Here is a 115,343-nt window from a genome sequence, read left to right as displayed (position 1 = left end):
ACCCGAACTCCGGCAGCACCGCCAGCAGGTAATCGAAAATATCCCCCTGAATCCGCTCGTAGTCTGCCCACGCCGTGGTGCGGGTGAAGCAATAGATCTCCAGGGGAATGCCCTGCGCCGTGGTCTGCATCTGCCGCACCATGCAGGTCATGTTCGGCTGAACGTCAGGGTGACTCTTCAGATACGCCAGCGCATAGGCGCGGAAGGTACCGATGTTGGTCATCCGCCGCCGGTTGGCCGACATCGCCGCCACATTGCCCTGCGCCTCGTTCCACGCCTTGAGTTCAGCCTGTTTGCGGCTGATGTAATCGGTCAGCAGGTGCACCTGGGACAGTTTCTGCTCTTCGTCATCACGGATAAAGCGCACGCCGCTGGCGTCGATGAACAGGCTGCGCTTGATTCGCCGGCCACCGGACTGCTGCATGCCGCGCCAGTTCTTGAACGACTCGGACATCAGGCGCCAGGTCGGAATCGAGACAATGGTCTTATCGAAATTCTGCACCTTAACGGTGTGCAGAGTGATGTCCACCACATCGCCGTCGGCGCCGACTTGCGGCATCTCGATCCAGTCGCCGACCCGCAGCATGTCGTTGCTGGTCAGTTGCACGCTGGCGACGAATGACAGCAGGGTGTCCTTGTAGACCAACAGGATCACCGCCGACATGGCGCCCAGACCGGACAACAGCAACAGCGGTGAACGGTCGATCAGCGTGGCGACGATGATGATTGCACCAAACACGTACAAGACCATCTTCGCCAGTTGCACGTAGCCTTTGATCGAACGGGTGCGGGCGTGTTCGGTGCGGGCGTAGATGTCCAGCAGGGCGCTTAGCAGCGCGCTGATGGACAACACCAGGAACAGAATGGTGAAAGCCAGCGCCACATTGCCGAGGAAAATCATCGCGGTTTTGCTCAGTTCCGGCACCAGGTGCAGGCCAAACTGGATCACCAGCGAAGGCGTCATCTGCGCCAGTCGGTGAAACACCTTGTTGTGCCGAAAGTCGTTGACCCAGTGCAGGGCTGGCTGGCGTCCAAGCATTTTGGTGGCGTGCAGGATCAGGTAGCGCGCCACTCGTCCGAGGACCAACGCCACCACCAGCAATAACAGGAGGCCGAGGCTGGAATGCAGGAGTGGATGCTGGTCGAGCGCACCCCAGAGGTCTTGGACGTTGAGCCAGAGCTGTTTGATATCCATGGGTAAAACCGTTTCTTCTCGTTTGTTCGATAGGCCGTGTCGGGGCGATTAGAGCATTTAAGACGCTTTGAATGACGTTTGATGACAAAAGACGCAACAAAAAAGCCACTGTTTGCGCTCGTTTGCAGAAAGAGACTCGGCCTCGGCGCTCGAAACCGTTACCCTATGCAGCTGTTTTTTTGTATTTCTTCGAGGTAGCACCCGTGTTTTCCCAATTCGCCCTGCACGAACGCCTGCTCAAAGCCGTGGCCGAGCTTAAATTTGTCGAGCCAACGCCAGTGCAAGCAGCGGCTATTCCGCTGGCGCTCCAAGGGCGTGACCTGCGGGTGACAGCGCAAACCGGTAGCGGCAAAACTGCCGCGTTCGTTTTGCCGATCCTCAACCGTCTGATCGGCCCGGCGAAAATCCGCGTCAGCATCAAGACCTTGATCCTGCTTCCAACCCGCGAACTGGCCCAGCAGACCATCAAGGAAGTCGAGCGCTTTGCGCAGTACACCTTCATCAAGTCCGGCCTGATCACCGGCGGTGAAGACTTCAAAGTTCAGGCCGCCATGCTGCGCAAGGTGCCGGACATCCTGATCGGTACGCCGGGGCGGATGATCGAGCAACTGAACGCCGGCAACCTCGACTTGAAAGAAGTTGAAGTGCTGGTGCTCGACGAAGCCGACCGTATGCTCGACATGGGCTTTGCCGAAGACGTGCAGCGCCTGGTGGAAGAATGCACCAACCGTCAGCAGACCATGCTGTTCTCGGCCACCACTGGCGGTTCGGGCCTGCGCGACATGGTTGCCAAGGTCTTGAACAACCCGGAACACCTGCAGCTGAACAACGTCAGCGATCTGAACGCGACCACTCGCCAGCAGATCATCACCGCTGACCACAATCAGCACAAAGAGCAGATCCTCAACTGGTTGCTGGCCAACGAGACCTATCAGAAGGCCATTGTGTTCACCAACACCCGGGCCATGGCTGACCGCATTTACGGCCGCCTGGTTGCGCAGGAATACAAGGCGTTCGTCCTCCACGGTGAAAAAGACCAGAAAGACCGCAAGCTGGCCATTGATCGACTGAAGCAGGGCGGTGTGAAAATCCTCGTCGCCACCGATGTAGCCGCCCGTGGCCTCGACGTGGATGGCCTGGACCTGGTGATCAACTTCGACATGCCGCGCAGCGGCGACGAATACGTTCACCGCATCGGTCGCACCGGCCGCGCCGGCAACGATGGCCTGGCCATCTCGCTGATCTGCCACGGCGACTGGAACCTGATGTCGAGCATCGAGCGCTACCTCAAGCAGAGCTTCGAGCGCCGCACCGTCAAGGAAGTCAAAGGCGTCTACGGCGGACCGAAAAAGGTCAAGGCCTCCGGCAAAGCCGTTGGCGTTAAGAAGAAAAAGGTCGACGCCAAAGGCGAGAAGAAGAAAACCGGCGCCAAGGCTCCGACCAAACGCAAGATCGCCAACCGTCCAAAGACCGACGCCCTGTCGCTGGTCAGCAAGGACGGCATGGCCCCGCTGAAGCGCCGCAAGCCGGAAGCACCGGCTGCTGAATAACGCTTAGCCAGCCAATAAAAAACCGGACTCATGTCCGGTTTTTTTTTGTCGTGAATCCGCTCAGCCCTCCGCTTTTTTATCAGCGGTTTCCAGCTCTTTCATGCGCTGATCGATCAACTGGCACTTGTCCGGCAAATCGGCGCTGGCTGTGCCCAGGTCCATCTTCTGCAACTCGTCATTGATCTCCTTGGCTTTCTTTGGATTTTGCTGCGTGAGCTTGGCGACTTCCTTGGCCAGTTGTTCACGTTTTGCGGTAGCTTCCTCGGGCGTGCACGCCCAAACGGGAAGGCTGCAGGCGAGCGTGGCGGCGAGGGTCAGTTTCAGTAATGTGTTCATCGGTCAGGGCCTCAGTTCCGGTAAGGCGGGTTATCCGGTTGAGGGCTCATGGACAGGGAAAGTTCAGTTTTGCCTGCTATCCCTTATGGCAGCAGCTGGCCGCTGTCTGGTCTTCATAGCGATCGTGATGCTTTACCCATTCCATGATTTCCTCTTCGTTGCGGCCCTTGGGCATGAGGTCGAGGTAGTTGTAGGCGCCGACCAGCATGTCCAGGCCACGGGCGTAGGTTGAGTAGGTGTGGAAAATCTCCCCGGTGTCATTGCGATAAAACACGCTGAGGCCCGGTAGTTCTTCTTCGGCACCGTCGGATTTTTCGTAGTTGTAGGTCGCTTTGCCGGCCGCGACATCTTCCGCTCGTGACGTGACGCCAAAATCGTAGTTGAAGTCGCAGCCCACTGACGATACCCAATCGAATTTCCAGCCCATGCGCCGTTTGAACGCCTGGAATTCGGCAAATGGCGCGTGGGAAACCGCGACCACTGCAACATCATGATGAGCCAGATGCTGGTTGGCACCGTCGATGTGATCGGACAGAAATGAGCAACCGGGGCAACCTTCGTCCCAGCCTTCGGCGAACATGAAGTGGTAGATGACCAGCTGACTGCGACCAGTGAACAGATCGGCCAGCTTCAACTCTCCGTCAGGGCCCTGAAAGTGATAGTGCTTGTCGATTTTCATCCAGGGCAGTGCGCGGCGTTCGGCGCTGAGTTTGTCCCGTTCCCGGGTGAAAGCTTTTTCGTGAGCCAGGTGGTGTTTGCGGGCAGTGAGCCATTCTTCTCGCGACACCACCGGATGGTTCTGAACGTTCATCGGGTTTTCTCCTGCGCAATGCTGGGAGGTGACTGACGAAGCCTAGTCGTTCAGCGCACCTTCCAATCGACATGCCATCGGTCGGTAGTGGCAAAAAACCTGGCTGAACGCCTGTCGGCGCCGCCGGTCACAACCTATGAAGGCCACCCCACTCACGGGCTTTGGAGGTTGAACAGGATGACGACTTATAATTGGGATTTGATTGAACGGTTGCTGCATGAAGTGCAGAAGGGAGAACCCAGCTTCACACCACGGGCCTATGCCGAGCAGTACGCGGCGGAGAAAGCTACGGAGGGTGAGCAGACCGAGAATCTCGACCATCTGAAAGCGGTGGCCGGCGAGTACGAAAAGTTACTGTTGACGCGAGGTTATATCGAATCTCTCCCGGAAGAGCAGGGCGGAACCGGGTCGAACTACAAGCTGACACTGCGCGGATCGAGTTTGTTGAGCCTCATCGACAGCTGCATTCCGGGCAACGACCATCCGCGGCAAGTGCTGGATGAGCAGGTTGATGCCCTGGATGAAGCGACGTTCGACCAGGTGGCTTCGAAAGCGCAGATAGCCTGAAGATCACCACGACCATTGCAGGAGCGAGCAGGCTCGCTCCTGCAATGGATTTGTGTTGTTGCTTAGGTTTGTTGGGCAGCTTTGAGGCACTTCAGTTCGTTGAAATCCTTGCGCACGCCTTCGATTTTCTTCAGCAACCGCTCACGTTGAGCCGGCGTACTTTCTGCCATCAAATCCACAAACAGACTCCGCGCCTGAGCCTCGGTATTGGCGTAGGCCTTGCGGTAATCCGCCGTCCATAAACTCTCGCGATTCACCAGAAGCGTCTCTATTCGCTGTGGGAATTCTGGACTTTGACGCTGCGCAACTGCTGCACTGAACTGCTTCTGCCAATGAACACGGTTGGCGATCCACTGCGTGTTCTGATCGCCCAAGGCATTTGACCAGGCGGCGACTCGCTGTTGCTGGGTAGGGCTGAGCGGTCCGAGCCAGTCATCCAGACGTTTTTCCATCCGCTCACCACGCTCCTTGATCTGCTGATCAAGCGGTGGTTTCAGGTATTCCTGCTGCCGTTTGCGCTGGTCCTTGGCAAAAGCGTCATTCATCTCCGCCACTTGCTTGTCATCCAGCCCCTGCAACAACTCGATGGCCGACGGGGTAATTTCCCGCGCTGTCTGGGCGATGGCCTGCTTGGCTTCCTGGGTGCGGGTCTGCAGCGCGGCGTCGGTGACTTGGTTGGTCTCCACCATCACCTGCAAACGGTCCAGCCAGTCGAGGTAGCGCGGCAGTTGCGTAGTGCAGTGCCAGCTCAGGTGTTCTTTCAGGCGCTCGTTGAACCAGCCTTTTTGTTCGCCGTTCATGTCCAGATAATCGCTGAGCGTCCATGGAATGATCACGTCGAGATTGCGATACGCCAGGCCCATGCGGCTGCAACCGCCGAGGGCGAGACTGAGGGTGAGGACGACGGCAAGACATTTTAACCAGCGCGGCATGGGCGAATCCTTGCGAAAGCTCAGGTTCTCATGTGAACGCAGGATGAGCCCGGCAGTTCAGACGATCAGTAGAACGCGCGTTCGGCTTTGAGGGTGACCAGGCCATCGCACTGACTGTTGCGCCCGGAGTAAGCGGAACAGTCGCTGCCACTGAGGTTGGAATCGCTGTAGCTCAGGTCAAGGTCGATGCCCATGAATGGCCGCGACAGTGTCAGTGACCAATCGGTGAAATTGCCTAGATACCCTCCGTCCACCGACACCGGAGTGTTGAGCTGGTGGGTGGTGTATTTCATGCTGATCCCGATGCCGAACGGTTGATTGCCACCGAGGTCTGCGAACACGGTGCTGTTCTGTTTGTCCGGGTCGCTGCTGAACGCGGCGCCAAAACGGCTGCCCAGCAAGGTCAGGCCGCCGAAAAGTTCCTGGCTGTCGAGGGTGTCTACTTTAGGATAGCTGTAGCGGATCATGCCGACTTCGTAACCGAGGGTTTGATCGAAGGGCTGTTTAAAGCCCATGTAGGAATCGACTTCAAGGTTATTCCCGGGACTCAATCCCATGCTCGGCGACCATTGGCCGAAGTAAAAGCCGCTGTTGTGGCTGAGGTCCAGCCCGCCATGGAAAGAACCTGTGGTCGACGGCTTGACCAACCCCTGCGCCATGCTACGGCTGGGCGTTGTACCGAGCTTGAGGTCGAAGTCACCCAGTTCACGCTGGAAAATTTGCGCGTTGGCGACCGAGCATGACAGCAGGCTGGCGAGCAACAGAAGGGAGGGTTTGAGCATGCGTCACTCCATGACCGCGAGTAGCAGAAACGAAAACTGCTGAAACGCTTGATCTAGACGTGTGCAAGCATACCGGCGAATACTCGGCATCGAGGGCCGTTCGTCGATTTCTGGAATATTGTTGAGTTTGGCCGGTGTTGCGGGAGGGTTCCAGTCCAAGCGCTTCGAAGCTCAAAGCGCTTAGGGACTAGTTAACGCGGGGTGTAACGCAGGGTGTTATTTTTTGCCCAAGGTAATCTGCTTGGACGGACCGAACGTCTGGCCGCTGACGCCTTTGGCAATTTGCTGGATCTCGCCACCAGACTTGAGGAAAGCAGCGATCTGGTTGTTGATCGATTCGCTGGTTTCAACGGCTGGAGCTGGCTTTGCTTTGCTGTTGGATGCTTTTACACGCATGGCGGCCATTAACCTGTAGAAAATTAACTTGGCCACGCATCGTACAGGAAATACTTGACAATTGCTTGGCAAATATCCCCCTGAAATACGCATCACAAATGCTCTGTCCGTCGCAACTCATTATCCGAAACAGCTCGCTAAGCTGCTGTTTTAAATAAGAACATCGATGGTCTGGAAAAGGTTTTCTGCTAATTCGCAGAGGTAATAGACATCCGATCAGTCTGACGAGCGGCCGTGCACACTCGACAAATCCCAGGAAAATTAAGGGCCTCAGCGGATATTCTCCAGCCGCCGGCCCGGGCGCCTAACGCAGCCTGCAAAAACGGGTAGAATGCCGCCCACGCAATGAGGGTATTGGACATGGCTTTAGTCGGGCGCTACAACAGTTTGCAAGTGGTTAAACATACTACCTTCGGTTTATACCTGGACGGTGGTGCGGAGGGCGAAATTCTTCTGCCTAATCGTTATATCCCCAAAGATATTCCCAGCGAAGATGAAGACTGGCTCAACGTTTTTATTTATCTGGACAGCGAAGACAAACTCATCGCAACGACTGAGAAGCCGAAAGTGCAAGTCGGTGGATTCGCCAGTTTGAAAGTCGTTGAAGTCAACAGCATCGGGGTTTTCCTGGATTGGGGCCTGCCGAAGGACTTGTTGCTGCCGTATTCTGAAGAAAAGCGTCAGATGACCGCCGGCGAGTACGTTGTGGTGCACGTTTACCTCGACAAGCATACCCGTCGCATCACCGCGACCGCGCGTCTGGATCGCTACCTCGACAAGACCCCGGCCAGCTACACCCCCGGCCAGGAGGTTGATCTGCTGGTTGCCGAAGCAACCGACATGGGCTTCAAGGCGATCATCAACAACAAGCATTGGGGCCTGATCCACAAGAACGAAGTCTTCAAGTTCATGCGCGCTGGCAAGGAAGAGAAGGGCTTTATCAAAGAAGTCCGGGCCGACGGCAAGATCAGCCTCAGCCTGCAACCGGTCGGCGAAGAAGCCGCCACCAGCCTCAACTCTAAGATTCTCGCCAAATTGCGCGAAAACAATGGCAGCCTGCCCGTGAGCGATAAAAGCGATCCGACAGTAATCACCAGCATGTTTGGCGTCAGCAAGGGCAACTTCAAGAAAGCCATCGGTACCTTGTACAAGAATGGCCAGATTGTCATTCACGCCGATCGCATTGAACTAAGCTGACCTCGCGTCGGCCCCATGTAGGTCGATCACATGGGGCTGGACTGCAATGAAAAAAGCGCTGTTTGCCTACGCTGGCACCTTGTTGGCGTTTCTCGTGCTCGATGGGCTCTGGCTCGGCGTGCTGATGGCCCCGACCTATCGGGCGCTGCTCGGACCGCTGATGCTCGACCAACCGCTGCTGGCCCCGGCTGCGGTGTTCTATCTCCTTTATGCCGTGGGTTGCGTGGTGTTCGTGGTGTTGCCGGCGAGTAGCTGGCAGCGCGCTGCCCGGCTGGGGGGATTGCTAGGGCTGGTGGCTTACGGCACGTATGACTTGAGCAACTGGGCGACACTTCACGGTTGGTCGGCGCAATTGGCGCTGATGGACATGGCGTGGGGCGCACTGGCGACCGCTGTTGCCTGTACTGTCGGCTATGGGGCTGCGCGCAGGATGACGCCTGTGAGCCGTTGAGCGTCTGTTGCAGACGCTATTTTTTGCGCCGACTGGCTAATAATCATCACTATAGTTTTTCGCCTTGGCACGTTCCGCTCCTACAGTGAGACGGTATAACGACGCTTGCCGGGGCTTTGCTTATTACTGTGAGTCACTGCCATGAATTGTGTTGTCGAGGTATCCCGGTGAGCGCCACCCGGCGCAGAGCCGATAAATTTGCTCTGCAAGTAATGATGGGTTTGTGCCTTATCTGGGGTGTGCAGCAGGTCATGATCAAGTGGGCGGCGCCTGATATCGCACCGGTCATGCAGGCGGCGGGGCGGTCAGGCATTTCTGCATTGCTTGTAGGATTGCTCATCTGTTGGAAGGGCGGTTGGGACAAGGTCGGCGATACATGGCGCGGTGGACTACTCGCCGGTGCGCTGTTCGGACTGGAGTTCTTCTTCATTTCCGAAGGCTTGCAACTGACCACCGCCGCGCACATGTCGGTGTTCCTTTATACCGCGCCGATTTTTACCGCACTGGGCGTGCACTGGTTGTTGCCGAGTGAGCGACTAAGGGCGGTGCAATGGTTCGGGATTTTTCTTGCGTTTGTCGGCATTGCCATTGCATTTGCTGGCGGGGTTTCGTGGGACAACCTTGATCGCCGTATGCTGATCGGCGATGCATTGGGCGTGCTGGCCGGCGCCGCGTGGGGCGCGACGACCGTGGTGGTGCGCGCTTCGCGTCTGTCGGAAGCACCGGTGACCCTCACCTTGTTCTACCAGTTGATTGTCGGCTTCGTCGGCTTGCTGCTGATCGCGATGCTCAGCGGTCAGGTCACCCACGTCAACCTGACCACCGTGGCCGTGGCCAGCGTGCTGTTCCAGGGTTTGGTCGTGTCGTTTTTCAGCTATCTGACCTGGTTCTGGTTGTTGCGGCGCTATCTGGCGGCGAACCTGGCGGTGTTTTCCTTTATGACGCCGTTGTTCGGCGTCACGTTCGGCGTGGTGTTGCTGGGTGAGGCGCTGAGTCTCAACTTCGTCATTGGAGCCTCACTGGTGTTGCTCGGCATCACGTTTGTCAGCGCCGAGCAGTGGGTGCGCCGTCGTTTGCGCAGAGCCCTCGGCCAGCACTGACCGGACCGAGCAACACGCCGCCGGCGACGAGCAGACCACTGCCCGCGACGATCAGCGCTGGCTGCAAGCCCCCGCTGAAATGGCTGCTCAACGCCGCCAGCAAAGGTCCGGCGAGCTGACCCACGGCGAAGCACGCCGTGAGCAGCCCGGCGTTGCGTTGGGTGGCGTGGGGCGCCAGTTCCCGCGAGCGCTGCATCACCAACTGCATGCAGGCCAGGAACGGCGTGCCGCACAAGATCACCCCCCAACGCCAGGCCTGAACCACTGCCCAACAGGCAGGCAAACACGCCGGCCGCCTGCAACCACAAGGTGACCATCAACCAATGACGGGTGGCATTCGGGTTGTGTCGACGCAGACTCACCAGCACCACGCCGAAGGCCGACGCCAGGCCAAAACACGGCCAGAACAAGTCGGCTTGCCACTGCCCGTGGAACTGCGCGTTGGCCATTTGCGAGAGGTACGTGGCCGGGATGATGTAGCCCAAACCGTACAAAGCATAAATCGCCCCCAAACGGCCGATCCCCTGAGTACCCGAGTTAGCGTTGGGTTCAGCGACGACGCTCGTGGTCGGTTGCGGCAGAAACGGCAGAATGCTCAGCAACATCACCAGGCCGACCGCCGCATACACCAGCCACAAGGTTGCGGACGTCTGACCCAGCAGGTTCGACCCCAACGCCAACAATCCTGTCAGAAAAATCCCCAAACCCGGTCCGGCAAATACCAGCGCGCCAAGCCGAGGACGACCCGCGGCCGCGGCCAATGGCTGACTCAGCGCGGCGATCATCACCAGCACCCAGGCGCTGGCCACGCCTGTGCCGAAACGCAACAGCAGATGCGACCAGAATCCGCAGGCCCAGAACGACGCGAGGGTGAGCAATACGCACAGCCACAAACCACCGAGCAGTCGCCGCCGGACTTGCTCAGGGCGACGGGAGAACATCGCGTCCACGGCGCCCACGAAGTAGCCAAGGTAATTGGCGGCAGCAATCAGACCGGCGGCGGTCAGGTCGATCTGACCTTCACTGAGCAAGTGCGGCAGTTGCGGGGTGAGGGCGAATCGCCCGATACCCATGGCCATCATGAGCGCGATAAAACTGGCAAGTAAGCGAATCAGAGGCGACATGGCCAAGGCTCAGGCAGAGGATCAATGACCGTCAGGCTAAGAACGATTGACATTCTTTAAAAATGAATAATAGTGAGTAACTTGTTCTGATTTGGAGAATAGCGTGGAGTTCAGCCAGTTACGGATTTTCCAGGCGGTGGCGGAGGAGGGCTCGATCACCCGGGCTGCCGAGCGTTTGCATCGAGTGCCGTCGAATCTGTCGACCCGTCTCAAGCAACTGGAACAGCAGCTTGGTGTAGAGCTTTTCGCCCGCGAGCGTCAGCGTTTGCAGTTGTCGCCGGCGGGAAAAGTCCTGCTGGACTACACCGCCAAGCTGTTCAACCTGCACGATGAAGCGCAAGCGGCGGTGCGGGGCGGGCAACCGGCGGGCGACTTCGTGCTCGGCACGATGTACAGCACCGCCGCTATTCATCTGCCGGGGCTATTGGCGCGCTATCACCGCACGTATCCGGCGGTGAACCTGCAAGTGCAGTCAGGTCCCAGCGGCGAATTGCTGGAGGGGTTGCTGACCGGTCGCCTCGATGCCGCGCTGGTGGACGGTCCGCTGGAACTGGCCGGGCTGGATGGCGTGCCATTGTGTGAGGAGCGGTTGGTGCTGATCAGCGAGGCCGATCACCCGCCGGTGCGCAGTGCGCTGGATGTGCAGGGGCGCTCGGTGTTCACTTTTCGCCAGGGCTGCTCCTATCGGATGCGCCTGGAGGCCTGGTTCGCGCATGATCATGCAGCGATGGGGCGGGCGATGGAGATCGAGTCCTATCCGGGAATGCTCGCCTGCGTGATTGCCGGTTCCGGCGTGGCGTTGATGTCAGAGTCCATGCTCGCCAGCCTGCCGGGCCGCGAAAGCGTCGCGGTGCACCCATTGGCCGAGCCTTTTGCCAGCGCGACGACCTGGCTGATGTGGCGCAAGGGCATGGTCGGGGCCAATCTGAATGCATGGATCGAACAGCAGCAGACGGTCTATCCGTCGGCAGCATTTGCGGCCCAGGAGATTGCCTGAACTAATGGTCAGGTATTTGGATCAATTCAGTAACAGATCATTGCGGATTTTGCCGAGCATTGCGTAGGACTTCGGACTATTATCAGTGCGAAGGGGCTACAGAATTTCAGCCGCTCGGCACTTCCCTGAAGGGGGCACCATGAAAGACAAAATTCAAAACTGGCTGCACGACCTGGGTGTCGCACTGGGTTTGATCGAACCGCCTCTGCAACCCGTGCCAATTCGCACGGACGACGAACAGCGTCGACGCCAGCAGCGCCGCCGTTAATCGCAACGCAGCCGCTGTCGGTGTAGCAGCTGCCGGGCACCGCGAGGCTGCGCAGCCGTCGTAAGGCCTCCATGCAGAATCTACCTGACACACCCCGTCGTCTGATGTCACGACAACTTCGCTGCCGAACGCAGTCTCGCGGTGCTCGGCAGCTGCTACAAGGGCGTGGGTAGATTCGACGGGTCAATGCCGCCCGATCTCCAGCAGAAACCGACTCAGATCATTCGCCGTTCTGGCACGCCTCAGCATCCGGTCTTCCTCGGCCGTAAACGCCGTCAATCCCATTTCATCTTCCAGATGGAAGATCAGGTCTTCGATGTCCGTTTTATCCAGGCCCAATTCCGCCAGACTGGCGTCATCGTCAAAATCATCCTGACACTCCAGCAAACGGCTGATGAACTGATGGACAGCGGCACGCACGGCGGCTCTTCTCATGATGGTTCTTCGCTGGAGTTGTTATTGTTGTTGTTGTTCCAAGCGTTGAGTACAGCAGGCTTCAACCGTGCGAGCGCTGCCACTTGTCAATCATGTTGCGCAAATGTTCTCCGGAAAAACTGCCGAAGTGGCCGCCGTGCACTGTGCGGATCGGCAGCGCGCGCAAGCGTTGCAGGCTGCGGCTGTAGTCGGCGAGGTCGGAGTGGTAGGCATCTTCGATCAGCGGCCCGTCGTAGATGATGTCGCCGCTGAACAGGGTTTCGGTCACCGCTTCGTACAGGCTGATGCCCCCCGGCGAATGTCCCGGTGTGTGCAGCACTTGCAACACGCGATTGCCCAGGTCCAGCACGTCTCCTTCTTCAATCATCCCTGTCGCTGGCGCGGCTTTCACCCGATATTCGGCATAGCACAACGGGCAATCGGGATGCGCCTCGAACATCTCGTCGCCGACAAATGCACGGCTCAAATCGTTTTCGCCATCTGGTGCCGCAAGGATGTCGGCCTCGGCGGGATGCACTAGGCGCTCGGGAAATTCATGATGCCCGGCGATGTGATCGAAATGACAATGGCTGGCCACCGCCACCAGCGGCCGTTCGGTGATCCAAGGCAATTGCTCGCGCAGGCTGACCAGTCCGGAACCGCTGTCCAGCAGCAGGTCCCTGTCACGGCCCTGAACGTGCCAAAGATTGCAGCGATAGAACGGACGGATATACGGCTCGTGGATCAGGCGAATGCCGTCGCTGAGTTGCTTGACCTCGAACCACTGGTCGCGAGAAACGATCTTCATCAAAGGTTTTCTCCAGACGAAAAAAAACGGGTGTGGCAACCGACGCCACACCCGTCGAAGAAAGCATCAAGTCGTTATAGACAGCTTAGATCGCGCTCGCCACCGAAACCGGGGGACGGGACAGCAAGCTCACCAGCACGAAGCTCACCAGGCCGACACCGAGGCTGTAGTAGATCGGGGTGTTGGCGTCCATGCCGTCCTTGATCATGAACAGCAGCGCGGTGGCAAAGCCCATGCCCATGCTGGCGATAGCGCCGGCGGTGGTTGCGCGTTTCCAGAAGATCGCACCGATCAGCGGGATCAGCATGCCGCCCACCAGCAGGTTGTAGGCCAGGGTCAGGGCGCTGATCACGTCGTTCACCACCAGTGCGATACCCAGCACGGCGATGCCGGTCAGCAGGGTGAACAAGCGGTTGATACCCAGGCTCGACTGTTTACCGCCACGCAGTTTTGGCAGCAGGTCTTCTGTCAGGGTGGTGGCGGCGGCGAGCAGGCCGGCGCTGGCGGTGGACATCATGGCGGCCAGTGCTGCGGCGATCACCAGGCCACGGATACCGTCCGGCAGGGACAGTTTGACGATGGCGGCGAAGGCGTTGTTGACGTTGTCCAGGTCCGGGATCAGCACATGAGCGGCCATGCCGATCAGGGCACAGGCCAGTCCGTAAAGGATGCAGTAGAAGCCTGCGAATGTACCGGCAACCTGAGCCACTTTGGCGCTCCTGACGGTGAACACACGCTGCCAGATATCCTGGCCGATCAGGATCCCGAAGAAGTAGATCATAAAGTAGGTGATGATGGTGTTCCAGCCGATCGTGGTGAAGCTGAAGGCGGTTGCCGGCAGTTTCAACACCAGCTCATCCCAACCACCTACGCGGTACAGGCAGATTGGCAACAGGATGAACATCAGGCCCACGGTCTTGATGACGAACTGGACGATGTCGGTCAGAGTCAGGGACCACATGCCGCCGATCGCCGAATAGATCACCACCACGCCACCGCCGACCAATACCGACAGCCAGAACGGCAGGTCGAACAGCACTTGCAGCACGGTGCCAATGGCCAGGATCGAGACCACGCCGATCATCAGCGCATACGCCAGCATGATCACCGCGCTCGCGGAGCGGGCCATCGGGTTGTAGCGTTTTTCCAGCACCTGGGTAACGGTGTAGATTTTCAGTTTCAGCAGCGGTTTGGCGAGGAACAGGTTCAGCGCCACGATCCCGCAACCGAGGGCCGCGCAGAGCCAGAAACCGGAGATGCCATGGACGTAGCCCAGGCGCACGGTGCCGACGGTAGATGCGCCGCCCAGAACGGTAGCGGCCATGGTGCCCATGTACAGGGTCGGGCCGAGGTTACGACCGGCAACCAAAAAGTCTTCGTTGGTCTTGGCCTTGCGCATGCCGTAGTAGCCGAGTATCAGCATCGAGGCGGCGTATATGAGAACGACGAATAAATCCAATGCCATGATGGCGTGTCTCCGATTGTCTTTTTTATGGTGAAACAAACATCAATCCCTGTGGGAGCGTGCGATGCGGCGTTCCCACAGGTAATCCGTTGATCTTGAATCAGGCGGCCTGGCGCAATGCGGATTTACTGAGCGAATCCGCACCCTTGCTGCGCGCATCATTTGGGCCGAACACCGCAGCCGATTCCGGAAACAGTCCCAGCAGCGCCAGGTACACCAGCGACGCCAGGCCGAGGGTCACCGGCAGGCTGATGTCGATGCCACCCGCCAGATTGCCCAGCACACCGACGAATTGCCCCGGCAGGTTCACAAAGCACAAACCCACCAACGCACTCGGGATCCAGGCACCCAGCCCGCGCCAGTTCCAGCCATGGGTGAACCAGTAGCGGCCACCTTTCTCGCCGCGGGTGAACACTTGCAGGTCATCCGGGCAATAGAATCCTCGACGCACCAACAGACCGATGATCATGATCACCATCCACGGAGTGGTGCAGGTGATGATCAGCACGGCGAAGGTCGAAACGCTCTGCACCAGGTTCGCCGCAAAGCGCCCGATGAAGATGAAGGCAATCGACATCACGCCGATCAGCAGCGTTGCCTTGACCCGCGACAGCACACGCGGGAACACGCTGGACATGTCCAGCCCGGTGCCATACAGCGAGGTAGTGCCGGTGGACATGCCGCCGATCACCGCGATCAGGCACACCGGCAGGAAGAACCAGCTCGGCGAAACCGCCAGCAGGCCCCCGACATAGTTATTGGCGGCGATGTAGTCCGGCGCCTTGATTGCGACGATGGTGGCGGTGGCGAGGCCAAACAGGAACGGGATGAACGTTGCGATCTGGGAGATCACCACGGCGGCCATGATCCGGCGCTTGGAGGTTTCACGCGGGATGTAACGCGACCAGTCGCCGAGGAACGCACCGAAGGAAATCGGGTTGCTCATCGCTACCAGAGCGGCGCCGATAAAGGCCGCCCAGAAACCCGGTTGGCCCATGCTCACAGTGCCGGCGTAGTTCACATCGAACGGCCCGGCGAAGGCGAAGATGCCCAGCAGGAACAGCAGGCTGGCGCTCCACACCGCGATCTTGTTGACCCACAGAAGGAAACGAAAGCCGTAGATGCAAACGGTCAGTACCAGAATCGCGAACAGACCGTAGGCCAGGCCCAGAGTCAGGTCGGTTTCCGGCAGGCCGATCAGGCGTTTCGCGCCGCCAATCAATGCATCACCCGAACTCCACACCGAGAGCGAGAAGAAGGCGATTGCGGTCAACAGCGACAGGAACGAACCGACGATCCGCCCATGAACACCGAAGTGTGCACCGGAGGACACGGCGTTGTTGGTGCCGTTGATCGGACCAAACAGGCCCATCGGCGCGAGGATCAGCGAACCCAGGAGCACGCCCAGCACTATCGCCCAGACGCCTGCCTGGAAGGACAGGCCGAACAGTACCGGGAAACTGCCGAGCACGGCGGTGGCGAAGGTGTTTGAACCACCGAAGATCATCCGGAACAAGTCCGTCGGGCCTGCGGTGCGTTCGTTGTCCGGGATCTGTTCGACCCCGTAGGTTTCAATTTGCGTAAGGCTTTGGTCGTTGTTGTTGTTATTCATGATCTGCTCCGATCATAAAGGCGCGCTTATCGTATGTAAGCGTCACCTGTTTGGCTAAGGGGATGGCAGCCCTTCCGGCATTGCGGACAAATGTTCGTGGCAGGCCAGCCATAGGCCTTGTTGTTCTTGGCCAGACGCTTGTTTTTTGAAAACAATCGTCTCGCGCTCCTGGCTGAAGTGTTGCTCCCCATGCATGCGCAGCTCGGTGGCGACGTCATGGATGAAAACCGCCACGTCACCCTGCAGGCTGACGAAAGCGTTGCTCGAAGTGCACGAAAGCACCTCGAAGCCATCCTCCGAGCGCCAGGCTTCCCACAACGCCTGATAGGCATCGCGCGACAGCAGAGGCTGCTCGAGGGTGTAGAACACGAAGCTGGCATCGGCGCTGAAGGCGCTGAAGTAGGCTTCGCGATCGTTACTGGCAAAGGCGGACACCAGATCGGCGGCCGCTTGTAGAACCTGATCACGTTCGTTCATGGCCAATCCTCAACGGTGGACGACGCCAGGCAGTACGCAAAGCATTTCGTACAGCAGGTTGGCGGCCAGCAGCGAGGTGTTGCCGGTGGTGTCGTAAGCGGGTGAGACTTCTACCAGATCGCAACCGACTAGGTCGAGGCCTTGGCAGCCGCGAACGATCTCGATCGCCTGAATGGTCGTCAGGCCGCCAATTTCCGGGGTGCCGGTGCCTGGTGCCCAGGCCGGATCGATGCCGTCGATGTCGAAACTCAGGTACACCGGACCACCGCCGACTTTCTCGCGAACTTCGGCCATCAGCGGCGCCAGGGACTTGTGCCAGCACTCTTCGGCCTGAACTACACGAAAGCCCTGTTTGCGGCTCCAGTTGAAGTCATCGGCGGTGTAACCCTGGGCGCGCAGACCGATTTGTACGACGCGGTCCGGGTCCAGCAGGCCTTCTTCGACGGCGCGGCGGAAGGTGGTGCCGTGAGCGATCTTCTCGCCGAACATGTGATCGTTGACATCGGCGTGGGCGTCGATGTGCACCAGGCCGACCTTGCCGTGTTTCTTGTGAATGGCACGCAGGATCGGCAGGGTGATGGTGTGGTCGCCGCCCAACGTCAGCGGGATCACATCGTGTTCGAGGATGTTGTCGTAGGATTCTTCGATGATCCGTACGGCATCCAGCAGATTGAAAGTGTTGATCGCCACGTCGCCGATGTCGGCAACCGACAGCGAGTCGAACGGCGCTGCGCCGGTGGCCATGTTATACGGGCGAATCATCACTGATTCAGCGCGGATTTCGCGAGGCCCGAAGCGGGTGCCGGGCCGCAACGAAGTACCGATGTCCAGCGGCACGCCTACGAAGGCAGCGTCCAGACCGGCAGCGGTGGGTAAGTGGGGAAGTCGCATCATGGTGGCGATGCCGCCGAAGCGCGGCATTTCGTTGCCGCCCAGTGGTTGGTGAAGAATCTTGTCCACGGGTAGGGCCTCATCGTCGTTGTTTTATTTATGTCGGTTGCGCCGATTCAGGAAGGTTCGGGCACCGTTAGGGCCCGATTCTGCAAAATGCAGTCGGCCAGAAGAATCGCTAAGGGCAAATACTTAGTTCAGATTTTTCTAAACTAATGGCGATGGCGGCGATAAACTCCTGGATTGCCACGATCCCTGTGGGAGCGGGCTTGCTCGCGAAGGCGCTGTGCCATTCACCATCGATGCTGCCAGGCGCGCCGCTTTCGCGAGCAAGCCCGCTTCCACAGAGATTGTGTTTTCCCCGAAGCACCGCGTACAACCTTGTGACAGGAGCCTGCCATGGCCAATGCTTTACCCGACCTGAAACTGTTGCGGATCTTCGTCAGCGTGGTCCGTCATCAGGGGTTCGCCAACGCCCAGCAAGCGCTCAACCTCTCGACGTCGGCCATCAGCACCTACATGAGCCAGCTCGAAGCCGCCCTCGGCCTGGTGCTGTGTCATCGCGGACGCGGGGGGTTCAGCCTGACCAGCAAGGGCGAACTGTTCCACCAGGAAACCCTGCGCCTGCTCGGTGAACTGGAGGGCTTTGAACAATACGCGGCGGCATTGAAGGGCGAACTGCGCGGCACGCTGAACCTCGGCGTCATCGATTCTACCGTGAGCGATAAGGCGTTGCCGTTCGCCGAGGCCATCGGCGCCTATAATCAGGAGCACCCGGCGGTGCATTTGCACCTGTCGGTGATGAGCCCGTACGAACTGCAACTCGGCGTGCAGGACAACCGCCTCGACCTGGCCATCGGCGCGTTTTCCACGCGCATGAGCGGGTTGGTCTACATGCCGCTGTACCGCGAGCAACACTGGTTGTATTGCAGCAGCCGCCATCCGCTGTTCACCGAACGGCGCATCCCCGAGCAAGTGATTACTCAGCAACGCATGGTCGGCCGCGGTTACTGGAGCCAGGCCGAACTGGCGCGCCACGGCTTTAAACACAGCGCCGCCACCGTTGAAAGTATGGAAGCGCAGCTGATTCTGGTGCTGTCCGGCGCCTACATCGGTTACCTGCCGGAGCACTATGCCCAGGCGTGGGCGGACAAGGGTGATCTGCGCGTGCTGCTGCCGGCGACCTTCGGTTACCAGGCGCCGTTCTCGATGATCGTCCGCCGGGGCCGCAGCCGTGAGCCGCTGATCCAGACGTTTCGCGACCTGCTCAAAGCGCAGCTCAATCAGTCGGCTTGAAGGAAAACAACTGATGTCCAGAATCCAGTGCCCGCGCTGCCTGCGCCCGCAAACCCACTGCCTGTGTCCGTTGATCCCCAGCCTCGACAGCCGCACCCGGGTTTTGCTGCTGCAACATCCGAGCGAAGTGAACCATGCGCTGAACACCGCGCGGCTGGCGGCGCTGGGGTTGAACAATGCGCAGCTTATTGTCGGTGAGGTGTTCGAGGATTTGCCGGCGCTGCTGAATCAACCGGGCTATCAGGCGCGACTGCTGTTCCCCGGCGAAGAGGCGCAGCCGTTGCAGGCTTACACCGCGAATGATCAACCGTTGTTGCTGGTGGTCCCGGACGGCACCTGGCGCAAGGCGCGCAAAATGCTGCACCTCAATCCGCTTCTGGCGGCGTTGCCTCGAGTGACTTTGGTGGATGGCGCAGTGTCGCGTTATCGGTTGCGCAAGGCGCCGGAGGCGGGGGCGTTGTCGACGGTTGAGGCGATTGTGCAGGCGTTGCAGACGCTCGAAGCACCGGCTTCATTCGAGCTGTTGTTAAAGCCTTTCGAAGCGTTGATCGACGGGCAGATTGCGGCGATGGGGGAGGCGATTTTTCAGCGTAATCACGGTGGCAGATCAACAGAAGGCAACCCGCTGTGACTGCGAGGTTGCCCGTCCGGACCCTACGGTCGAATCATCACTAAGGTAAAGATTTAATTAATAGATTGTTAATCGAAAAGTCATTGCCGTTCGTCAAATGTTGATCGTTGTTAAGTGCGCCCGCTGTCGAGTTGGAAGTGGCCGTGGCGGAGAACTTCAGGTTGGTCCAGTTCAAGCTGGATATCGCATGGATGGGTGAGTTGTTATTGTCGATGCTAAAAAAAAGCATGGCGTCAGGAGTTCCTGGGTTGTCTTTTTTTACGTCAACTGAGATTTCATACGTTTCCCCGGGTACTGTGGGGAATGTTTTATGCAGGACTATGCCCTTGTGTTGATCGCCTGGAGTTGAGGTGTTGTTAAATAGTACATAATCGCCAGGAGCATTTAGTACAAATTGAAACTCAGCACCTCCCGGTCCCGTGGTCCAACCTCCGTATGTTTGATCATCAAAATCTACAAGATCATAGTGCTTATCTTTCGCGTTTATGAGGGTCAGTTCGAGTGAGGGGAACTTTTCAGCAGCAGCTTCACTTGTGTCTCCATCGAAAGCAATATTACCTTCGATATGGATCTTCGACTTATTGGCGAATTCCAACAGTTTCTCTCTGGGTATCGGAGTGTTAAGTCCATCGGCTTGTTGTTCTGGTGTAGCTGGGGAGGACTCATGGAGCCCGATGATGTGTTCCTGATTTGAGTGGTCGACACCGAGCACTTGCAACCATACGTTAGGTTTTGCCCATGGTTTTGAGATAACAGAAGCCTCTGGATTAGGGCCACTCACATCAAGGAAGTCATCTTTTGCCCCCTTCATTTCAAGATCAGGCATAGGGGGCGGCAGAACGTTGGAAGCTTGCGTGTTCATAATCAATGGCTCTCATGAGGTTGTTTAGTCGATCATTCATTAGTGTGGCAAACTTCTTACTCTTAAATCGTCAAACTGTTGCGCCTTATTAGCATTTGATGTGGTGCTTTGAATTGAGAAGGTTGTTTGGTCCGAGGTTGCAACTGCTGAAAAGCTATACTTATTCCAGCTAGCGCGTACTGCTTGTTTCGGTGAGGCTTGGTTGCCTATATGCAAAGTTAAATCAGGCATGAATTGACCCTCTAGCTGCACCGCTGCTGCTAGAACTGAAATTTCATAAGATCTTCCCTTCGTCACAGCAAAGGTTTTTTTCAGAATTACTCCAGTTGAAGCTTTCACGGTGTTACTCACGCAGAATACGTTGCTGGGTGCGATGTGGAGGTGAAACACTAAATGCTCAGGCCCTTTCTCCCAGCCGTTCAGGGAGTTGTTATCGAAGTTGGTTGTTTCATCCAGATCTGGCAGATCTGGTTGGGTTTGGATTGTTAGTTCCTTTGTTGGAAAGCTCCTTGCGGTGGAAACGTCTGTATTGCCATTGTGCGTTATCTTTGCATGAACAAAAATACGGGACCGGTTTTTAAACTTCTTCAGCTCGTCTAAGGGTAATAGTTCATCGAATCCCTTGGCGAGTTGTTCTGGCGTGGCTATGTCGCCTTCAAGCAACTTGACGACGAGTTCTTCCCCGGTTTCGTCAACTCCCAAAACGTCCAGCCACAGGCGAGGCTGAGGCCATTGCTTGGTGGTGACAGAAGGATCGTGATCGAAGTGAGTTAGATCAAGTATCAGGTTTTCTCTTTCAGGCACTTCTAATTCAGGTGTTGGCGGCGGCTGAAGTTCGGAAGCTTGCTTATTCATAATCAATTTTTCCTTTTGAATGGTTCGGCCATTTTTTTGCGCGAATGGTCCTGACATTCAGCGCCGGAAAAAAAAATTGATCTACTGTCAGAAATAACAGGTAGCAGAGGGTTTTCGACGAACGGTGAAAGAAAGTGTTCGGGGCGTTAATCGAGGGGTAGATTTCGGAGATCGCAGAGGCCGTTTTTCAGCGTAACCATGGTCCGAAATAGGTGGCGTTTTTGATGGCCTCATCGCGGGCAAGCCCGCTCCCACAGGGATTCGCGTCCTACACAAATTATGTGAACACCACAAAACACTGTGGGAGCGGGCTTGCCCCGGGCGGCGTTCCGACAAAGTGGCCGGATCAATTACCGCGGCGCCTGAATCATTTTTAGCGCTCGCGCATCGCCTCGGTCCGCGCTTTAAGCACCGGCTTCAGCAGATAATCCAGCACGCTTTTCTCCCCGGTAATGATGTCCACGGTTGCCACCATCCCCGGAATGATCAACAGCGGTTTCACATCGCCACCCAAGTGGTTCTTGTCGGTGCGTACCTGAATCAGATAGAAGCTGTTGCCCTTGTCATCGGTAATCGTGTCTGCACCAATCAACTCGAGCTTGGCGCTCAAACCGCCGTAGATCGTGTAGTCATACGCGCTGAATTTCACCATCGCTTTCTGTCCCGGGTGCAGGAACGCCACGTCCTGCGGCCGCACCTTGGCTTCGATCAACAGGTTTTCTTCGATCGGCACGATTTCCACCATGTCGCTGCCTGGCTGAACCACGCCGCCGATGGTGTTGACCTTCAGCGTTTTGATGATCCCGTGCACAGGCGAAATCACCGTCGTACGGCTGACGCGGTCGTCGATGGCAATGCTCGATGCGGTAATTTTCGACAGGTCAGTGCGTTTCTCATTCAGCTCTTTCGCAGCGTCAGAGCGGAAGGATTGTTCAGACTCGTCGATCTTGCTTTTGATCTCGTTGATCGCCGATTCGGCGCGGGGAATCGCCAGTGTTGTGGCATTCAGCGAGCCGCGAATTTCCACGGCGCTGCGTTTGAGTCGGAGGATTTCCACCGGTGAAACCGCCCCGGTGCCCACCAGCGGCGCGGACATGTTCATTTCTTCCTGGAGCAGCGCCAGGCTTGAACTGAATTGGCTCTGTTTCGAGCGAAACTCCGCGAGTTCCTGGGTTTTCTGCCGAAGTTGCTCGGTCAGCGTGCGCTGTTCGCTGGCGAGCCGGCGTTGGCGTTGGTCGTACAGCGAGCGTTCGTCCCCGGCCACCTGCGGCGCCTTGGCGATCACCTCTGCCGACAATTTGAACGGCCGACCCTCGGCCTCGGCGGACAGGCGTTCGACCTGCGCGGTCAGCGCATACCGATCGGCCTCGCTTTCGCCCTTGTTCGACAGAAACCGCGTGTCATCCAGGCGCAGCAAGGTGTCGCCCTTGTTCACCATCTGCCCTTCGCGCACGAAAATCTCTGTGACGATGCCGCCCTCCAGGTTCTGGATCACCTGAACCTTGCTCGACGGAATCGCCTTGCCTTCGCCCATGGTGACTTCCTGCAACACGGCGAATTTAGCCCAGACCACAGCGCTGATGATCAGCGCCGCAGCGAGCCACACGGTGATCCGCGACCAGCGTGGTGAATCCTGCAATGACGCGCCGGCGGTTTCCGGCATGTATTCGCTTTCGGCACTTTTGCTGAAGCTGTCGAAATAACCGCGTGAACTTTGTGAAGATGCCATGGCGGCCTCCTAGACGGCCGCAGAGCCGACACGGCCCTTGCGCAGTGCATCAATGACGGCTTCTTTCGGACCGTCGGCGACGATCCTTCCGTTGTCCAGCACCACCAATCGATCAACCAGGCTGAGCATCGAGGTGCGGTGGGTTACCAGCAACAGGGTTTTGCCCTGGACCCAACTGTGAAGTTTTTGCCGCAAGACATCTTCGCTGCTGTTGTCCATGGCGCTGGTAGGTTCGTCGAGCAGCATGATCGGCGGGTCGAGCAACAACGCGCGAGCCAGCAACACCGCTTGGCGTTGACCGCCCGACAGCAACTGCCCACGTTCGCCGACAGGCCGGTCAAACCCTTGGGGATGTTGGCGGGCGAGTTCGGTCACACCGGTCAATTCCGCGACTTCAAGCATCCGCGCATCGCTGATGTAACGGGCGCCGAGGGTCAGGTTGTCACGCAGGCTGCCGGCCAGCAGTGGCAAATCATGGGCGACGTAGCCGATCTGTTGGCGCAGGTCGGCGACATCAAGTTGCCGCAGGTCCAGGCCATCGAGCAGCAGTTGGCCTTCCTCAGGTTCGTAAAACCCCATCACCAGCCGTCCGAGGGTACTTTTGCCCGAGCCACTGCGACCGATGATGCCGACCCGTTCACCGGGTTTCAGGCTGAAACTGATGTTGGCCAGCGCCGGCGAGTTCTGGCCGTTGTAGTGAAAAGTCACGCCGTTGACGTCGAGGGCGCCTTGCAGTTGCGTGCGCTCCAGTGGCCGCTGTTTCGCGTCGCGTTCCTGCGGCAAGCCCATCAGCGCATCGGTGCTTTTCATCGTCAGTTGCGCTTGCTGATAACGGGTGATCAGCCCCGCGATCTGCCCCAGCGGCGCGAGTACGCGGCTGCCGAGCATGTAGGTTGCCACCAGTGCGCCAACGCTGAGGTTGCCGGCGATGATGCTGTAGACCCCGGCGACGATGGTCGCCATGCCGGAGAACTGCTGGATGAACAGTGTGCCGTTGGTCGCCAGTGCCGAGAGGTTGCGCGCATGGCTGTCGAGGCGGGTGAGGGCGCCGTGGGTACTTTCCCATTTGTGCTGGCGTTCACTTTCGGCGCTACAGGCCTTGAGGGTTTCCAGGCCACCGAGGGTTTCGATCAGCAGGGCCTGGCGCTCGGCGCCGAGGGTCAGGCTTTTTTGCACGGTGTCGCGCAGACGCACCTGAATGATCATTGCGAACATGATCGTGATCGGGAACGCCAGCAACGGAATCACCACCAACCAGCCACCGAGCAGGCCGATCACCACCAGCATCAGCACGGCGAAGGGCAGGTCGATCAGGCTGGTCAGGGTCACGGCGGTGAGGAATTCGCGCAGGCCCTGGAAGTCATGGATGCTTTGGGCGAAACCACCGATGGTCGCCGGGCGCGCTTTCATCGACATGCCGGTGATGCGTTCAAACAGGGTCGCGGAAAGGATGACATCGGTTTTCTTGCCGGCAGTGTCCAGCAGATGCGCGCGAACTACGCGCAATGCCAGTTCGAAACCGGTGCCGATCAGCAAGCCGATGGACAGCACCCATAACGTGGACGTGGCCTGGTTCGGCACTACCCGGTCGTAGGTCTGCATCACGAACAGCGGGACCATCAGCCCCAGCAGGTTAATCAGAAAACTGGCGAGAATCGCATCGCTGTACAGCCATTTCGACAGTTTCACCGTATCGCGAAACCACGCGTCTACTCGGGGTACCAGCGGCGAGCGCAAGTCTTCGAGTTCGTGGCGCGGCCGGGCGAACAACGCTTGGCCGCTATAGTTTTCGGTGAGTTCTTCACGGTTGACCCATTGCTCGCCGCCATCGGCTTCGCTCGGCAGAATCAGTAAGCGGCCATCGTCGCCGAAGCGGCGCAGCACGGCTGTACGGCCGTTGTTGAGGATCAGCATCACCGGCAGGTTGAGCGCGGAGATGTCAGCCAGGTCGCGGCGTAACAACCGCGCCTGCAAACTGGCCCGGGCTGCTGCTCGGGGCAGCAGGTCCAGGCTCAGGCGTTGGTGTGCCATTGGCAGCCCGGCACTCAGGCTGGCGCGGCTGACCACCGCGCCATGAAGTTTGCAGAGAATCAGCAGCCCGTCCAGAAGCGGGTCATCGAAGCTCAGCCGCGGATCGACACCGGTGTTGCCGGGTTCCATGCTGGTCAAATTGATAGCTCCAATGCGTTACTTCAGTTCAGGCAGACGGGCTTCGTTTTTCACTTCGCTTTTGGCGATCGCATCGGCAGGCAGCACTACGCGTTGCTTGCTTAGCAACTCACCCATGTTTGCTAATACACGGTACATCGAATATTCCTCGGTGTAGCGTACCTCGGTGTAGCGACGGTTGGCATTGTAGAGTTCGTTTTCGCTGTCCAGTACGTCGAGCAGGGTGCGTTGGCCGAGGCCGAACTGGTCCTGATACGCCGCCCGCACACGCGTCGTGGTTTCGGCGTATTCGCGGGCGCTCGGGGTCTGTTTGCGCGCGTTGAGCATGGCGTTCCAGGCCAGGTGGATGTTTTCGTTTAGCTGGCGCAGGGCGTTGTTGCGGATGTCCATGGCCTGATTGATCTTGTGCGCATCGGACGCCAGTCGCGCCTTGTCGCTACCGCCGCGGAACAGGTTGTAGTTCATCACGATGCCAACGCGCCATTCGTTGTCATGGCCTTCTTCGCCCGCCACGTTGTTGTTCGCGCCGACAGCCGCTTCAGCGTCGAAACGCGGGTAGAACGGCGACTTGGCCACTTCGTACTGGCTCTCGGCCGATTGCACGTCGGCCTGGGCAGATTTCAGGTACGGGTTGTTGTCGACCATGCTCTGTTGAGCGTCGAGGATGTTGGTGGGCAGTTCACCCTTGATCGATGGCAGTGTTTCCAGTTCATCGGCCTTGCGACCGGTCACCGCGAAAAAATTCGCTTCGGAGTCAGCCAGATCGACTTCGGCGGTGTCGAGGTTGTTCTCGGCGAGCGCACGACGTGCCACGGACTGATCGGCGTCGGCGTTGCTGCCGATGCCGCGCTGGGTGCGCAGGCCGATCTGGTCGTTGACCCGCAAATGCGCCTGCAGGTTGTTCTTGGCCAGCGTCACCAGTTCGCGGCGCTTTAGCACGTCGAGGTAAACTTCGATGGTGCGCAGGGCCAGGTCCTGCGCGGTGCCCTGAGCGTAATAGGCCCGGGAATTGACCACGCCTTTGGTCCGTTCGACTTCGTTGGACGTGTTGAAACCATCGAAAAGCATCTGCCGCAGGCGCAGCTCGGATTGGGTGTAGGTCAGGATTCGGGTGTCGTGGTTACCGAAGGCCCGGGTGTTGGTGTTGTCGCTGTACCCGCGCCCGTACGCGGCATTCAGATCAACGGAAGGATAAAACCCGCCTTTGGCGACTTTTACGTCTTCATCTGCGGACAGACGGCTGTCAACCCGCGAAGCAAGTTCAGGGTGAGTGGCTATGGTGCTCTGAATTGCCTCGGTCAAAGACATGGCTTGAGCCTGAGAGGTGCAGGCCATGGCCAATAAAATCGCACTGCAAAGGGGGTTCAATCGGCGCATGGGTACATCTCCCTGAAAATCCTAATGGTGCTTTATCAGTCGCCAAATATTTGACGGCATTTATAGGTGAAAGCGTTTCATACTTGTAACATCAGAGCTAAGAACATTCTTCAAAGAAGCTTAGAAGTATTTCTCATAACTGTTATTCCAAAATAAACTTATGCGCTCTGATGAATCCAGCACACTGTTCATCCTGAAAGCCTTTGATTTAAGCGCTTAGGGAGCTTATCAGGGGTTGGTAAAAAGTTCAGTCCACTTATCGAAATTGGGCGAAGGAGTGCTGGAGGGGAGGGACGCGTAACGGTTTTCGGGTGACGGTTTTCTGTCACTTGCTGGTTCAAAACCGTTACGCATCGCTCGCAGGTAAGGTTGTTTCGTGAACGGCGCCCCGATGTTGTTGATTACATTGGGTTTTTGCGCAAACGGAAGGCTTGCCTCGCGTGCGACATGATCGGCGAGATTGTCGCCAGGGCAGCGGTTTGATTAAGCCAGTCGCAGCCCGGTAGACGATCCGCCGATCGCCCGCTCTCGCCATGAGCACGTTCTTCGCAAACAACAGGATGCCGACAACAGTTGGCAGCGGAGGAAATGCACATGGCTACGCTCATCGGTATCGTCAGTAAGGTCATTGGTCAGGTGTTCGCCGAGGCGAGCAACGGCACCCGCCGGGCACTGGTCGAAGGGGATCGGCTGTTTGCCGGCGATCAACTGTTGACCGGGGCCGAAGGCGCGGTGGCGGTGCACCTGCAAAATGGCCAGGAACTGACCCTCGGGCGTGGCAGCAGTCTGCAAATGAATGCCCAGTTGCTGGTGGATCACGCTTCCCACGTGAATACCGCGGAGGCGACCACGCCGACTGAGGCGCAACTGACCGATGTCGAACGCGTGCAGAAAGCCATCGCGGCGGGTGATGACCCGACGCAGACCGCGGAAGCGACGGCGGCAGGTCCGGGTACGCCGGGCGGACCGGGTGGCGCGTTGGGCGGCGGCCACAGTTTTGTGCTGCTGGAAGAAGTGGCCGGGCGGGTCGATCCGAACGTCGGTTTCCCGACGGCTGGCTTCAACGGTGTGCCCGAAGTTCCCCTGGAACGTGTCGCCGGTAACCCGGATAACGGCGCCAACCCATTGGCCGCGCCGATTGTTCCCGGCGCCCCGGATGCCCCTGTTGTTCCAGTTACCCCGATTACTCCCGATACCCCGATTGTTCCGAATACCCCGGACAATCCCGTCACGCTGACCGGCCTCGACTCAGACGGCGGCGAGCTGACCGTAAACGAGAAAAACCTCACCTCCGGCACCGACCCTGATGCTCCGGCCCTGATCCAGACCGGCACCTTCACCGTCTCTGCGCCGGATGGTCTGCAAACTTTGACCGTGGGCGGCATCGCCGTCGTCACCGGTGGTGTGGCCGCGGGCTTCCCGCAGTCGGCTTCGACTCCCACTGGCGCCACGTTCACCATCACCGGTTACGACCCGGCGACCGGCACGGTGACCTACAGCTACACGCTGAATCACAGCGACACCCACCCGAATGCGGACGGTACCAACAGCATCTCCGAAAACTTCGACGTGGTGGCCAAGGATGTCGATGGCAGCACCGCGACCGGGCAGCTCAACGTCAACATCGTCGATGACGTGCCGACCGCGCACGCTGACCTCGCCTCCGTCGCCGAGGGCGGCATCATCACCGGCAACGTGCTGACCAATGACGTGGTCGGTGCCGATGGTCCGGCAGCAGGTGGCGGTGTGGTTGGCGTACGCGCCGGTTCTGACGTTTCGAATCCAGTGCATACCGGCGTCGGCACCCAGATCAATGGCACCTACGGTTACCTCACGATCGATGCCTTGGGCAATGCCGAATACCACAGCAACCCGAACTCGGTAGGCGCCCCCGGCGCGACCGATACCTTCACCTACACCTTGCGTGATGGCGACGGTGATGAAAGCACCACGACGATCATCATCGACGTCCACAACAGCAGCATCGCGGCTAGCGCCAATGAAGTAACCGTCTCCGAAAACGCGCTGGACCTGACCAAGGACGGCCAAGACCTGGCACCCGGCACGGTTTCCGGAAGCCAACCCGGCAGCACGGGCGAAACCGCTTCCGGCACGTTGGTCGGCTCGGTCACCGGCGCGGTCGGTACGGTCACCTACGCCCTGGTCGGCAACGATCACGGCACTTATGGCCAGATCCTGATCAACACGGATGGCACCTACACCTACACCCTGACTTCGCCGGCCGGTACTTCGCCGCAAGCGAACGACGGTGCCAATACCGTGACCGAAAGCTTCACCTATTCGGCCACCGATAACGTCGGCAACACGGTCACCAGCACCATCGTGATCAACATCGTCGATGACGTGCCGACGGCTCACCCGGAACTGGCTTCCGTTGCTGAAGGCGGCATCATCAGCGGCAACGTGCTGACCAATGACGTGGTTGGCGCCGATGGTCCGGCAGCCGGTGGTGGTGTGGTTGGCGTGCGCGCCGGCTCCGACGTTTCTACTCCGGTGCATACCGGCGTCGGCACCCAGATCAACGGCACCTACGGCTACCTGACCCTCGATGCCCAGGGCAACGCGGAGTACCACAGCAACCCGAACTCGGTGAGCGGCGCTGGCGCAACGGACACCTTCACCTACACCCTGCGTGACGGCGACGGTGACGAGAGCACCACCACGATCACCGTCGACGTGATCAACAGCAGCATCACGGCACATGGCAGTGCAGTAACCGTCTCCGAAAATGCGCTGGACCTGACGAAGGACGGCCAAGACCTGGCACCCGGCACGGTTTCCGGAAGCCAACCCGGCAGCACGGGCGAAACCGCTTCCGGCACGTTGGTCGGCTCGGTCACCGGCGCGGTCGGTACGGTCACCTACGCCTTGGTCGGCAACGATCACGGCACTTATGGCCAGATCCTGATCAACGCGGACGGTACCTACACCTACACCCTGACTTCGCCGGCCGGTACTTCGCCGCAAGCGAACGACGGTGCCAATACCGTGACCGAAAGCTTCACCTATTCGGCCACCGATAACGTCGGCAACACCGTCACCAGCACCATCGTGATCAACATCGTCGATGACGTGCCGACGGCTCACCCGGAACTGGCTTCCGTTGCTGAAGGCGGCATCATCAGCGGCAACGTGCTGACCAATGACGTGGTTGGCGCCGATGGTCCGGCAGCCGGTGGTGGTGTGGTTGGTGTACGCGCGGGTTCTGACGTTTCTACTCCGGTGCATACCGGCGTCGGCACCCAGATCAACGGCACCTACGGGTACCTGACTCTCGATGCCCAGGGCAACGCCGAGTACCACAGCAACCCGAACTCGGTGAGCGGCGCTGGCGCAACGGACACCTTCACCTACACCCTGCGTGACGGCGACGGTGACGAGAGCACCACCACGATCACCGTCGACGTGATCAACAGCAGCATCACGGCACATGGCAGTGCAGTAACCGTCTCCGAAAATGCGCTGGACCTGACCAAGGACGGCCAAGACCTGGCACCCGGCACGGTTTCCGGAAGCCAACCCGGCAGCACGGGCGAAACCGCTTCCGGCACGTTGGTCGGCTCGGTCACCGGCGCGGTCGGTACGGTCACCTACGCCTTGGTCGGCAACGATCACGGCACTTATGGCCAGATCCTGATCAACGCGGACGGTACCTACACCTACACCCTGACTTCGCCGGCCGGTACTTCGCCGCAAGCGAACGACGGTGCCAATACCGTGACCGAAAGCTTCACCTATTCGGCCACCGATAACGTCGGCAACACCGTCACCAGCACCATCGTGATCAACATCGTCGATGACGTGCCGACGGCTCACCCGGAACTGGCTTCCGTTGCTGAAGGCGGCATCATCAGCGGCAACGTGCTGACCAATGACGTGGTTGGCGCCGATGGTCCGGCAGCCGGTGGTGGTGTGGTTGGTGTACGCGCCGGTTCTGACGTTTCGACCCCGGTCCACAACGGCGTCGGCACCCAGATCACTGGCACCTACGGTTACCTGACCCTCGATGCCCAGGGCAACGCGGAATACCACAGCAACCCGAACTCGGTAGGCGCCCCCGGCGCGACCGATACCTTCACCTACACCTTGCGTGACGGCGACGGCGACGAAAGCACCACCACGATCACCGTCGACGTGATCAACAGCTGCATCAAAGCGGTTAGCGACACTGACGTCACTGTCCATGAAAGTGCGCTGGACCTGAGTAAGGACGGCCAAGACCTGGCACCTGGCACGGTTTCCGGAAGCCAGCCCGGCAGCACGGGTGAAACCGCTTCCGGCACGTTGGTCGGCTCGGTCACCGGCGCGGTCGGTACGGTCACCTACGCCCTGGTCGGCAACGATCACGGCACTTATGGCCAGATCCTGATCAACGCGGATGGCACCTACACCTACACCCTGACTTCGCCGGCCGGCACCTCGCCGCAAGCGAACGACGGTGCCAATACCGTGACCGAAAGCTTCACCTATTCGGCCACCGATAACGTCGGTAACACCGTCACCAGCACCATCGTGATCAACATCGTCGATGATGTGCCGACGGCTCACCCGGAACTGGCTTCCGTTGCTGAAGGCGGCATCATCAGCGGCAACGTGCTGACCAATGACGTGGTTGGCGCCGATGGTCCGGCAGCCGGTGGTGGTGTGGTTGGTGTACGCGCCGGTTCTGACGTTTCGACCCCTGTCCACAACGGCGTCGGCACCCAGATCACTGGCACCTACGGCTACCTGACCCTCGATGCCCAGGGCAACGCGGAATACCACAGCAACCCGAACTCGGTAGGCGCCCCCGGCGCGACCGATACCTTCACCTACACCTTGCGTGACGGCGACGGCGACGAAAGCACCACCACGATCACCGTCGACGTGATCAACAGCTGCATCAAAGCGGTCAGCGACACTGACGTCATTGTCCATGAAAGTGCGCTGGACCTGAGTAAGGACGGCCAAGACCTGGCACCTGGCACGGTTTCCGGAAGCCAGCCCGGCAGCACGGGTGAAACCGCTTCCGGCACGTTGGTCGGCTCGGTCACCGGCGCGGTCGGTACGGTCACCTACGCACTGATCGGTAACGACCACGGTGCGTATGGCCAGATCCTGATCAACGCGGATGGCACCTACACCTACACCCTGACTTCGCCGGCCGGTACTTCGCCGCAAGCGAACGACGGTGCCAATACCGTGACCGAAAGCTTCACCTATTCGGCCACCGATAACGTCGGCAACACCGTCACCAGCACCATCGTGATCAACATCGTCGATGACGTGCCGACGGCTCACCCGGAACTGGCTTCCGTTGCTGAAGGCGGCATCATCAGCGGCAACGTGCTGACCAATGACGTGGTTGGCGCCGATGGTGCCGCTGCGGGCGGTGGTGTGGTTGGCGTGCGCGCCGGCTCGGACGTTTCGAGCCCGGTCCACAACGGCGTCGGCACCCAGATCACTGGCACCTACGGTTACCTGACCCTCGATGCCCAGGGCAACGCGGAATACCACAGCAACCCGAATTCGGTAGGCGCCCCCGGCGCGACCGATACCTTCACCTACACCTTGCGTGACGGCGACGGCGACGAAAGCACCACCACGATCACCATCGACGTGCACAACGCCTGCATCACGGCCGCTACCGACAACGACGTGACCGTCTTCGAAAAAGCCCTCGACTTGAGCAAGGACGGCCAGGACCTGGCACCCGGCACGGTCACCGGCAGCGACCCGCACAGCACCGGCGAAACCGCTTCAGGCACGCTGGTCGGTTCGGTTACCGGCGCGGTGGGCACGGTCACTTACACCCTGGTCGGCAGCGATCACGGAACGTACGGTCAGATCTTGCTCAACCCCAACGGCACCTACACCTACACCCTGACCTCGCCGGCCAGCACCACACCGAACGCGAACAACGGCGCGAACACGCTGAGTGAAAGTTTTACGTACAAAGCCACCGATGCGCTGGGCAATTCCAGCATCAGCACGATCAAGGTCAACATCGTCGATGACGTGCCCAATGCAGTCGCCTCCGAGCGTTCCGTGGCCGCCGCTGAAGTCGACACCAATCTGCTGCTGGTGATCGACGTGTCCGGCAGCATGAAAGACGGTTCCGGCGTGGATGGGCTGTCGCGACTGGACCTCGCGAAGAAGGCGATCAGCGACTTGCTCAACAAGTACGACGACCTCGGCGACGTCAAAGTGCAAATCGTCACCTTCAGCAGCGGCGCCACCGACAAGACCTCGGTCTGGGTCGATGTGGCAACGGCCAAGTCGATCATTTCCAGCCTGACGGCGGGCGGCAATACCAACTACGACGCGGCTGTAGACGTGGCGCAAAAAGCGTTCGACACCAGCGGCAAACTGACCGGTGCGCAGAACGTGGGCTACTTCTTCTCCGACGGTAAACCTAACGAAGGGGACATCGGCAAAACGGACGAGGCGAACTGGAAAGCGTTCCTCGAAGAGAACCACATCAAGAACTACGCGATCGGCCTGGGCAACGGCGTCAGCAACGCCAACCTCGATCCACTGGCTTACGACGGCACGGCCGGCACCGGCCATGGCACCAATACCAATGCGGTCATCGTCAAAGATCTTGGCCAGCTCAACGCGGTACTGACAGGCACCGTGGTTGGCGCGCCGGTTACCGGTTCGCTGCTGGGCGACGGCGGTACGTTCGGTGCGGATGGTGGTTTCGTCAAATCGATCACGGTCGATGGCACCACCTACAGCTATGACCCGAAAGGCAACAGCAATCAGGGTACGCTGGGTTTCAGCGGCGGCGCCAACCACGGCACTTTCAACACCGTCAACAACACCCTGAGCATCGCCACTGATGGCAAAGGCACGCTGGTGGTGAACCTCGACACCGGCGAATACACCTACACCTCGCAGAAAGCCACCGCGACGGTGATCACCGAAAACGTCAGCTACACGATCAGCGACAACGATGGTGATCTGGCCAGCTCCACGCTGGTGGTCAAGGTCGTTCCGAACGCGCCACCGGTTGCGGTCGAAGATCACGTCATCACCAACATCCTGTCGGCCAACGTTGCTGTGCCGGGCGAAGCGCTGCTGGCCAACGACACCGATGCCAACGGCGATCCGCTGACGGCCTCGCCGACCACGTTCAACACCGGCTGGGCCGCCAAGGGCGCGGATTTCACCGGGACCGGCGTGATTACCACGTTCGCCAACTCTGCTAACAGTGCGGCGAACCAGGCGTTGGCAGACGTGCGCAGCTCTTTTGCGGCGAATGCGGCCACCATGACCGCGGTCCTTTTGGTCAGCGGCTACCTCGGGGCGGTCACCACCGCGAATGCCAATGACGAGGATCGCATCACCGTCAACCTGAAGCAGGGCGAGACGCTTAACCTGGACCACAACCTGGCGGCCGGTCACGTCGCCATGGAGTACTCGGTCAACGGCGGTGCGTTCGTTCCCGTCAGTGACGGTCAGACCATCACGGCGACGGCGGATGGCACTTACCAGATCCACATTACCAACATCGACGACGGTGGCAAGAACGGCAAGGGCGCTGAAAATTACCAGCTGAAGCTGACCGTCGACTACTCCGGCGCTCACGACATCACCCCGGACTACCACGGCACCTACACCGCCAACGACCACCATGGCGGCAGCGACAGCGCGGCGGTGAGCATTACTTATCAGGAAGGCCACACCCTCACCGGTACGGCAGGCGATGACGTGCTGGTGGCGGGCACGGGCAACAACGTGATCAACGCGGGCGACGGCAACGATGTGCTCACCGCCGGTGCCGGCAACAACGAACTGCATGGCGGCGCCGGCAACGACTTGCTCTACAGCGGACCGGGCAACGACCTGTTGGACGGCGGCACTGGCATCGACACCGCGAGCTACGCCCACGCCACCGCGGGGGTGAAAGTTGACCTGAGCCTGCTCGGCGCGCAAAACACCCTGGGCGCCGGCACCGACACCCTGACCTCGATCGAAAACCTCGTCGGTTCCGACTTCGATGACAAGCTCACCGGTGACAGCCATAACAACGTCATCAACGGTGGCCTCGGCAACGACATGCTCAACGGTGGCGGCGGCGATGACTTCCTCATCGGCGGCCTCGGCAACAACACCCTCACCGGTGGTGCTGGCGCGGACACCTTCCAGTGGCTCAAAGGCAACAGCGGCCACGACGTCGTCACTGACTTCACCCCAGGCACCGACAAGCTGGACCTGTCGCAATTGCTGCAAGGCGAAAACAGCACCGCGGCGTCGCTGGATGACTACCTTCACTTCAAAGTCACCGGCAGCGGCGATTCGCTGGTCACCAGCATTGACGTCAGTGCCATGGCCGGTGCTGCACCGAACCAGACCATCGACCTCGCCGGCGTCAATCTGGCCAGCCATTACGGCGTGACACCGGGCGCGGGCGGGTTGGTTGCCGGTGCGGATACGGCGACGATCATCAACGGCATGTTGAATGACCACTCGTTGAAGGTCGATACCGTGTGACCTGACATCTGAAACGACAAAACCCGCCATCCCCGTGAAGGAATGGCGGGTTTTTTTGTCTGGGTCAGCGCGAGATCAGGAACGATGCAGGGTTTTCTGCCTGAGGATGTAGATCGTCACCAGCACCGCGCTGGTCAGCATGAACCCGCGTGCCCACGGCAGCGGCACCAGGTAGCACGAAAACAGAATGCTCACCCACATCAGGCCGATGGCGTAGACCTTGCCCTTGAGCGGAATGCCGTTGCCGTCGAGGTAGTCGCGAATCCACGGTCCCAACCTCGGATGCTCCACCAGCCAGTGATAAAAACGCGGGGAGCTCCGGGCGAAGCAAGCGGCCGCCAGCAACAGGAAGGGCGTGGTGGGCAACACCGGCAGGAAAATCCCGATCACCCCCAGCGCAACGCTCAGCCAGCCGATGGCCAGCAGCACGTAGCGCACTATCGGGGAGCGGTGGCCTATGGGGTTGTCCATAGGCAAAACCTTAGTGGTGACGTGGCTTGAGGATCGCCGGTTTTTCGTCTGGCGCGTTGCACAGCAGGTACAGCGCGGTCAGGGCTTCGGGGATCTGCACGATCATGTCGTCCATCAGGTTGGCGTCTTTGGCGATGTCTTCGAACTCAGGCTGTTCGTCGAACAGACCCGAACCGACCATGATCGGCAGGAGCATTTCACTGACTTCGTCTTCGGCAGTTTCGAACCAGGCCGCTTCGCGCAGGAACACGCCTTCCATGAAACCGATGCACCAGCCGCGCAGGTCGGAATCGTCCGGGTCTTCGCCGAGGTCCAGTTCGCACGGCAGCTCGAACTCTTCATCGGACGCCAGTTGACGAGCAATGTGAGCCTTGAGGGCGAGCAGAGTGGATTCGATGGCTTCACGCTCGGTGTCGTCGGCGTAATGCGGCTCTTCGGCAAAGAGGGCATCGATCCATTCACGGTCGGGAACGAGTTCGGAGCAGATCGACAACGCGGTGAGGTAGCCGTGGGCGGCCACGTAGTCCAGCGCCTCGTCATGCAGTTCGTCGGCGTCGAGGAATACTTGCAGGCGGGTTAGTTGCTCAGCGAAGGACATTAAAAGGCTACCTTGGGATTTAAACAGATGCGGGAATTCTAGGCCTTCTTGAGCCCTCAGGCCAGCCGCGCGGGATATTTGGCCCTGGATGGCTTTGGGTGGCGTAACCGCAACATGGAATCCCCCACGGGCCCAACGTTGTGTTCCTCTTCTCAGTGGCACCCTTTGCAACGAAGCCCTCGGGTATACTCCCGCGTTTTGTGATGCCCTGCTGGCGTCGCGGCTGAGATGTGAAGCGTCATGCAACGCGCACTTACGATTTGTCAGTGCAGCCTTGCGGATACTGAACCAGCCTTGCAGGGATGATTCGGTGATTTTTGGAGTTTTTATGCTCGAACAGGCTCAACGCGTTCTCAAGGACATCTTCGGCTACGACAGTTTTCGTGGCCGCCAGGGTGCGATCATTGAGCGTGTGGCCAGTGGCGGTGACGCCCTGGTACTGATGCCTACCGGTGGCGGCAAATCCCTGTGCTTCCAGGTACCGGCGCTGTTGCGCGAAGGCCTTGCGGTGGTCGTGTCGCCACTGATCGCATTGATGGACGATCAGGTCGCGACCCTCGAGGAACTGGGCGTCGCCGCCGCTGCATTGAACTCCACGCTGAGCGCCGAACAGCAACGCGACCTGGCGGCGCGGATCACGCGCGGTGAAGTGAAGATGCTGTACCTGGCGCCGGAACGTCTGGTCCAGCCGCGCATGCTGGCCTTTCTGCAAAGCCTTGAAATAGCCCTGTTTGCCATCGACGAAGCGCATTGCGTATCGCAATGGGGCCACGACTTCCGTCGCGAGTACCTGCAACTGGGGCAGTTGGCAGAATTGTTCCCCAACGTCCCGCGCATCGCCCTGACCGCTACCGCGGACAAGCGCACCCGGGAAGAAATCGTCGACCGCCTGCATTTGCAGGACGCCGAGCGTTTTCTCTCAAGTTTTGACCGTCCGAACATTTTTTACCGCATCGTGCCCAAGGAGCAGCCACGCAAGCAGCTCCTGGCGTTCCTCGCCGAACGGCGCAGCGATGCCGGTATCGTCTATTGCCTGTCGCGCAAGAAGGTTGATGAAGTCGCGGTGTTCCTCAGCGAGCAAGGCTTCCCGGCGCTGCCGTACCACGCCGGCCTGCCCAACGAAACGCGATCGCTGCACCAGAAGCGCTTCCTCAACGAGGAAGGCCTGATCATGGTCGCCACCGTGGCGTTCGGCATGGGCATCGACAAGCCCAACGTACGCTTCGTCGCGCACCTTGATCTGCCGAAATCCCTTGAGGCTTATTATCAGGAAACCGGTCGTGGTGGCCGTGACGGTCTGCCGGCGGATGCCTGGATGGCCTACGGCCTGCAAGACGTGGTGATGCTCAAGCAGATGCTGCAGAACTCCGAAGGCGACGAGCGTCACAAGCGTCTGGAACAGCACAAGCTCGACGCCATGCTCTCGCTCTGTGAAGAAACCCGCTGCCGTCGCCAGACCCTGCTGGCTTACTTCGACGAAGACATGCCCGAGCCATGCGGCCACTGCGATAACTGTGTCGATGGCGTGCAGACCTGGGACGCCACCGAGCCGGCGCGTCAGGCACTGTCGGCGATCTTCCGCACCGGCCAGCGCTATGGCGTCGGCCATCTGGTGGACGTGTTGCTGGGCAAGGACAACGAAAAGGTGCGTAGCTTCGGTCATCAGCATCTGTCGGTGTACGGCGTCGGCAAGACGCTGGGGGAGAGCGAATGGCGCTCCCTGTTCCGCCAACTCGTCGCCCGGGGCCTGGCAGACATTGACCTCGAAGGTTACGGTGGCCTGCGCCTCAGTGACACTTGCCGGCCGCTGCTCAAGGGCGAAGTGACCCTGGAACTGCGTCGCGACCTCAAGCCGCAGACCACGACGAAAAGCAGCAAGAGCCCGGCGAGCCAACTGGTCCGTGGCGAAGAGCGCGAACAGTGGGAAGCGTTGCGTGCCTTGCGTCGCAAGCTGGCCGAGGAGCACGGTGTGCCACCTTATGTCATTTTCCCCGATTCGACGCTTCTGGAAATGCTCCGCAGCCAACCGACCTCGCTGGCGGAGATGGCCACGGTCAGCGGCGTCGGCGCGCGAAAACTGGAACGCTACGGCGAGGCCTTCCTCGAAGTGCTCGGCGGTCAGGTCGAGGCGCCGAAAGTGGTGGCTGATGTGCGCCACGAGCTGATCACCCTGGCTCGCGCCGGCATGACCCCGCTGCAAATCGCCGGTCAGCTGCAGTGTTCGGAAAAGAACGTCTACACGATGCTTGCCGAGGCGATCGGCAAGCAGCAGTTGTCGTTGGAACAGGCACTGGACTTGCCCGAAGACCTGATGGGTGAAGTGCAGGATGCATTCCTCGACGGCGAGGGCGAGTTGCCGCCGGTGACGGAGATTGCCGAGTTGTTCGCCGGTCGCGTGCCGGAAGGGGTTTTGTATTGCGTACGTGCCGCGCTGCAGTCGGAATTCGAGGTGTGATGCTCAAATACTGAACACGTTCTATAGATGTAACGATTCAGTACAGAGCAAGCCTTGCCTCCAGCCAAGGGCCATGCTTAGCTGACTAATAATTAGTTTTTCTCTATTTCAGTCTAATCATGAGTGTTTTATGCCGTTAACCGATCAACACCGATTTGGCATGCAACTGGCCCAGATGTCCCGCGGCTGGCGTGCCGAACTGGATCGCCGTCTCGCAGGCCTGGGGTTGTCTCAGGCGCGCTGGCTGGTGCTGCTGCACCTGGCGCGTTTCGAGGAAGCTCCGACCCAGCGTGAATTGGCGCAAAGTGTCGGCGTGGAAGGGCCAACACTGGCACGGCTGCTCGACAGCCTGGAAAGCCAGGGTCTCGTTCAGCGTCAGTCCGTGGTCGAAGACCGTCGGGCAAAAAAAATTGTCCTGTGTGCCCCGGCCCGCCCCCTGATCGAACAAATTGAAACCATTGCAAATCAATTACGCCTCGAGCTTTTTCAAGGTGTCGAAGAGGCGGATTTGAAGATCTGCATGCGGGTGCACGGGCACATCCTGGGCAACCTGGAAAAATCTTGAGGCATAAACGGGGGCCCGCTTTTTGAGAGACCCCGTTGGGCGGTCTATAAAGAACGACTAGGCTGTATCGTGTTCGTACCGGATGTGCGAACACGCACCGTCAGGTTCTGGTTATCTAAGGGATGCTCATGCTCGAGAGTTGGCACGTAGTATTGCGGTGTTGCGCGAAGTTGCTTCTGGTCGGTGGGGCTGTCACTTACTCGGCGTTGGCACCCGCGCTGGGGCTGGGGGAAATCACCCTGCATTCAGCACTGAATCAGCCATTGCGTGCCGACATCGCCCTGGAGGATGCAGCCGGCCTGGAAGAGGGCGATTTGTCAGTCAGCCTGGCGACAGCAGACGAGTTCGGTCGTGCCGGCGTCGAGCGGGTGTTTTTTCTCAACGACCTGAAGTTCACGCCGATCTTCAAGGGCAACCGCAGCCTGATCCGGGTGAGCTCCAACAAAGCCGTCAATGAACCCTTTCTGAATTTTCTCGTGCAGCTCAATCAGCCCAATGGGCGCGTGCTGCGTGAGTACACCGTATTGATCGATCCGCCCGGCTCGCCAGGCATTGTGCCCGTTGCCGATGAACCGGTCGCCAGCTCCCCGAATTCTCCGTTCCCAAGCGTCAAACCCGCCACTGCGCCAACGCCCATGGCGAAGAAACCTGCGCCCAAAGTTGAGCCCATTGCCGCGCCGGTCATTGATCCCGTTGCCGAGCAATTGGCCGCCAGTGTGCTGCAGAACCAGCAATTGCAAAAAACCGTCGATGAGATGAACGCAAAGTTTCAGGCCCAGGACGAACAGATTGCCGGCCAGAAAAAGCAGATAGATGAATTGCAAACCCGCTTGGCAGAAGCCCGGAAGCCGCCCCCGGTTGTGCCGCAAGCAGAGGTGCCTGCACCGGTCGCGGCACCTGAACCCGAGACTTACGATTGGTCGCTGATCATCGGATTGCTGGCATTGGTTGTATTGCTGTTGCTGGGTCTGTTGATCCGCCGCCGCCGTCAGCAGGTTCAGGCGTTACCCGAAGATCCAGCGGTTATGCCATCGCGGCATGAACCGGTGCTCAATCAAACCAGCGAACCAGCGGTAAAGGCTCCGTTGACGAAACCGGCGCCGGCCCATCATGACGAAACGCCGTCCGGCGATGTGCTTGAAGGCGTGGGCATCTACCTGGCGTACGGGCGCTTTTCCGAAGCGGCGGGCCTGTTGCGTGACGCATTGTCCAAGGACCCACAGCGCACGGATCTGGCCGTGCAATTGCTTGAAGTCCTCGGCAAGCAAGGCGACGCCCCAGCCTATGAAGCGCAGGAAAACAGCCTGCGCAATGCCGGGTTCGATTCACAGCAGTTGCAGGACATTCGGGCCCGTTATCCAAAATTGAACAACGTCCCGCCGCCGGCGCCGGCGGTGCCAGCCATCACACCACTGGCGAAGTCCGAACAGACGTCCGGCGATGAGTTTCAGTTGAACCTGGATGACCTGTCGATGGATTCGAGTTGGGATCTGGTCAGCCCCTTCGAAACGACCAAGCCCGCGGAAAAGCCACCGAAGGTCGTGGAGCCCGCATTCACCTCGAATCTGCACGTGTTGCCCGATGTGTTCGAGATGCCGGAAGAACCGACGCTCGGCGAGCCCGAACTGGAATGGATCGCCGAACCTGATTCCCAGTCCCTGGACGACGATTTTCTGGATGGTTTCAGTGATACGGGCCACTCGCTGGCGCTGGAACCGCTGAGTCTGGAGCCGGCCTCGCCGATCAATGCAGGCAAACTCGAACAAGCCCAGAACTGCATCGATGATGGCGATCTCGATAGCGCCGCCGAGTTGCTCAACGAGTTGATCAAGGACGGTGACGAGCCACTCAAACAGACGGCGCGCGCGTTGTTGGCCGGTATCCGCTGACGCTTTATCATGGCGGCGCCCACTGGCTCAGGAGTATCGCCCGTCATGACCGTGCACAAACCGGAAATCATCATCACCTACTGCACGCAATGCCAATGGCTGTTGCGTGCCGCCTGGTTAGCGCAAGAGCTGCTCAGCACCTTTGGCGGCGACTTGGGAAAGGTGTCGCTGGTGCCTGGCACGGGTGGTGTGTTTCACATTGTCTGCGACGACGTGCAGATCTGGGAGCGCAAGGCGGACGGCGGTTTCCCCGAGGCCAAAGTCCTCAAGCAGCGGGTCCGCGATCAGATCGATCCGGACCGCGACCTCGGGCACAACGACCGCACTCAGTGAGACGCGGCTTCGGCGGCCACGGTTTTCTTGCTGGAACCGCCCGAGAGTCTGCTGGACACCACGATCGCCACGATGATCAACGCACCGCCGATCAGCATGCGCATCGTCGGGTTCTCATCGAACAGCAGCCAGGCCACGGTAATGCCGTATACCGGTTCCAGGGCGAACACCACCGCAGCGGTTCGCGCCTTGATCACTGCGAGGCTGGCGACGAACAGGCTGTGAGCGACGGCGGTGCAGAAGACCCCGAGCAGGCTGATCCACAGCCAGTCGATGGCGCGCACTTCGCTCAACTGCGGTGCCGCCACTGGCAGCAGGCACAACGCAACCACCACGTTCTGGCACAACGCAGCCTGTACCGGCGGAATTCTTCCCGAACTGGCGCGGTTGGTCAGGGACAGCAGCGCAAACAGCAAACCTGAACCGACAGCCCACAGCAGGCCGACAGTCGCGCCGCTGGCCAAGTCGAAATCCGGCGTGACCAGCACCAGTCCGACACTCACCAACAGCACCAGTAGAATTTCATTGGCGCGAATCCGCTCGCGGAAAATCAACCCTTCGAGGATCACGGTAAAGGCCGGGAAACTGGTGAAACCCAGGGTGGCAATGGCGACTCCCGCGACCTTCACCGCAATGAAAAAACTCACCCAGTGTCCGGCCAGCAACACGCCGCTGAGCAGCAGGCGACGCCAATCCACGGCCTGCAATTTCTGCCAGGGAGTCTGGCTGGCGAACCGCGCGAAAACGGCGAGGGCGAGCACGGCGAAGGCTGCGCGGCCGAAGACGATGACGGCGGGAGAGGCGGCGGCGAGTTTGCCGAACACTCCGGTCAGGCCGAACATCAGTGCGCCGATGTGCAGGGAGCCGAGGGCGGTACGGGGAGTCATTGCAATCCTTAACAGCAGACGGACCAAGGTATCGGGCATTGAACCGCGCAACGCACAGTCATGTCTGTCGCCAGACTATTGTCATTTGTTGCCAGCCTCGCGGCGCAATTTTCCGGGGGAGAGTCCAACCTCGCGCAAAACCGCCGCTGAAAAGGCACTTTGCGAGCTGTAACCCACCCGACTGGCGATCTCGCCAATGGGCAGTGCCGAATTGCGCAGCAGACCCACGGCCATGTGCAAACGACGACTGCGGATGTAATCCATCGGCGTCTGCCCGCATTCAGCGACAAATCGTGCATGCAGCCGAGCGCTGGAGAGGTCGGCGATGCGTGCCAGGTCGGCCACTTGCAGCGGATGCGCTGCGTGCCGATCGATGTGTGCGTTCAACGCAGCGTAGGGCAGGCGCCGGCCGCCGATCACGTTGGGTTTGGCAGAGTTGAGGCTTGCCAACAACAGCACCGCGCCTTGTTGCGCAATCAGCGGATCGCTGACCGGGCTGCCCGCCAGCCAATTCACCAATTGGCTTTGCCCGGCGTCCAGCGCGAGGCGCCCGGCGTTGTCGAGCAAACGGCGACTGGCATCGGCGTGCTCGCCAAGGGACTCGGCCACCCATTTAACGCTCGGCACATCCAGCACCAGGCAGCGGCTGCCATTGGCGCTGCCGCACGCATGATGGAAACCGGACGGGACCACCACAAAGCTCTGCTCAATCACCTGACTGCCACGCCCGTCGACCTCGAAATCCAGCGCACCCGACAGCCCGAACACCAGTTGCGCGTGGTCATGGCTGTGGACGATCAGGTCTTTCGTGTATTGGCGGAGCGTGAGGATCGGTCTCATCGCAAGTCTCCCGAATAAGGCCGCCAGTCTACACCGACATCATCCGCACGCGTTGTCACAGGACTGACTTGCCACTGTCATGGGCAATTAACCCGGCCGGCGCAAGCTTGCAAAAACAATCGCAGAGGGTTGCCCATGACCAGCGCTGAGCTCGCCAAACCCAGTCGCAAGCAACGTGTGCGGACCTTGTGGATTTCCGATGTGCACCTGGGCACCCGGGACTGTCAGGCCGAGCACTTGTCGCAGTTTCTCAAGGGTTACCACGCGGACAAGATCTACCTGGTCGGCGACATCATCGACGGCTGGAAACTGCGCGGCGGCATGTACTGGCCTCAGGCGCACACCAACGTGATCCGTCGCCTGTTGACCATGAGCAAGCGCGGCACCGAGGTGATCTACGTCACCGGCAATCATGACGAATTCCTGCGCCGCTATTCGAAACTGATCTTGGGCAACATTCAGTTGGTGGACGAAGCGGTGCACGTGACTGCCGATGGTCGTCATTTGCTGGTGATCCACGGCGACCAGTTCGACGTGATCACCCGCTATCACCGCTGGCTGGCATTCCTCGGCGACTCGGCCTACGAATTCACCCTGACCCTGAACCGCTGGCTCAACCACTGGCGCGCCCGTTACGGCTACGGCTATTGGTCGCTGTCGGCGTACCTCAAGCACAAGGTGAAAACCGCAGTCAGCTTCATCAGCGACTTTGAAGAAGCCATCGCCCACGAATGCGTCAAACGCGGATTGCACGGCGTAGTGTGCGGGCATATTCACCACGCCGAAATTCGCAAGGTTGGCGAAGTGGACTACCTCAATTGCGGGGATTGGGTGGAATCGTGCACGGCGTTGATCGAGCATTGGGATGGCTCGATCGAGCTGTACCGGTTGGCGGATGCCCAGGCGCGGGAGGCGGAGTTGAAGGCATTGAAAGTCGCTGAGCCAGCGTAGAGTTGTAGCGCCTGATCTGGCCCTTTCGCGAGCAAGCCCGCTCCCACAGGGGAATGCATTCCCAATGTGGGAGCGGGCTTGCTCGCGAAGGGGCCGGCCCGGACGCTCTAGATCCATCAGGCCGGCGCGTGTTCCTCCATCGCCGCCTTGTAGATCGAATGCTTGGGATGAGCAAACAACCGCTCCATCATCGGCTCGAAGAAACTCAGCGGTAATGTTTCGTATGTCGGGTCAAATGCCGCCGCGTCATACTTGGCACAGAATTCGATGGTCGCCCGATACTGCGGGTGATCACTGAATTGCTCGCGTAAATGCCGATCCATGCCCAAATGATGGAAAAAATAGTAGCCCTGGAAAATCCCGTGTTTCTCCACAATCCACAGGTTCTCGGCGCTGACGAATGGCTTGAGAATCGCCGCGGCAATGTCCGGATGGTTATAGGAACCCAAGGTGTCGCCGATGTCGTGCAGCAGGGCGCACACCACGTATTCCTCGTCGCGGCCATCGCGCCAGGCGCGGCTGGCGGTTTGCAGGGAGTGGGTCAGGCGATCCACCGGGAAGCCGCCAAAATCACCCTCCAGTAATTTCAGGTGCGCCACAATCCGTGTCGGCAATTGCTTCGCGTAGGCACTGAAGTCGGCGGCGATGATCGCCCAGTCTTCCTGCGTGCCATCCTGCATGTGGGTGAATCGGGCATTGGCATTCATCGGCTAACCTCACTGTGCTTACTTATTTTTATAAAGAACAACGGCTGCGCCTAAAACGGCACGCGACCCAGAATCATGTCGCGGTACATGACGAAATCGCCGAACAGGCTGTACAGCGGATGTTGAAAAGTCGCAGGACGATTTTTTTCAAAAAAGAAATGCCCGATCCAGGCAAAGCTGTAGCCGGCGAGCGGCAGTGCCAGCAACCAGAGCCAGGCACCTTTGCCGATGGTCAGGGCCAGAATGAAAATAACCAGCGTCGTGCCAATGAAGTGCAATCGTCGGCAAGTGCTGTCGCTGTGTTCGCTGAGGTAATACGGGTAAAACTCAGCGAAGCTATTGAAACGTTTGATGTTTTCCACGACTGCGATCTCTGTGGTTATTGTTATGGGCAGCAAGTTGTTCAGCGGATAGCTTATTTGAGTCTAGAGTGATCAGTGGCATCAGCCAGTGACAATGGGCGCCACTTTAGTATCCTTCGGAAATTGGCCGCGGCATGCGGCTCACCACGACAGTAAACGCCATGAGCGAAAGAACGACTTCTGCAAGCTGGGCGATGGGGATTGTCAAAGCACTGGAGATGGACGGCCTGGACTGCCGGGTTCTGTTCAAGCAGCTGGGGCTCGACTACGCGTCACTGGATGATCCGGATGCGCGCTTCCCGCAAGATTCCATGACTCGTTTGTGGCAGCGCGCCGTCGAGCTGTCCGGCAACCCGGCGATCGGCCTGAACATGGGCAAAGTGGTGCGGCCGGCCTCCTTCCATGTGGCCGGCTATGCGTTGATGTCCAGTCAGACCCTCGCCGAAGGTTTTCGGCGGCTGGTGCGTTACCAGCGAATCATCGCTGAAAGTGCCGACCTGAGTTTTCGGCTGCTGGATGAAGGCTATGCGCTGATTCTGACGGTCCACGGTGATCACCTGCCGCCGACCCGGCAAAGTGCCGAGGCCTCGCTGGCCTGTGCGCTGGCACTGTGCGGCTGGCTGACCGGGCGCACCCTGCAACCGCGCAAGGTGCTGGTGCAGGGCGAACAGCCGGCCAATCTCGAACCCTATAAACAAGCCTTCCATGCCCCGCTGGTATTCAACGCGCCTTATGACGCGCTGATCTTCGAGCGCGCCGACATGGAAGCGCCGTTGCCGACCGCCAACGAGGCCATGGCGCTGCTGCATGACCGTTTTGCCGGCGAGTACCTGGCACGGTTTTCCGAGAGCCGCGTCACCCACAAGGCGCGTCAGGTGTTGTGCCGTTTGCTGCCCCAGGGCGAGCCCAAGCGCGATACGGTGGCGCAGACCCTGCACTTGTCGCAACGGACATTGCAGCGACGGCTGCAAGAAGAGGGCACGAGTTTTCAGACGCTGCTGGATGACACCCGGCGCGAACTGGCCGAACAGTATCTGGCGCAACCCACGATGACCCTGCTGGAAATTGCCTACCTGTTAGGGTTCGCCGATCCGAGCAATTTCTTTCGCGCCTTCCGCCGCTGGTTTGACGCCACACCCGGCGAGTACCGGGTGCGGTTGATGGAAGCGCCGAACCCGATCAGTGACGCCAGAACGCCGGAATACATAGCACAAACACCGTAATGATCTCCAGTCGGCCGAGCAGCATGCCGAACGAGAGAATCCATTTGGCGGCGTCCGGCAGGCTGGCAAAGTTGCCTGCCGGGCCGATGGTCTCGCCGAGTCCCGGGCCGACGCCGGACACGGTGCTGGCGGCACCGGTCAACGCGGTCATCCAGTCGACGCCGAGCAGCGACAGCAGCAGGGCGATCACGCAGATGGTGATGGCGAAGAAAAATGAAAAGGTCAGGATCGATCGCACGATCTCTTCGTCGAGACGGTGCCCGTTGTACTTCTGCTTGATCACCGCACGCGGGTGAATCAACTGGTTAAGGTTGGCCTTGAGCAGGATGTAGGCGACCTGGAAGCGGAAAATCTTGATGCCGCCCGCCGTCGATCCCGAGCAGCCACCCACAAACCCCAGGTAAAAGAACAGCATCAGCGAGAAATTGCCCCAGAGGCTGTAGTCCCCCAGCGCAAACCCTGTGGTCGTTACCACTGACGTCACGTTCAGCGCCACATGCCGCAGCGCGTCCAGCCAGTGCAGGTTGGTGGTCCACCAGTACCAGGTGCCGAGGACCAGCCATGTGACCAGCAACATGCCGAGCAAACCTTGCACTTGCTGGTCCTTGATCAGCGCCCGACGGTTGCCGCGCAAGGTCGCCACGTACAGAGTGAACGGCAGGCTGCCCAGGATCATGATGACGACCGCCACCCAGTGCACCGCCGGCTGCTTCCACTTGGCCAGAGACTGGTCGGAGGTGGAAAAACCACCGGTGGAAATCGCCGACATCGCGTGGTTGATCGCATCGAACAGGCTCATCCCGGCCCACCAGAACGCCAGGCTACCGACAATGGTGATGCCGACATAGGCCGCCACGATCAAGCGCGCCACCATATGCGAGCGGGGCATGACTTTTTCCGAACGGTCCGACGACTCGGTCTGAAACAGGCGCATGCCACCGATGCGCAGCAACGGCAGGATCGCGACCGCCATGCCGATAAAGCCGATGCCGCCGATCCAGTGCAACAACGAGCGCCACATCAAGATGCCGGGGGACATGGTGTCCAGGCCGTTAAGCACAGTCGAGCCGGTGGCGGTGATGCCGGACATGCTCTCAAAGAAGGAGTCGGTGTAGCTGATGTGCTGGGTCAACAGGAACGGCAGGGCGGCGAAAATACACACCACCAGCCAGCTGCTGACCGTCAGCAGGTACATGTCCCGGGGACGCAGGTGCACGTGTTCGGGACGACCGGGAATGACCAGCGCCAGACCGGCGACGAAGGTGATCATGCTGGCCCAGAGGAACGACGGCAGGTCGCCGGTGCGCTCGAAAATCACCAGTGTGGCCATGGGCACAACCATGGCGATCGCCAGCGTGATCAGGAAGAGGCCGATAATGAAACCAATGAGACGTAAGGTCGGCAACGCCATGAAGTCCGCTCGGGCTGAAGTGGGAAGGGCGCCATTCTACCCGTGGGGCAGGGCATGTAAACCGGCACTGCCGCGGCACTTGCAGCTAGAATAGCCAAACATTTTTTACAGGAGGTGGCCGATGCAGGCTCTCGACGCTTTGCTCAACCGTGTTTCCGTTCCACGACTGATCGACCCGGCTCCCACCGCCGAGCAGCGCGAAGCGCTGTTCAACGCCGCGCTGCGTGCGCCGGACCACGGCCATTTGCAGCCTTGGCGCTTTCTGACAGTCGAAGGTGCGGCGCGTGAGCAGATGGGCGAGTTGCTGGCCGAAGCCGCGAAACTGCAGGACAGCGACGTGCCGGAAGCCGCGCTGGACAAGGCGCGCAACGGCCCGCTGCGCGCACCGCTGGTGGTGGTAGTGATCGCGCGGTTGCAGGATCACGTCAAGTACCCGAAGTCTGAGCAACTGCTCGCGGCAGGCTGCGCTGCTCACGGGATTTTGCTGGCGGCCTATGCGCAAGGGATTGGCGCGGTATGGCGTACCGGTGAGCTGGCCTATTCGACGCATGTGGCCAAAGGGTTGGGCTTGGCGGAAGGGGAGGAGGTGATTGCGTTTCTTTATCTGGGCACGCCGCAGAAGGAACCGCGTATCGCCGAGAAAGCCGACCTTGCCGAATTTGTCAGCGCCTGGCCAACCGCATAATGATCGTTCCCACGCAGAGCGCAGGACCGATCGTCACGGTTGAACCACCGCTCCCGGCACCAACGGTAAATCCAGGCTCGCGATAAACCCGCCCTGCGGATGATTCGCCAACACCAGACTCCCGCCATGCCGCTCCGCCGCACGCCGTGCAATGGCCAATCCCAAGCCATGTCCCGGCGCCGTCTGCCCCGGTGCCCGATAGAACGGTTCACCCAATTGGTTCAGATGCCCGCTGTCCACGCCGGGCCCGTGGTCACGCACACTGACCACTATTCGCTCACCCTGGCGCACGGCCTGCAGTTCAATCGACTGCCCCACCGGGTTAAACCGCTGGGCATTGCGCAGCAGGTTGTCCACGGCGCGCTCGATCATCGTCGGCCAGCCTTTGAGACTGAGCTCAGGTTCGGCGTCGAGGTCAACGGACTGCTCAGGGGAACCCAGTTGTGCATCTTTTTGCAACGTATTGAGCAGCGCATTCAGATCAACCTCCTCAGCGCTGGCGTTGTCTGCATCGACCCGCGCCAGCACGAGGATTTCACTGATCAGCGCTTCGAGTCGGTCACACTCGCGGGTCAGGCGCGGCCAGTATTTTTCCCGTTCCTCGGGGCTGGATCTTTCAGCCAGGGCCAGGGCAATGCGCAAGCGTGCAAGGGGTGAACGCAATTCGTGGGACACATCGCGCAGCAATTGCCGTTGACTGCCGATCAGACTTTGCAGGCGCGCGCCCATGCGGTTGAAGTCATTGGCCAATACGCCGAATTCGTCGCGACGGTTGGCCAGTTTCACCAGGCTGTTTTGTTGATAGGTGGTCTGCCCCAGGTCATGCACCGCACCGCGCAAACGGTTCAGTGGCCGGGTGATCGACAGGGTCACGAACAGGCTGAACAGCGTCAGCACTACCAGTGCGATACCCAGCGCACTCAGCGGCCAGAGCAGGCTTTCGCGGTGCCATGAATCCAGTTCGGGATGTGGAATGCGGTAAATCAGCAGGTAGGTGTCGCCGGTTTTTTCGCTGGTGTATTCAGCGGTCAGGCGACGCCATGGGAGACGACGATCATCGTTGTTCTGCCGCGCTTCGAAGGCTGCCGCACGGCGCGGGAAAGTGCCGCGCACGACTGGGTCGCCGCTCTCGTTGAGCACTTGAACGTCAATGTGATATTGGCGTTTACGTTGTTCGAGGATGTCCTGGGCGGCTTCTTCGCCCTGGGCTTCGTAAGTTTGCGTCCATTCTTCGGCCAGCGTGTTGAGGCCCGGGTGGCGACTGAGAATCCATGCGTCCTGGTTGAGCATGTGCCCAAGCAAAATGGACAGCCCTGCAACCAAAGCGATGGCCAGCCAGAAGCTGGCCAGGATACGCCAGAACAATGAGCGCACAGAAAATCCTCAAGAAACACAAATCCCCTGTATGAGCGAGCCTGCTCGCGAAAAACGCATAGACGACGCGGGGCGCCTGATGCCTCGCCTTACCATTGACGTTTTTCGCGAGCAGGCTCGCTCTACAGTGAATCGGGGGTGTCCGACCCAACGGGGTTCAGCCGTTGGGTCCGGGGTCAGCGCATTATTGCGCTTTTTGCGGTTGCTGCGCTTTCCAGGCCTTGAACTCGGCCCATTCCGCACGACGCTCAGCCTGTTTTTTCTGGATCTCGTCAAATTTCTTCTGTTGATCCGGTTTCAGCACGGCACGCACGTCGGCCTCGGCTTTGTTGTGGTTGGCAGCCATCTCATCTTTCATGGCTTTCTGGTCGGCCGGCGAGAGTTTTTCCAGGTACTTCTCGACCACTTGCTTACGCTCATGCATCTGCTCGCCCATGACCTTGCGGATCTGCTCGCGTTGTTCGCGGCTCAGGTCCAGTTGGCTGTAGGGGCCTTTACCGTGCATGCCTTGCATCTGACCGCCGTGGCGCGAACCGTCCATCGGGCCACCCGTCACCCCACTCATCAGCCCGGCACCTTCAGGCATAGCCATGGCAACAGTCGGCAGGGCGGCAGCGAACATCAGAGCGATAAGAGTCTTGCGCATGGTGAATCTCCTTGTCTCGTTCCCGGTACGTTCCGGATGAGTTCAGATTACGGAGATCAAGGTCAGCGGCGGTCAGCGGAGCGTAAAGCTTGGGTAAAGTCGATTTCCTGTCGACCTTACAATCACCACGCTCCTACAGGCTGTAGTAATAACCGCGGCTGCGCAGGGCGACGATGCGCGGGCGGCCGTCGGGGTGTGGGCCGATTTTCTTGCGCAGGTTGCTGACATGCATGTCGAGGCTGCGGTCATACAGGGTCAGCTTGCGGCCGAGGGCGATCTGCGCCAGTTCCTGCTTGTCCAGCGGTTCGCCCGGTTGCTTGAGCAAGGCTTCGAGCAAACGGCTTTCGGACACGGTGAGGGTGAATTCCTGTTCATCGATGCTGACCACGCCGCGCACCGGGCTGAAACACAGGTCACCCAGTTCGAGCTGACTGGACACCGCCGCAGGATGACTGCGGCGCAATACCGCGCGCAGGCGGGCGGTGAGTTCCCGGGGATCGCACGGTTTGGCCAGGTAATCGTCGGCGCCCAGTTCCAGACCGAGAATGCGGTCCAGCGGTTCACCGCGTGCCGAAAGCATCAGCACCGGCAAATCCGGGTGATCGCTGCGCAATTGCTTGAGCAGTTCCAAACCGCTGCCGTCCGGCAGCATCACGTCCAGCACCACGGCGGCGGGGGAGGTTTCGGCTAAAGCACGGCGGGCGCTCTGGCCGTCGTGGCAGGCACGAACCTGGAAGCCTTCCTGGCTCAGCCAACTGACCAGCAGCTCACACAGCTCCTGATCATCATCAATTAATAACAGCTCGCTCATGACTCACTCAATTTAGCCATTGTCGACGTTTTCGACTTGCACCACTGGCGAAGATACCGCAGAGCAGGGCCAATAGCGCTACTCCGGCGCCGATCACGAACCATTGCTGCTGATCGGTGAGGAAGCGCGGCAGCGGACTGCTCGACTGTGCGTCCTTGAGTTGCAGCTTCAGGCGCTGATTCTCCTGGCGCAACCGGCTCAGCTGTGCGCTCTCGCGTTCGGCATCGGCACTTTGCAGTTGTTTGTTCAATTCTTCCCGTTGCTGCTCGCTGGCCTTCAGGCGCTGCTGCAACTCGGTGATCTGGCCGCCGGCACTCAAGGACAGCGGCGTAGCGCTTTCTTCACCGTGGGCGGGCCCCACGATCGACAACGTGAACAACATCAGACACAACGGACCTTTGCGCATCGGAGCTCCTGATTCCAATCGATTATTGGGCAGGTTGTCGGCAGGCAAACGAGAATAATGAGCGATTGAGAGCGCGATGAACCGAGAAGGTTCATCGCACGGGGGACGTTTACGGCAGGACTTGTTTGAACGGCTTGACTGAAACGCTGGCGTAGACGCCTGCGGCGATATACGGGTCGGCGTCGGCCCAGGCCTGTGCGGCGCTCAGGGAATTGAATTCGGCGACGATCAGGCTGCCGGTGAAACCCGCAGCGCCCGGATCATTGCTGTCGACCGCCGGGTGCGGTCCGGCCAACACGATACGACCTTCGCCCTTGAGTATTTGCAAGCGCTCAAGGTGTGCAGGCCGAGCGGCCAGGCGGGCTTCCAGGGAGTTGGCAACGTCGGTGGCAATGATTGCGTAAAGCATGTCAGTCCTCGGTTTTTGGCGTGGTGGTATCGGTATCGTGCAGGTGGCGTGACAGATAAATGCCCTGGGCAACCAGGAACAGCAAGGTCATGCCCAGGCTGCCGAAGACTTTGAAGTCGACCCAGTAGTCCTGAAACGTGAACGCAACGAACAGGTTGGCGGCGCCGCAGAACAGGAAGAAGGCGATCCAGGCAATGTTCAAGCGCGTCCAGACGGCGTCCGGCAGGGTCAGTGCATGGCCCATGATGCGCTTGATCAACAGTTGCTCACCGATGAAGTGGCTGCCGATGAATGCCAGGGCAAACAGCCAGTTGACCACCGGGGCTTTCCATTTCAGGAACGTTTCGCTGTGGAACGCCAGGGTCAGGCTGCCGAAGACCAGGCAGGCGATGAGGGTTAGCCACTGGCTCTTCTCCAGCTTGCGCTGCTTGATGAAAAGCGTGCCGTAGACCACCAGCGAGCTGATGATCAGCGTCGCGGTGGCGCTGTAGATTCCGCCTACAGTCAGTTGATGACCGCCGATGTCGACGACCCGTGGGTCGATCTTGAACACGATGAAAAACAGCAGGAGCGGGATGAAATCGATGAATTGTTTCACAGTGGCAGCCAGAAGCAGGATGTGGCGGCATAATAACAAACATATGGGCGCGCGATAGCGCCAGCTGATTTGAGGTTACACATCCCCGTGAATGTCGATTTGCACTGCCACAGCACTGCCTCCGATGGCGCTCTTGCGCCTGCTGTCCTGGTGGCGCGTGCGCACGAGAAAGGCGTGCGAGTCCTGGCCTTGACCGATCACGACACCCTCGAAGGCCTCGACGAGGCGCGCAGCGCGGCGACTGCGCTGGGGATGCAACTGGTCAACGGCGTCGAATTGTCCTGCACTTGGGGTGGCGCGACCATTCATGTGCTGGGTTACGGATTTGATGTGAACGCGCCGCCGTTGGTCGAAGCAATCGCTCGATTGCACGATGGCCGCTGGCTACGGTCCGAAGAAATAAGCCGCAAGCTCGCATTGAAAGGCATGCCGAACGCGCTGGAAGGCGCCCGGACGATCCAGCAGGAACTCGGCGACAGCAGCAACGCACCGGCCCGTCCGCATTTCGCCGACTGGATGGTGCGTGAAGGCTTCGTCAAGGATCGCGCTGAAGCGTTCCGAAAATGGCTGGGCGCCGGCAAGCTGGGCGACGTCAAGCAACACTGGCCAACCCTGGAAAACACCGTTGAAACCCTGCGTGCGGCGAAAGCCTGGGTCAGCCTGGCGCATCCCTGGCACTACGATTTCACGCGCAGCAAGCGTCGCCGCCTGATTTCTGACTATATTCAAGCTGGGGGCCACGCTATTGAAGTGGTCAATGGCCATCAGCCCGCCGAGCAAGTGGGCAGCCTGGCGATTCTTGCCCGCGAATTCGGTCTGCTGGTCAGTGCCGGCAGTGATTTTCATGGCCCTGGAGGCTGGTCCGAGATCGGTGAATACCGCCCGCTCCCGGAGGATCTGCCACCACTGTGGTGTCGATTCAAACATGACCCAATTATTGCCGCCGTCTGAACAGGTAGAGAATGTGAGTCAATTTTTCCAGATTCATCCGGAAAACCCGCAGGCGCGCCTGATCAAACAGGCTGTCGAGATCATCCGCAAAGGCGGGGTGGTGATTTATCCCACAGACTCTTCCTACGCGATTGGTTGCCAGATCGGCGACAAGGTTGCCGTGGAACGCGTACGCCGACTGCGCGGCCTGGACGATAAGCACAATTTCGCGCTGATCTGCAGTGACCTGTCGCAGCTCGGCCTGTTCGCCAAGATCGATACCGGCACCTTCCGCCTGCTCAAGGCGCACTTGCCGGGGCCTTACACTTTCATTCTCAATGCCACCCGCGAAGTCCCACGGCTGTTGTTGCACCCGAAAAAACGTACCATCGGCCTGCGGGTGCCGAGTCATCCCATCGCGCTGGCGCTGCTGGAAGAACTCGGCGAGCCGCTGATGAGCGTGACGCTGATCATGCCTGGCGACACCGACCCGATGAGCGATCCCTACGAAATGCGCCAGTTGCTCGAGCATCAGGTTGACCTGATCATCGACGGCGGTTTCGGCGGGATCAAGGCGTCCACGGTGATCAACCTCGCCGACGGCGAGCCGGAAGTGATTCGCGTCGGTTGCGGCGACCCTGCGCCGTTCATGGCCGAGGCGTAGATGTCTGCAGTAGAACCCATTCTCGACAGTCAGGTGGGCAGTCAGGTCGACGGTCAGGCCGGCGCCCAGCAAGAGCTGCCTTTCGCCATGGTCTATGGCCAGGCAGTGCTGGAAATGCCGCTGGACCTGTACATCCCGCCGGATGCGCTGGAAGTTTTCCTTGAGGCGTTCGAAGGACCTCTCGACCTGTTGCTGTATTTGATCCGCAAACAAAACATCAACATCCTCGACATCCCGGTGGCGGAAATCACCCGCCAGTACATGGGCTACGTCGAGTTGATGCAGTCGGTCCGCCTGGAACTGGCCGCCGAGTACCTGGTGATGGCCGCCATGCTGGCCGAGATCAAGTCGCGGATGCTGCTGCCTCGCGCCGAAACCATTGAAGACGAAGAAGACGACCCGCGCGCCGAGCTGATCCGCCGCCTGCAGGAATACGAGCGCTTCAAGGCTGCGGCGGAAGGCATCGATGGCCTGAGTCGCGTCGGTCGTGACGTGGTGGTGCCCAAGCTGGATGCCCCGGAAGCCCGGGCACGCAAGCTGTTGCCGGACGTGAGCCTGGAAGAACTGCTGATGTCCATGGCCGAGGTCCTGCGCCGTGGCGACATGTTCGAAAGTCACCAGGTCAGCCGCGAGGCGCTGTCCACGCGCGAACGCATGAGCGATGTGCTGGAACGGCTCAAGGGCGGCGGTTTTGTACCTTTTGTCGAGCTGTTCACCGCTGAAGAAGGGCGCCTGGGAGTGGTAGTGACCTTTATGGCGATCCTTGAACTGGTCAAGGAATCTTTGGTCGAGCTGGTGCAGAATGAGCCGTTCGCGGCGATCCACGTGCGAGCCCGAGCCGAATAACGAGTTGAATCATGAACCTGACTGAACCCCGCGAGCTGGCGCCACTGCTTGAAGCCTTTCTGTTGGCCTCGGGAAAACCGCAATCGCTTGAACGCCTCTTCGAACTGTTCGAAGAGGGCGAGCGGCCGGAGCCGCCGGTGTTCAAGAAAGCCCTGACGCTTCTCGCCAAGTCGTGCGACGGCCGCGCCTTCGAGCTCAAGGAGGTCGCCTCCGGCTATCGTCTGCAGATCCGCGAAAAGTTCTCGCCGTGGGTCGGGCGCTTGTGGGAAGAGCGGCCACAACGCTATTCGCGGGCCATGCTCGAAACCATGGCGCTGATCGCCTATCGCCAGCCGATTACCCGTGGCGAAATCGAAGACGTGCGCGGTGTTGCGGTCAACAGCAACATCGTTAAGACCCTGCTGGAGCGCGAGTGGATTCGCATCGTCGGGTATCGCGATGTTCCCGGCAAACCGGCGATGTTTGCCACTACCAAGGCATTTCTCGATCACTTCAACCTTAAAAATCTGGACGACCTGCCGCCACTGGCTGAGCTGCGGGAAATGGAAGCCGATCCGGTGCTCGACTTCGACGACGTCCCGGTGCCAGCAGGGTTGCAGGAACTGGCGGATGCCAGCGCCGAGCCGGAAGAACCGAAGGAAGAAACCAGCTTTCACACGCTTTTGCTGGAACTGGATGACATGGAAGAGGGGCTCAAGACCGATTTTGATGACATTTTGCGCGATGGCGAAGTAGGCGATCCGCTGATTGCGACTGAAGTTCAGGTGGAGCCTGAAACCACAATCGAAGAGGCGCTGGAGGAAGAGCTGGAAGATGACGTGCTCGGCGTCGCTGAAGCGCGGATAAAACTCCTGGCCGCCGTCGCCGCCCTCGAACAGCACGAAACCGAACTGACCGACGACGAAGCCGAAGCCCGGGCTCTCGCCGAAGCCATCGAAGCCGAACGCCGCGAGTTCGACGACTGACACACATCTCTTGCCGGCAAGCCGGCTCCTACAAGGGGCATCACCGGTCGGCGGAAAAACAAATAACCTGGGCGCCTTCAGCTAGTCTCTGATGCGCGAACGCTCTCATGAGCGTATGATTCGCGACCCCCAGCGATCCCTTCGCTTGGGACCCAGTTTTACATCGCTTCAGAATGCTCAATTCAGGGCAGCCTGAACAGACCACACCGGGAGGTGCCCAGATGAGTATCAACGACCAGAAAGACGACCAGGAAATCGGCCCAGCAGGCGAAAAACTGCAGAAAGTCCTCGCCCGTATCGGCGTCGGCTCGCGCCGTGACGTGGAAGGCTGGATCAGCCACGGCCGCATCAAGGTCAATGGCAAAGACGCCACCCTTGGCCTGCGCGTCGACCTGCATGACGCCATCACTATCGATGGCAAGGTGATCAAGCGCGAGGAAGCCGCCGAGTCGGTACGCCGCGTGATCATGTACAACAAGCCCGACGGTGAAATCTGCACCCGTGACGACCCTGAAGGCCGTCCGACCGTATTCGACAAGATGCCGCGCCCGAAAGAAGGTCGCTGGATCAACATCGGTCGTCTGGACATCAACACCACCGGCTTGCTGATGTTCACCACCGACGGTGAACTGGCCAACCGCCTGATGCACCCTTCTTACGAAATGGACCGTGAATACGCGGTGCGTGTGCGTGGCGAAGTCGATGACGAGATGATCGAGCGCCTGAAAGCCGGCGTCGTCCTCGAAGACGGTCCGGCCAAGTTTACCGACATCAAGCAAGCGCCCGGCGGTGAAGGCTTCAACCACTGGTACCACTGCGTGGTGATGGAAGGCCGTAACCGTGAGGTTCGTCGTCTGTGGGAATCCCAGGGCCTGGTGGTCAGCCGTCTGAAGCGCGTGCGTTTCGGCCCGGTGTTCCTCAATTCCGACCTGCCGATGGGTCGCTGGCGCGAAATGAGTCAGTACGAAGTCGACATTCTGAGTGCTGAAGTCGGCCTGACTCCGGTGGCCATGCCGCAGATGAACGCCAAGAGCAAAGACAAGCTCGAGCGTATGCAGCGTAAATCGTCGCGTCCGGTCGGCAAGACCGAGCGCGTGCGTACCTTGCGCCCAGCGACTGGCGCTCCGGCTGCCGGCCCGCGTCCTGCCCGTGAGCCGCACCTGGAAGGCGAGCGTCCGTCGCGCAAGCCAGCCGCGCCACGTGCTGATGGCGAGCGCGGTCCACGTACGCCGCGTCCGGCCAACGGTCGCACCGAACGTGGCGAAGGCCGCGGTGCGCCAAGCGGCGGTCGCAGTGATCGGGGTGCTCCTGCCGGTCGTGGAGAATCGGGTCGCGGTACACCGGTGGCGGACCGTCCTTCGGACACCAAGCGCCCGGGCAAGCCAGCGCCGAAACGCCCGGGGATCAAACTGATCGACGGCGACAAGCCATCGGGCAAACGTCGCGGTGCGCCAGCCGGTTCGGGCCAGCGTCCGGGCTTCGGTCGTCGCAAGCCTGAGTAATCAGTAAGCGGCACATGAAAAACGCCAACCTTCGGGTTGGCGTTTTTTTTTGCGCGGCTTTTGCTTTTGAGTGTTCCGACGAAGGCGTCAGTGGGAACACTGCAACCCCGGCCACTGACACGCTGATCCAGCGGTGTCTGGCAGCAGGAGGTTAGCGGTGTACAATGCGCCGCGTTTTACCTGTGACCTCCTGCGCAGCTGCGCAATCCTCAAGGCTACCCGCCTTGTTCACTCCGCCACGTCACGAGCGTGTCGGGTTCGATTTCGTCACAGATAAAAATAAACAGGTGACGCATGACCGTTGCAAATACGCCGAACGTGGGACTTTTTTCATGAGTGGACAAACCTCGCAATCAGGCGAGCTGAAACGCGGCCTGAAAAATCGACATATTCAACTGATCGCCCTCGGTGGCGCGATTGGTACCGGCTTGTTTCTTGGCTCGGCCGGTGTCCTCAAATCCGCTGGCCCGTCGATGATCCTCGGCTACGCCCTGTGCGGTTTCATCGCCTTCATGATCATGCGCCAGCTCGGCGAAATGATCGTCGAAGAGCCGGTGGCCGGCTCCTTCAGCCACTTCGCGCATAAATACTGGGGCGGTTTTGCCGGTTTCCTGTCGGGCTGGAACTGCTGGATCCTGTACATCCTGGTGGGCATGTCGGAGCTGACCGCGGTCGGCAAGTACATCCACTACTGGGCGCCGGACATCCCGGTCTGGGTCTCCGCCGCCGTTTTCTTCGTGCTGATCAACCTGATCAACCTGGCCAACGTCAAAGTCTTCGGTGAGGCTGAGTTCTGGTTCGCGATCATCAAGGTGGTGGCAATCGTCGGCATGATTGCCCTCGGCAGCTATTTGCTGGTCAGCGGCAATGGCGGCCCGCAAGCGTCGGTCACCAACCTGTGGTCCCACGGTGGTTTCTTCCCGAACGGTATCAGCGGTCTGGTGATGGCCATGGCGATCATAATGTTCAGCTTCGGTGGCCTGGAAATGCTCGGCTTCACCGCCGCTGAAGCCGACCAACCGAGAACCGTGATTCCGAAAGCGATCAATCAGGTGATCTACCGCATCCTGATTTTCTACATCGGCGCGTTGGTCATCCTGCTGTCGCTGACACCCTGGGACAGCCTGCTGTCGACGCTGAACGCCTCCGGCGATTCCTACAGCGGCAGCCCGTTCGTGCAGGTGTTCTCGATGCTCGGCAGCAGCACCGCGGCGCACATTCTCAATTTCGTGGTCCTTACCGCGGCGCTGTCGGTCTACAACAGCGGCACCTATTGCAACAGCCGCATGTTGCTGGGCATGGCTGAACAAGGCGATGCGCCGAAAGCCTTGGCCAAGATCGACAAGCGCGGCGTGCCGGTGCGCTCGATCCTGGCGTCGGCGGCGGTGACGTTGATCGCTGTTTTGCTGAATTACCTGATCCCGCAAAACGCCCTGGAACTGTTGATGTCGCTGGTGGTGGCCACGTTGGTGATCAACTGGGCGATGATCAGCTTCTCGCACTTCAAGTTCCGTCAGCACATGGACAAGGCCCGGCAGACGCCGCTGTTCAAGGCGCTGTGGTATCCGTACGGAAACTACATCTGCCTGGCGTTCGTGGTGTTTATCCTTGGCGTGATGTTGCTGATCCCGGGGATCCAGGTTTCGGTGTATGCGATTCCGGTGTGGGTTGCGTTTATGTGGGTGTGTTACGGGATCAAGAACAAGCGGCGTGATGGAGTGGAGATAAGCGGTTCAGTCGTTAAATAGTTGGCAGTGACACACCTCCAGACCCGGCCATGTGCCGGGTTTGTTGTTTGTGAGTGGCTTGTTTGAAGAATTGGTCGAAGTTCCATTCTTACTTGGGCTGTAATTTTTACTACAGCGAACTCTGAAAATGCAGGTAGTCGGGTTCAAGAGGCTCATTTCAGAAACGCCCTACAACCGGCCTTATTATATTTGCTTTAGCGTAATGCTTCGATTCCAAGAGCGCATATCCCATGGCTAGCCACAGTTACATGACCGTCACCGGAAAACGACAAGGCAGGATTTCAGCCGGCTGTTCCGGCCAGAGTTCGATTGGCAATAAATGCCAGTCCGGCCACGAAAACGAAATCATGGTGCTGGCCTATTCCCACGATATGCGGACGGGCAATGGCGGAAACATTGCAGACGGACACGGCACACACAGGCCGGTCATGATCACCAAGGCGATCGATAAATCATCTCCTTTATTAGCGAGCGCGCTTCATGAACGTGAGGAGGTAGAGTGCATTATCAATTTCTTTCGCACTGCCTCCGCAGGCGGGCGAGAGCGATACTATTCAATTCACCTCACGGGCGCGCGTATCGCGCACATCAGCCAGCAAGTTCCTCATGCTATTCATATGAACGACGCCGAGCCGCAAGAACTGGTGTCCATTCGGTATCGCGACATCGCTTGGGCGCATGTTCCCGGAGCCACGAGCGCCTATAGCACTTGGCGCAATGAGGATGAATGAGCCGCCATGCGATATTCATGATGTGACAAGGGCTGCCTCTGATCTTGTGGCGACGGGATGTAATATTGGCATGACTCATCTGTCGGACGGGTTCGCACGGATGCGGTTTAGTACGATTGTTGCGGCGTACGCGAATGAGGTTGTTCAAGCAGTTGAAGCGGGGTTGATTAGCGCGTGGGATGGGGTTCAGGCGATTCAGGGGGAATACGCAGAGTTATCATCGAAGGCGCGATTTTACGTGCAGAATGGTATTAGTGTAGCGGCCGGGGTGATGCAGGTTAGGGCGGGTGTTGCGGTTACTGCAATGTCAGGAGGCTTAGCTGCCGTACCCGGCACTTTTTTGATCGCCCACGGTACAAATAATATCTATGAAGGATTGGGTAATTTTTATAGTGGTCCTAATGCGCAAGCGACCGTTGGGCCGGTGCGTCATATTTACCAGACTCTACTAAGAGATGAGTATCGAGGTAATATGTATTATTACTCAATAGATTTGTTGATCTCAGGGTATGGATTGGTCAGAAACGTTCAAAAGCCTGGGTCATTTGAGCTATTTAGGTATGATCCTGTTACTCGAGAAAAAGCTTATCGACAGGCGGGAAAGTTATCTCTAGTGCTGGAAGCCTTGGTTGATTTTTTTACTTTGGATTCAATGCGTCTAGAAGAATCTCGAAGGCAATGAGTAGTGGGTGGTTTATCAGGTTAGTCCCCGAAGTCTCGGGATGTAGAAGCACAAGCCAAAAAAAACGATGGTTGCGTAGGTAGCCAGGAGCATTACGTAAAACGGTTTCCCCTCCAGTGGAATGAATTCAGTTATACAAAAAATAATGATTGCCGCTGGTAGTCCGGAGGAGCCCATTACTAAGAGGGTTACGGCTAAATAATAACGAATATTTTCCAGTGTCATGATGGTTGTTTTCTCAAGTATTTGCTTTTACTTGGCTCGGTCATCAAATGGTAAAACATGTTTCGGGCAGGCGCAAGGCTCAGCGGGGGGGTGTCATTAATTAGTCTAAAGTGTATTGTTTAACGTGCTCTCTGTCGTCCATGAGTATCAAAAAACTAAATTAGCCGTTGGTAGCAATAGTTGGTGGGCGATGTGCATCTTACTTGTGGGTAAAAAACGCTGTGGAAATTTAACGTGCTCGAAAACATGCGCTACTATCTTTCCGTCACTTGCCTGCTCCTAGGCACCTGTGGTTTGCCGACCGGTGCAATATTCAGGTGCATAACCGAAGTCGTGCCGCTGGCAGGGCGCAGTTTGAACATTGCCTATTTGATAACGTACGTGACCCTGGTGTTTTTTGGTTTGCGCTTTTACCTTCCGAGGCTACGTGGCCATGCATAAGTCTGACGAGGGCTACTGATCTTGCTGGGAGCGGTCCATTCACCTGCTGCCCCACCGACATTCACGCTATCCTGAGCGCCCCCGACCGCGGACGCTTTTCCATGCTGGTGATTTCCAACAACGTGCATCTGCCGGATGCCGAGATCGAATTGACGGCCATTCGCGCCCAGGGCGCCGGTGGGCAGAACGTCAACAAGGTCTCCAGCGCCATGCACCTGCGATTCGACATTCCCGCGTCGTCCTTGCCGGAGTTTTACAAGGAACGGTTGCTTGCGCTGCGCGACAGTCGCATCACCAGCGAAGGGGTGTTGATTATCAAGGCCCAGCAATACCGCACGCAGGAGGCCAATCGCGCTGATGCGCTGGAGCGGCTGACCGAGTTGATCCTCAGCGCCACCAAGGTCGAAAAGAAACGTCGTCCGACCAAGCCCACCCTCGGCTCGAAGACGCGCCGGCTCGAGTCCAAGACCAAGCGCGGCAGCATCAAGGCCGGTCGGGGCAAGGTCGATTTCTAGCGGGCTTCCCTCTCTTCTCGGTACTTTTCATCAAGGTGCCTGGGCGCTTGCCGGTACAGATAAACGCTCAGTGCCACGCCACTCAGCGCGGCGAGGGCTGCGAACAGAAAGATCGAAGCAAAACCAAAACCCGCCGCGATCGCACCCGCCACCGGTCCGGTGATCCCCAGCGACAAATCGATGAACAGCGAATAAGCCCCGACCGCCGCGCCACGGCTGGAGGCGGGCACGAGGTTGACTGCTTCCACGCCCAGCGCCGGGAACACCAGCGAGAATCCGAATCCGCTCAAGGCTGCACCCGCTAATGCCCAGTGAGCATCCGGCGCGAGCCACAGCATCAACAGCCCCAGGGTTTCCACCGACAGGCAAGCGATCGCCACGCGAAAACCACCGAGACGGTTGATCAGGTTACCGAACAGCAGTCGAGCGCCGATGAAGCTCGCGCCGAACAGGCTCAGGCACAGCACCGCGTTGTCCCAGTGTTGCGTGGCGTAATACAGGGTAATGAACGTGGCGATGGTGCCGAAGCCAATCGAACCCAATGCCAGCCCGCAACCGTGAGGCAGCACTCGGCCCAGCACATGCATGAACGGCAAACGTTCACCGACCACAATCGGTGCGGCGGTCTTCGGCCAGGCCAGAGCCAGGCCCAACACCGCCAACAGCACGATGCTGACGCCCATGCTCCACAATCCGAAATGACTGACCAGCAACACGCCCAATGGTGCACCGACCGCCAGCGCGCCATAACTGGCGATGCCGTTCCACGAGATGACTTTGGCGGTATTGGCCGCGCCGACCCGGCCGATGCCCCAGCCGATCGAACCCGAGCCCACCAGGCTTTCCGCGCTGCCGAGCACCAGCCGGCCGATCAACAGGCTGATCAGGCTCAACATCGGCAAGCTCTGGGTCCAGGCCGAAATCAGCATGAACACGCCGCTCAAACCACAGCCAGCCAGGCCATACATCACCGCCAGTTTGCTGCCTTTGTTGTCGATGATTTTCCCGGCGTACGGGCGGCTGAGCAGGGTGGCCAGATATTGCACGCTGATCACCAGTCCTGCGATCACCGCGCCAAAACCCAGTTCGCTGTGCACGTAGCCCGGCAGCACGGCCAGGGGAATGCCGATATTCAGATAACCGATGAAGGTGAAGAGGACGATGGAAACAACTTGCAGCGTAACCGCCAGGGGGCGCTGGTTTTCAGACATGGGTAAAGGTCCACGGGAAAGCGGGGTAGATAGGCTGCTTATGATAGCGGTGCGAGCGGACGCGGGGCGTGGAAAAGTCACACTAACTGCCGGGCGGGGGGGATTCAGGGTTTGACGGGGGCGACCAGTTGTGTCGTGACCAGGGCGGCTAATGCGTTTTCTTCGGTGCCGAATCGGGCGAGCAGGGCTGCTTGTTTCTCGGGCGAGAGGCGATTCCAGATATCGATCATTTTTTCGGCGGTGCCGATCAGGACGCTCGCCTGCTCGTCTTCATTGAAAGAGTCGGACATGGTGGAAGGCTCAGGTTCAGGCGGTGTGGAAAGCGCATGGTAGCGCTTTCCACACGGTCTGGCATTGCGGGTGTTTCAGTCTTCGCTGTCAGCCTTGCGACTGTCAGTGGCTTCTTTCGGCTCGGGCTGTTGGGCGCCGGCTTGTTGCGGGGGTGTCTGCTCAGTTTCGTGCAGGCTTGGGAAGGGGAGATTAGGGATCTCGTGCATGTTCGCGCTCCTCGCAAAGTCTGTTGATAGATCTGGTAGATCCGCGCTTTTACAAAGCCTGGGCAGGATACAGCAGGAGAAATGACAAATAGACTTTTATCTGGGAATTCTGCGACCAATGGCCGCAGGTGCTACAGGGGGGAGTTATTTGCAGACTTCAGCGATGGCTTCGGCCAGCAGGTCGAGGCGCGTGGCGTCGATCCCCGCGACGTTCGCCCGGCCGGTACCGACCATGTAAACGCTGTGATGATCACGCAGCTGCTTAACCTGATCAGGCGTCAACCCGGTGTAGGAGAACATCCCGCGCTGTACGCCGATATGCGCAAAACGCTCGCGCAGACCGTGAGGCTCCAGCGCTTCGACCAGACCGCTGCGCAGTTGCGCGATGCGCAAACGCATGGCTTCGACTTCGTCGGCCCAGAGGTTTTTCAGTTCCGGGTCACCCAGAATCGTCGCTACCACCGCCGCGCCATGATCCGGCGGCGTCGACCACAGGTTACGGGCGATGTTGGCCAGTTGGCTGCGGATATCCACCAGTTTTTCCGGCGTCTTCGCGCAGACAATCAGCGCGCCGGTGCGATCGCGGTACAGACCAAAGTTCTTCGAGCAGGAACTGGTGATCAGCACTTCCGGCAACTCAGCGGCGAACAGCCGGGTCGACCAGGCGTCCTGCTCCAGGCCATCACCGAAACCCTGATAAGCAAAGTCGATCAGGGGTACCAGATGACGACTGCGCACCACGTCCAGCACGCGACGCCAATCGTCATGGGCCAGGTCGAAACCGGTCGGGTTGTGGCAGCAGGCGTGCAGCAACACCACATCGCCCTCTGGCGCATGACTGAGTGCTGCCAGCATCGCTTCGACGTCGAGCCGGTTGTCGGCGCCGACGTATGGGTAGTGATTAACCTTGACCCCGGCGGCGGCGAAAATGGTTTCGTGAATCGGCCAGGTCGGGTTGCTCAACCACACGCCACGGCCCGGCAGGCATTGGGCGACGAAGTCGGCGCTTAGGCGCAGCGCGCCGGTGCCGCCGGGTGTCTGGGTGGCGCCGGCCCGTTGTTCGGCAATCAATGCAGAATCGGCGCCGAGCACCAATTCATTGATGGCTTTGCCGAACGCTGGGTCGCCGTGCCCGCCGATGTAGGTCTTGGTGGTCTGGCGATCCACCAGGCGCTGCTCGGCGAGCTTCACCGCCTGGGGAATCGGCGTCAGGCCCAGGGCATCTTTATAAACGCCCACGCCAAGGTCGAATTTGCGCGGGTTGTGGTCCTGCGCATAGGCCTCCATCAGGCCCAGGATCGGGTCACCGGGTACTCGACCAATGGCGTCGAAGTGCATTATTTGCGGCCCTCGGCATCTTTGGCTACGTCGTCGGTGCGTGCGGCCATGATGAAATCGTTGCGGTGCAGACCCTTGATGGAGTGGCTCCACCAGGTCACGGTGACTTTGCCCCACTCGGTCAGCAGGCCCGGGTGATGACCTTCAGCCTCGGAGATTTCACCGATGGCATTGGTGAACGCCAGCGCGTGCTTGAAGTTCTTGAACAGGAACACTTTCTCGAGCTGCATGATGCTGTCGCGAACTTCGATGTTCCAGTCGGGGATCTGCTTGATCAGCACCGGCAGTTCTTCGTCGCTGACTTGCGGGGCGCCGGCCTGGCAGGCTTCACAATGGGCTTGGTTCAATGTGGACATGATGTGTTCCTGAAATCGAATGAGTGTAGATCGGCCCTCAGGGCAACCACGCTAAACCAAAGCGTGAGCGCCTGACAGGCACAGTTGAATCTAAAAGCTGCGGATCACGCGGCTTTTGGCGGAAATTTCGGTGCGCGTAAACCCAGCTGCATGCCTTGCTTGACCATGCCCATGATGTCTTCGTGGGCGAGATCGAACAGGCGCTTGAGGTTCGGCAGCACAAAATACAGCGGTTGCAGGATGTCGATGCGATAAGGGGTGCGCATGCACTCCAGCGGATCGAAAGCCTGATGCTCAGGTTCGTCTGACAGGCAGTAAACGGTTTCTTTCGGCGAAGAGAGAATGCCGCCGCCGTAGATGCGCTGGCCTTGCGGTGTATCGACCAGGCCAAACTCTATGGTCATCCAGTACAGGCGCGCCAGATACACGCGTTCTTCTTTCGACGCCTGCAGGCCAAGTTTGCCGTAGGTGTGGGTAAATTCTGCAAACCATGGGTTGGTCAGCAGCGGGCAGTGGCCGAAGATCTCGTGGAAAATGTCCGGCTCTTGCAGGTAATCCAGCTCTTCGCGGGTACGAATAAAGGTCGCCACTGGAAACTGCTTGTTAGCCAGCAATTCGAAAAAGGTCTGGAAAGGAATCAGTGCGGGAACCCGGGCCACTTGCCAGCCGGTGGTACCACCGAGGACCTGGTTGATTTCAGCGAGTTGCGGAATGCGGTCGTGGGGCAGACCGAGTTTTTCGATGCCGTCCAGGTACTCCTGGCACGCACGCCCTTCGATCACCTTAAGCTGGCGAGTGATCAGCGTGTTCCACACCGCGTGTTCTTCGGCGGGGTAGTCGATAAAACCTTGCGCATCGGGCTCACGCGCCACGTAGTGCGTCTGCTTCATGCTGCTCTCCTGCTAGGGGATGTCGTTCTTGTTCTGTCCTGCTATGAGTTAGAAATAACTGAAAGAGTGCGGTGTTGCAGCAGGTGAACCCCGTCCAGCGTAGGAATTTTCAGCAACTTCCGTAAAGTTTTCGTTACAAATTGGCGGTCATAACGCAAGGCATGGGGATTTCTGGTTTGAAATGGCCCACAAGTGTCACGTAATCTTGACGACTAACTTGGTCCCTCGAAGAAAAATCCTCGCCCGGGGCCTCGATCACTCCTGTTTCGGGCCTTTCTATGCGTATCAAAGTCCATTGCCAGAACCGCATCGGCATCCTGCGCGACATTCTCAACCTGCTGGTGGAGTACGGAATCAACGTTGCTCGCGGTGAGGTTGGCGGTGAGCACGGCAACGCGATTTACTTGCATTGCCCGAACCTGATCAACATTCAATTCCAGGCGTTGCGTCCGAAATTCGAGTCGATTGCCGGGGTTTTCGGCGTCAAGCGTGTGGGCCTGATGCCCAGTGAGCGTCGGCATATGGAGCTCAATGCATTGCTCGGCGCGCTGGAGTTTCCGGTGTTGTCGATTGACATGGGCGGTTCGATCGTCGCGGCCAATCGCGCGGCGGCACAGTTGCTTGGCGTGCGCGTCGATGAGGTGCCGGGGATTGCGTTGTCGCGGTATGCCGAGGACTTCGATTTGCCGGAACTGGTGCGCGCCAGCAAGTCGCGGATCAACGGGTTGCGGGTCAAGGTCAAGGGTGACGTGTTCCTCGCCGACATCGCGCCGCTGCAATCGGAGCATGACGACAGCGAAGCCATGGCCGGCGCAGTGCTGACGCTGCACCGTGCGGACCGGGTGGGCGAGCGCATCTACAACGTGCGCAAGCAGGAGTTACGCGGCTTCGACAGCATTTTCCAGAGTTCGAAAGTGATGGCGGCGGTGGTGCGCGAGGCCCGGCGTATGGCTCCGCTGGACGCGCCGCTATTGATAGAAGGCGAAACCGGCACCGGCAAGGAATTGCTGGCACGGGCCTGCCACCTGGCGAGCCCGCGTGGGCAATCGCCGTTGATGGCGCTCAATTGCGCCGGCCTGCCGGAGTCGATGGCCGAGACCGAACTGTTCGGGTATGGCCCGGGCGCATTCGAAGGGGCTCGCGCCGAGGGCAAGCTCGGGCTGCTGGAGTTGACGGCGGGCGGTACGCTGTTTCTCGACGGCGTAGGAGAAATGAGCCCGCGCCTGCAGGTGAAATTGCTGCGCTTCCTGCAGGATGGATGCTTCCGTCGTGTGGGCAGTGATGAAGAGGTTTATCTGGACGTGCGGGTGATCTGTGCGACGCAGGTTGATCTTTCGGAGTTGTGCGCTCGGGGAGAGTTTCGCCAGGATTTGTATCACCGCTTGAACGTGCTGTCGTTGCACATTCCGCCATTGCGCGAGTGCCTCGACGGATTGACGCCGCTGGTGGAGCACTTCCTCGATCAGGCCAGTCGGCAGATCGGTTGTCCGCTGCCGAAACTGGCGCCGGCAGCCGTGGACCGGCTCCGTCACTACCACTGGCCGGGCAACGTTCGGCAACTGGAAAACGTATTGTTCCAGGCGGTTTCGTTGTGCGAGGGCGGGACGGTGAAGGCCGAGCACATTCGCCTGCCGGACTACGGTGTGCGTCAGCCGCTTGGCGATTTCTCGCTGGAAGGCGGGCTGGATGCGATTGTCGGGCGGTTCGAGAAAGCAGTGCTGGAGCGCCTGTATTCCGAGCATCCGAGCAGTCGGCAGCTGGGCAAGCGCCTTGGGGTTTCCCACACGACCATTGCCAACAAGTTGCGTGAGTATGAGATTGGCAAAGACCCCGGAAACGCATAGGCCGCTGTAGCAGCTGCTAAAACGGTTTGCGGTGAGCCTGTCAGGTCGAGGCTTGCCGAAAGCGGCATAACACCGCCGGTTTTTCGTCTTTGATACATTTCCCCATTCCCCTGTAAACCCTCCAAGTCCTTTGTTTGCCGGGCCCGGCGCCGCCAGAAAAAAGTTGGTCTGCAAATTGCTTATCGCTCAGCAGTACAGCGGTGGGCGGCAAACGTCCGGCATGCAGAGGAAAGAGTGTGGACAAGTACCTTTATGTGGCAATGACCGGCGCCAGCCAGAATGCACTGGCGCAGAAGGCTCACGCGAACAACCTGGCGAACATCTCCACCAACGGTTTCCAGAAAGACCTGGAGCAGGCGCGTTCGATGCCGGTGTTCGGCGACGTCTTTCCGGCGCGTGCGTTTGCCATGTCCGAACGTCCGGCTACTGACTTCTCCCCTGGCTCGCTGGTGGAAACCGGTCGCGACCTCGACGTCGCGGTGCAAGGCCCTGGCTGGATCGCCGTGCAGAACCCGGACGGCGGCGAAAGCTACGTGCGCACCGGTAGCCTGAACATTGACGCCCTCGGCGTGTTGCGCGCCGGCAACGGCATGCCGGTGCTGGGCAATGGCGGACCGATCTCCGTGCCGCCCGAGCAGCAAGTCGAAATCGGCGAGGACGGCACCATCAGCATCCGTGCGATGGGCGAAGGTCCTCGCGTGATGGCGGAAGTCGACCGCATCAAGCTGGTCAACCCGGACTTCAAGAACATGACCAAAGGCCTGGACGGTTCCATTCACACCAAGGACGGCCAGCCGGCGCAAGCCGATGGCACCGTCAAACTGGTGTCCGGGTTCGTTGAATCGAGCAACGTCAATGCCGTGGAAGAGATGACCTCGGTGCTGGCCCTGGCCAAGCAATTCGAGCTGCACATCAAGATGATGAACACCGCCAAAGAAGATGACCAGGCCATGGCTCGGGTCTTGCAGATCAGCTAATTATCAGAACGTCGCGCCGTAAAACAGGCGCACGAGGAGAATCGAATGCTTCCGGCTCTATGGGTTGCCAAAACAGGTCTGTCCGCCCAGGACACCAACCTGACGACCATTTCCAACAACCTGGCGAACGTCTCGACCACGGGTTTCAAACGTGACCGCGCCGAGTTCCAGGACTTGCTCTATCAGATCAAACGCCAGCCAGGCGCTCAGTCGACCCAGGACAGCGAATTGCCGTCGGGTCTGCAACTGGGTACCGGTGTGCGCATTGTCGGCACTCAGAAAAACTTCAACGCCGGCAGCCTGCAAACCACCGAGCAGCCACTGGACCTCGCGGTCGACGGTCGCGGTTTCTTCCAGATCCTGCAACCGGACGGCACCACGTCCTACACCCGTGACGGCACGTTCCACCTCGACTCCAACGGTCAGGTCGTGAACGCCAGCGGCTTTGCCCTGGAACCGGCCATTGTGATTCCGAACGATGCCCAGACCTTCACGGTCGGTCGCGACGGCACCGTGTCCATCACCATCACCGGCAACCCGGCGTCCCAGGTGATCGGCAACCTGCAAACCGCCGACTTCATCAACCCCGCCGGCCTGCAAGCCGTGGGTAACAACCTGTTCCTGGAAACCGCAGCCAGCGGTGCACCACAAGTCGGTACGCCAGGCCTGAACGGTTTCGGCACCACGCTGCAGAACACCCTGGAAACGTCCAACGTCAGCACCGTTGAGGAGATGGTCAACATGATCACCACTCAGCGCGCCTACGAGATGAACTCCAAGGTGATCTCCACCGCCGACCAGATGCTCTCGTTCGTAACGCAGAATCTGTAATCAAGTCTATGAGGCGGCCATGAGGCCGCCTGCAATACCGTGAGGTAGGGTCATGAATCGCTTTGTATCTGTTCTGGCGCTTGTTCTGGCAATGGGTGGGGTTACCGCTCTGACGGGTTGCGTCGGTCCGACGCCCAAGCCAAATGACCCTTACTACGCCCCGGTGTTGCCGCGTACGCCGCTGCCGGCTGCCGCGAACAACGGCTCGATCTATCAGGCCGGTTTTGAACAGAACCTGTACAGCGACCGCAAGGCGTTCCGGGTTGGTGACATCATCACCATCACCCTGAACGAGAAGACCCAGGCCAGCAAGAATGCCAACTCCCAGGTCGGCAAGACCAGCAAGGCGAGCATTGGCTTGTCGTCGCTGTTCGGGACGGTGCCGAACACCAACAACCCGCTGGGCAGCGGTGACCTGAGTCTGGACGCCGGCTACAGCGGCGATCGCGCCACCAAGGGCGACAGCAAGGCCGGGCAGGGCAACAGCCTGACCGGTTCGATCACCGTGACCGTTGCTGACGTATTGCCCAATGGCATCATCGCCGTACGCGGCGAGAAGTGGATGACGCTCAACACCGGTGACGAGCTGGTGCGGATTGCCGGCCTGGTCCGGGCCGACGACATCGCCACCGACAACACCGTTTCGTCGACCCGCATCGCCGATGCACGCATCACCTACTCGGGCACCGGTTCGTTTGCCGATGCGAGTCAGCCAGGCTGGTTCGACCGTTTCTTCCTCAGCCCGCTGTTCCCTTTCTAGGTGGCCACGTTGAATTTCAAAAGCCTCATGGTGGCCGCACTTTTGCTGTCTGCGGCCTTCAACGCTCAAGCCGAGCGGCTGAAGGATATCGCCAGTATTTCCGGCGTGCGTTCCAACCAATTGATCGGCTACGGCCTGGTGGTCGGGCTTAACGGCACCGGCGACCAGACAACGCAAACCCCGTTCACCCTGCAGACCTTCAACAACATGCTCTCGCAGTTCGGCATCAAGGTGCCGCCGGGTTCGGGCAACGTGCAGTTGAAGAACGTCGCGGCGGTATCGATCAGTGCTGATTTGCCGGCCTTCGCCAAACCCGGTCAGCAGGTGGACATCACCGTGGCGTCCATCGGTAACTCCAAGAGCCTGCGTGGCGGCACCTTGCTGCTGACGCCGCTCAAGGGTATCGACGGCAACGTGTACGCGGTCGCCCAGGGCAACCTGGTGGTCGGCGGTTTCGATGCCGAAGGTCGCGACGGTTCGAAGATTACGGTTAACGTTCCCTCGGCCGGTCGTATCCCCGGCGGTGCATCGGTGGAACGTTCGGTGCCGAGCGGTTTCAACCAGGGCAACAGCCTGACGCTGAACCTCAACCGTTCCGACTTCACCACCGCCAAACGCATCGTCGACAAGATCAACGACATGCTCGGCCCTGGCGTTGCCCAGGCTATCGACGGTGGTTCGATTCGCGTCAGCGCGCCGCTGGATCCGAGCCAGCGCGTCGACTACCTGTCGATCCTGGAAAACCTTGAAGTCGACCCGGGCCAGGCGGTGGCGAAAGTCATCATCAACTCCCGGACCGGCACCATCGTGATCGGCCAGAACGTCAAGGTGTCCCCGGCCGCCGTGACCCACGGCAGCCTCACCGTGACCATCACCGAAGACCCGATCGTCAGCCAGCCCGGCCCTCTGTCCAATGGTCAGACGGCCGTTGTGCCACGCTCGCGGGTCAACGCCCAGCAAGAAGCCAAGCCTATGTTCAAGTTCGGCCCGGGCACCACCCTCGACGAGATTGTGCGGGCGGTGAACCAGGTCGGCGCGGCGCCGGGTGACTTGATGGCGATCCTCGAAGCACTGAAGCAGGCCGGCGCGTTGCAAGCCGACCTGATCGTGATCTGAGGACAGCGACCATGGATATGCGCAAAGGTCTGGGCGTCGGCAGCAACGATTCGGGTTCCTACTCTGACCTGAACCGGCTGAACCAGCTCAAGGTCGGCGACAAGAACAGCGACGGGAACATGCGCAAGGTTGCGCAGGAGTTCGAGTCGCTGTTCCTCGGTGAAATGCTCAAGTCGATGCGCAAGGCCACCGACACGTTGGGCGAGGATAATCCGCTCAACACGCCGGCAGCCAAGCAGTATCAGGAAATGTACGACCAGCAGCTCGCCGTTTCCATGTCTCGCCAAGGTGGCGGTATTGGCCTCGCGGATGTGCTGATGCGGCAGATGTCGAAGAACAAACCCCTGGCGCCGGGCGAGGCGGAAGCCGCTTCGACAGCCAAGCAAGAGGCTGCGAAAGCCGCCGTGCAAACGCCGATTGCCGCCGGCACGGTCGCCCTCAACGGGCCGTTGTCACGGGTCAACGGCGAACGGCCTTTGTGGGCGTCGCGCTCGGTCCGTTCACCGCAGGCAAACGGTGATGGCACGCACCGCAATGACATGGCGCTGCTCAATCAGAGACGTCTGGCGTTGCCGCCGAAACTGGCCGACCGCTTGCTCGCAGGCCTGGTGCCTTCGGCCACGGCCGCCACGGCAGCCATGACCAAGGTCAACCAGACGCCGTTGCCAGAGCGCACCACGCTGACGGGGTCCGGGCCGTTGTACAACGGTGACTGGCTGCCGACTGCGCAAGCACCGACCGGCGCCGGTCTGCAGATTCATGGTCGCGCCATTGCGCAGATTCCTTTGGCGCCGGCGAAGAAAGCCTTCAGTTCTGCCGATGAATTCGTCAACACCATGCTGCCGATGGCCAAGGAAGCGGCCGCGCGCATCGGCGTCGATCCGCGTTACCTCGTGGCCCAGGCTGCGCTGGAAACCGGTTGGGGCAAATCGGTCATGCGTCAGCAGGATGGCACCAGCAGCCATAACCTGTTCGGCATCAAGGCGAACAGTAGTTGGGAGGGTGGTTCAGCGCGGGCGATCACCAGCGAATTCAGGAATGGCGCGATGGTCAAGGAGACGGCCGAGTTCCGTTCCTACGACTCCTACAAGGACAGCTTCCATGACCTTGTGACTTTGCTGCAATCCAATAATCGCTATCAAGATGTTCTGAAGTCGGCCGATAAACCAGAACAGTTTGTACGCGAGTTGCAAAAGGCCGGTTACGCAACCGACCCGGACTACGCGAGCAAGATTTCGCAGATAGCCAAGCAGATGACGAGTTACCAGAACTACGCTGCGGCGGGCGCTTCCACCACGCCTTTATAGGCACAAGGATTAAGGTCGAACCATGAGTTTGCTCAATATCGGGATGTCGGGTCTGGCCGCTGGCCAATCCTCGTTGATGACCACCGGCAACAACATTGCCAACGTCGACACCGCCGGGTACTCGCGCCAGCAGACAGTGCAAAGCACCAAAGCCTCGCAGCAGTTCGGCAACGTGTTCATTGGCACCGGCACCACGCTGGCCGATGTGCGTCGGGTGTACAACAGCTACCTCGATGCGCAGTTGCAAACCACCACGTCGCTCAACAGCGATTCGGCTGCCTACCTGGGTCAGGTCACGCCGCTGGACACCTTGCTGTCCGACACCGGCACCGGCCTCAACGGCGCGCTGACCAAGTTTTTCGCTTCGGTGCAGAACGTCAACGCCAAGCCGGGTGACGACGCTTCGCGTCAGTTGCTGCTCAGCGACACACAAGCCCTGAGCAACCGTTTCAACTCGATCTCCGCACAGCTGACTCAGCAGAATGCCAACATCAATGGCAACCTGACGAACATGGCGGATCAGGTCAACAAACTGGCCGCGACCGTGGCCCAGTTGAACCAGAAGATCGCCGAGGTCTCCAGCTCCGGCGGCATGCCGAACGAGTTGCTCGACGCGCGTAACGAAACCGTGCGCCAACTGTCGACCTTCACCGGTGCGCAAGTGGTGGAACGTGAAGGCAGTCTCGATATTTACCTGGGCAGCGGTCAGCCGCTGGTCATGGGCAACACCGTCAACAAACTTGAAGTCGCGCCGAGCAAAGACGATCCGGGTCGCCTGTCTCTGCAGCTCAATCGCGGTTCGAGCACCATTGATATCACCTCGATCATGACCGGTGGCGAGATTGGCGGCCTGCTGCGTTATCGCAGCACCGTACTCGATCCGGCCATGAACGAATTGGGCCGTGTCGCCCTGGTCGTCGCCGATCAGATGAACACCCTTCAGGCCCAGGGCATCGACAAGAACGGTGACTTCGGTTCGACCTTGTTCAATAGCATCAACAGTGTCGCCCAGATGTCGCAGCGCAGCGTTGCCACCATCGGCAACAGCACGGGTTCAGGCAACTTCGATGTGAGCATCGAGGATTCCGGCAAGCTGACCCTTAACGATTACAAGGTCACCTTCACCAGCGCCACCAACTACACCGTGCAGCGTCTGCCGGATAACACGTCGATGGGCGCCTTCAGCACCGCGACCACACCGGCGCCGGTCATCGACGGGTTCTCCCTGAAGCTCTCCGGCGGCACTGCCGCTGCCGGCGACACGTTCAAGATCACACCGACCCGCAACGCCGCCGCCAACATCAAGACCGAAATGACCGACTCCAAGCGTCTGGCCATCGCGGCACCGCTGAGCGCAGCCATTGCGCCGGGCGGCAGCGGCACACTGACGATTTCGTCCAGCGGTCAGCCGACCCTGACCTCGCAGTTCGACATCTACGATACCGCCACCACCGCGGCCATTCAGAACGGTCTGAAGAATTCGACCCCGGTCAAAGTGGTCTTCGGTACTGCCGGTGCTGCGACCCAGACTTATCAAATGCTCGATGCCAAGGGCAACGTGCTCAGCAGCGGCAGCATCGTGCCGAATCAGAACAACACCCTCAGCCTGAGCATTCCACTGGTTGACGGCACCGGCGCGCCGATCATGGATCCGGGCCCGCCGGCCGTGCAGCGTACTGTGGCGTTCGACATGACCATCGCAGGTTCGCCGGGTACGGCGACGGCGATCAACGTCTCGCTCGCTCAGCCGGGCACGCTGGACAACCGCAACGGCACGGCCTTGGCCGGCTTGCAGACCAAGCAGACCGTGGACACCGCCTCTGCCAGCAAGGGCATTTCCCTGAGCGACGCTTACGGCAAACTGGTCGAGGGCGTTGGCTCGAAAGCGGCGCAGGGCAAGCTGGATTCGGCCGCGACGTCCTCCATCCTGGCCAACGCCAAAGATGCTCGTGATTCGCTGTCCGGCGTCGACCTCGATGAGGAAACCGGCAACCTGGTCAAGTATCAGCAGTACTACACCGCGTCTTCGCAGATCATCAAGGCTGCGCAGGAAATTTTCAGCACACTGATCAACAGTCTTTAAGGAGTCGTAGGCCATGCGCATTTCTACCACGCAGTTTTACGAGTCCTCGGCTGCCAACTATCAGAAGAACTTCTCCAACGTGGTCAAGAGCAGCGAAGAGGCGAGCAGCCTGGTTCGCGTCAATACCGCTGCCGATGATCCGGTCGGTGCCTCGCGCTTGCTGCAATTGGGTCAACAGGCGTCGATGCTCGACCAGTACAAGGCCAACACCAATACCCTCAAGTCGACCCTCGGTGTGACCGAGTCGGTGATGACCAGCATCACCAACGTGCTGCAGCGCGCCCAGGAACTGGCCATCGGTGCCGGCAACGCCGGCTTCACCGACGCGGACCGTCAGGCCAACGCCTCGGAGCTGGGTCAGATCGAAGAACAACTGCTGAGCCTGATGAACAGCAAGGACGAGAACGGCAAGTACATCTTCGCCGGCTCCAAGGGTGAAACCCAGCCGTTCTCGCGCAACGACGATGGCACCTACAGCTACAACGGTGACCAGGTGACCCTCGACCTGGCGATCGGCGACACCATGTCGATGGCCACCAACAGCACTGGTTGGGACGTGTTCCAGCAGGCGCTCAACACCAGCCGCAGTCAGGTTGCCCGCACCGCGCCGGTAGTAGATGACGGTCGCGTGGTCCTGTCCAATGGCCAGGTGTCATCGAGCGTGAACTACAACAACAAATTCCGTGGCGGCGAGCCGTACACCGTCAGTTTCGTCAGCGGCACCCAGTTGCAAATAACCGATTCGCTGGGTGTCGACGTCACCGCCGAAGCCAGCCAGGGCGGCGCGTTCAACCCGGCCACTGCCGCCGGCCAGACCGTCTCGTTCCGCGGTGTCGACCTGAACCTCAACATCAACCTGGCGGCCGGTGACGTCGCCGGCACCGTGCTGCCAGGCCACACCTTTACCCTGGCCGCCAAGCCTGACTCGTTCACCACGACTCGCAGTCCGGGCAACCCGACAGCAACTCAGGTGACGGGCAGCAGCATCAGCAACCCGGTGGCTTACCACGCCAGTTTCCCGACCGGTTCGGCGGTGATGAAATTCACCAGCCCGACGGCGTTCGATCTGTACGCGGCGCCATTGACGGCCACCAGCAAGCCAGTGTCTTCCGGCACAGTCGTGGCGGGCGTGGCGACCGCCTCGGGCGTGAGCTTCACCTTGGCCGGCACACCCGCAGCCAATGATCAGTTCAGCGTGGCCGTGAACGCTCACGAAACCCAGAATATTCTGGACACCGTGAGCCAGCTGAAAACCGCGTTGAATACACCGCTCAATGGTGACCCGATCCTCACTCAGAAACTGCAGGCGTCGCTGGCTTCGGGCATCGGCAATCTGCGCAGCGGCTCAGATCAGTTGTCCAGCGCACTGAGTTCGGTGGGCGGTCGCGGTTCGGCCCTGGATACCCAGAGCTCGACGAACCAGAGCCTGGTCCTGGCGAACACCCAGACCCAGTCGGCGATCCGCGATTCCGATCCCGCCGAAGTGATGACCCGACTCACCTTGCAGCAAACCATGTTGCAAGCGTCGCAACTGGCGTTCAGCAAGATTGCTCAGCTGGGCTTGTTCAACAAGATCTGAGTCTGTGCCTGTCGAGCTGCCAACCGTCTTTTATTAAGCGGTTCCGAACCTCTGCCTGAAAGGGCAGGGGTTCACCGCTCGAGAGTTTTGTCGTGAATCAACACCCCCTCGTCAGTATTGTCATCCCCGCATTCAACCCGCGCTTCTTCAGCCAGGCGCTGGAAAGTTCGCTCGCCCAAACGTATGAGAATCTGGAAATCGTCGTTTGTGACGATTCGTCCTCCGACGAAATTCGCGACATCGTCAAATCGTTCGCCGACCCGGCGCACACCGTTCGTTACCTGCGCAACCCCAAGCGCCTTGGCCTGCAGAAGAACGTGCTGCGCTGTGTCGAAGCCGCGCGGGGCGAGTACATCAAAGTATTGTGCGACGACGACCGTCTGTTTGCGCCGGCGATTGCCCTGCAAGCGCAGGTGCTGAGCGATCATCCCGAGGTCACCCTCGTTTGCGCGCTGCGCATGATGAGCGATGCCAACAACTTCATCTTGCCGCCCCGAATCGACAACTGCCGTTTTTCGCCAATCGATTCGCTGCTCAAGGGCGATGACATGCTGGAGATTTTCGAGGGCACGCCGAAGAATTTCATCGGCAACTTCAGCTCGACGCTGATGCGCCGCGCCGATGTCCTCGAGCTGATGCCGCCGTTGATCCAGGAAGGTACCGGCTTCATTGCGATGCTCGATTTCGCCTTGTTCGTGTGCCTGTTGCGCCGCGGTAACCTGGCAGCGCTGAACACCGTGCAGAGCACCGAGCGGCAGTACCCCGAGCGCCTGAGCAAAACCCTGGAAATGACCCGGGCCGCGGTGCAGGAATGGGAGTGGCTGACGCAAATGCTCACGGAACGCGGCGGCGAGTCGGCACCGGCGTCGGGTTGGGTGCGCAGTGTTGATCTGCGCAAGGCGGCTGAAGAACCGCGTCAGTGGGAAGAGTTGTGCGTGGTGCGCGTGTTGGGTAACCGCAACACCGTGGTCAACGGTCGGGTCGGCGGTACCAGCGACAGTTATGCCGATTTCTACCGCGAGTGGCTGGCGGTCCGTACGTTCAACCCGGCGGAAGCGCGGCACATGCAGCAACGCATCAGCCGCTGGTCGGTGCGGGCGAATCTGGTGCCGATCATCATCGACACCGAATCCGACAGCGCAGGGCTGAAGGCTACGCTGGCGAGCATCGCCAGCCAGCTGTACGCGCCGCAGGCGGTGGTCGTGCTGTCCAACGCCGACTGCGATGCCGACGATAAAGTGCTGCAATTGCCGCTTGAGGCGAACTGGCCGCAGCAGCTCAATGCCGTGGTGCCGCAACTGGAAGGCACGCATTGGTTCTACCTCCTGCGGGCAGGTGACACGCTGCGCGAATCGACGCTGCTGGTGCTGGCCGAACGCATCGCCAGCACGCCGGGCATGCTGTGCGCCTACAGCGATGAGGGCGCGCTGGTCGAAGGCGAATCCGTCGACCCGGTGTTCAAGCCTGACTTCAACCTCGACCTGATGCGTTCCTATCCCTACGTCGGCCGGACCCTCGCGTTCGAGCGCCAGGGCTTTCTGGCGGCGGGTGGTTTCGACTCGGCTCACGGGGAATTGGCGCCGCAGGATTTACTCTGGCGTCTGGTGGAAGAGTCCGGGTTGCACACCATCGAGCACATTGCCGAGATTCAGGTGGAGTCGACACAGACCTTCCCCGACTGGATGTCGCTGCCCGAGGTCATCGAGGGTAGTGAGGCATTGGTCAGTGCGCACCTGACACGCATCGGTCTGGAACACCGGATTCGCCATGAAGAATTGCCGCTGCTCAATCGTATCGATTACCTGCACGGCCATCGGCCCCTGGTGTCGATCATCATTGCCGCGGGGACGTCGCTGGGTGCGTTGCAGCGCTGCACCGAGAGCCTGATTGAAAACACCACCTACGCCGACTACGAAATCCTGATTGTCGATGACGGTCGCGGCGATTTGGCCATGGCCGATTGGCTGGACGCCATGGCACAGATGGGCGCCGCCCTGCTGCGGGTGCTGCGTTATGCCGGCGACGGTGGTGAGGCGACCCTGGTCAACTTTGCCGCCGAACACGCCCGCGGCGAGTACCTGCTGACGCTCAATCCGCGTTGTGTGATTCGCGCTGGCGACTGGCTCGCCGAACTGGTCAATCACGCCCAGCGCCCGGAAGTCGGCGTGGTCGGCGCGCGGTTGTTGGGTGCCAACGGTGCAATCGTTTCCGCCGGTCTGGTTCTGGGGCTCGCCGGGCCTGCCAGTTCGCCGTTTCTCGGCGAGCATGCCAGTGCCCGTGGCTATATGCAGCGCTTGCAAGTGGCCCAGAACTGGAGTGCCGTCAGCAGCGATTGCCTGATGGTGCGCAAGGAAGTCTTCGACAGCCTCGGGCAGCGCGATGATGCCGAATTCAATCTCGCGCTCAGCGGGGTTGATCTGTGCCTGAAGGCCGGTAAAAACGGCTACCTGGTGGTCTGGACGCCTTTCGCGACGGTGATGATCGGCGAAGACACCTCGCCAATCGCTTCGCAGGCTGATGTGCAGGCGCAGATCCTTGAGCAGGAAACCTTCTACACCAAGTGGCTGCCGACGATCTCCCGGGACCCGGCCTACAATCCGGCGCTGACACTCGGCGTGGCGAGCTTCAGCCTGGAGCCGTCGCTGCGCAACAACTGGAACCCGTTGCGCCATCGCGACCTGCCGGTGATTCTCGGGTTGCCAGTCAATGAATCGGCGATCGGGTATTACCGTGTGACCGCGCCGCTGGCGGAACTTGAGGCGGCCGGACGCGTGATTGCGCGCGTGGCCTACGAGTCGCCGTCGACCGTGGAAATCGAGCGTCTGTCGCCAGATACCATCATTTTGCAGGGGCGCTACAGCGAAGGCTCGGCGGCCGACATTCTGCGCATGAAAAAGTACTCGGGTGCCCTGCGGATTTTCGAGCTGGACGACTACATCGTCAGCACGCCGAAGAAGAACAGCCACGCCCGCAACAAGCCAACCAATACCGAGCAGATGCTGCGTGACGGCATTGCCCTCTGCGACCGCGTGGTGGTGACAACCCAGGCGCTGGCGGACGTGTTGTCGAGCATGCACACCGAGTTTCGCGTGGTGCCCAACATGCTGCCGCCCGAGCCGTGGGCGACCTTGACCAGCCAGCGGCGCACCTCGAAAAAACCACGGGTTGGCTGGGGCGGTGGCACCAGCCACACCGGCGACCTGGAAATCATCGCCGATGTGGTTCGCGAACTGGCCAATGAAGTGGAGTGGGTGTTCTTCGGCATGTGCCCGGACGCATTGCGCCCGTACATCCACGAGTTTCACGGCACCATCGATTTGCAGAGCTACCCGTACAAGCTGGCGAGCCTGAATCTTGATCTGGCGTTGGCGCCGTTGGAGTTTCATATCTTCAATGACTGCAAAAGCAATTTGCGGTTACTGGAATATGGCGCGTGTGGGTATCCAGTGATCTGCACGGATACCCGGGCTTATGACGGGTTCCTGCCTTGCACCAAGGTGCGCAGTAACAGCACTGAAGAATGGTTGGCGGCGATTCGCATGCACCTGGCTGATCCGGATGCCAGCTATCGCATGGGGGATGAATTGCGTGAGGCGGTGCATCGGGACTTTATGTTGCGGGGGGATAATTTGCAGCATTGGTTGTGGGGGTGGTTACCGGATTAAGTCGGGTTGGCTTGGCTTGAGTACATATCCTGGCTCTCTGGTTGTACGCATTCCCCTGTAGGAGCGAGCCTGTTTGCGAAAAATGCCCAGGCAACACATTCATGCAGGCAGCACGCGTTATCGTTGACGTCCATCGCGAGCAGGCTCGCTCCTGCAGGGGATCGCGTCAGGCCGGAGGATGTGCGCGGTCAAACAAGCGCAGCGCGCAGGCGATAAACATGTCGACTGACACACTGCCATCGCCAGCAGGCTCCTCCAAAGGAGTGTGAGAGGCGTCGGGATTATTGGGCCACCTCACACCATCTCTCACCATCTCTCACCATCTCTCACCACGTCACCCACATAACGGATCTGCCCCCCCCCCCGACTCAAACCCAGACGCCGAAGCCGCTACCCGCCAATTGGCTCACTTCCTGCAAGTCCCCCACATATCGCCATAAAACCTTCACCTCAACAGTCGTGAACGGCCCAGTGGCTGCGGGTAAATGATGTGCATCTGACGGTTCACCCAGCCCTTGCAAGGGTGGCAGGACCGCGCGAAGAGCAAGAGGACAGCGATGAAGGCAGTAATTCTGGCAGGTGGTCTCGGTACGCGGATCAGCGAGGAGTCGCACCTCAAGCCCAAGCCAATGATCGAAATCGGCGGCAAGCCAATTCTTTGGCACATTATGAAACAGTACTCCGCCCACGGGATTCACGACTTCGTGATCTGCCTTGGCTACAAGGGCTACGCGATCAAGGATTTCTTCGCCAACTACTTCCTGCACACCTCCGACGTCACTTTCGACATGTGCAACAACCGCATGGACGTTCACCAGAACTACAGCGAACCGTGGCGCGTGACCCTGATCGACACCGGCGAAGACACCATGACCGGTGGCCGCCTGCGTCGTGCCTCCCGTTATCTGGAAGGCGAAGAGGCGTTCTGTTTCACCTACGGTGACGGCGTTTCCGACCTTAACATTGGCGCGCTGGTGGATTTCCACCTGACCCACGGCAAGCTCGCTACCGTCACCGCCGTACAACCACCGGGCCGTTACGGCGCGCTGGAACGCGACGGTGACAGCGTCAAGGGATTCATTGAGAAGCCGCGCGGTGACGGCGGCTGGATCAATGGCGGTTTCTTCGTGCTGTCACCCAAGGTGCTGCCGTACATCGCCGACGATCAGACCTCCTGGGAAGCCGAGCCGCTCGCCGCACTGGCCAGTGAGCAGCAACTGCAAGCGTTCCAGCACGATGGTTTCTGGCATCCGATGGACACCCTGCGCGACAAGAATCACCTTGAGCAGTTGTGGCTGAGCGGGGAGGCCCCATGGAAACAATGGGACTGAGCCAGGAATTCTGGCGCGGCAAGCGCGTTCTGCTGACCGGCCATACCGGTTTCAAAGGCAGCTGGCTGGCGTTGTGGCTGCAAAGCCTTGGCGCTGAAGTCAGCGGCTTTTCGCTGGACCCGTCGACCGAGCCGAGCCTGTTCGAACTGGCACGGGTGCACGAAGGCATCAACGATCAGCGCGGCGACCTGCGTGACCTCGGCGCGTTGCTGGAGCTGATCGCCGAGACCCAACCGGAAATCGTCTTGCACCTGGCGGCCCAGCCGCTGGTGCGCGAAGCTTATCGCGACCCGCTGGGGACTTACTCCAGCAACGTCATGGGCACCCTCAATCTGCTCGAAGCCATCCGTCAGGTTGGCGGCGTGCGCGCCTGCGTGCTGGTGACGACCGACAAGGTCTACGCCAACCAGGAGTGGTTGTGGCCATACCGTGAAAACGAAGCCCTCGGTGGCCACGATCCTTACAGCAGCAGCAAGGCGTGCTGCGAGTTGTTGGCGCAGTCTTACGCCGCGTCGTTCTTCCCGGCCGACAAGCATGCCGAGCACGGTCTGGCCCTGGCCACGGCACGTGCCGGCAACGTTTTGGGCGGCGGTGATTTCGCACCGGAGCGATTGATTCCCGATGTGCTCAAAGCCTGGTCGGCCGACGAGCCCGTAATCCTGCGCTACCCGCAAGCCGTGCGCCCGTGGCAACACGCGCTGGAGCCGCTGGCCGGTTACCTGCAACTGGCCGCCGGGCTCTATGAACAAGGCCCGGAATTTGCCGGTGCGTGGAACTTCGGCCCGAGCGAAGCGGATATGTGCAGTGTCGGCGAAGTCGTCGAACTGCTCGCCAGCCGCTGGCCACAAGCGCCCGGGTTGCGCATCGAACCGAGTGATTTGCATGAAGCCGGTCTGCTGCGTCTGGACAGCAGTCGCGCCCGCCAACTGTTGGCGTGGCAGCCGCGCTGGTCGTTGCAACAATGCCTGACCCAGACCCTCGACTGGCACCTGGCGTGGCAAAACGGCGATGACATGCGCGAAGTCACCCTCGGCCAGCTGAACCTGTACCGAGGCGCGCTGTGAGCGAGTTTCTGTTGAAACCGTTGCCGCTCGCCGGCTTGTTCAGCGTGCAGCACAAACGCTTCGAAGATGAGCGCGGGCATTTTGCGCGGCTGTTCTGCGAAGGCAGCCTCAGCGCTTTCGGCGAAGCCTTTCATATTCGTCAGATCAATCATTCCTGCACCCGCGAACGCGGCAGTGTGCGTGGCCTGCATTACCAGAACGCCAGCGCGCCGGAAGCCAAATTGATCACCTGCCTGCGCGGTGAAGTCTGGGATGTGGCGGTGGATCTGCGCCCTGATTCGCCTACGTTCCTGCAGTGGCACGCCGAACACCTGCGTGCGGGTGACGGTCGCAGCCTGTTGATCCCGGCCGGTTTTGCCCACGGCTTCCAGACCCTGACCGACGATGCCGAATTGCTTTACCTGCACAGCGCTGACTACACGCCGGCGCACGAAGGCGGTTTGAGTGTGAATGATCCACGGCTGGCGATTGCCTGGCCGTTGCCTGTCAATAATCTGTCGGTGCGGGATTCCAGCCATCCCTTGCTCGATGAACGCTTCGCTGGAGTACGCGTATGAACTGCCGTGGTTGTGGGACTTCACTGGCCTTGCCGCTGATTGACCTCGGCACCTCGCCGCCGTCCAACGCCTACGTGCGTGCGGATCAGCTTGAACAAGCCGAACAATGGGTGCCACTGAAGGTTGCGGTGTGTGAGCAGTGCTGGCTGGTGCAAACCGAGGATTACACCAGCGCCGACAGCCTGTTCGATGCCGACTACGCCTATTTCAGTTCGTTCTCCAGCACCTGGCTGGCCCACGCCGACCGCTATGTCGCCGAGATGGTCGAGCGTTTCGACCTGAGCGCCGACAGCCGCGTGGTAGAAATCGCCGCCAACGACGGTTACCTGTTGCAGTACGTCGCCGGGCGCGGCATTCCTTGCCTGGGCGTCGAGCCGACGCGCAGCACCGCGCAAGCCGCACGGGAAAAAGGCCTGGATATTCGCGAGTTGTTTTTCGGGCGCGACACCGCCGCGCAATTGGTCAGCGAAGGCTGGTCGGCGGACCTGATGGCAGCCAACAACGTGCTGGCCCATGTGCCGGACATCAATGATTTCCTCGGCGGTTTTGCGACGTTGCTCAAGCCGACCGGCGTGGCCACCTTCGAATTTCCGCAACTGCTGACGCTGATGGCCGGGCAGCAGTTCGACACGCTGTATCACGAACACTATTCCTACCTGTCGCTGACCGCCGTGCAGACCTTGTGCGCGCGCAATGGCCTGGAAGTGTTCGACGTCAGTCAGTTGTCGACCCATGGCGGATCACTGCGGGTGTTCGTCCAGCGTGCCGACGGTGTGCGCCGCGACGTGCAGCCAGCGGTCGCGCAACAGTTGCAGGCTGAACTCGTCGCCGGGGTGAAAACCCCCGAGTACTACGCGACCCTCGCGCCCGCTGCCGAGCGCATCAAGCACGACCTCTTGCGTTTCCTGTTGCAGGCCAAGGCCGATGGCAAACGCGTGGTCGGTTACGGCGCGGCGGCCAAGGGCAACACCTTGCTTAACTACGCCGGGGTCAAGCCGGACCTGCTGGCCTGGGTGGCCGACGCCAATCCGCACAAGCAGGGCAAGTACCTCCCGGGCAGTCGTATCCCGATTGTTTCGCCGGTGCAGATCGATCTGGAAAAACCCGATTACGTGCTGGTGTTGCCGTGGAACCTGTTGCACGAAGTCAGTCAGCAACTGGCTCAGGTGCGCGAGAGGGGTGGCCGTTTTGTCATCGCCGTGCCTGAGTTGACCGTTCTGTGAAGGTCCTGGTCACCGGGGCGACCGGGTTCGTCGGCCGGCATCTGGTCGAGGCCTTGCTCGCCCGTGGCTGCGAAGTCCGCGCCGTGGCCCGCAACGCCGAGACCGCGGCGAGCTTGCCGTGGATCAAGGCAGTGGAATTCATCGCGGCGGATATCCACGCTGCCGACCTCGATATCGCTGCGTTAACTACCGGTGTCGATGCCTTGGCGCACCTGGCCTGGCCAGGCTTGCCGAACTATCAGGCGCTGTTCCATTTCGAGCACAACCTGATGGCCGATTACCGCTTCATCAAGGGCGCGGTCGAGGCGGGCGTTGCGCAAGTGCTGGTGACCGGCACCTGTTTTGAATACGGGATGCAAAGCGGGCCGCTCAGCGAGCAGACGCCACCGCAGCCGGGCAATCCTTACGGGTTGGCGAAAAACACGCTGCGCCTGTTCCTTGAAAATCTGCAGCGGGTCCAGCCGTTCACCCTGCAATGGGCGCGATTGTTTTACCTGCACGGCGAAGGGCAAAACCCCAACAGTTTGCTGGCGGCGCTGGACCGCGCCATCGACGCCGGCGACGAGAGCTTCAACATGTCGGCCGGCGAGCAATTGCGCGATTACCTGGCCATCGAGACCGCTGCCGGCTACCTCGCCGCCATCGTGCAACAGCGTGACTTTGACGGCGTGATCAATTGTTCCAGTGGCCAACCGGTGTCGGTACGGGCGCTGGTCGAGCAGCGCCTGCGTGAACGTGGCGCGGCGCTCCGTTTGAACCTCGGTCACTACCCATACCCGACCCACGAACCGATGGCGTTCTGGGGCGTGGCGGACCGTTTGCATCAGCTATTGGGGAGCAGAACATGAGGCATGAGTTGTATCGAGTCGCCGACCTGCCGGTGTTGCAGAACCGCACCTTTGCCGACCCCGAGTCGGCCCGGGCGTCGGCCCGCGCCGACATGCTGTTGGTCCAGGATGAGCAGAGCGGGTTGATCTTCAATCAGGCCTTTGATGCCGACAAGCTCAGCTACGACGCCGACTATCAAAACGAGCAGGCGCATTCCGGCCAGTTCCAGAAGCACCTGAGTGACGTCGAAGGCATCATTGCCCGCCATTTCAAGGGCCAGGAACTGATCGAAGTCGGCTGCGGCAAAGGCTACTTTCTCGAACTGCTGAAAGGCCTCGGTTACGCGATCACCGGCATCGACCCGGCCTACGAAGGCAACAACGCCGATGTGATCAAGGCGCCGTTCACCCGTGGCCTCGGTCTGGCCGCGGACGCGATTGTGCTGCGCCATGTGCTGGAACACATTCAGGACCCGGTGAGCTTCCTCGCGGAAATGGCCGACGCCAATCAGGGCGGGCAGATCTACATCGAAGTGCCGTGCTTCGACTGGATTCTCGAGCACCGTGCCTGGTTCGACCTGTTCTACGAGCACGTCAATTATTTCCGCCTCGATGACCTGCGCCGGATGTTCGGCACGGTGCACGAAGCCGGTCACCTGTTCGGTGGTCAATACCTGTACATCGTTGCCGATCTGGCGACCCTGCGCCTGACCCCGGAACAACCGGTGCCACGCCTCGATCTGCCGCAAGGTTTCACCAGCAGTCTTGAACGTGCGGTGCAGATTATCCAGGCCGCACCCGAACAGGGTTCGGCGATCTGGGGTGCGTCCTCCAAAGGCGTGATCTATTCGCTGTTCCTGCAACGGGCGGGTGTGGCGGTGGATCGTGTGGTGGATATCAATCCGGCCAAACAGGGCCGTTATCTGCCCCTGAGTGGCGTGCGTGTGTCCTCGCCGCGAGAGGCCATGGACGCACTTCCGCAAGGCGCCAATCTGTTTGTAATGAACTCCAACTACCTCGAAGAAATCAAGCGGATGACCGATGGACGCTACGTCTATCACGCCGTCGACAGCGCTTCGTTCCAGTGACTATTGAGATTAGAAAAATGACTGACAACACCATCAATACCGCCTTCGAAGCCGAATGCCAGGCAGAAATCGCGGCGCAGGGCGATGACCAGAAACTCACCGGCCTGGCCCAGGAATTCTTCAACCAGTCGGCGAAGCACAAGTACAGCTACCACTTCTCGTGGATGGGCCGTCCGATCATTCAATTGCCGCAAGACATGATGGCGATGCAGGAAATCATCTGGCAGGTCAAACCCGACCTGGTGATCGAATGCGGTATCGCCCACGGCGGTTCGATCATCTACTACGCCTCGTTGCTGGAGTTGCAAGGCCACGGTGAAGTGCTGGGCATCGACCTCGACATCCGCCCGCACAACCGCGAAGCCATCGAAAGCCACCCGATGAGCAAGCGCATCAAAATGATCGAAGGTTCGAGCATCGACGCGGCCATCGCCGAGCAAGTACGTGCGGCGGCCGAAGGCAAGAAAGTCATCCTGGTGCTGGATTCCAACCACACCCACGATCACGTGCTGGAAGAGCTGCGCCTGTACGCGCCACTGGTGTCGATCGACAGTTACTGCGTGGTGATGGACACCGTGGTCGAAGACATGCCGGCCGATTTCTTCCCTGACCGTCCATGGGGCCCGGGCGATAACCCGAAGACTGCGGTGTGGAAGTACCTGGAAGAAAACGCTGACTTCGAGATCGATCGCCAGTTGCAAAACAAACTGTTGATCACCGTGGCACCAGACGGCTATCTGCGTCGCGTTCGTTAATCAATCTGACTGTCAGGTACTCGGCCTCTGGCCGGTTGTGGGGATAGAAACATGCACGTTCAAAACACTGTTCGTAACACTGCTGGTAACGATGTGGCACCGCTGAATGAGCGGCTGACGGTGGTGGTGATTTCCCACAACCGCAACGCCTATCTGCGGCGCACGTTGCAGTATTACAGCAGCTATCCCTGCACGATCCTGGTTCTGGATTCTTCGCTCAAAAGCGACGATGAAATAACCCGCGATTACCCGATGGTCGATTACCGGCACCTGCCGCAGTTCACCTACACCGGGTTGCAGGAAAAACTCGCCTATGGCGTGAACCAAGTGACCACGCCCTACATGGTGTTGGCGGCCGATGACGATTTCCTGATCCACGGTGCGATCACCGAGTCGCTGGAATTTCTCGAGGACAACGCCGACTACGGCATGGCCCACGGTTACGGAATCATGTACCTGGCCCGCGCCACGGAAGTGAATTACTTCCGTCGCGACCGCAAGGGTCCGGAAGATTATTGCTCGGACAAGGCCGAAGACCGGCTGACGCAATTCATGGGGCACTTCCTGCCGCCGTTCTACGCGGTCAGCCGCACCGAGCTGCTGCAGGACTGGCATAACGTGCTGCTGCCGGGCACCAGTTTCGAGTGGCAGGAAATCGGCCACGCCTATTACATGCTTGCCCGGGCCAAGGCGCGCATTCTGCCGATCCCGTTCGCGGTTCGGGAAATCCCCTACGGCTCTTCGGAGCACAACACCAACGTGCTGACGGTGTTGACGCTCAAGGACGCCAAGACGGTCGCTGACCGCGAGCACTTCGCCGAGTTTCTGGCCTCGTTGCCGACCGGCATGCGCCACAAGACGCTGGCCGAGGGCAAACAGGTGGCGCTGGACAGTTTCGCCACCATGGCCGACTGCCTGAACAATATGCGCTCGTTGAAGGGCACGCTGATTTTCACCTCGGCCTGGCTGGAGTCCGGTAAGGAACCTGTGCGCACGTTCAATACCGAGCAGTTTGTCGAGATGCCGTTCTACAACCAGCCGGTGTTCGATCTGCTGACCGAATTCGAATTCCTCCTGCACACCATGCCCGCCGGCAAATTGCAGTTGCAGGAACTGGAAGGCCTCTTGCTCAAGCAGCATGAGCTGATGCGCGTTCATCCCAACGACAACGAGCGCACCTTGCGTGCTCGTTTGTGGGAAGCGCTGAGTCTGTATGCATTCAACGGCACCGTGGTTTCGCGTCTGGCCGAGTCGTTGCAGGACACCGAAGAAGCGGAAGAGGGCGCGAAGCTGCAAGCCTGGGCCAAGCGCCTGGCGTCGGTGCCGGCACAAGACGAGCAGTCGCTGTTCGAAAACATGCCGTCCGGTCGCCTGCTGAACTGGGTCGAAGCGCGCAACCCGGATGCCAAGCAACTCAAGGTGATCAGGGCGCGGCTGGGCAAGCGTAACGGCGGTCCACAATTCGGCATTCTGTTGCTGGACCTGGATGCCGACATGGTCAAGTTGCAGGCGACGTTTGACAGCCTGGTGGGTGGCCACTGCAAAGCGTTCAAGCTGGTGGTGTTCACCACCGGCGATTTGCCCGCGACCACCACGCCGCATGACACCGTGCACTTCGTCAAAGTCACCAGCGCCAACTACGTCGAACGCATCAACCAAAGCGTGAAGCAGTCCACTGCGGACTGGCTGGTGCTGGCTGAGGCCGGTGATCAGTTCACCGCCAGCGGCCTGCTGCGTGCCAGTCTCGAATTGCAGGGCGCCGAAGGCATTCGCGCCGTGGCCATGGATGAAATCCATCGTCAGGCAAACGGCTCCTTGAACGAGGTGTTCCGCCCGGGCGTCAACCTTGACCTGCTGCAAACCGTGCCGGCGCTGATGGCCCGTCACTGGTTGATCCAGCGTGACGTCCTGGCCGAGACCGGTGGTTTCTCGACTGAATACGCCTCGGCACTGGAATTTGATCTGGCGCTGCGTCTGATCGAAAACGGCGGTCTGGGTGGCCTGGCCCACCTGGCCGAGCCGCTGCTGATCTGCAACGCACCGTCCACCGAGGATAATCCTCACGAACGCCAGACCCTGACCCGCCACCTGACGGCCCGCGGCTATCGCGGCCAGGTCAGCTCCGAGCTGGCACAAACCTGGCAGATCGATTACCAGCACGCCGAACGGCCGAAGGTGTCGATCATCCTGCACAGCCAGGACAATCTGGAATCGCTGCAAACCGCCGTGGTCAGCGTGCTGCAACGCACCCGTTATCAGCAGCACGAAATCCTGATTGCTGACAATCACAGCCAGTCCGAAGAACTGACCACCTGGCTGGCGAGCCTGGAAGGCAAGGGCGATCGCTTGCGCGTCCTGCGTACCGGCAAGCGCCTGAGCGCCTCGGCGCTGCATAATTTTGCCGTGGGTGAAGCCAAGGGCGCCTACGTGGTGCTGATGTCGGCCGAAGCGCAAGTCGTCAACTCCAACTGGCTCGACAGCTTGCTCAATCAGGCCCAGCGTCCTGAGGTCGGTATTGTCGGCGGCAAGTTGATGGACTTCCGTGGCGTCACCACGCAAGCCGGTCTGGTCCTGGGCTTTAACGGTGTCGTCGGTTCGGTGTTTATCGGTGAGCGCAAAGATGCCAAGGGCTACATGAACGGCCATCAGGTCGAGCAGAACTACTCGGCGGTCTCCCAGGCTTGCATGATGATTCGCAAGGATCTGTATCAAGCCGTGGGTGGCCTCGACGAAGAGCATTTCGACGAAGCCTTCGCTGACATCGATCTGTGCCTGAAAGCCGCCGACGCCGGTTACCTGATCGTCTGGTGCCCGCAGGCACAGATGCTGCACCCGGGCCTGTTGCCTGACGCGCCGCAGACCGCCGCCGCCCTGCAAGACAAATGGTCGGCGCGCTTTGCGCAAGATTCGGCGTACAACCAGAACCTGGCCTTGAACGGCAAGGGCTTTACTCTCGGCGACGCCTCCAGTGTGAACTGGGCGCAGTTGCTTGCTTAAGCCTGGCTGACAGGTAAAAGGACTCAAGGCATGTTCAACGGTAAATCGATTTTCATCTCCGGCGGTACCGGCTCGTTCGGGCGTAATTTCATCCGTCGCCTGCTGGAGCAGTACCAGCCGAAACGGGTGGTGGTGTTCTCGCGCGACGAGCTCAAGCAGTACGAGATGCAGCAGACTTTCAATGCGCCGTGCATGCGCTACTTCCTGGGCGATGTCCGCGACGCCGATCGTTTGCGTCAGGCCATGCGCGGCATTGATTATGTGATCCACGCGGCGGCGCTGAAGCAAGTGCCGGCTGCGGAATACAACCCGACCGAATGCATCCGCACCAACGTCAACGGCGCCGAAAATATCATCGCAGCGGCGATCGATAACGGGGTTGAAAAAGTTGTCGCGCTCTCCACCGACAAAGCCGCCAGCCCGATCAATCTGTATGGCGCCACCAAGCTGCTGTCGGACAAGTTATTCGTGGCCGCGAACAACATTGCCGGCGAACAACAGACGCGTTTTGCCGTGGTGCGCTACGGGAACGTGGCCGGATCGCGCGGCTCGGTCGTGCCATTTTTCAGCAAGCTGATTGCCGAAGGCGCGACAGAGCTGCCGATCACCGATGAACGCATGACACGCTTCTGGATCACCCTCGATCATGGCGTTCAGTTCGTGCTCGACAGCTTTGCGCGGATGCACGGCGGTGAAGTGTTCGTGCCGAAGATCCCGTCGATTCGTATCGTTGATCTGGCGCAGGGTATGGCTAAACACTTGCCGCACAAAAACGTCGGTATTCGCCCGGGTGAAAAACTTCATGAGTTGATGGTGCCGCTGGACGACGCGCGCATGACACTGGAGTTCGACGATCACTACACCATTCAGCCTTCGATCCGCTTCACCAGCGTCGACGTGGATTTTGCCGTCGACAACCTGGGTGAGTGCGGCATGCCGGTGAGTGAAGATTTTGAGTACCGCTCCGACACCAATCCGCACTTCCTGTCGGTCGGCCAGATCGCCGATCTGCATAGCGGGTTGTCGGTGTGATTCCCTACGGTCGGCAGAGCCTCGACCAGGCTGACATTGATGCGGTGGTGGCCGTGTTGCAGTCTGACTGGTTGACCCAGGGGCCGACCATCGAGTGTTTCGAGCAGGCCATGGCCGAGCGTTGCCAGGCAGATTTCGCGGTGGCGGTGTGCAACGCCACTGCCGCGCTGCACATCGCCTGTCTCGCTGCGGGACTGGGCGTGGGCGACCGTTTGTGGACCACGCCGAACACCTTTCTGGCCTCGGCCAACTGTGGCCGCTATTGCGGTGCCAACGTGGATTTTGTCGACATCGATCCGCTGACCTGGAACCTCGATGCTGTTGCTCTGGCGCATAAACTTGAGGTCGCCGAGCGCGAGGGTACGTTGCCAAAAGTGCTGGTGGCCGTGGCGTTCTCCGGGCAAAGCTGCGACATGCGCAAGATCGCTGAACTGGCCGATCGTTATGGTTTCACGCTGATCGAGGATGCCTCGCATGCGGTCGGCGCGACCTATGCCGGACGTCCGGTGGGCTGTGGTGAATTCGCCGCCATGACCGTGTTCAGTTTTCACCCGGTGAAGATCATTACCAGCGGTGAAGGCGGCATGGTGCTGACCAATCGCCCGGAACTGGCGGCGCATCTGCGACGTCTGCGCAGCCACGGCATGACCCGTGACCCGCAGCAAATGACTGAACCCAGCCACGGCCCCTGGTACTACCAGCAAGTGGAGCTGGGCTTCAATTACCGGATGACCGATTTACAGGCCGCCCTGGGATTGTCGCAGCTCCGCAAGCTGGACGGCTTCATCGCGCGGCGTCGTGAGCTGGCCGCGCGTTACGACCGGTTGTTCGCCGGGTTACCGCTGACGTTGCCCTGTGCGCAATTCGAAGCCGAATCGGCCTGGCATTTGTACGTCGTACGCTTGCAAACGCAGCGGATCACGCTCAGTCATCGACAGGTTTTCGAGGGCTTGCGAGCCGCCGGTATCGGGGTGAATCTGCACTATATTCCAGTGCATTTGCAGCCTTACTACCGCGACTTGGGTTTTGGCGAGGGTGATTTTCCCGAAGCCGAGCGTTATTACGCCGAAGCTGTCAGTCTGCCGTTGTTTCCCTTGTTGAGCGATGAACAGCAAGACCATGTGGTCGCGCAACTGCAGCGGCTGATCCTTGAGGAGGAGTGACTGTTGAGTTGCGTTGCGATCATTCCCGCCCGGGGCGGCAGCAAGCGTATACCGCGCAAGAACCTCAAGCCGTTCGACGGTGTGCCGATGATCGTCCGTTCGATCCGTACGGCGCTGGATTCGCAGCTGTTCGATCGGGTGATCGTCAGCACCGACGATGAAGAAATTGCCGAGGTCGCGCGGGCTCAGGGCGCTGATGTTCCGTTCATGCGTCCAGCTGCGTTGGCCGATGATTTCACCGGGACGGCCGCAGTCATTGTGCACGCCTTGCAGCAGTTGCCGGCGTTCGATTATGCCTGCTGCATCTATGCCACCGCGCCGCTGTTGCAGGCCCGGTTTCTGCGTCAGGGATTAGACGCGCTGGAGCGCCATCCGGATAAATCCTTCGCGTTTTCCGTGGCCGGTTTTGGCTTTCCCGTGCAACGTGCCTTGACCCTCGATGAGCAGGGCGCGCTGACGTCGCTGTACCCGCAGTTTCGCGATACCCGCTCGCAGGATCTGGCCGAAGCCTTTCAAGACGCCGGCCAGTTTTACTGGGGACGCAGCGAAGCGTGGCTGCGCGGCGATGTGTTGTTTTCCCCGGCGAGCCTGCCGGTGATCTTGCCGCGGCATCTGGTGCAGGACATCGACACCGCCGAAGACTGGGCGCGTGCCGAATACCTGTTCGCCGCGCTCAAGGCCGGTGGTGAGCTGCAATGAGAGTACTGATTCGCTCCGACGCTTCGCCCACCATCGGCAGCGGCCATATTGCCCGTTTGCTGCCGTTGGCCAGAACCCTGCGCAAGCAGGGCTCGCACGTTGCGTTCGCGTGCCGTCAATTGCCGGGGAATCAGTTGGACAGGCTGGCGGCCGAAGGTTTCGACACCTTTGCGCTGCCCGATTGTTATCCCGATGAAGATCCGCAGCAAGCCATCGAGTCCCTGCTGCCGTGGCAGGCCGACATCGACGCGCTGGCGCACGCCCTGGAAAACCATGCCGGGTTCGACTGGATCATCGTCGACCACTATGGCCTCGACCATCACTGGCAGACGGCGGCCCGGCGCTGGGCGCCACGGGTCGCAGCGGTGGATGACCTTGCCACTCGCCGGTACGCCGTCGATCTGCTGCTCAACCAGAACCTGTCCGGCACGACGCAGGCTTATGATTCGCTGCTCGAACCCGGCTGCCAGACATTGTTAGGCCCGCGATTCGCCATGCTGCGCGATGAATTCTGCTGCCCGGCGATCGTGATCAAGCCTCAGGCCAAACGAGTGCTGGTGAATTTTGGCGGTTTCGATGCGGCCATGCAGACGCACCACGCGATGTTGGCGCTGGCGGATTTGCAGGAGCTGGAAGTCGATTTCGTTGCCGGTGCCGATAACCCGGCCTGGGAAAAAATGCAGGTGCTGGCGGCGGCTCATTCGAATTGGCGCCTGCACAGTTTTGTCAGCGACTTCCACGATCTGATGACCGAGGCCGACCTGTTTGTCGGCGCCGGTGGCGGGACCAGTTGGGAGCGGGCGGCCCTCGGGCTGCCGACGATTTGCATTGCAGTCTCGAATAACCAGCAGGCCAACGGCGAAGCCATGGCTGTCTCGGGAGCCCATGTGTACCTCGGCGTTCGCGAGCAGGTCAGTGTCGAACAGCTGCGTCAGGCCATCGGGTTTGTCGCGGGCAATCAGGGCCTGCGCCAGAGTCTGGCCGAGCAGTCGCGGCGGTGGGTGGATGGTCGCGGCGCACAGCGGGTGGCGGCAGCCCTGGCCGGGGCGGTGTTGCAGATCCGTCGCGCGAGTGCAGACGATGCGCAGCTTCTGTTCGAAGGGCGCAATGCCGAAGCGGTCCGGCGCTGGTCGCTGGAGACCTCTGTGATCGAATGGCCGGCGCATCAAAATTGGCTGACCGCCAGTTTGAATAATTCGCAGCGCCTGCTGTTGATCGCCCAGGCCGATGACGGTCCGGTGGGGGTGTTGCGTTATGACTTGCGCGGTTTTGAAGCGGAAGTCTCGATCTACCTGTTCGAAGATCGAATCGGCCTGGGCTGGGGCAGGGCGCTGCTGGCCCGCGGCGAGACCTTTGTCACGGCTCACTGGCCGCAACTGACGGCCATTACCGCCCAGGTCTTGCCGGCCAACCAGCCGTCGCTGAATGTCTTTCGCGAAGCCGGTTTCACCCAGAGTGCTTGCGTGTTCAAGCGCGAATTGATTGAAGGATTACCGCAATGACCAGCTTCAAGATTGGCGACCGCCTGATCGGTGCCGACGCGCCGCCGTTTATCATTGCCGAGATGAGTGGTAACCATAACCAGTCGCTGGGCATGGCGCTGCAAATCGTCGAAGCCGCAGCCAAGGCCGGTGCGCACGCCTTGAAGTTGCAGACTTACACCGCCGACACCATGACCCTCGACCTGGCCGAGGGCGAGTTTTTCATCAAGGACCCCAACAGCCTGTGGGCCGGTTCTTCGCTCTACGCGTTGTATGAAAAAGCGCATACGCCGTGGGAATGGCACACGCCGATATTTGCTCGGGCCAAGGAGCTGGGGATGCTCGCGTTTTCCACGCCGTTTGACGACAGCGCAGTGGACTTCCTCGAAAGCCTCGACGTGCCGGCCTACAAGATCGCCAGCTTCGAGAACACTGACTTGCCGCTGATTCGGCGAGTCGCTGCGACCGGCAAACCCCTGATCATTTCCACCGGCATGGCCAGCCTGGCTGAACTCGACGAAACCGTACGCGCTGCTCGCGACGCCGGTTGCCAGAACCTGGTGCTGCTCAAGTGCACCAGCACTTACCCGGCGACGCCGGCCAACAGCAATGTGCGGACGATTCCTCATCTGCGCGAGATGTTTGGCTGTGAGGTCGGGCTGTCTGATCATTCCATGGGCGTCGGTGTGTCCGTGGCCGCGGTGGCGCTTGGGGCGACGGTGGTTGAAAAGCATTTCACTCTCGACCGCAGCGCGGGCGGTGTGGACGCCAGTTTTTCGCTGGAACCGGCCGAGCTTGCCAGTCTGGTCATCGAAACCGAACGCGCCTGGCAGGCCATGGGTCAAGTGCATTACGGCGTGACGGACGCCGAGCGCAAGTCGCTGGTCTACCGTCGTTCGCTCTACGTGACGCAGGACATGGCGGCGGGCGAGTATTTCACCGTTGCCAATCTGCGCGCCATTCGTCCGGGCCTGGGGCTGGCGCCAAAACATGCAGAAACCCTACTGGGCCGTCGCGCCCGTCAGGCGATCAAGCGCGGAACGCCGCTGGACTGGTCCTTGGTCGAATAACCCGTTGTGGGCTGATTCGGCAAAAAGCGTGACCTGCGAGTCATAACGCGCATCTTCACTGTATTGTATTGATCGGGAAGGTGGCGCCTGGCCTGTGTTTAGCCCAGTGATAGCCTTTTATTCTTCCCGCTGTCGCCTCGATGGGGCGACGTTTTTCTCTGTTAGTCGGCGCCCCTCGAATCATGACGAGCGGTGGAATTGGGCTGTTTATTATTGGGAAGCCGTAATGATTGGCATAAAAAGCATTGCGAGCTACGTTCCTGTAGCCGGCGTGGACAATTACGCACAAGGTGCAAAATTCGAAAAGGATGAAGAATTCATCCTGGGCAAGATCGGTTCAGCTTTCTTGCCGCGCAAAGACGCCGGTCAGGAAACGTCGGACCTGTGTGTCGAAGCAGTCAACGCGCTGTTTGCCAACAATCCCGAATTGAAACGCGAAGCCATCGACGTGCTGATCGTCGTCACCCAGAACGGCGACGAAGAAGGCCTGCCACACACGGCCGCGATCGTTCAGGACAAGTTGGGCCTGCCCACCACCGTGGCGGCGTTCGATATTTCCCTGGGCTGCTCCGGTTATGTCTACGGTATCTACGCGATCAAAGGCTTCATGGAAGCCGCAGGGCTGAAGAACGGCCTGCTGGTAACTGCCGATCCGTATTCGAAGATCGTCGACCCGGAAGACCGCAACACCACCATGCTGTTCGGCGATGCCGCCACGGCGACCTGGATGGGCGAGAACGCACCGTGGCAGTTGGGCAAGGCCAAGTTCGGCACCGACGGTTCCGGCGCGCCGCACCTGAAAGTCACCGATGGGGTGTTCTTCATGAACGGTCGTCAGGTGTTCAACTTTGCGCTGCTCAAGGTTCCGGCCCATTTGCATGAACTGCTGGCCGACTCGCAGCTGACGCCCGCCGATGTCGACGCCTTCTGCATTCACCAGGGCAGTGCTGCGATCGTCGACGCCGTGGCCCGTCGCTTCGAAGGCGAGCCGGAGAAGTTCATCAAGGATATGGTCGAGACCGGTAACACCGTGTCGTCGAGCATTCCGCTGCTGCTGGAAAAACATGTGCTGGACTCGACCTGGAAGCGTGTCGCGCTGAGCGGGTTCGGTGTTGGACTGTCCTGGGGTTCGGCGATCATTTATCGCCCTTGAACCGGGTGCGATAGTTAGAGAAAGCCGGACACAAAAAAAGCGCTCAAGGTGTAATCTTGAGCGCTATTTTTTTGCCCGAACAAACAACGAGGCGCCATGAGCGAGTTCTTTGAGCACAACGTCGAAGTGATCCAGCAACGCTGGCCGGCGTTGGCTGCGCGTTTGCTGATTGAAGATGCGAGCCTGTTGCAGGCGGACCTGGTGGAAGGCCTGGGTTCGACGTTAAGCATCAATGGCATTCAGTTGACCAGCCGCCATGATCGCAGTCGCGAGGCCGCACTTCAGGCCGACAGCGTGCCGGTCGACAGCCCGGTGGTGCATGTCTACGGCACCGGGCTGGGCGATCTGCAAATGGCGTTGCTGGCGCGTGACGGTCTCCAGCATTTGTGCGTGCACATCCTCAACGGCGCGGTGTTTGCCCTGGTGCTGCAACTGCTCGACCAGCAGGAATGGCTCAGTGATCCGCGGGTCGAGCTGCTATATGCCGGCGATCTTGGGGAAATCCGGTTGCCATATTTTGCCCTGCCGTCCGAGTTGGTGCTGGCCGATGATTTCAATGCGAAGATCCGCGATCGCCTGATCAGCGAAACCCATCTGACTTTCAATAATCGTGAGTTTGACCCGCAGTCGCCCGAGATCATCGAACGCTTGCACGCTTGTCTCGCGCTTGTGCAAGCCGATCACGATGTAGCCGGGCTCTTCGGTTCGCAGCCGGGTCGGGAAGTGTTTGTCATCGCCACCGGTCCCAGCCTGGAACAGCACTTTGCGACCTTGCGCGCGATTCGCAATGAAACCCGGCGCCCGTTGTTCATATGCGTCGACACCGCCTATCGTCCGCTGCTCAAGCACGGCATTCACCCCGACGTTGTCGTCAGCATCGACCAGCGCATTTCAGACCGACACTTGCCGCCTGAAGGCACGTCGGACATCGCCCTGGTGTACATGCCGATGCTCGACCCTGGCGTGCTCGAAGCCTGGCAGGGGCCGCGTTACGCCGGGTACTCGGCAAGCCCGATCTACCAGCACCTGCGTCGGCAATTGCCCCGCGGCGAGCTGTATGTCGGCGGCAGCGTGATTCATCCGGCGGTTGACCTGGCAGTGAAGATGGGCGCCGCGCAGATCACGCTGTTCGGCGCCGATTTCGCCTTCCCGGGTGACAAGACCCACGCCGGCTGGAATGACGGCGACCTGGGGCCGCAACTCGGCGCCGCCAAACATTGGGTGCTTGATGGTCATGGCCAGCGCATCAAGACTCAGCTCAACTTCCGCAGCTATCTGTGTGAGCTGGAGCGTTTTATCGCGGGCCATCCGCAGGTGCGCTTCTATAACAGTGGTCGTGCGGGGGCGATGATCGCCGGTACCGTTTTTCATCCGGAGTTTGCTTCATGAGCGCACTTGAACCGTTCGTAGTCGACGCGCAGCAATGTGCTGCCCTGTTTCGTCTTGGGAGGGATGTAGAAGCCGGGCTGGTGATGATCGATCTGATAGGCGAGGTGCACCCGACATTCGATGTCAGGTCACCCGAGACTCAGCAACAGTGGTCACTGCTCCTCGGCCAGATGTTCGCGTGCCAGGAAGCGCAGAACTGGCTCGCACTGGCCGATTATCTGGAATACGAACTGGTCGAGTTGCTGACTGAAAGCCTGTCTGTTTAAGCAATGGCCCTTCCGTCGGTGCCGGCGATTCCTCGCCAACCTGTCGCCGACGTTTCCCTGACGTCATTTTCTCGCTCCCGGAATGTCGCCAACCCCTTGATTTACGGGGGATGGCAACTTGATGGCAAATATTTTTGAAAATCCCCTAAAGCAAGTTGCATTGGCGACGATAACTATTACGAAGGTTCTCTAGGCCATACCCGGCGGTTGCCAGGGCCGGAAGCCGCAGCACCCAACCAACGAGGAATTCGTCATGGCTTTAACAGTAAACACTAACGTTACATCGTTGAACGTTCAGAAAAACCTGAACCGTGCTTCCGATGCTCTGTCGACTTCGATGTCTCGCCTGTCTTCCGGCCTGAAAATCAACAGCGCCAAAGACGACGCCGCCGGCCTGCAAATCACCACTCGTATGACCTCGCAAATCCGCGGTCAGACCATGGCGATCAAAAACGCCAACGACGGTATCTCGATCGCTCAGACCGCTGAAGGCGCGATGCAGGAAACCACCAACATTCTGCAGCGTATGCGTGAATTGGCCGTACAAGCTCGAAACGACTCGAACGGTACTCAAGACCGCGTCGCTTTGAACAAAGAATTCGCGGCAATGTCGGACGAGATCACTCGTATCGCCAACTCCACCAACCTGAACGGCAAAAACCTGCTGGATGGTACTGCTGGCACCATGACCTTCCAGGTGGGTTCCAACACCGGTTCGGCTAACCAGATCACTCTGACTCTGGCTTCGGGCTTCGGCGCTGCAACCCTGTCGGTTGACTCGGCTACTACCCAGATCACTGGTAACAGCTCGGCTACTGCTCAGGCTTCGTTCTCCGCTGCCATCACCCGTATCGATGCTGCTCTGCAGACCATCAACAGCGCCCGTGCTGACCTCGGTGCTGCACAAAACCGTCTGACCAGCACCATCTCCAACCTGCAAAACATCAACGAGAACGCTGAAGCTGCTCGTGGTCGCGTACAAGATACCGACTTCGCTGCTGAAACTGCACAGCTGACCAAGCAACAAACTCTGCAACAAGCTTCCACCGCAGTTCTGGCTCAGGCCAACCAACTGCCATCCGCTGTACTGAAACTGCTTCAGTAATAGCTGATTGAGTTTTGGCGAGGGGTGTGCGCTGGTCGTACCCTCTCGCTTTTTTACTTTTAGAGGTGATGGACATGGATATGAGCGTGAAGCTGAGCTTGTCTTATCCGGCGGCAAAACACGCAACCACGGTTGCCGACAAGTCTGCGGAAAAGCCTCGAACGGAGCCTGCGAAAGTGGTCGACGTCAAGGAAGCGCACAAGACTGCCCAAACTGAGCAGGACAAGCTGAAAATGGCTGTCCAGGAAATCGAAAAATTTGTTCAGTCGGTCAAGCGCAACCTGGAGTTCTCGATCGATGAGCCTTCAGGGCAGGTAGTGGTAAAAGTCATTGCCAGTGAGTCGGGTGAGGTGGTTCGCCAGATCCCCAACGAAGAAGTGCTGAAACTGGCCAATAGTTTGAATGATGCAAGCAGTCTGTTGTTCAGCGCTAAAGCCTGACAACTGGCACGAATTTTGTTGCTATGTTCTTTTGGGCGTTGTAGTGGTCAAAAGACCGGCGAGACACTGAAGGGAGATCTCCATGGCAAGTCCAATTTTACCAGGTCTGGGCTTAGGCTCCGGGCTTGATACCGGTGCCATCGTCAAGGCATTGGTGAATGCCGACAAGGCAGCGAAGCAAGGTCAGATCGACCGTGGAACCACCGTCAACACCGGGAGCATTTCCGGGATTGGCAGCTTGAAATCGCTGCTGGCCACATTCCAGACGGCGCTCAAGGATCTGGGCAATACGACCACCCCTCAGTTCACCGGTTTTTCCGCGACCAGCTCCAATGTCAAAGTGATCACCTCCACTGCTGATAACACCGCAGTCGCCGGTACTTACACGGTGATTGTCGATAAGTTGGCCACCAGCTCGAAAGTGGCCAGTGCCGCTTTCGCCGGTGGGGCGACCAGCCCGGTTGCGCAGGGCACCTTGACCATCAATCAGAACGGTAAAAACTACACCGTTGATGTTCCAGCGGGTGCGACGCTGCAATCGGTTCGCGACTCGATCAACACTCAGTACGCGACCAGCGGCTTCAGCGCCAACATCGTGTCCGACAGCTTCGGTTCGCGTCTGGTGCTGGGTTCGAGCACTACGGGTGCCGGGTCCGAAATCAAGGTCAGCGGCATTGCGAGCCTGGCCATGGACGGTACGCAGGTCATGTCTGGCACGCTGACGGCCACCTCTTCGGGCGCTGTAGGCAGTCTGCCCGCGGACTCCGCCTATTCCGTAGACGGTCTGAAAATGGGCGGCCCATCCAATACCGTCACCAACATTTCCGGCCTCTCGATGACGCTGGTGTCCGTGGACACAGCGACCGTTACCGTTGCCGGCAACAATGACGGCCTGAAAGCTTCGATCCAGAAATTCGTCGACGCTTACAACGCTATCGCCAACGCGGTGACGGCGTTGACCAAACCGTCTCTGGATGCCGATGGCAAGCCGACCGTCGCTGCTGCGCTGACCGGTGACCCATTGCCGCGTGCGCTGCTGGCAGCCATTCGCGGCCCGCTGTCGCAGACCGGCGCCGGCGACAAGCTGACTGTACTGTCGCAGTTGGGGATCACCACTGACCAGAAAACCGGTGCGCTGAACTTCGACTCCACCAAGTTCACCGCGGCGATGAACACCAAGAAGCTCGGCGGCGAGGTTCAAACCCTGTTTACCGGCACCAACGGTCTGCTCGAGCGCATGAACAATGTGATCAAGCCGTACACCGATACTGGCGGCATTCTCGATACTCGCACCACCAACTTGAACGTGACCAAAACACGGTTGACGGCTGATCAGGCTGCGTTGGATCGTCGGGTCGAAACACTGACCGCCGTACTGACCAAAAAGTACAACGACATGGATACCCTCGTTGGCAAGTTGAAAGCCACCGCCAGTAACATCACCTCGATGTTTGATGCGATGAACGCCCAGGCGAAGAACAGCTGATAGACCTGTAACGCCAAAAGCCCGGCAGCGTTTTTCAACGCTCCGGGCTTTTTGCATTTGAATCTAAAGTTTTTTGACGCGTCGTCGATACACTGGTTAGACGAACTACAGAATTTTGATGAGGTACAACATGAATCCAATGTTAGCCCTTCGCCAATACCAGAAGATTGGCGCCCAGGCGCAAACTTCCGAAGCCAGCCCGCACCGTTTGGTGCAGATGTTGATGGAAGGCGGGCTGGATCGTATCGCCCAGGCCAAGGGTGCGATGGAGCGCAAGGACATCCCGAACAAAGGTGTTCTGATCGGCAAGGCCATTGGCATCATTGGTGGTTTGCGTGAAGGCCTGGACCTCGAGAACTCCGTCGAAACCGTCGGTGAACTGGACAACCTGTACACCTACATGATGAAGCGTCTGGCCGAGGCCAACATCAAGACCGATCCTGCGATTCTCGACGAAGTCTCTGATTTGCTTCGAACAGTCAAGGACGGTTGGGATGCGATTGCCGTAACGGGTCCGCAGTTTTAAGGAGATCACCATGAGTCTTGTATTGCAGCGAATCGAAGTCACCCGTGACGCCCTGGTCGGTGCATTGGCCGAGCGAAACTGGGAAGCCATTGGTGAATTGGACCTGGCTTGCCGTTCCTGCATGGAAGACGTCTTGAGTGAAGCTTCGGTGGACGAGGCGCTGTTGCGTGACAATCTTGAGGAGTTGCTGGGGGTTTATAAGCAGCTACTTGAGGCGGCGACAGGCGAAAGGCAGGCGATAGTCGATGAGATGTCGCAGATCCATCAAGCACAGAACGCGGCAAAGGTTTACCATCTGTTTGGTTAATTAATCCTCAGTTAATCCAGACCTGGCGCGCCATAAATTTGACTGTGCACGGTTTTTTGACTTAACTAGTGGCTGGTTGCAGATTTCAGGCGTCTACAGGCATAACGTGTCCGCAGGCGTCTAGCTTGCCCCTCATTTTGGGCATTGAGTTGACTAGGGAAGTTGCTATTGCATGTGGCGTGAAACCAAAATTCTGCTGATTGATGACGATAGCGTCCGCCGCCGCGATTTGGCGGTGATCCTGAATTTTCTTGGCGAAGAAAATTTACCCTGTGGTAGCCATGACTGGCAGCAGGCTGTCGGCTCTTTGTCATCAAGTCGTGAAGTGATCTGTGTCCTCATCGGAACGGTCAATGCGCCTGGCGCACTTCCGGGCTTGTTAAAGACCCTCGCTACCTGGGATGAGTTCCTTCCGGTTTTGTTAATGGGCGATAATTCTTCCGTTGACCTGCCTGAAGACCAGCGTCGTCGAGTGCTTTCGACTCTCGAGATGCCGCCCAGCTACAGCAAGCTGCTCGATTCGCTGCACCGTGCCCAGGTCTATCGCGAGATGTACGACCAGGCCCGCGAGCGCGGTCGTCACCGTGAGCCCAATCTTTTCCGCAGTCTCGTCGGCACCAGCCGGGCGATTCAACACGTCCGCCAGATGATGCAGCAAGTCGCCGACACCGACGCCAGCGTACTGATCCTCGGCGAGTCCGGCACCGGCAAGGAAGTGGTCGCGCGTAACCTGCACTATCACTCCAAGCGTCGCGACGCGCCGTTTGTTCCGGTCAACTGCGGGGCGATCCCGGCCGAGTTGCTGGAGAGCGAACTGTTCGGTCACGAGAAGGGTGCGTTCACCGGGGCAATCACCAGCCGCGCCGGACGTTTCGAACTGGCCAACGGCGGCACTCTGTTCCTTGACGAAATCGGCGACATGCCGCTGCCCATGCAGGTCAAGCTGCTGCGCGTGCTGCAGGAACGCACCTTCGAACGCGTGGGCAGCAACAAGACCCAGAGCGTGGATGTGCGCATCATTGCAGCGACCCACAAGAATCTCGAAAGCATGATTGAGATCGGCACATTCCGCGAAGACTTGTACTACCGCCTGAACGTATTCCCGATCGAAATGGCGCCGTTGCGTGAGCGCGTCGAAGACATTCCGTTGCTGATGAACGAACTGATCTCGCGCATGGAGCATGAAAAGCGCGGTTCGATCCGTTTCAACTCTGCGGCGATCATGTCGCTGTGCCGTCACGGCTGGCCGGGCAACGTCCGCGAACTGGCCAACCTGGTGGAGCGCATGGCGATCATGCATCCGTACGGGGTGATTGGCGTGGTCGAGTTGCCGAAAAAATTCCGCTACGTCGACGACGAAGACGAGCAACTGGTCGACAGCCTGCGCAGCGATCTGGAAGAGCGCGTGGCCATCAACGGTCATGCGCCGGACTTCTCGGCCAGCGCCATGCTGCCGCCGGAAGGCCTGGATCTGAAGGACTACCTCGGTGGCCTGGAGCAAGGGTTGATTCAGCAGGCGCTGGATGATGCCAATGGCATCGTGGCGCGTGCAGCCGAACGGCTGAGGATTCGTCGCACCACGCTGGTGGAGAAGATGCGCAAGTACGGCATGAGCCGTCGCGACGGTGACGAACAGGCGGATGATTGACGCCTGTTTTTCAAGTCGTTCATTTATAGAAGGTTTTTTTTAGGCACGGGTATTGCTACAGCCCTCGCAACGTTCCGTTTCACTGACGGTCAGCCAAGCGAGAGAGCACGATGCCCCAAGCCGCCCAGATGTCTCCCGTCCCTGACGCCGTGGGGCACCCGCCGTCCGTAGAGCAGGCAAGCCGGCTTGGCCTCGAGCAGGCGTTCGCACTGTTCAACCAGATGTCGAGCCAGTTGACCGACTCCTACAGCATGCTCGAAGCCCGGGTCACCGAGCTCAAGGGTGAGCTGGCGGTGGTCAGCGCTCAGCGCATGCAGGAACTGGCGGAAAAGGAACGTCTGGCCAACCGTCTGCAAAACCTCCTCGATCTATTGCCCGGCGGCGTCATCGTCATCGATGCCCAGGGCATTGTGCGCGAAGCCAACCCGGCGGCCTGCGAGTTGCTCGGTTTGCCCCTCGAAGGCGAGCTGTGGCGCCACGTCATTGCCCGTTGCTTTGCGCCGCGTGAAGACGACGGTCACGAAATCTCTCTCAAGGACGGTCGGAGGCTGTCGATCGCCACTCGCTCGCTGGACGCCGAACCCGGTCAACTGGTGTTGCTCAACGACCTGACCGAAACCCGTCACCTGCAAGATCAACTCGCCCGCCACGAACGCCTTTCGTCACTCGGTCGCATGGTGGCGTCGCTGGCTCATCAAATCCGTACGCCCTTGTCCGCCGCATTGCTCTACGCCAGCCATTTGACCGAGCAAGCGTTGCCGGTGGCCACGCAGCAGCGTTTTGCCGGGCGCCTGAAAGAACGTCTGCATGAGCTGGAGCATCAGGTGCGCGACATGCTGGTGTTCGCTCGCGGCGAGCTGCCGTTGACCGATCGCTTGACCCCGAAGATGCTGATGCAATCCTTGCAGTCGGCGGCACTGACCCATGTGCAGGACCTGCCGATTCGCTGGCAGTGCGACAGTCATGCGGGGGAGTTGCTGTGCAATCGCGACACCCTGGTCGGGGCGATTTTGAACCTGATCGAGAATGCCATTCAGGCGAGTGCCGGCGACGTCCGTTTGAAAGTCCATCTCTACAGTCGTGACAGCAACCTGCGGGTCTCGGTCAGCGACAGCGGCAGCGGCATCGATACGAAAGTGCTGGCGCGCCTCGGCGAACCCTTCTTTACCACCAAAACCACCGGAACCGGTCTCGGCCTGACCGTGGTCAAGGCGGTGGCACGTGCCCATCAGGGCGAATTGCGCCTGCACTCGCGACTGGGTCGCGGCACCTGTGCGCAGGTCATCCTGCCACTTTTTTGCGGTGACAGGCTCAGCGCTCAGGGAGCGGAGTGAAGGACATGGCCATCAAGGTTCTGCTGGTCGAGGATGACCGCGCGTTACGCGAAGCGCTGACCGATACCCTGTTGCTCGCGGGGCATGATTACAAGGCAGTCGGCTCGGCGGAAGAAGCGTTGGAGGCGGTCGGCTCCGAGGCCTTCAATCTGGTGCTCAGCGACGTCAATATGCCGGGCATGGATGGCCATCAATTGCTCGGTTTGTTGCGCGCGCGTCAGCCGCAATTGCCGGTGTTGCTGATGACCGCGCACGGTGCCGTGGAGCGCGCGGTCGATGCGATGCGTCAGGGCGCCGTGGATTATCTGGTTAAACCGTTCGAGCCCAAGGCGCTGCTGGATCTGGTGGCCCGTCATGCGCTCGGCAGTCTTGGAGCACTCGACCGCGAAGGGCCGATCGCCTTCGAGCCGGCCAGTGCGCAATTGCTGGAGCTCGCCGCACGGGTGGCGCGCAGTGATTCCACGGTGTTGATCTCCGGTGAGTCCGGTACCGGTAAAGAAGTGCTGGCGCGCTACATCCATCAGCACTCGCATCGTGCCAGTCAGCCGTTCATTGCCATCAACTGCGCCGCGATTCCCGACAACATGCTCGAAGCGACGCTCTTCGGTCACGAAAAGGGTTCGTTCACCGGTGCCATTGCGGCGCAGGCCGGCAAGTTCGAGCAAGCCGACGGCGGCACCATTCTCCTCGATGAAATTTCCGAAATGCCCTTGGGCCTTCAGGCCAAGTTGCTGCGCGTATTGCAGGAGCGTGAAGTCGAACGGGTGGGCGCGCGCAAACCGATCACGCTGGATATTCGGGTGGTCGCGACCACCAATCGTGACCTCGCCGGGGAAGTGGCGGCGGGACGTTTTCGCGAAGATCTTTACTATCGGCTGTCGGTCTTCCCGCTCGCTTGGCGTCCGTTGCGTGAGCGCACCGCCGACATCCTGCCGCTGGCCGAGCGCCTGTTGGCCAAACACGTCAATAAAATGAAACATGCCGCGGCCAAACTCTCGCCCGAAGCGCAGGCGTGCCTGATCGGTTATCCATGGCCAGGCAACGTGCGAGAGCTGGATAACGCGATTCAGCGTGCATTGATTCTGCAGCAGGGCGGGTTGATCCAGCCGCAGGATTTCTGTCTTTCCGGACCGGTTGCCTGTGCGCCATTGCCTGCATTGGCGCCGGTGCCGGTAAGAGCGGTGGAGGCCGAGTCAGAGTCGGCGGGGGCGCTGGGAGACGACCTCCGTCGCCGCGAATTCCAGATGATCATCGATACCCTGCGCGCCGAACGTGGGCGTCGCAAAGAGGCGGCCGAGCGTCTGGGCATCAGCCCGCGCACGTTGCGCTACAAGTTGGCGCAGATGCGTGATGCCGGAATGGACGTGGAAGCCTGTTTGTTCGCCACGTGATCGGATTTTCTGTAGCAGCAGGCTTCGCCAGCTGCTACAGATTGTGTTTCGGTTTGAAAGGACGAGCTTTTGTTTGCAGTGGCCATGGAGCTGGCACCCTTGTTGCTAACACCTCATTACCCGCCGAGTGAGTGTCAAAAAATTGCGGGTCTCCAAAGAGAGCAGTCCATGAGCCAAGGTATTGAATTTAATCGATTGATGCTGGATATGCGTTCCATGCAAATGGATGCAATGTCCGCGTCGAAATCGACTGCCGCCGTCCCTGAAATGAGTGGCAGCAGCTTTTCCGACATGCTCGGTCAGGCCGTCAATAAAGTGAACGACACTCAGCAGGCGTCCAGCCAATTGGCCAATGCTTTCGAAATTGGCAAGAGCGGCGTCGACCTGACGGACGTGATGATTTCCTCGCAGAAGGCCAGCGTGTCTTTCCAGGCGTTGACCCAAGTGCGCAACAAGTTGGTTCAGGCATACCAAGACATCATGCAGATGCCGGTTTAAGGACGAGATTGAGTCATGGCAGAAGCAGTCGCCGATAATGTTCCGGCCAAGGCCACCCCGATAGACGGCAAACCGCCGCTGTTCGGCTTGTCCTTCCTGGAAAACCTCTCCGAGATGACCATGTTGCGTCAGGTGGGCCTGTTGGTTGGCCTGGCTGCGAGCGTGGCGATTGGCTTCGCCGTAGTGTTGTGGTCCCAGCAGCCGGACTACCGGCCTCTGTACGGCAGCCTTGCCGGTATGGACGCCAAGCAGGTCATGGACACCCTGGCTGCCGCTGATATTCCCTACACCGTAGAACCGAACTCCGGTGCCTTGCTGGTCAAGGCCGATGACCTGTCCCGTGCGCGAATCAAGCTCGCAGGCGCTGGTGTCACTCCTAGCGACGGCAACATCGGTTTCGAAATCCTCGACAAGGACCAGGGCCTCGGCACCAGCCAGTTCATGGAAGCGACCCGTTATCGTCGCGGCCTCGAAGGCGAACTGGCGCGGACCATCTCCAGCCTGAACAACGTCAAGGGCGCTCGCGTGCACCTGGCGATTCCGAAAAGTTCGGTGTTCGTGCGTGATGAACGCAAGCCAAGTGCCTCGGTTTTGGTCGAGCTGTATTCCGGTCGCTCGCTGGAGCCTGGTCAGGTGCTGGCGATTATCAACCTGGTCGCGACCAGCGTGCCCGAACTCAGCAAGTCGCAGATCACCGTCGTCGATCAGAAGGGCACCTTGCTCTCGGATCAGGCGGAGAACTCCGAACTGACCATGGCCGGCAAGCAATTCGATTACAGCCGTCGCATGGAAAACATGCTCACCCAGCGCGTGCACAACATTCTGCAACCGGTGCTGGGTAACGATCGTTATAAAGCCGAAGTCTCGGCCGACGTCGATTTCAGTGCCGTCGAGTCGACCTCCGAGCAGTTCAACCCGGATCAACCGGCGTTGCGCAGCGAGCAGTCGGTCAACGAACAACGCACCGCCAGCAATGGCCCGCAAGGTGTGCCGGGTGCCCTGAGCAACCAGCCGCCAGCGCCGGCCTCCGCGCCGCAAACCACCGGTGGCGCGACTGCGCAGGCTGGCATGGTGCAGCCGGGCCAGCCACTGCTGGATGCCAACGGTCAGCAAATCATGGACCCGGCGACCGGCCAGCCGATGCTCGCGCCGTACCCGGCAGACAAGCGTCAACAATCCACCAAGAACTTCGAGCTCGACCGTTCCATCAGCCACACCAAACAACAGCAGGGTCGTTTGAATCGCCTGTCGGTGTCGGTGGTGGTGGACGATCAGGTCAAGATCAACGCGGCTAACGGTGAAACCACCCGGGCGCCGTGGAGCGCCGACGAATTGGCACGCTTCACTCGCCTGGTGCAGGACGCCGTCGGTTTCGACGCCAGCCGTGGCGACAGCGTCAGCGTGATCAATATGCCGTTCTCCGCCGAGCGCGGTGAAGTGATTGCCGATATTCCGTTCTACTCCCAGCCGTGGTTCTGGGACATCGTCAAGCAAGTGCTGGGTGTGTTGTTCATCCTGGTGCTGGTGTTCGGCGTGCTGCGCCCCGTGCTCAACAACATCACTGGCGGTGGCAAAGGCAAGCAGCTTGTTGGCTTGGGAAGCGACGTGGAACTCGGCGGCATGGGTGGCCTGGACGGCGAACTGGCCAACGACCGCGTCAGCCTCGGTGGCCCGCAAAGCATCCTGCTGCCGAGCCCGAGCGAAGGCTATGACGCACAGTTGAACGCAATCAAGAGTCTGGTGGCAGAAGATCCGGGTCGCGTGGCCCAGGTCGTGAAAGAGTGGATTAACGCAGATGAGTGATAACCGAGCCGTTGCCGCCAAACTGACCAAGGTCGACAAAGCCGCGATCCTGCTGCTGTCCCTCGGTTCCACCGACGCCGCGCAGGTGCTGCGCCACATGGGGCCCAAAGAGGTCCAGCGTGTGGGTGTGGCCATGGCGCAGATGGGTAACGTGCACCGCGAGCAGGTCGAGCAGGTAATGAGCGAGTTCGTCGACATGGTCGGCGACCAGACCAGCCTGGGCGTCGGCTCCGACGACTACGTGCGCAAAATGCTCACTCAGGCCCTGGGCGAAGACAAGGCCAACGGCCTGATCGACCGGATCCTGCTGGGCGGCAACACCAGTGGCCTCGACAGCCTGAAGTGGATGGAGCCGCGCGCCGTCGCCGACGTGATCCGTTACGAGCACCCGCAGATCCAGGCGATCGTCGTGGCGTATCTCGACCCGGATCAGGCCGGTGAAGTGCTGGGCAACTTTGACCACAAAGTGCGTCTGGACATCATTCTGCGGGTTTCCTCGCTGAACACCGTACAGCCAGCCGCCCTGAAAGAACTCAACCAGATTCTCGAGAAGCAGTTCTCCGGCAACTCGAATGCCTCGCGCACCACCCTGGGTGGCATCAAGCGTGCGGCCGACATCATGAACTTCCTCGACAGCTCGATCGAAGGCCAGTTGATGGACTCGATCCGCGAAGTCGACGAAGACCTGTCCGGTCAGATCGAAGACCTCATGTTCGTGTTCAACAACCTGTCGGATGTCGACGACCGCGGGATTCAGGCGCTGTTGCGCGAAGTGTCTTCCGACGTGCTGGTCCTGGCCCTCAAGGGTTCGGACGAAGGCGTCAAGGAAAAGATCTTCAAGAACATGTCCAAACGGGCGGCCGAACTGTTGCGCGACGACCTCGAGGCCAAAGGCCCGGTACGCGTCAGCGACGTGGAAACCGCACAGAAAGAAATCCTCACCATTGCTCGCCGTATGGCCGAAGCCGGAGAAATCGTTCTCGGCGGGAAGGGCGGCGAAGAGATGATCTAAGGTCACTATGTCGTCCAAACATGATGAGTCCAACACCGACCTGATCCGTGGCAAGGCCGTCGATGGTTTCGACGTCTGGTCGCTGCCGAGCTTCGACCCGCATGTGCCGGAACCCGAGCCGGAACCTGAGCCCGAGCCTCCGGAAATGGAAGAAGTGCCGCTGGAAGAAGTCCAGCCACTGACCCTCGAAGAACTCGAAAGCATTCGTCAGGAGGCCTACAACGAGGGCTTTGCGACCGGCGAAAAAGAAGGTTTTCACAGCGCTACGCTCAAGGTCCGTCAGGAAGCGGAGGCTGCCCTGACGCCGAAAGTCGCGGCGCTTGAGCAATTGATGGCCAACCTGTTCGAGCCGATCGCCGAGCAGGACACGCAGATCGAAAAGTCGCTGGTCGACCTCGTGCAGCACATCACCAAACAGGTGATTCAGCGCGAACTGGCGATTGATTCGACACAAATCGAACACGTCATGCGCGATGCCCTCAAGCTGTTGCCGCTGGGCGTGGGTAACGTGCGGTTGTACATCAATCCGCAGGATTTCGAACAGGTCAAAGCCCTGCGCGAGCGGCATGAAGAAACCTGGCGCATTGTCGAAGACGAGGCGTTGTTGCCCGGCGGTTGCCGGGTCGAGACTGAGCACAGTCGCATCGACGCCACGGTTGAAACCCGCGTGGCCCGGGTCATGGACAAGCTGTTTGACCAATTGCACGAACAGGCCTTGCACCCTGCCGCGCCGGACTTGAGCCTGGAACTGCCGGTCGCCAGCAAACCTGCAACCCCTGCAAGCGCCGACGCCGGACCGGAAGCAGCCGATGCGCCTTGATCGCACCAGCTTCGCCAAGCGACTGGGCAGTTACGCCGAGGCCACGGAACTGGCCGGCGCACCGATCCTCGAAGGCCGCCTGCTGCGCATGGTCGGCCTGACCCTCGAAGCCGAGGGCTTGCGTGCCGCCATGGGCAGCCGCTGCATGGTCATCAACGACGACAGTTATCACCCCGTGCAGGTCGAAGCCGAAGTCATGGGCTTCTCCGGCAGCAAAGTGTTTCTGATGCCCGTCGGCAGCGTAGCCGGCATCGCGCCCGGCGCCCGCGTGGTGCCGTTGGCCGACACCGGTCGCTTGCCGATGGGCATGAGCATGCTCGGCCGGGTGCTCGATGGCGCGGGTCGTGCGCTGGACGGCAAGGGCGGGATGAAGGCTGAAGACTGGGTGCCGATGGACGGCCCGACGATCAACCCGCTCAAGCGTCACCCGATCAGCGAACCGCTGGACGTCGGCATCCGTTCCATCAACGGTTTGTTGACGGTCGGTCGTGGCCAGCGGCTCGGGCTGTTCGCCGGTACCGGCGTCGGCAAGAGTGTGCTGCTGGGCATGATGACTCGCTTCACCGAGGCCGACATTATTGTCGTCGGGCTGATCGGTGAGCGCGGTCGTGAAGTCAAGGAATTCATCGAGCACATCCTCGGTGAAGAAGGCCTCAAGCGTTCGGTCGTCGTCGCCTCGCCGGCGGATGACGCGCCGCTGATGCGTCTGCGCGCGGCGATGTACTGCACGCGGATCGCCGAATATTTTCGCGACAAGGGCAAGAACGTCCTGTTGCTGATGGACTCCCTGACGCGTTTCGCCCAGGCTCAGCGGGAAATTGCCCTGGCCATTGGCGAGCCGCCAGCCACCAAGGGTTATCCGCCGTCGGTGTTCGCCAAGTTGCCGAAACTGGTGGAGCGCGCCGGTAACGCCGAGAAGGGCGGCGGCTCGATCACCGCGTTCTACACCGTGCTGTCCGAAGGTGATGACCAGCAGGACCCGATCGCCGACGCAGCGCGAGGCGTGCTCGACGGCCACATCGTCCTGTCCCGACGCCTGGCTGAAGAAGGGCATTATCCGGCCATCGATATCGAAGCGTCCATCAGCCGGGTCATGCCGTCGGTGGTGTCGCCGGAGCACATGCGCCGCGCGCAGTATTTCAAGCAGCTGTGGTCGCGTTACCAACAGAGTCGTGACTTGATCAGCGTGGGCGCCTATGTCGCCGGCGGTGATCGGGAAACCGACCTGGCGATTTCCCTGCAACCGCAGTTGGTCAAATACCTGCAACAGGGATTGAACGACAGCATCAGCCTGGGCGAAAGCGAAGCCTATCTCGGCTCGATCTTCGCGCCTGCGGCTGGCGGGTAACCGATCATGGCCCAGAGTCGGGCGGGGCGGCTGGCGCCGGTGGTCGAAATGGCCGAAAAGGTCGAAAAGACCGCCGTCCAGCGTCTGGGCCACTTTCAGGGTCAGGTTCGCCTGGCTGAAAGCAAGCTCGCCGACCTCGAAGCCTTTCGTCTCGACTATCAGGAACAGTGGATCGTGCGCGGCAGCAGCGGCGTTTCGGGCCAGTGGTTGCTCGGCTATCAGGGCTTTCTGGCGCAACTCGGCGTGGCCATCGATCAGCAGCGTCAAAGCCTGGCGTGGCATCAGAATAATCTGAACAAGGCGCGGGAAACCTGGCAGCAGGCGTTTGCCCGGGTCGAAGGTTTGCGCAAGCTGGTACAGCGCTATGCCGATGAAGCAAGGGTGCTGGAAGACCGGCGCGAGCAGAAGCTGCTGGATGAATTGTCCCAGCGGTTGCCGCGCGAGAGTCCGTATTGAGTCAGGCGGGCCACGTTATCGTTCTTCGCAATTTCAAGGACGCCAGATGATTTCCAGCCTTGCCCGAGCCTCTACCAGGTGCTAAACCTTGTACAAGCATGTTCACCAATGACAAGGAAGCCGTTCAATGTCAGTCGTTACCGAAGTCTCCCCGAATGGGCAAAAGCTGACGATATCGATCAAGGGACGATTCGATTTCGCCAAGCATCAGGAATTTCGTGAGTCCTACGAAAACCTCCAGCCGAAACCCGATTTCTTCGAAGTGAACCTCAAGGACGCCACGTACCTCGACAGTTCGGCGCTCGGCATGTTGTTGCTGCTGCGTGATCACGCCGGTGGCGAGAACGCCGAGATCACTTTGAGCCACGCCAATGCCGATGTGCGCAAGATTCTCGCCATCTCCAACTTCGAACAAATCTTCGACGTGGCATGAGTGTCGTGCAACCGTTGTTCGAATCACTGACGATATTGATCGCCGAAGACAGCGCGGCCGATCGCATGCTGCTGTCGAGCATCGTCCGTCGCCAGGGCCATGAAGTACTCACAGCGGCGAACGGTGCCGAAGCGGTCAATGCGTTTCGCCAGCAACGGCCGCAACTGGTGCTGATGGACGCCATGATGCCGGTGATGGACGGTTTCGAGGCGGCCCGACAGATCAAGGCACTGGCCGGGGAAACCCTGGTGCCGATCATCTTCCTGACGTCGCTCACCGAGAGCGAAGCCCTGGCTCGCTGTCTGGAGGCGGGCGGCGACGACTTTCTGGCAAAGCCCTACAACCAGGTGATCCTCGCCGCCAAAATCAAGGCGATGGATCGCTTGCGACGGTTACAAGCCACCGTGCTGCAACAGCGTGACCAGATCGCCAGGCATCACGATTACCTGCTCAACGAGCAGCGTGTGGCCAAGGCCGTTTTCGACAAGGTCGCCCATTCCGGTTGCCTCAACGCGCCTAACATCCGTTACCTGCAATCGCCCTATGCGCTGTTTAATGGCGATCTGCTGCTGGCGGCATTTACCCCGGCCGGCGACATGCACGTGATGCTCGGCGATTTCACCGGTCACGGTTTGCCGGCGGCCGTTGGGGCGATGCCCCTGGCTGAAGTCTTCTACGGCATGACGGCGAAGGGTTACGGTTTGTCGGAAACCCTGCGCGAGATGAACGCGAAGCTCAAGCGTATTTTGCCGGTGGACATGTTCTGTTGCGCGACCTTGCTCAGCCTGAGTTTCCAGCGACGTTCCGTTGAAGTCTGGAATGGCGGGATGCCAGACGGTTATCTGCACAGCATCGCCAGTGGCGAGCGCACCCCGCTGAAGGCGCGGCATTTGCCGCTTGGGGTGCTGAACCCGCAGACGTTCGATGACCGCACCGAAGTGTTTCCGATGGCCGTCGGTGACCGGGTTTTCCTGTTGTCCGACGGGGTGATCGACACCTGCGACGCCCATGAGCAGTTGTTTGGTGTCGAGCGATTGCAGCAGGTGTTTGCCGCCAATCGTCAGCCCGACCAGCTGTTTGAGGACATTGAACAGGCGCTGCGGGATTTTCGCGGCGAGGCCCGTGACGATGTCAGCATGGTCGAAATCAGCCTGCTGGAGGCGGCGCAGCTCAGTCCGCCGGCCCTGGTCTATTCCGATAGCGGCCAGTCCTGCCCGCTGGACTGGTCGGTGAGTTTCGAGTTTCGCGCCGCGACCCTGAAACGCTTCAACCCGCTACCCTATCTGTTGCAATTACTGCTGGAAGTCCATGGTCTGCGCGCCCAGAGCGGCGCGCTTTACAGTGTGCTTGCCGAGCTGTATTCCAATGCACTGGAACATGGTGTGCTGGGCCTGGATTCAAGCCTCAAGCGCAATGCCTCGGGGTTTGCCCGCTATTATCAGCAGCGCAATACGCGTCTGGACGAGCTACAGGATGGCTATGTGCGGGTGCATTTGCAGGTGATGCCAAAGGACGAGGGTGGTTGCCTGACGATTCGGGTCGAAGACAGTGGCAAGGGTTTTGATGTTGAGCGGGTGATGGCGCGCCCGGTGGATGGTATCCGTCTGTCGGGACGTGGCGTCAGTCTGATCCGGCAATTGAGCCATAACGCTTGTTGGTACGACGATGGTCGAACTGCCCGCGTGGAATTTTTCTGGGAGGCTCTGGCATAATCCACGCATTCTTGATCAAGGAGTGAGCAAGTGGCTGACACACATCTGGACCGCGACGTGCTGAGCGCGTTGCAAGAGGTCATGGAGGATGAGTATTCAATGTTGCTGGATACGTTCCTCGCCGATTCCGTAGAGCGCCTGAATCTTTTACTCAAGGCTGGCGATGCCGAAACGCTCGGCGCCACGGCGCACAGTTTCAAGGGCAGTTGCAGCAACATGGGGGCTGCCCGCCTTGCGCAGCTGTGCCATGAGCTTGAGCAGCGCAGCAAACATATTCCGCTGCAAGGCATCGAGAAGCTGGTGGCAGCAATAGATGGGGAATTTGCCATTATTCGTCCTCTCTATGAAGCCGAACGTCAGCGGTCTCTCTCGGACAATGCGACCGTCCGACGTTTTTAATGCCGTTCTAATGAAGCTGGCTCAACCCTTGCAGTGATCTCCGTAACTGTACAAACGATTTCAGTGCAGCGGAGACCGTTTCATGCCCGTTACCCCCAATATTCTTCTTCAGGCCGCCGCGCAGTCCAAGACTCAAGCCACCTCCGCCAATACCCCGGCGCAGGCCGCTGATGGCGGGGACAAGGCGTCCAGCTTCGCTCAGGTTTACGCCAGTCAGGCTCAGAGCAAACCCTCTGTGACGACTGACGGATCGGCGAAGCCAGACGATAAAACCCCCGACAGCCCCGGCAAAAATGACATCGGCAACGACAAATCTGCCGCCCCGGACCCTGCGGTTGCCGATAGCGGCAATTCCTTGCCCGCCGACAAACCGGCGCTGATTGATGACACGACGGCCAGTGATGACGCGTTGGAC

The 115,343-nt window shown here is 59.8% G+C and carries 105 protein-coding genes and 1 pseudogene (2 of these 106 running past the window's edge); 69 read left to right on the top strand and 37 right to left on the bottom strand.

Annotated features, from left to right (window positions below):
* A protein-coding gene (locus ACYZT4_RS13845) for a mechanosensitive ion channel family protein (RefSeq protein ID WP_461980432.1) crosses the window boundary here: on the bottom strand, positions 1-1,195 show its 5' portion. Its footprint begins 104 nt before the window's first position; 1,195 of the gene's 1,299 nt are visible here — the first part of the coding sequence; the start codon lies at positions 1,193-1,195; its stop codon lies off the left edge, out of view.
* Positions 1,196-1,398: 203 nt separating this feature from the next.
* Here ACYZT4_RS13845 and ACYZT4_RS13840 point away from each other — a divergent pair, with 203 nt between their 5' ends.
* Positions 1,399-2,745: a DEAD/DEAH box helicase gene (locus tag ACYZT4_RS13840; RefSeq protein WP_461980430.1), complete on the top strand. Its 1,347-nt coding sequence runs from the start codon at positions 1,399-1,401 to the stop codon at positions 2,743-2,745.
* Positions 2,746-2,805: 60 nt separating this feature from the next.
* Here the strand turns inward: ACYZT4_RS13840 and ACYZT4_RS13835 are convergent, their stop codons facing one another.
* Both ACYZT4_RS13835 and ACYZT4_RS13830 read right to left on the bottom strand, forming a co-directional pair.
* The gene (locus tag ACYZT4_RS13835) at positions 2,806-3,081 is read right to left on the bottom strand and encodes a hypothetical protein (RefSeq protein ID WP_461980428.1); all 276 of its coding nucleotides are present in this window, start codon (positions 3,079-3,081) and stop codon (positions 2,806-2,808) included.
* A 76-nt stretch (positions 3,082-3,157) separates the two neighbouring features.
* Positions 3,158-3,892, bottom strand: a complete 735-nt coding sequence (locus ACYZT4_RS13830) for a DUF899 domain-containing protein (protein ID WP_461980427.1) — start codon at positions 3,890-3,892, stop codon at positions 3,158-3,160.
* Between the two features lie 177 nt (positions 3,893-4,069).
* Between ACYZT4_RS13830 and ACYZT4_RS13825 the strand changes: the two genes are divergently transcribed.
* Positions 4,070-4,459, top strand: coding sequence for a transcriptional regulator (locus ACYZT4_RS13825; protein ID WP_461980425.1), 390 nt, complete (start codon positions 4,070-4,072; stop codon positions 4,457-4,459).
* A 62-nt stretch (positions 4,460-4,521) separates the two neighbouring features.
* On the opposite strand, the gene ACYZT4_RS13820 is transcribed toward ACYZT4_RS13825, so the two are convergent.
* The 3 genes from ACYZT4_RS13820 to ACYZT4_RS13810 form a co-directional block, all read right to left on the bottom strand.
* Positions 4,522-5,391 (bottom strand): DUF6279 family lipoprotein, encoded by an 870-nt coding sequence (locus ACYZT4_RS13820; protein ID WP_461980423.1) that lies wholly within the window; start codon positions 5,389-5,391, stop codon positions 4,522-4,524.
* A 65-nt stretch (positions 5,392-5,456) separates the two neighbouring features.
* Positions 5,457-6,173 carry a TorF family putative porin gene (locus tag ACYZT4_RS13815; protein WP_461980421.1) on the bottom strand — a complete coding sequence of 239 codons (717 nt, stop codon included), beginning with the start codon at positions 6,171-6,173 and terminating at the stop codon, positions 5,457-5,459.
* A gap of 216 nt (positions 6,174-6,389) precedes the next feature.
* On the bottom strand, positions 6,390-6,578 hold the full coding sequence (locus tag ACYZT4_RS13810) for a hypothetical protein (protein WP_017337097.1): 189 nt from the start codon (positions 6,576-6,578) through the stop codon (positions 6,390-6,392).
* Between the two features lie 351 nt (positions 6,579-6,929).
* Between ACYZT4_RS13810 and ACYZT4_RS13805 the strand changes: the two genes are divergently transcribed.
* The 3 genes from ACYZT4_RS13805 to ACYZT4_RS13795 all read left to right on the top strand — a co-directional run bounded on the left by ACYZT4_RS13805 (position 6,930) and on the right by ACYZT4_RS13795 (position 9,317).
* A complete protein-coding gene (locus ACYZT4_RS13805) occupies positions 6,930-7,766 on the top strand; it encodes a CvfB family protein (RefSeq protein ID WP_461980419.1) in 837 nt (278 codons plus the stop codon).
* Between the two features lie 46 nt (positions 7,767-7,812).
* A complete protein-coding gene (locus tag ACYZT4_RS13800; RefSeq protein WP_461980417.1) occupies positions 7,813-8,217 on the top strand; it encodes a DUF2177 family protein in 405 nt (134 codons plus the stop codon).
* A 167-nt stretch (positions 8,218-8,384) separates the two neighbouring features.
* The gene (locus tag ACYZT4_RS13795; protein WP_461980415.1) at positions 8,385-9,317 is read left to right on the top strand and encodes a DMT family transporter; all 933 of its coding nucleotides are present in this window, start codon (positions 8,385-8,387) and stop codon (positions 9,315-9,317) included.
* On the opposite strand, the pseudogene ACYZT4_RS13790 reads toward ACYZT4_RS13795, so the two are convergent.
* A pseudogene (locus ACYZT4_RS13790) lies at positions 9,262-10,441 on the bottom strand (MFS transporter). The gene ACYZT4_RS13795 and the pseudogene ACYZT4_RS13790 overlap by 56 nt on opposite strands.
* Before the next feature lie 103 nt (positions 10,442-10,544).
* On the opposite strand from ACYZT4_RS13790, the gene ptrR reads away from it, so the two are divergent.
* Together ptrR and ACYZT4_RS13780 are read left to right on the top strand one after the other, a co-directional pair.
* Entirely contained in the window at positions 10,545-11,438 is an 894-nt protein-coding gene (ptrR, locus tag ACYZT4_RS13785; protein ID WP_461980413.1) for a putrescine utilization regulator PtrR, read from the top strand.
* Positions 11,439-11,577: 139 nt separating this feature from the next.
* Positions 11,578-11,706, top strand: a complete 129-nt coding sequence (locus ACYZT4_RS13780) for a PA1414 family protein (protein WP_421139225.1) — start codon at positions 11,578-11,580, stop codon at positions 11,704-11,706.
* A 183-nt stretch (positions 11,707-11,889) separates the two neighbouring features.
* Here the strand turns inward: ACYZT4_RS13780 and ACYZT4_RS13775 are convergent, their stop codons facing one another.
* From ACYZT4_RS13775 to speB, 6 genes are all read right to left on the bottom strand, one after another.
* Positions 11,890-12,141, bottom strand: coding sequence for an acyl carrier protein (locus tag ACYZT4_RS13775; RefSeq protein WP_461980411.1), 252 nt, complete (start codon positions 12,139-12,141; stop codon positions 11,890-11,892).
* Between the two features lie 61 nt (positions 12,142-12,202).
* The gene (locus tag ACYZT4_RS13770; RefSeq protein ID WP_461980409.1) at positions 12,203-12,928 is read right to left on the bottom strand and encodes an MBL fold metallo-hydrolase; all 726 of its coding nucleotides are present in this window, start codon (positions 12,926-12,928) and stop codon (positions 12,203-12,205) included.
* A gap of 85 nt (positions 12,929-13,013) precedes the next feature.
* Positions 13,014-14,393 carry a sodium:solute symporter family protein gene (locus ACYZT4_RS13765; RefSeq protein ID WP_461980407.1) on the bottom strand — a complete coding sequence of 460 codons (1,380 nt, stop codon included), beginning with the start codon at positions 14,391-14,393 and terminating at the stop codon, positions 13,014-13,016.
* 100 nt (positions 14,394-14,493) lie between these two features.
* Complete coding sequence (locus ACYZT4_RS13760) at positions 14,494-16,005, bottom strand: purine-cytosine permease family protein (RefSeq protein WP_461980405.1); 1,512 nt, start codon at positions 16,003-16,005, stop codon at positions 14,494-14,496.
* A gap of 54 nt (positions 16,006-16,059) precedes the next feature.
* Positions 16,060-16,482, bottom strand: coding sequence for a YybH family protein (locus ACYZT4_RS13755; protein ID WP_461980403.1), 423 nt, complete (start codon positions 16,480-16,482; stop codon positions 16,060-16,062).
* A 9-nt stretch (positions 16,483-16,491) separates the two neighbouring features.
* Positions 16,492-17,442 carry an agmatinase gene (speB, locus tag ACYZT4_RS13750; protein WP_162436868.1) on the bottom strand — a complete coding sequence of 317 codons (951 nt, stop codon included), beginning with the start codon at positions 17,440-17,442 and terminating at the stop codon, positions 16,492-16,494.
* Positions 17,443-17,772: 330 nt separating this feature from the next.
* Between speB and ACYZT4_RS13745 the strand changes: the two genes are divergently transcribed.
* Together ACYZT4_RS13745 and ACYZT4_RS13740 are read left to right on the top strand one after the other, a co-directional pair.
* On the top strand, positions 17,773-18,669 hold the full coding sequence (locus tag ACYZT4_RS13745) for a LysR family transcriptional regulator (protein WP_461980401.1): 897 nt from the start codon (positions 17,773-17,775) through the stop codon (positions 18,667-18,669).
* Positions 18,670-18,682: 13 nt separating this feature from the next.
* Complete coding sequence (locus ACYZT4_RS13740; RefSeq protein WP_461980399.1) at positions 18,683-19,300, top strand: tRNA-uridine aminocarboxypropyltransferase; 618 nt, start codon at positions 18,683-18,685, stop codon at positions 19,298-19,300.
* Positions 19,301-19,340: 40 nt separating this feature from the next.
* Here ACYZT4_RS13740 and ACYZT4_RS13735 read toward each other — a convergent pair whose 3' ends face one another.
* From ACYZT4_RS13735 to ACYZT4_RS13715, 5 genes are all read right to left on the bottom strand, one after another.
* Entirely contained in the window at positions 19,341-20,162 is an 822-nt protein-coding gene (locus ACYZT4_RS13735; protein ID WP_461980397.1) for a carbohydrate binding domain-containing protein, read from the bottom strand.
* 39 nt (positions 20,163-20,201) lie between these two features.
* Positions 20,202-21,017: a carbohydrate binding domain-containing protein gene (locus tag ACYZT4_RS13730; RefSeq protein WP_461980395.1), complete on the bottom strand. Its 816-nt coding sequence runs from the start codon at positions 21,015-21,017 to the stop codon at positions 20,202-20,204.
* A gap of 373 nt (positions 21,018-21,390) precedes the next feature.
* The gene (locus ACYZT4_RS13725; RefSeq protein ID WP_461980393.1) at positions 21,391-22,746 is read right to left on the bottom strand and encodes an HlyD family type I secretion periplasmic adaptor subunit; all 1,356 of its coding nucleotides are present in this window, start codon (positions 22,744-22,746) and stop codon (positions 21,391-21,393) included.
* 9 nt (positions 22,747-22,755) lie between these two features.
* On the bottom strand, positions 22,756-24,915 hold the full coding sequence (locus tag ACYZT4_RS13720) for a type I secretion system permease/ATPase (protein ID WP_461980392.1): 2,160 nt from the start codon (positions 24,913-24,915) through the stop codon (positions 22,756-22,758).
* An 18-nt stretch (positions 24,916-24,933) separates the two neighbouring features.
* Positions 24,934-26,292: a TolC family outer membrane protein gene (locus tag ACYZT4_RS13715; RefSeq protein WP_461980390.1), complete on the bottom strand. Its 1,359-nt coding sequence runs from the start codon at positions 26,290-26,292 to the stop codon at positions 24,934-24,936.
* 594 nt (positions 26,293-26,886) lie between these two features.
* Here ACYZT4_RS13715 and ACYZT4_RS13710 point away from each other — a divergent pair.
* Positions 26,887-34,791: a retention module-containing protein gene (locus tag ACYZT4_RS13710; protein ID WP_461980388.1), complete on the top strand. Its 7,905-nt coding sequence runs from the start codon at positions 26,887-26,889 to the stop codon at positions 34,789-34,791.
* Between the two features lie 75 nt (positions 34,792-34,866).
* Here ACYZT4_RS13710 and ACYZT4_RS13705 read toward each other — a convergent pair whose 3' ends face one another.
* Together ACYZT4_RS13705 and ACYZT4_RS13700 are read right to left on the bottom strand one after the other, a co-directional pair.
* Positions 34,867-35,262: a YbaN family protein gene (locus ACYZT4_RS13705; protein ID WP_461980386.1), complete on the bottom strand. Its 396-nt coding sequence runs from the start codon at positions 35,260-35,262 to the stop codon at positions 34,867-34,869.
* A gap of 10 nt (positions 35,263-35,272) precedes the next feature.
* A complete protein-coding gene (locus ACYZT4_RS13700) occupies positions 35,273-35,860 on the bottom strand; it encodes a UPF0149 family protein (protein WP_461980384.1) in 588 nt (195 codons plus the stop codon).
* Between the two features lie 328 nt (positions 35,861-36,188).
* Here ACYZT4_RS13700 and recQ point away from each other — a divergent pair, with 328 nt between their 5' ends.
* The 4 genes from recQ to ACYZT4_RS13680 all read left to right on the top strand — a co-directional run bounded on the left by recQ (position 36,189) and on the right by ACYZT4_RS13680 (position 41,102).
* On the top strand, positions 36,189-38,315 hold the full coding sequence (recQ, locus tag ACYZT4_RS13695) for a DNA helicase RecQ (RefSeq protein WP_461980382.1): 2,127 nt from the start codon (positions 36,189-36,191) through the stop codon (positions 38,313-38,315).
* A 130-nt stretch (positions 38,316-38,445) separates the two neighbouring features.
* The gene (locus ACYZT4_RS13690) at positions 38,446-38,880 is read left to right on the top strand and encodes a MarR family transcriptional regulator (protein ID WP_461980380.1); all 435 of its coding nucleotides are present in this window, start codon (positions 38,446-38,448) and stop codon (positions 38,878-38,880) included.
* Between the two features lie 128 nt (positions 38,881-39,008).
* Positions 39,009-40,769, top strand: a complete 1,761-nt coding sequence (locus ACYZT4_RS13685; RefSeq protein ID WP_461980378.1) for a FimV/HubP family polar landmark protein — start codon at positions 39,009-39,011, stop codon at positions 40,767-40,769.
* Between the two features lie 45 nt (positions 40,770-40,814).
* Positions 40,815-41,102 carry an Rdx family protein gene (locus tag ACYZT4_RS13680; protein ID WP_461980376.1) on the top strand — a complete coding sequence of 96 codons (288 nt, stop codon included), beginning with the start codon at positions 40,815-40,817 and terminating at the stop codon, positions 41,100-41,102.
* Here the strand turns inward: ACYZT4_RS13680 and ACYZT4_RS13675 are convergent.
* Together ACYZT4_RS13675 and ACYZT4_RS13670 are read right to left on the bottom strand one after the other, a co-directional pair.
* Positions 41,096-41,989, bottom strand: a complete 894-nt coding sequence (locus ACYZT4_RS13675; protein ID WP_461980374.1) for a DMT family transporter — start codon at positions 41,987-41,989, stop codon at positions 41,096-41,098. The genes ACYZT4_RS13680 and ACYZT4_RS13675 overlap by 7 nt on opposite strands.
* Positions 41,990-42,070: 81 nt before the next feature.
* Positions 42,071-42,829, bottom strand: a complete 759-nt coding sequence (locus ACYZT4_RS13670; protein WP_461980372.1) for a helix-turn-helix transcriptional regulator — start codon at positions 42,827-42,829, stop codon at positions 42,071-42,073.
* Between the two features lie 135 nt (positions 42,830-42,964).
* Between ACYZT4_RS13670 and ACYZT4_RS13665 the strand changes: the two genes are divergently transcribed.
* Entirely contained in the window at positions 42,965-43,780 is an 816-nt protein-coding gene (locus ACYZT4_RS13665; RefSeq protein WP_461980370.1) for a UDP-2,3-diacylglucosamine diphosphatase, read from the top strand.
* 116 nt (positions 43,781-43,896) lie between these two features.
* On the opposite strand, the gene ACYZT4_RS13660 is transcribed toward ACYZT4_RS13665, so the two are convergent.
* Both ACYZT4_RS13660 and ACYZT4_RS13655 read right to left on the bottom strand, forming a co-directional pair.
* Positions 43,897-44,487, bottom strand: coding sequence for an HD domain-containing protein (locus tag ACYZT4_RS13660; protein ID WP_461980368.1), 591 nt, complete (start codon positions 44,485-44,487; stop codon positions 43,897-43,899).
* Between the two features lie 50 nt (positions 44,488-44,537).
* Positions 44,538-44,849 carry an Mpo1-like protein gene (locus tag ACYZT4_RS13655; protein ID WP_461980366.1) on the bottom strand — a complete coding sequence of 104 codons (312 nt, stop codon included), beginning with the start codon at positions 44,847-44,849 and terminating at the stop codon, positions 44,538-44,540.
* A gap of 161 nt (positions 44,850-45,010) precedes the next feature.
* Here ACYZT4_RS13655 and ACYZT4_RS13650 point away from each other — a divergent pair, with 161 nt between their 5' ends.
* Positions 45,011-46,072: an AraC family transcriptional regulator gene (locus ACYZT4_RS13650; RefSeq protein ID WP_461980364.1), complete on the top strand. Its 1,062-nt coding sequence runs from the start codon at positions 45,011-45,013 to the stop codon at positions 46,070-46,072.
* Here the strand turns inward: ACYZT4_RS13650 and ACYZT4_RS13645 are convergent.
* Positions 46,029-47,483 (bottom strand): TrkH family potassium uptake protein, encoded by a 1,455-nt coding sequence (locus tag ACYZT4_RS13645; RefSeq protein WP_461980362.1) that lies wholly within the window; start codon positions 47,481-47,483, stop codon positions 46,029-46,031. The two genes, ACYZT4_RS13650 and ACYZT4_RS13645, sit on opposite strands and share 44 nt — an antisense overlap.
* 121 nt (positions 47,484-47,604) lie before the next feature.
* Here ACYZT4_RS13645 and ACYZT4_RS13640 point away from each other — a divergent pair, with 121 nt between their 5' ends.
* A complete protein-coding gene (locus tag ACYZT4_RS13640) occupies positions 47,605-48,168 on the top strand; it encodes an NAD(P)H nitroreductase (protein ID WP_461980360.1) in 564 nt (187 codons plus the stop codon).
* Between the two features lie 33 nt (positions 48,169-48,201).
* On the opposite strand, the gene ACYZT4_RS13635 is transcribed toward ACYZT4_RS13640, so the two are convergent.
* The 6 genes from ACYZT4_RS13635 to ACYZT4_RS13610 all read right to left on the bottom strand — a co-directional run bounded on the left by ACYZT4_RS13635 (position 48,202) and on the right by ACYZT4_RS13610 (position 52,412).
* A complete protein-coding gene (locus ACYZT4_RS13635; protein ID WP_461980358.1) occupies positions 48,202-49,542 on the bottom strand; it encodes a sensor histidine kinase in 1,341 nt (446 codons plus the stop codon).
* 184 nt (positions 49,543-49,726) lie between these two features.
* The gene (locus tag ACYZT4_RS13630) at positions 49,727-50,188 is read right to left on the bottom strand and encodes an LTXXQ domain protein (protein ID WP_461980356.1); all 462 of its coding nucleotides are present in this window, start codon (positions 50,186-50,188) and stop codon (positions 49,727-49,729) included.
* Between the two features lie 133 nt (positions 50,189-50,321).
* Positions 50,322-50,999: a response regulator transcription factor gene (locus tag ACYZT4_RS13625; protein WP_150637657.1), complete on the bottom strand. Its 678-nt coding sequence runs from the start codon at positions 50,997-50,999 to the stop codon at positions 50,322-50,324.
* Between the two features lie 7 nt (positions 51,000-51,006).
* On the bottom strand, positions 51,007-51,405 hold the full coding sequence (locus tag ACYZT4_RS13620; protein WP_461980354.1) for a translation initiation factor 2: 399 nt from the start codon (positions 51,403-51,405) through the stop codon (positions 51,007-51,009).
* Positions 51,406-51,514: 109 nt separating this feature from the next.
* Positions 51,515-51,814: a YciI family protein gene (locus ACYZT4_RS13615; RefSeq protein ID WP_461988491.1), complete on the bottom strand. Its 300-nt coding sequence runs from the start codon at positions 51,812-51,814 to the stop codon at positions 51,515-51,517.
* 1 nt (position 51,815) lies between these two features.
* Positions 51,816-52,412, bottom strand: a complete 597-nt coding sequence (locus tag ACYZT4_RS13610; protein ID WP_461988488.1) for a septation protein A — start codon at positions 52,410-52,412, stop codon at positions 51,816-51,818.
* A gap of 87 nt (positions 52,413-52,499) precedes the next feature.
* Here ACYZT4_RS13610 and ACYZT4_RS13605 point away from each other — a divergent pair, with 87 nt between their 5' ends.
* From ACYZT4_RS13605 to arfB, 9 genes are all read left to right on the top strand, one after another.
* The gene (locus ACYZT4_RS13605) at positions 52,500-53,363 is read left to right on the top strand and encodes a PHP domain-containing protein (RefSeq protein ID WP_461988486.1); all 864 of its coding nucleotides are present in this window, start codon (positions 52,500-52,502) and stop codon (positions 53,361-53,363) included.
* Between the two features lie 13 nt (positions 53,364-53,376).
* Positions 53,377-54,006 carry an L-threonylcarbamoyladenylate synthase gene (locus ACYZT4_RS13600; protein WP_461988484.1) on the top strand — a complete coding sequence of 210 codons (630 nt, stop codon included), beginning with the start codon at positions 53,377-53,379 and terminating at the stop codon, positions 54,004-54,006.
* A gap of 147 nt (positions 54,007-54,153) precedes the next feature.
* Positions 54,154-54,852 carry a segregation and condensation protein A gene (locus ACYZT4_RS13595; protein WP_461988683.1) on the top strand — a complete coding sequence of 233 codons (699 nt, stop codon included), beginning with the start codon at positions 54,154-54,156 and terminating at the stop codon, positions 54,850-54,852.
* An 11-nt stretch (positions 54,853-54,863) separates the two neighbouring features.
* Positions 54,864-55,817: an SMC-Scp complex subunit ScpB gene (gene scpB, locus ACYZT4_RS13590; RefSeq protein ID WP_461988482.1), complete on the top strand. Its 954-nt coding sequence runs from the start codon at positions 54,864-54,866 to the stop codon at positions 55,815-55,817.
* A gap of 221 nt (positions 55,818-56,038) precedes the next feature.
* On the top strand, positions 56,039-57,319 hold the full coding sequence (gene rluB / locus ACYZT4_RS13585) for a 23S rRNA pseudouridine(2605) synthase RluB (protein ID WP_461988480.1): 1,281 nt from the start codon (positions 56,039-56,041) through the stop codon (positions 57,317-57,319).
* A 332-nt stretch (positions 57,320-57,651) separates the two neighbouring features.
* Positions 57,652-59,067 (top strand): amino acid permease, encoded by a 1,416-nt coding sequence (locus ACYZT4_RS13580; protein ID WP_461988478.1) that lies wholly within the window; start codon positions 57,652-57,654, stop codon positions 59,065-59,067.
* A 230-nt stretch (positions 59,068-59,297) separates the two neighbouring features.
* Positions 59,298-59,798, top strand: coding sequence for an Hcp family type VI secretion system effector (locus ACYZT4_RS13575; RefSeq protein ID WP_461988476.1), 501 nt, complete (start codon positions 59,298-59,300; stop codon positions 59,796-59,798).
* The gene (locus ACYZT4_RS13570) at positions 59,791-60,480 is read left to right on the top strand and encodes a DUF4225 domain-containing protein (protein WP_461988474.1); all 690 of its coding nucleotides are present in this window, start codon (positions 59,791-59,793) and stop codon (positions 60,478-60,480) included. Before ACYZT4_RS13575 ends, ACYZT4_RS13570 begins: the two co-directional genes overlap by 8 nt.
* A 767-nt stretch (positions 60,481-61,247) precedes the next feature.
* On the top strand, positions 61,248-61,661 hold the full coding sequence (arfB, locus tag ACYZT4_RS13565; protein ID WP_461988472.1) for an alternative ribosome rescue aminoacyl-tRNA hydrolase ArfB: 414 nt from the start codon (positions 61,248-61,250) through the stop codon (positions 61,659-61,661).
* On the opposite strand, the gene ACYZT4_RS13560 is transcribed toward arfB, so the two are convergent.
* From ACYZT4_RS13560 to phhA, 6 genes are all read right to left on the bottom strand, one after another.
* Entirely contained in the window at positions 61,658-62,872 is a 1,215-nt protein-coding gene (locus tag ACYZT4_RS13560; protein WP_461988470.1) for an MFS transporter, read from the bottom strand. The genes arfB and ACYZT4_RS13560 overlap by 4 nt on opposite strands.
* Positions 62,873-62,976: 104 nt before the next feature.
* A complete protein-coding gene (locus ACYZT4_RS13555) occupies positions 62,977-63,162 on the bottom strand; it encodes a hypothetical protein (protein ID WP_461988468.1) in 186 nt (61 codons plus the stop codon).
* 75 nt (positions 63,163-63,237) lie between these two features.
* A complete protein-coding gene (locus tag ACYZT4_RS13550) occupies positions 63,238-63,369 on the bottom strand; it encodes a hypothetical protein (RefSeq protein WP_392886382.1) in 132 nt (43 codons plus the stop codon).
* Positions 63,370-63,513: 144 nt separating this feature from the next.
* Positions 63,514-64,707: an amino acid aminotransferase gene (locus tag ACYZT4_RS13545; RefSeq protein WP_461988466.1), complete on the bottom strand. Its 1,194-nt coding sequence runs from the start codon at positions 64,705-64,707 to the stop codon at positions 63,514-63,516.
* The gene (locus tag ACYZT4_RS13540) at positions 64,707-65,063 is read right to left on the bottom strand and encodes a 4a-hydroxytetrahydrobiopterin dehydratase (protein WP_461988464.1); all 357 of its coding nucleotides are present in this window, start codon (positions 65,061-65,063) and stop codon (positions 64,707-64,709) included. The genes ACYZT4_RS13545 and ACYZT4_RS13540 overlap by 1 nt, the downstream gene beginning before the upstream one ends.
* Before the next feature lie 104 nt (positions 65,064-65,167).
* Positions 65,168-65,953, bottom strand: coding sequence for a phenylalanine 4-monooxygenase (phhA, locus tag ACYZT4_RS13535; protein ID WP_461988463.1), 786 nt, complete (start codon positions 65,951-65,953; stop codon positions 65,168-65,170).
* A 278-nt stretch (positions 65,954-66,231) separates the two neighbouring features.
* On the opposite strand from phhA, the gene ACYZT4_RS13530 reads away from it, so the two are divergent.
* The 43 genes from ACYZT4_RS13530 to ACYZT4_RS13320 form a co-directional block, all read left to right on the top strand.
* Complete coding sequence (locus tag ACYZT4_RS13530; protein WP_461988461.1) at positions 66,232-67,797, top strand: sigma-54-dependent transcriptional regulator; 1,566 nt, start codon at positions 66,232-66,234, stop codon at positions 67,795-67,797.
* A gap of 236 nt (positions 67,798-68,033) precedes the next feature.
* Positions 68,034-68,774, top strand: a complete 741-nt coding sequence (locus tag ACYZT4_RS13525; protein ID WP_461988459.1) for a flagellar basal body rod protein FlgF — start codon at positions 68,034-68,036, stop codon at positions 68,772-68,774.
* A 45-nt stretch (positions 68,775-68,819) separates the two neighbouring features.
* Positions 68,820-69,605: a flagellar basal-body rod protein FlgG gene (gene flgG, locus ACYZT4_RS13520; protein WP_461988457.1), complete on the top strand. Its 786-nt coding sequence runs from the start codon at positions 68,820-68,822 to the stop codon at positions 69,603-69,605.
* Between the two features lie 52 nt (positions 69,606-69,657).
* Positions 69,658-70,365 carry a flagellar basal body L-ring protein FlgH gene (gene flgH, locus ACYZT4_RS13515; protein WP_461988455.1) on the top strand — a complete coding sequence of 236 codons (708 nt, stop codon included), beginning with the start codon at positions 69,658-69,660 and terminating at the stop codon, positions 70,363-70,365.
* 27 nt (positions 70,366-70,392) lie between these two features.
* A complete protein-coding gene (locus ACYZT4_RS13510) occupies positions 70,393-71,481 on the top strand; it encodes a flagellar basal body P-ring protein FlgI (RefSeq protein ID WP_461988680.1) in 1,089 nt (362 codons plus the stop codon).
* 11 nt (positions 71,482-71,492) lie between these two features.
* A complete protein-coding gene (gene flgJ, locus ACYZT4_RS13505) occupies positions 71,493-72,788 on the top strand; it encodes a flagellar assembly peptidoglycan hydrolase FlgJ (RefSeq protein WP_461988453.1) in 1,296 nt (431 codons plus the stop codon).
* A gap of 22 nt (positions 72,789-72,810) precedes the next feature.
* Positions 72,811-74,871: a flagellar hook-associated protein FlgK gene (flgK, locus tag ACYZT4_RS13500; RefSeq protein ID WP_461988451.1), complete on the top strand. Its 2,061-nt coding sequence runs from the start codon at positions 72,811-72,813 to the stop codon at positions 74,869-74,871.
* 13 nt (positions 74,872-74,884) lie between these two features.
* Positions 74,885-76,450: a flagellar hook-associated protein 3 gene (locus ACYZT4_RS13495; RefSeq protein ID WP_461988449.1), complete on the top strand. Its 1,566-nt coding sequence runs from the start codon at positions 74,885-74,887 to the stop codon at positions 76,448-76,450.
* 92 nt (positions 76,451-76,542) lie between these two features.
* Positions 76,543-80,115 (top strand): glycosyltransferase, encoded by a 3,573-nt coding sequence (locus ACYZT4_RS13490; protein WP_461988448.1) that lies wholly within the window; start codon positions 76,543-76,545, stop codon positions 80,113-80,115.
* Between the two features lie 557 nt (positions 80,116-80,672).
* On the top strand, positions 80,673-81,446 hold the full coding sequence (gene rfbF / locus ACYZT4_RS13485; protein WP_461988446.1) for a glucose-1-phosphate cytidylyltransferase: 774 nt from the start codon (positions 80,673-80,675) through the stop codon (positions 81,444-81,446).
* Positions 81,428-82,510 (top strand): CDP-glucose 4,6-dehydratase, encoded by a 1,083-nt coding sequence (rfbG, locus tag ACYZT4_RS13480; protein WP_461988444.1) that lies wholly within the window; start codon positions 81,428-81,430, stop codon positions 82,508-82,510. The genes rfbF and rfbG overlap by 19 nt, the downstream gene beginning before the upstream one ends.
* Positions 82,507-83,067 (top strand): dTDP-4-dehydrorhamnose 3,5-epimerase family protein, encoded by a 561-nt coding sequence (locus ACYZT4_RS13475; protein ID WP_461988443.1) that lies wholly within the window; start codon positions 82,507-82,509, stop codon positions 83,065-83,067. Before rfbG ends, ACYZT4_RS13475 begins: the two co-directional genes overlap by 4 nt.
* On the top strand, positions 83,064-84,290 hold the full coding sequence (locus ACYZT4_RS13470; RefSeq protein ID WP_461988441.1) for a methyltransferase domain-containing protein: 1,227 nt from the start codon (positions 83,064-83,066) through the stop codon (positions 84,288-84,290). Before ACYZT4_RS13475 ends, ACYZT4_RS13470 begins: the two co-directional genes overlap by 4 nt.
* Positions 84,287-85,138, top strand: coding sequence for an NAD-dependent epimerase/dehydratase family protein (locus ACYZT4_RS13465; RefSeq protein WP_461988439.1), 852 nt, complete (start codon positions 84,287-84,289; stop codon positions 85,136-85,138). Before ACYZT4_RS13470 ends, ACYZT4_RS13465 begins: the two co-directional genes overlap by 4 nt.
* Positions 85,135-86,205 carry a class I SAM-dependent methyltransferase gene (locus tag ACYZT4_RS13460; RefSeq protein WP_461988437.1) on the top strand — a complete coding sequence of 357 codons (1,071 nt, stop codon included), beginning with the start codon at positions 85,135-85,137 and terminating at the stop codon, positions 86,203-86,205. The genes ACYZT4_RS13465 and ACYZT4_RS13460 overlap by 4 nt, the downstream gene beginning before the upstream one ends.
* 17 nt (positions 86,206-86,222) lie before the next feature.
* Positions 86,223-86,960: a cephalosporin hydroxylase family protein gene (locus ACYZT4_RS13455; protein WP_461988436.1), complete on the top strand. Its 738-nt coding sequence runs from the start codon at positions 86,223-86,225 to the stop codon at positions 86,958-86,960.
* Between the two features lie 51 nt (positions 86,961-87,011).
* A complete protein-coding gene (locus ACYZT4_RS13450) occupies positions 87,012-89,957 on the top strand; it encodes a glycosyltransferase family 2 protein (RefSeq protein ID WP_461988434.1) in 2,946 nt (981 codons plus the stop codon).
* A 30-nt stretch (positions 89,958-89,987) separates the two neighbouring features.
* Complete coding sequence (gene pseB / locus ACYZT4_RS13445; protein WP_461988433.1) at positions 89,988-90,989, top strand: UDP-N-acetylglucosamine 4,6-dehydratase (inverting); 1,002 nt, start codon at positions 89,988-89,990, stop codon at positions 90,987-90,989.
* A complete protein-coding gene (gene pseC, locus ACYZT4_RS13440) occupies positions 90,986-92,152 on the top strand; it encodes a UDP-4-amino-4,6-dideoxy-N-acetyl-beta-L-altrosamine transaminase (RefSeq protein ID WP_461988432.1) in 1,167 nt (388 codons plus the stop codon). The genes pseB and pseC overlap by 4 nt, the downstream gene beginning before the upstream one ends.
* Positions 92,153-92,155: 3 nt before the next feature.
* Complete coding sequence (gene pseF, locus ACYZT4_RS13435) at positions 92,156-92,851, top strand: pseudaminic acid cytidylyltransferase (RefSeq protein ID WP_461988430.1); 696 nt, start codon at positions 92,156-92,158, stop codon at positions 92,849-92,851.
* Entirely contained in the window at positions 92,848-94,353 is a 1,506-nt protein-coding gene (pseG, locus tag ACYZT4_RS13430; RefSeq protein WP_461988428.1) for a UDP-2,4-diacetamido-2,4,6-trideoxy-beta-L-altropyranose hydrolase, read from the top strand. The genes pseF and pseG overlap by 4 nt, the downstream gene beginning before the upstream one ends.
* Positions 94,350-95,402 (top strand): pseudaminic acid synthase, encoded by a 1,053-nt coding sequence (pseI, locus tag ACYZT4_RS13425; protein WP_461988427.1) that lies wholly within the window; start codon positions 94,350-94,352, stop codon positions 95,400-95,402. The genes pseG and pseI overlap by 4 nt, the downstream gene beginning before the upstream one ends.
* A gap of 226 nt (positions 95,403-95,628) precedes the next feature.
* A complete protein-coding gene (locus ACYZT4_RS13420; RefSeq protein ID WP_461988426.1) occupies positions 95,629-96,555 on the top strand; it encodes a ketoacyl-ACP synthase III in 927 nt (308 codons plus the stop codon).
* Between the two features lie 96 nt (positions 96,556-96,651).
* Positions 96,652-97,944 (top strand): motility associated factor glycosyltransferase family protein, encoded by a 1,293-nt coding sequence (locus tag ACYZT4_RS13415; RefSeq protein ID WP_461988424.1) that lies wholly within the window; start codon positions 96,652-96,654, stop codon positions 97,942-97,944.
* The gene (locus ACYZT4_RS13410; RefSeq protein WP_461988422.1) at positions 97,941-98,210 is read left to right on the top strand and encodes a hypothetical protein; all 270 of its coding nucleotides are present in this window, start codon (positions 97,941-97,943) and stop codon (positions 98,208-98,210) included. The genes ACYZT4_RS13415 and ACYZT4_RS13410 overlap by 4 nt, the downstream gene beginning before the upstream one ends.
* A gap of 253 nt (positions 98,211-98,463) precedes the next feature.
* Complete coding sequence (locus tag ACYZT4_RS13405) at positions 98,464-99,315, top strand: flagellin domain-containing protein (protein WP_461988420.1); 852 nt, start codon at positions 98,464-98,466, stop codon at positions 99,313-99,315.
* 74 nt (positions 99,316-99,389) lie between these two features.
* Positions 99,390-99,755 carry a flagellar protein FlaG gene (locus tag ACYZT4_RS13400; RefSeq protein WP_461988679.1) on the top strand — a complete coding sequence of 122 codons (366 nt, stop codon included), beginning with the start codon at positions 99,390-99,392 and terminating at the stop codon, positions 99,753-99,755.
* Between the two features lie 82 nt (positions 99,756-99,837).
* The gene (gene fliD / locus ACYZT4_RS13395; protein WP_461988418.1) at positions 99,838-101,241 is read left to right on the top strand and encodes a flagellar filament capping protein FliD; all 1,404 of its coding nucleotides are present in this window, start codon (positions 99,838-99,840) and stop codon (positions 101,239-101,241) included.
* Positions 101,242-101,371: 130 nt separating this feature from the next.
* Positions 101,372-101,767: a flagellar export chaperone FliS gene (fliS, locus tag ACYZT4_RS13390; protein WP_461988417.1), complete on the top strand. Its 396-nt coding sequence runs from the start codon at positions 101,372-101,374 to the stop codon at positions 101,765-101,767.
* Between the two features lie 10 nt (positions 101,768-101,777).
* Entirely contained in the window at positions 101,778-102,074 is a 297-nt protein-coding gene (locus tag ACYZT4_RS13385; protein WP_461988416.1) for a flagellar protein FliT, read from the top strand.
* 172 nt (positions 102,075-102,246) lie between these two features.
* Positions 102,247-103,722 (top strand): sigma-54 dependent transcriptional regulator, encoded by a 1,476-nt coding sequence (locus tag ACYZT4_RS13380; RefSeq protein WP_461988414.1) that lies wholly within the window; start codon positions 102,247-102,249, stop codon positions 103,720-103,722.
* Positions 103,723-103,850: 128 nt separating this feature from the next.
* Positions 103,851-105,056 carry a sensor histidine kinase gene (locus ACYZT4_RS13375; RefSeq protein WP_461988677.1) on the top strand — a complete coding sequence of 402 codons (1,206 nt, stop codon included), beginning with the start codon at positions 103,851-103,853 and terminating at the stop codon, positions 105,054-105,056.
* 5 nt (positions 105,057-105,061) lie between these two features.
* The gene (locus tag ACYZT4_RS13370) at positions 105,062-106,447 is read left to right on the top strand and encodes a sigma-54-dependent transcriptional regulator (RefSeq protein WP_461988411.1); all 1,386 of its coding nucleotides are present in this window, start codon (positions 105,062-105,064) and stop codon (positions 106,445-106,447) included.
* Between the two features lie 168 nt (positions 106,448-106,615).
* A complete protein-coding gene (gene fliE, locus ACYZT4_RS13365) occupies positions 106,616-106,945 on the top strand; it encodes a flagellar hook-basal body complex protein FliE (RefSeq protein WP_461988675.1) in 330 nt (109 codons plus the stop codon).
* 15 nt (positions 106,946-106,960) lie between these two features.
* Positions 106,961-108,748: a flagellar basal-body MS-ring/collar protein FliF gene (fliF, locus tag ACYZT4_RS13360; protein WP_461988409.1), complete on the top strand. Its 1,788-nt coding sequence runs from the start codon at positions 106,961-106,963 to the stop codon at positions 108,746-108,748.
* Complete coding sequence (fliG, locus tag ACYZT4_RS13355; protein WP_461988407.1) at positions 108,741-109,760, top strand: flagellar motor switch protein FliG; 1,020 nt, start codon at positions 108,741-108,743, stop codon at positions 109,758-109,760. The genes fliF and fliG overlap by 8 nt, the downstream gene beginning before the upstream one ends.
* A 7-nt stretch (positions 109,761-109,767) precedes the next feature.
* The gene (fliH, locus tag ACYZT4_RS13350) at positions 109,768-110,580 is read left to right on the top strand and encodes a flagellar assembly protein FliH (RefSeq protein WP_461988405.1); all 813 of its coding nucleotides are present in this window, start codon (positions 109,768-109,770) and stop codon (positions 110,578-110,580) included.
* Entirely contained in the window at positions 110,570-111,928 is a 1,359-nt protein-coding gene (gene fliI / locus ACYZT4_RS13345) for a flagellar protein export ATPase FliI (protein ID WP_461988403.1), read from the top strand. Before fliH ends, fliI begins: the two co-directional genes overlap by 11 nt.
* 6 nt (positions 111,929-111,934) lie before the next feature.
* Complete coding sequence (fliJ, locus tag ACYZT4_RS13340) at positions 111,935-112,384, top strand: flagellar export protein FliJ (RefSeq protein ID WP_461988401.1); 450 nt, start codon at positions 111,935-111,937, stop codon at positions 112,382-112,384.
* Between the two features lie 127 nt (positions 112,385-112,511).
* Positions 112,512-112,817, top strand: a complete 306-nt coding sequence (locus tag ACYZT4_RS13335) for an STAS domain-containing protein (protein WP_461988400.1) — start codon at positions 112,512-112,514, stop codon at positions 112,815-112,817.
* 5 nt (positions 112,818-112,822) lie between these two features.
* Positions 112,823-114,529 (top strand): ATP-binding SpoIIE family protein phosphatase, encoded by a 1,707-nt coding sequence (locus tag ACYZT4_RS13330; protein WP_461988673.1) that lies wholly within the window; start codon positions 112,823-112,825, stop codon positions 114,527-114,529.
* A gap of 30 nt (positions 114,530-114,559) precedes the next feature.
* Positions 114,560-114,928, top strand: a complete 369-nt coding sequence (locus ACYZT4_RS13325) for an Hpt domain-containing protein (RefSeq protein WP_461988399.1) — start codon at positions 114,560-114,562, stop codon at positions 114,926-114,928.
* Positions 114,929-115,010: 82 nt separating this feature from the next.
* Positions 115,011-115,343, top strand: partial view of a flagellar hook-length control protein FliK gene (locus tag ACYZT4_RS13320; protein WP_461988397.1) — the start only. The gene runs 1,059 nt beyond the window's last position; only the first 333 of its 1,392 coding nucleotides appear in the window; its start codon is at positions 115,011-115,013; the stop codon falls past the right edge of the window.

The organism is Pseudomonas sp. GB2N2 (assembly GCF_054897705.1).
This window is presented reverse-complemented; position numbering and strand designations above follow the sequence as displayed.

Bases quoted from the DNA above. Each gene is read 5' to 3' on its own strand.
- ACYZT4_RS13455 (WP_461988436.1), top strand. From the start codon at position 86,223: ATGACTGACAACACCATCAATACCGCCTTCGAAGCCGAATGCCAGGCA.
- ACYZT4_RS13400 (WP_461988679.1), top strand. From the start codon at position 99,390: ATGGATATGAGCGTGAAGCTGAGCTTGTCTTATCCGGCGGCAAAACAC.
- ACYZT4_RS13645 (WP_461980362.1), bottom strand. From the start codon at position 47,483: ATGGCGTTGCCGACCTTACGTCTCATTGGTTTCATTATCGGCCTCTTC.
- flgK (WP_461988451.1), top strand. From the start codon at position 72,811: ATGAGTTTGCTCAATATCGGGATGTCGGGTCTGGCCGCTGGCCAATCC.
- ACYZT4_RS13410 (WP_461988422.1), top strand. From the start codon at position 97,941: ATGAGCGCACTTGAACCGTTCGTAGTCGACGCGCAGCAATGTGCTGCC.
- ACYZT4_RS13380 (WP_461988414.1), top strand. From the start codon at position 102,247: ATGTGGCGTGAAACCAAAATTCTGCTGATTGATGACGATAGCGTCCGC.
- arfB (WP_461988472.1), top strand. From the start codon at position 61,248: ATGCTGGTGATTTCCAACAACGTGCATCTGCCGGATGCCGAGATCGAA.
- ACYZT4_RS13580 (WP_461988478.1), top strand. From the start codon at position 57,652: ATGAGTGGACAAACCTCGCAATCAGGCGAGCTGAAACGCGGCCTGAAA.
- flgH (WP_461988455.1), top strand. From the start codon at position 69,658: ATGAATCGCTTTGTATCTGTTCTGGCGCTTGTTCTGGCAATGGGTGGG.
- ACYZT4_RS13415 (WP_461988424.1), top strand. From the start codon at position 96,652: ATGAGCGAGTTCTTTGAGCACAACGTCGAAGTGATCCAGCAACGCTGG.
- ACYZT4_RS13555 (WP_461988468.1), bottom strand. From the start codon at position 63,162: ATGTCCGACTCTTTCAATGAAGACGAGCAGGCGAGCGTCCTGATCGGC.
- ACYZT4_RS13835 (WP_461980428.1), bottom strand. From the start codon at position 3,081: ATGAACACATTACTGAAACTGACCCTCGCCGCCACGCTCGCCTGCAGC.
- ACYZT4_RS13805 (WP_461980419.1), top strand. From the start codon at position 6,930: ATGGCTTTAGTCGGGCGCTACAACAGTTTGCAAGTGGTTAAACATACT.
- ACYZT4_RS13670 (WP_461980372.1), bottom strand. From the start codon at position 42,829: ATGAGACCGATCCTCACGCTCCGCCAATACACGAAAGACCTGATCGTC.
- ACYZT4_RS13715 (WP_461980390.1), bottom strand. From the start codon at position 26,292: ATGCGCCGATTGAACCCCCTTTGCAGTGCGATTTTATTGGCCATGGCC.
- ACYZT4_RS13375 (WP_461988677.1), top strand. From the start codon at position 103,851: ATGTCTCCCGTCCCTGACGCCGTGGGGCACCCGCCGTCCGTAGAGCAG.
- ACYZT4_RS13540 (WP_461988464.1), bottom strand. From the start codon at position 65,063: ATGTCCACATTGAACCAAGCCCATTGTGAAGCCTGCCAGGCCGGCGCC.
- ACYZT4_RS13620 (WP_461980354.1), bottom strand. From the start codon at position 51,405: ATGCGCAAAGGTCCGTTGTGTCTGATGTTGTTCACGTTGTCGATCGTG.
- ACYZT4_RS13510 (WP_461988680.1), top strand. From the start codon at position 70,393: ATGGTGGCCGCACTTTTGCTGTCTGCGGCCTTCAACGCTCAAGCCGAG.
- ACYZT4_RS13820 (WP_461980423.1), bottom strand. From the start codon at position 5,391: ATGCCGCGCTGGTTAAAATGTCTTGCCGTCGTCCTCACCCTCAGTCTC.
- ACYZT4_RS13470 (WP_461988441.1), top strand. From the start codon at position 83,064: ATGAACTGCCGTGGTTGTGGGACTTCACTGGCCTTGCCGCTGATTGAC.
- ACYZT4_RS13625 (WP_150637657.1), bottom strand. From the start codon at position 50,999: ATGAGCGAGCTGTTATTAATTGATGATGATCAGGAGCTGTGTGAGCTG.
- ACYZT4_RS13735 (WP_461980397.1), bottom strand. From the start codon at position 20,162: ATGAACACGCAAGCTTCCAACGTTCTGCCGCCCCCTATGCCTGATCTT.
- ACYZT4_RS13730 (WP_461980395.1), bottom strand. From the start codon at position 21,017: ATGAATAAGCAAGCTTCCGAACTTCAGCCGCCGCCAACACCTGAATTA.
- fliS (WP_461988417.1), top strand. From the start codon at position 101,372: ATGAATCCAATGTTAGCCCTTCGCCAATACCAGAAGATTGGCGCCCAG.
- fliI (WP_461988403.1), top strand. From the start codon at position 110,570: ATGCGCCTTGATCGCACCAGCTTCGCCAAGCGACTGGGCAGTTACGCC.
- ACYZT4_RS13530 (WP_461988461.1), top strand. From the start codon at position 66,232: ATGCGTATCAAAGTCCATTGCCAGAACCGCATCGGCATCCTGCGCGAC.
- fliD (WP_461988418.1), top strand. From the start codon at position 99,838: ATGGCAAGTCCAATTTTACCAGGTCTGGGCTTAGGCTCCGGGCTTGAT.
- phhA (WP_461988463.1), bottom strand. From the start codon at position 65,953: ATGAAGCAGACGCACTACGTGGCGCGTGAGCCCGATGCGCAAGGTTTT.
- ACYZT4_RS13450 (WP_461988434.1), top strand. From the start codon at position 87,012: ATGCACGTTCAAAACACTGTTCGTAACACTGCTGGTAACGATGTGGCA.
- ACYZT4_RS13705 (WP_461980386.1), bottom strand. From the start codon at position 35,262: ATGGACAACCCCATAGGCCACCGCTCCCCGATAGTGCGCTACGTGCTG.
- recQ (WP_461980382.1), top strand. From the start codon at position 36,189: ATGCTCGAACAGGCTCAACGCGTTCTCAAGGACATCTTCGGCTACGAC.
- ACYZT4_RS13780 (WP_421139225.1), top strand. From the start codon at position 11,578: ATGAAAGACAAAATTCAAAACTGGCTGCACGACCTGGGTGTCGCACTG.
- ACYZT4_RS13800 (WP_461980417.1), top strand. From the start codon at position 7,813: ATGAAAAAAGCGCTGTTTGCCTACGCTGGCACCTTGTTGGCGTTTCTC.
- ACYZT4_RS13815 (WP_461980421.1), bottom strand. From the start codon at position 6,173: ATGCTCAAACCCTCCCTTCTGTTGCTCGCCAGCCTGCTGTCATGCTCG.
- ACYZT4_RS13680 (WP_461980376.1), top strand. From the start codon at position 40,815: ATGACCGTGCACAAACCGGAAATCATCATCACCTACTGCACGCAATGC.
- ACYZT4_RS13640 (WP_461980360.1), top strand. From the start codon at position 47,605: ATGCAGGCTCTCGACGCTTTGCTCAACCGTGTTTCCGTTCCACGACTG.
- ACYZT4_RS13685 (WP_461980378.1), top strand. From the start codon at position 39,009: ATGCTCGAGAGTTGGCACGTAGTATTGCGGTGTTGCGCGAAGTTGCTT.
- pseB (WP_461988433.1), top strand. From the start codon at position 89,988: ATGTTCAACGGTAAATCGATTTTCATCTCCGGCGGTACCGGCTCGTTC.
- ACYZT4_RS13560 (WP_461988470.1), bottom strand. From the start codon at position 62,872: ATGTCTGAAAACCAGCGCCCCCTGGCGGTTACGCTGCAAGTTGTTTCC.
- ACYZT4_RS13770 (WP_461980409.1), bottom strand. From the start codon at position 12,928: ATGAAGATCGTTTCTCGCGACCAGTGGTTCGAGGTCAAGCAACTCAGC.
- ACYZT4_RS13405 (WP_461988420.1), top strand. From the start codon at position 98,464: ATGGCTTTAACAGTAAACACTAACGTTACATCGTTGAACGTTCAGAAA.
- fliJ (WP_461988401.1), top strand. From the start codon at position 111,935: ATGGCCCAGAGTCGGGCGGGGCGGCTGGCGCCGGTGGTCGAAATGGCC.
- ACYZT4_RS13335 (WP_461988400.1), top strand. From the start codon at position 112,512: ATGTCAGTCGTTACCGAAGTCTCCCCGAATGGGCAAAAGCTGACGATA.
- ACYZT4_RS13630 (WP_461980356.1), bottom strand. From the start codon at position 50,188: ATGCGCAAGACTCTTATCGCTCTGATGTTCGCTGCCGCCCTGCCGACT.
- ACYZT4_RS13570 (WP_461988474.1), top strand. From the start codon at position 59,791: ATGAATGAGCCGCCATGCGATATTCATGATGTGACAAGGGCTGCCTCT.
- ACYZT4_RS13825 (WP_461980425.1), top strand. From the start codon at position 4,070: ATGACGACTTATAATTGGGATTTGATTGAACGGTTGCTGCATGAAGTG.
- ACYZT4_RS13745 (WP_461980401.1), top strand. From the start codon at position 17,773: ATGGCCAATGCTTTACCCGACCTGAAACTGTTGCGGATCTTCGTCAGC.
- fliF (WP_461988409.1), top strand. From the start codon at position 106,961: ATGGCAGAAGCAGTCGCCGATAATGTTCCGGCCAAGGCCACCCCGATA.
- ACYZT4_RS13650 (WP_461980364.1), top strand. From the start codon at position 45,011: ATGAGCGAAAGAACGACTTCTGCAAGCTGGGCGATGGGGATTGTCAAA.
- ACYZT4_RS13765 (WP_461980407.1), bottom strand. From the start codon at position 14,393: ATGGCATTGGATTTATTCGTCGTTCTCATATACGCCGCCTCGATGCTG.
- ACYZT4_RS13755 (WP_461980403.1), bottom strand. From the start codon at position 16,482: ATGAACGAACGTGATCAGGTTCTACAAGCGGCCGCCGATCTGGTGTCC.
- fliG (WP_461988407.1), top strand. From the start codon at position 108,741: ATGAGTGATAACCGAGCCGTTGCCGCCAAACTGACCAAGGTCGACAAA.
- flgG (WP_461988457.1), top strand. From the start codon at position 68,820: ATGCTTCCGGCTCTATGGGTTGCCAAAACAGGTCTGTCCGCCCAGGAC.
- fliE (WP_461988675.1), top strand. From the start codon at position 106,616: ATGAGCCAAGGTATTGAATTTAATCGATTGATGCTGGATATGCGTTCC.
- ACYZT4_RS13830 (WP_461980427.1), bottom strand. From the start codon at position 3,892: ATGAACGTTCAGAACCATCCGGTGGTGTCGCGAGAAGAATGGCTCACT.
- ACYZT4_RS13420 (WP_461988426.1), top strand. From the start codon at position 95,629: ATGATTGGCATAAAAAGCATTGCGAGCTACGTTCCTGTAGCCGGCGTG.
- ACYZT4_RS13725 (WP_461980393.1), bottom strand. From the start codon at position 22,746: ATGGCATCTTCACAAAGTTCACGCGGTTATTTCGACAGCTTCAGCAAA.
- ACYZT4_RS13810 (WP_017337097.1), bottom strand. From the start codon at position 6,578: ATGGCCGCCATGCGTGTAAAAGCATCCAACAGCAAAGCAAAGCCAGCT.
- rfbF (WP_461988446.1), top strand. From the start codon at position 80,673: ATGAAGGCAGTAATTCTGGCAGGTGGTCTCGGTACGCGGATCAGCGAG.
- ACYZT4_RS13615 (WP_461988491.1), bottom strand. From the start codon at position 51,814: ATGCTTTACGCAATCATTGCCACCGACGTTGCCAACTCCCTGGAAGCC.
- ACYZT4_RS13575 (WP_461988476.1), top strand. From the start codon at position 59,298: ATGGCTAGCCACAGTTACATGACCGTCACCGGAAAACGACAAGGCAGG.
- ACYZT4_RS13700 (WP_461980384.1), bottom strand. From the start codon at position 35,860: ATGTCCTTCGCTGAGCAACTAACCCGCCTGCAAGTATTCCTCGACGCC.
- pseG (WP_461988428.1), top strand. From the start codon at position 92,848: ATGAGAGTACTGATTCGCTCCGACGCTTCGCCCACCATCGGCAGCGGC.
- scpB (WP_461988482.1), top strand. From the start codon at position 54,864: ATGAACCTGACTGAACCCCGCGAGCTGGCGCCACTGCTTGAAGCCTTT.
- ACYZT4_RS13385 (WP_461988416.1), top strand. From the start codon at position 101,778: ATGAGTCTTGTATTGCAGCGAATCGAAGTCACCCGTGACGCCCTGGTC.
- ACYZT4_RS13550 (WP_392886382.1), bottom strand. From the start codon at position 63,369: ATGCACGAGATCCCTAATCTCCCCTTCCCAAGCCTGCACGAAACTGAG.
- ACYZT4_RS13545 (WP_461988466.1), bottom strand. From the start codon at position 64,707: ATGCACTTCGACGCCATTGGTCGAGTACCCGGTGACCCGATCCTGGGC.
- rluB (WP_461988480.1), top strand. From the start codon at position 56,039: ATGAGTATCAACGACCAGAAAGACGACCAGGAAATCGGCCCAGCAGGC.
- flgJ (WP_461988453.1), top strand. From the start codon at position 71,493: ATGGATATGCGCAAAGGTCTGGGCGTCGGCAGCAACGATTCGGGTTCC.
- ACYZT4_RS13370 (WP_461988411.1), top strand. From the start codon at position 105,062: ATGGCCATCAAGGTTCTGCTGGTCGAGGATGACCGCGCGTTACGCGAA.
- ACYZT4_RS13710 (WP_461980388.1), top strand. From the start codon at position 26,887: ATGGCTACGCTCATCGGTATCGTCAGTAAGGTCATTGGTCAGGTGTTC.
- ACYZT4_RS13740 (WP_461980399.1), top strand. From the start codon at position 18,683: ATGTCCAGAATCCAGTGCCCGCGCTGCCTGCGCCCGCAAACCCACTGC.
- rfbG (WP_461988444.1), top strand. From the start codon at position 81,428: ATGGAAACAATGGGACTGAGCCAGGAATTCTGGCGCGGCAAGCGCGTT.
- ACYZT4_RS13660 (WP_461980368.1), bottom strand. From the start codon at position 44,487: ATGAATGCCAATGCCCGATTCACCCACATGCAGGATGGCACGCAGGAA.
- ACYZT4_RS13675 (WP_461980374.1), bottom strand. From the start codon at position 41,989: ATGACTCCCCGTACCGCCCTCGGCTCCCTGCACATCGGCGCACTGATG.
- fliH (WP_461988405.1), top strand. From the start codon at position 109,768: ATGTCGTCCAAACATGATGAGTCCAACACCGACCTGATCCGTGGCAAG.
- ACYZT4_RS13775 (WP_461980411.1), bottom strand. From the start codon at position 12,141: ATGAGAAGAGCCGCCGTGCGTGCCGCTGTCCATCAGTTCATCAGCCGT.
- ACYZT4_RS13690 (WP_461980380.1), top strand. From the start codon at position 38,446: ATGCCGTTAACCGATCAACACCGATTTGGCATGCAACTGGCCCAGATG.
- pseI (WP_461988427.1), top strand. From the start codon at position 94,350: ATGACCAGCTTCAAGATTGGCGACCGCCTGATCGGTGCCGACGCGCCG.
- ACYZT4_RS13760 (WP_461980405.1), bottom strand. From the start codon at position 16,005: ATGAATAACAACAACAACGACCAAAGCCTTACGCAAATTGAAACCTAC.
- ACYZT4_RS13665 (WP_461980370.1), top strand. From the start codon at position 42,965: ATGACCAGCGCTGAGCTCGCCAAACCCAGTCGCAAGCAACGTGTGCGG.
- ACYZT4_RS13495 (WP_461988449.1), top strand. From the start codon at position 74,885: ATGCGCATTTCTACCACGCAGTTTTACGAGTCCTCGGCTGCCAACTAT.
- ACYZT4_RS13460 (WP_461988437.1), top strand. From the start codon at position 85,135: ATGAGGCATGAGTTGTATCGAGTCGCCGACCTGCCGGTGTTGCAGAAC.